This is a genomic window from Geobacillus sp. G4, from assembly GCF_040327975.1.
Taxonomy (GTDB): Bacteria; Bacillota; Bacilli; order Bacillales; family Anoxybacillaceae; genus Geobacillus; species Geobacillus thermoleovorans.
In genome coordinates this window covers 57672-173014 of record NZ_JBEPJY010000002.1, presented here as the reverse complement: position 1 = coordinate 173014, position 115343 = coordinate 57672, and the positions used below count along the sequence as shown (strand labels likewise).

Below are 115343 nucleotides of genomic sequence, written 5' to 3'. Positions count from 1 at the left end.
ACGGCGAGCTGGCTGTGCGAGGCGGCAGTCATAGGCGTGATCGCCAAAGCGGTCGGTATACCGCTTTCTTTTGGACAGGCGGTGTGGGCAAACAGCGCGACCGTTTCCGGACAAATTGCCCAAATCGCTCCCGGTGGACTCGGAACGTATGAGGCGGTGATGGGGTTTGCCTTAACTACGGTTGGTGCACCGTGGGATGTGGCGTATATGGCCGCGGTGTTGACACATGCCTTTAAATTTCTGTTTTCTTACGCCGCTGGTGCCGCGGTATTGTGGTTTTGGCGGTCCGACTGGCAGGCGGTGCGGAGCGTATGGAGAAAGGAAAGGGAGAGGCGATGAAAGAAGCATCACGATTCGAAAAAATCGCGGCGCGCTGCTGGAATTTGTTGAATGAAGGAAAGCCGTTCACGCCGATTTTTGTCGTGGGAACGATGAGCATCTACCATGCCGCTGATCTTATGGGCGGCCATGCATGGACATGGCTGATTGGCCTGACGGCGGTGCTGCCGTTGTTTGTTGTCTATTATGTGTACGATTATCCACTGTTTTTGCGCAATTATTTATGGATCCCTTATGTCGTGTTTCTCATCGTTTGGTCGTTCGCTGATGCGTCGTTGTTGTTGTTGGCGTCGGGGCTTTACTTTTTCTTTACCGTCTTTTTTTGGGGGACGCTGTATTACCATTTGCGCATCGGCACGTCATGGTGGAATTTCACCCGCTTTTGGAAACTGGTGCTGAAAAACAGCGATTCGACCAGCGGCAACGCCCAAGAGCAGCTGCCAAAATGTTTTCTTCTTTTGTCCGTATGGGAATACGCTTCGCAGCAGATCGATCAAGGAGCGGCTTTGGCGCCGCTGTGCGGGGCGCTTTGGCTGTTTGCCGCTGGGGTGTGGCTGTTTTCATGGATTTTGCATCGGAATTTGTTCGACTGGCAGCCGGAGATCATTCCGACTTATACGAACAATGTGCCGAGTCCCACCGCGCCGGTCAGTGACAAAGTGTATGTCATCGTGATTGATGGGATGCGCAAAGACCGGTTTGAAGCGGCCAACGCCCCGTTTTTAAAGCGGCTGCGCGCGCAAGGGACGGAATTTGCGCAAATGGAAACCGTCTATCCGGCGCGCACGGTCGTCTGCTTCACCTCGATGCTGACGGGGACGTATCCGTTTGAGCACGGCATCCGGTCCAATATGGTATGGAAGCTTGGGGCGAAAGTGGAGACGATTTTCGATTCGCTCCGGAAAATCGGAAAAACCGGCCGCTTGCTTGGCATCGCTCATTTGGTCGATTCGTTCGGCGACGATGTCGAAACGGTGACGGCCGTCATGCCGAACGACCTCGCCGACCGTTATATCATCGAGCGGGCGAAACGCATTGTGGAAGAGCAGCACCCGGACTTGCTTGTCGTGCAATTGATCGCCACCGACCAGACCGGCCATAGCCGCGGTGTGCTGTATGACGAGTATATCGAAAAAATTGAAGAAGCCGACGCGTTGATCGCGGAGTTTGTCGGCTGGCTTGAGGAACGGGGCGAGCTCGAGCGCGCGACATTGATTGTCTGCGCCGACCATGGCCAAGCGGATGGCATCGGCGGCCACGGCCACCTCGATGAAGGGGAGCGGTATGTGCCGTTTTTTCTATACGGCCCGGCGATTGAGGCAGGAAAACGAGTCGATGAGAAAAAAAGCCTCGTTTCGCTGGCGCCGACGATCGCCTATTTGCTCGGCGCGCCGTATCCGAGCCATAGCCGTGGTCCGGTTTTGATCGAGGCGATGAGAAAGGAGGAGAGCGATGAAGAAGCAGCGCGTCATCGTCTTTTTGCCGGCGCACAATGAAGAAGAAGCGATTGGAGATGTCATCCGCCGCATTCCGCGTCATTTTCATCCCGATGTAGAGGTCATCGTCTTGGTCATTGATGATGGATCGACGGACCGAACGGCCGAAGTAGCGAAAGAAGCGGGGGCCGATATCATTTGCCGCCTGCCGGAAAACCGCGGCCTCGGTGCGGCGGTGCGGCGAGGGCTTGAAGAGTGTGTCCGTCTTGGCGCGGATATCGGCGTGATGATCGATGCTGACAACGAATATCCGCCGGAACAAATTCCTGACCTTTTAGCGCCGATTTTCACCGGTGAAGCGGACTATACGATCGGCTCGCGCTTCCTTGGCACGATTCGCGGCATGAAATGGCATCGCCGCCTTGGGAATTATTTGTTCACTTGGCTGCAGTCGCTTCTTCTAGGACAGCGGCTGTATGACGGACAGTCGGGGATGCGCGCCTTTTCGCGCCACGCGATGGAGGAGGCGGAAATCATCCACGATTACAACTACGCCCAAGTGCTGACGCTCAACTTGGTGCGCAAAGGGTTTCGCTTGAAAGAAGTGCCGATCCGCTATCAAGTGCGGACGACGGGCCGTTCGTTCATCAAATTCACCGCCTATATGACCGCGGTCATCCCGGCCATCTGGAAGGAAATGCGCCGCCCGGTGAAAAAGGTGGCCGTCGATCGAGAAGGGCATGGGCGCTCCCAAGAGCGGGCGCGCCATTGCTCGTAAGGCAGTTCGTGCTTAGAAGGCAGGTGATGTCATGGGATATGAGACTCCACAACGGTACTTCTCAACTTGAGAAATCTTGTCAATCCTGTTCTTCTCTCTAGTCGAGAACGATGGATTGAGGAAGATGATCGTTTTTTCACCAGCCTTTTCGACGATGGATGATTTTTTATTGACAATAAGTATGATAATGATTATCATTGATCTTGATGGAGGGAGAAGGGAACGTGAAATCGTTTCGTTTCTTTTTTTACATAGCAGTGATCATTATTCTCAATCTCATTCCGCTGAAAGCGTTCGCCTATTCGTATGGAGACCCGAACAAAGAGGCGGTTGCTGAGGCGTATAAAGAGATGAAAGAAAAGTTGAACGAGCAGCCGCCGAACTTTGCTGCAGCGAAGGAAATTTTCGAAACCGTAAAAGAAGAAATCGACATGCATATGGGACCTGAGCCGTCCAAGGCGGTGCTTGCGGCCATCGAAGCGAAGGACCGTCAAACGGTGATCAAGGACATGGAAAACATTTTAGTGCTCAATATCGCTCGCCGTTTGGACAATATTGAGGCAAACTTTGATCAGTACGACACGAGCAAGCGGCTGTTGGCGAAGGCGTTTGCGACGTATGAAGCGCTGTCGCCGGTCATCCAAGGGAAAGACCCTGCACTTGATAAACAGCTGCGCACCGAGTTTGACAAGGCGCTTCAGTCGCTTGGCAACCCGGGGCTGTTCGGTGTCGGCGAGAAAAAATCGGATATCAACGTGTTTAAGAAAAGCAAAGAGACGATTTTAACAACGCTGCAGAAGCAATTCGGCCTGAAAAGCCTAAAAGTCGGCCATTTTTCGGAAAACGCTGCAGAAAAGCCGGATGCAGTGCAAAAGAAAGAGTGGACCGATTTGTCTAAAGTAAAAAACTGGATTCCGCTCGTTGTCATCGTTATTGTGGTTCTCGGCGCGGCTCTCATTTATGTGCGGCGTCGGAAACGGGCTTAGTCCAAATATAAGGGGAGGCGGAGACATGGAAGTCCAAGCGCTGCTCATTACGTTTCGTGAAGCGCTGGAAGCGCTGCTGATCGTCGGCATCATTACATCGTATTTGAAACGTGTCGATCACCGCGAATACACGAAGTACGTATGGCTTGGTGCTGGTTTGGCCGTGTTGGCGAGCATCGGGGTGGCCATTTTGTTTCAAGTCGTGTTCACGGGATTTGCCGCGATGGGCAGTGAAATCTACTTAAAAATCGGCATCATGATCGTCTCCGCGTTGCTCTTGACGCAGATGGTGTTTTGGATGGCCGAGCATAGCCGGGACATGAAACAAAACGTTGAAGGGAAAATGGACCAGTTTATTACCGCCGGTAATGTCGCCGGCATGGTCATTCACTCGTTTTTAGTCGTGCTGCGCGAAGGAGTGGAAACCGTTTTTTTCTTCGCTGCCATCACGCACGGCAACATCGGCGCGGCCATACAAGGCTGGGGAGCGGCGACAGGCATTGCCATTGCCGCTTTGGTCAGCTACTTCTTCTTTAAAGGAACGATGCGCATTCCGCTGAAAGCATTCTTTAAAGTAACCGGAGCTTTTATCGTCTTGATCGCCGCTGGCCTGCTCGTGCAAGCCATTTCGATGATGCAGGACATTGGGCTCATCGGCAGCGTCATGCCGCACGTATATGATTTGACATGGCTGCTTCCAGAACATCCGATTGACTACGAACATTACGTGCGCGATCATGGCGTCGCCCCCGTCTTTTCCGGCGAAGTCGGCGTCTTTTTAAAAGCGTTGTTTGGCTATTCAGCGATGCCGTCGCTTGAAGAAGTGATCGCCTATATCGGCTACTTCGCCGTCGTGTATTTGCTGGTGACGAGCCGCCGCGGTCAAAAGAGCGCTGTGGTCGAGAAACCGGCGATTGCCGCTTTGGAGGAAAAAGCAAAAAACGTCATGTAACGTACAAGGCCGCTGCGCCTTGTACTTTTTCTTTGGAGGGGAACACGGTGAACAAACGGTTCGGCGACCGCTTTTGGATTGGCTTTGGTGTCGGAACGGCCTCTTTGTTGGTTGGCGCCTGTTTGTATTGGGCGAGCCCGTATGCGGCCACATGGGATGAAGTCGATTTTGCCTTGGCGCTTAGGCGCTATGATGTGTTAGCCATGCAGCCGCATTTCCCAGGCTATCCGTATTTCGTCCTCGGGGGCATGGCGGTGCACGCTTTCATTGCCAATCCGGCCAAAGCGCTTTCGATCTTGAATGTGCTCGTGTTGTTTTCCGCCGCCTTTCCCATCGTTTTGCTGCTTGCTCGGCATATGCCGCGTCCAGCGGCGTTATGGGCGGCGCTTTCGGTGCTTTCTTCAAGCTATGTGCTTCTTGCCTCCGCCCGACCGATGTCAGACGGTGCGGCGCTCGGCGTGCTTTGGTGGTACATCTGGGCCGTGGAATGGGCGCGGCGGCGAATGGCATGGACCGCGCAGCTGCTGCCGATGGCGTTATTCAGCATCCTCATGGGGGTTCGCCTATCGTACATCCCCTTTGCCTCGGCGTTATTGTTGCTTTGGCATGAAGACTGGAAAACGCACCGCCGCCTCGGCCGCGTGGCGGCATCGCTGTTGGCGGCGGTCGCCTTTCAATTTGTTTGGGTGGCAGCGGTCGCGGCGACGGAAGGCGGCCTTTGGCCGTTTTTCAAGCTTGGCTTTGCGTTTGTTGTCGGTCATTTCAGCGACTGGGGGGGAACGGCGGCGGCGAGCCCTCTTCCATTTTGGGAGCGGGTGTGCCGCTTTGTCCTTGACAACTTTCTTTGGACCGGCATGGCCAGCCGAAATGCTTGGCTGCTGGCTGCCTATGCAGTGGTCGGCGCCATCGCCTGGCGCGCGGGGCGGTTGGGGCTTCCGCGCCCGCTTGTCGTTTCCGCGTTGCTGTATGCTTTGTGGGCGCTTTTCGGACAAAACATTGACAAGCCGCGTCATCTCCTTCCGCTCGTTCACATTGCGCTCGTTTTCGTGTGGGGGCGGCTGCTGGCCGCGCCCCGGACATGGCGGTTTGTTCTTGCCGCGGCAGTGGTGATGCTGCAGTCTACAATCGGCATCGGGCTGTTGCGCGAGCAGGCAAAGACGCCGCCAGCAGTGTATCAGCTTGCGGACGATTTGCGTGACAAACGGCAGCCGTTTGTGGTATATACGTGGGAAGAGACGCGCGTCCTAGACTATTTGAACGTGCCCTTTCCACATAAAGACGTGCTCCATTTTTCCTTCTTTTTGCAAGACAAAGAAAACTACCGCCATGCTGCGATATATATGACCAATCACGTTGTCCAAGGGTTCGAGGCTCAAGGGATCGATGTTTCCTGCCATGTGCGCAAAATGAAAACGTATCGTTCCAGTTTGCTTGCTGATCCGGTGTATGGGACGATTACGCTGTACGAATGGGTTGATGGAGCAGTGAGGTGATGGCCAATGAACGAGCGGCTGAAAGAAAAATTGGCTGTGCTGCCGGAGCAGCCGGGCTGCTATTTGATGAAAGACAAACACGGAACGGTCATTTACGTCGGCAAAGCGAAGTCGCTGAAAGCGCGCGTCCGCTCGTATTTTACCGGGACGCATGACGGCAAGACGCAGCGGCTTGTTGAGGAGATCGCTGATTTCGAATACATCGTCACCTCGTCAAACGCCGAGGCGCTCATTTTGGAGATGAATTTGATCAAAAAGCATGATCCGAAATACAACGTCATGCTGAAAGATGATAAAAGCTACCCGTTTATTAAAATCACCGCAGAAAAGCATCCGCGCCTGCTTATCACCCGCAAAGTGAAAAAAGACGGCGGCAAATATTTCGGCCCGTATCCAAACGTGCAGGCGGCGAACGAAACGAAAAAGCTGCTCGACCGCTTATATCCGCTCCGCAAATGTTCGACGCTGCCTTCGCGCGCCTGTTTGTATTACCATATGGGCCAATGCCTCGCCCCGTGCGTCCACCCGGTGTCGGACGAACAAAATAAGGCGATGGTTGAACAAATCGTCCGCTTTTTAAACGGCGGGTATGAAGACGTGAAGCGGGAGTTGGCCGAGAAAATGCACGAGGCGGCGGAAACGCTCGAGTTTGAACGGGCGAAAGAATACCGCGATCAAATCGCGGCGATTGAGATGACGATGGAAAAGCAAAAAATGATGCTCAACGACTTCATCGACCGCGATGTATTCGGCTATGCGTACGACAAAGGCTGGATGTGCGTGCAAGTGTTTTTCCTTCGCCAAGGGAAGCTGATTGAGCGCGACGTGTCGATCTTCCCGCTTTACCAAGACCCGGATGAGGAAATGCTTACGTTTTTGGGTCAGTTTTATGCGAAAGCGCATCATTTGAAGCCAAAAGAAGTCGTCCTCCCGTCCGACATTGACGGCGAGCTCGCCCGCGAATTGCTCGGCGTTGCCGTCGTCCAGCCGAAAAAAGGGAAGAAAAAAGAGCTTGTTGAGCTGGCGAGCAAAAACGCGGCCATTGCTCTGAAAGAAAAATTTTATTTCATCGAGCGGGACGAAGAACGGACGATCAAAGCAGTCGAACGTCTCGGAGAGCGTCTTGGCATTCCGGCGCCGCGCCGCATCGAGGCGTTTGACAACTCGAACATTTACGGGGCCGATCCGGTCTCGGCGCTCGTCGTTTTCCTCGATGGCAAGCCAGCGAAAAAAGAATACCGGAAATATAAGGTGAAAACGGTCGCAGGCCCGAACGATTATGAAACGATGCGCGAAGTCGTGCGCCGCCGCTATACGCGCGTGTTGAAAGAAGGATTGCCGCTTCCCGATTTGATCATCATCGACGGCGGCAAAGGCCACTTGTCGGCGGTGCGGGATGTGCTCGAAAACGAACTTGGACTGGATGTGCCGCTGGCTGGATTGGCGAAAGACGAAAAACATCGTACATCAGAGCTTTTGGCCGGCGACCCGCCGGATGTCGTGCCGCTTGACCGGCAAAGCCAAGAGTTTTATTTATTGCAGCGCATCCAGGATGAAGTGCATCGGTTTGCCGTTATGTTTCACCGAAAGACGCGGCAGAAAACGATGTTCCATTCCGTGCTTGATGACATCCCCGGCGTCGGGGAAAAGCGGAAAAAAGCACTCTTGAATTATTTCGGCTCGGTGAAAAAGATGAAAGAGGCGACGGTGGAAGAGTTGCAGCGGGCGAACATTCCGCGAGCGGTGGCGGAGAAAATCTATGAAAAACTGCATGAATAATGGCTGAACGGGCGCCCGTTTTGCGAGCGGGCGCCTGTTGCCTACATTTCATTCGATCGCCTGCTTCCGATCCCATTTCACCAAAATGCGCGCTTTGCCGTCCCGCTTTGGCGGCAGTTCGACCGCTTCGGTGACGAACCGCTTTTGTTGTTCGATTTGCTGGGCGAGAAATCCAGCCTCAAGCTGGAACGAGCAGCTGCCGTACAAGGAAAAGCGGGCGGCGATGATGGGGCCTGACAGCTCGATATATAGTTCGTCGTTTCGCTCTTCGCCGGTTGATAGCTCCCCCCAGCCCGCCCGTTCAAAAAATACGGCGACGTCATCGAGCGTTCCGAGCGGGTAGCGCCGTGCCAGCTGTTTGCCGGCCCAGTACAGCAGCGAAGCGGCATCTTTGCCAAGCAGCTCGGGAAGAAGCGAATGGCGAAGCAGCTCAGCCCCGAATGCGGAAAGCGCAATCGACCCAAACATTTGATATTGATCCTCTAATGGTGGCTGTTTCATCGTTTTCCCCTCTTTCTATCCATTTCCCCATTATAGCTGAATTGCTGCCGGAGTGCATCCTCTTTCCTAAGGTGGCGCAACTATGAGAATGTTTGAACATTTTGTGGCAGTGTTTTCTTGACGCTTGTACAATGTGGGAGTACAATGAATGTGACAAAGCGAATAAGGGAATGGAAGGCGTTTTCGTTTCCGCATGGCGAGCGAGAGGGACATATTTTTTATTCAATTGAAGGGGGTTTACATAATGGCAGGGAATCGCGAGTTTTACTATCGCCGGCTCCATTCGCTGCTGGGGGTTGTTCCCGTCGGCATCTTTTTAGTGCAGCACTTGGTCGTCAACCATTTTGCGACCCGTGGGCCGGAAGCGTTTAACCGGGCGGCGGCGTTTATGGAAAACTTGCCGTTCCGCTATTTTCTTGAAATTTTTGTTATTTTCCTTCCATTGTTGTTCCACGCTGTATACGGCATTTATATCGCGTTTACAGCCAAATTCAACACTCGCCAGTACGGCTATTTTCGCAACTGGATGTTCATGCTTCAGCGGATCACCGGCATCATTACATTGATTTTTGTCGTCTGGCATGTGTATGAAACGCGGGTGCAAGCCGCATTCGGCGCCGAAGTGAACTACGATATGATGGCCAACATTGTCGACAATCCGTTTATGCTCGGATTTTATATTGTTGGAATCTTGTCCACGGTCTTTCACTTCGCCAACGGCTTATGGTCGTTCTGCGTCAGCTGGGGGTTGACGGTGTCCCCTCGTTCGCAGCAAGTATTTACGTACATTACGATGATCATTTTCATCGCGCTTTCCATTGTCGGCATTCGCGCCATCTTGGCGTTTGCGTAAGACAAGCGTTCCATTCCTAGGGAATGATTCGACGATGAACTGCTGCGTTGGCTCGTGACAGATCGCGTCTTAGCCGTTCGCCGAACGATCGCTTGGTCGATGGCGGGCCGGCAAGGCAAAACGTGCGGCATGCAAGCAAAAGCAGCAATCTATTAGGGAGTGAGTAGCTATGAAAAAAGGGAAAATCATCGTTGTTGGCGGTGGGCTGGCCGGTTTGATGGCCACGATTAAAATCGCCGAAGCAGGAGTGCCTGTCGAACTGTTTTCGCTCGTTCCGGTAAAGCGTTCTCACTCCGTCTGTGCCCAAGGCGGCATTAACGGAGCGGTCAACACGAAAGGGGAAGGCGACTCGCCGTGGGAGCATTTTGACGACACCGTCTATGGCGGGGACTTCTTGGCGAACCAGCCTCCGGTCAAAGCGATGTGTGAAGCGGCGCCGGGGATTATTTACATGCTCGATCGGATGGGCGTCATGTTCAACCGGACGCCGGAAGGGTTGCTTGATTTCCGTCGTTTCGGGGGGACGCAGCATCACCGGACCGCCTATGCTGGAGCCACGACTGGCCAACAAATTTTGTATGCACTTGATGAACAGGTGCGCCGCCATGAAGTGGCCGGGCTCGTCACGAAGTACGAGCATTGGGAGTTTTTAGGCGTCGTTTTGGATGACGAGCAAATCTGCCGCGGCATCGTCGCACAAGATTTGCGGTCCATGGAAATCAAAGCGTTTCCAGCCGATGCCGTCATTTTGGCGACCGGCGGCCCGGGGATCATTTTTGGGAAATCGACGAACTCGGTCATCAACACTGGTTCAGCGGCTTCGATCGCCTATCAGCAAGGCGTTTACTACGCGAACGGCGAGTTCATCCAAATTCACCCGACCGCCATTCCGGGCGATGACAAGCTCCGCCTTATGAGCGAATCGGCGCGCGGGGAAGGCGGACGCATTTGGACGTATAAAGACGGGAAACCGTGGTACTTCCTTGAGGAAAAATATCCGGCTTACGGAAACTTGGTGCCGCGCGACATCGCCGCACGGGAAATTTTCCACGTCTGCGTCGATTTGAAGCTCGGCATCAACGGCGAAAACATGGTGTATTTGGATTTGTCACATAAAGATCCGAAAGAGTTGGATGTTAAGCTCGGCGGCATTATCGAAATTTACGAGAAGTTCATGGGCGAAGACCCGCGCAAAGTGCCGATGAAGGTGTTCCCGGCCGTTCACTACTCGATGGGCGGCTTATGGGTCGACTATGACCAAATGACGAACATCAAAGGGTTGTTTGCTGCCGGCGAGTGCGACTATTCGATTCACGGCGCGAACCGCCTCGGGGCAAACTCGCTTCTGTCGGCGATTTACGGCGGAATGGTCGCCGGCCCGAACGCCGTCCGCTACATCCGCGGCCTCGAGAAATCGGCGGATGCGATGCCGTCGACGTTATACGACAGCTATGTGAAACGGGAGCAGGAAAAATGGGAGAACATTTTGGCGATGGACGGCACGGAAAACGCCTATGTGCTGCATAAAGAGCTCGGTGAATGGATGACGGCGAACGTGACGATCGTCCGCTACAACGACCGGTTGCTGAAGACGGATGAGAAAATTCAAGAGCTGATGGAGCGGTACAAAAACATCAGCGTCACCGACACGTCGAGATGGAGCAACCAAGGAGCGACGTTTATCCGCCAGCTGTACAACATGCTGCAGCTCGCCCGCGTCATTACGCTTGGCGCTTACCATCGCAATGAAAGCCGTGGGGCGCACTACAAGCCGGAGTTTCCGGAGCGCAATGACGAAGAGTGGCTGAAAACGACGATGGCCCGCTACACGCCAGATGGTCCGGCGTTCCATTATGAAGACGTTGACGTCTCGTTGATTAAACCGCGCAAGCGCGACTACAGCAAAAAGAAAGAGGAAGTGAAGTAAGATGAGCGAGAACAAAACGGTTCGTTTGATCATCACGCGCCAAGATCGTCCGGATTCCGCGCCGTATGAAGAAGAGTTTGTCATTCCGTACCGCCCGAACATGAACGTCATTTCGGCGCTCATGGAAATTCGCCGCAATCCAGTCAACGCCAAAGGGGAAAAAACGACGCCGGTCGCTTGGGAAATGAACTGTCTGGAAGAAGTATGCGGAGCCTGTTCGATGGTCATTAACGGCAAACCGCGCCAGGCGTGCGCCGCGCTCATTGACAAACTCGAGCAGCCGATCCGCCTTGAGCCGATGCGCACATTCCCTGTCATCCGCGACTTGGTCATCGATCGGAGCCGGATGTTTGACGCGTTGAAGCGAGTGAAAGCATGGATTCCGATCGACGGAACGTACGATTTGGGTCCGGGGCCGCGCATGCCAGAGCGGAAGCGGCAATGGGCGTACGAGCTGTCAAAATGCATGACATGCGGCGTCTGCCTCGAAGCGTGCCCGAACGTCAACAGCAAGTCGAACTTTATCGGCCCGGCGCCGCTGTCGCAAGTGCGGCTGTTTAACGCCCACCCGACCGGGGCGATGCATAAAGCCGAACGGCTGCGGGCGATTATGGGCGACGGCGGACTGGCCAACTGCGGCAACTCGCAAAACTGCGTGCAATCGTGCCCGAAGGGCATTCCGTTGACGACATCGATCGCGGCGTTAAACCGCGAAACGACGATTCAAATGTTCCGCGATTTCTTTGGCAGCGACGAAGTGTAGCGGCAGAATCAAAATCCCCTTCATTCGAATAGACATGAGGGGGATTTTTTGTTTTTCTGGACAAGCGGCAGCCAACCGTCTCCGGCGAACCGAAAGATGAAGAAAAAAAAGACCCATTTTTCTATTAGATAAGCAAATTTTCGTCACCGCCGCTCTTGCTCTCACATACGATATGGCGAGGAAATACCCATCCGGCAGTTCGGGCCCATTGAGAGCAAGGAGGGTTACAACCGTTGAAGGACAAATCGTTTCAATCGAAGCCGCTTTTGACAAAAAGAGAAAAAGAAGTCTTCGAATTGCTCGTGCAAGACAAGACGACGAAAGAGATCGCCAAAGAGCTGTTTATCAGCGAGAAAACGGTCCGCAACCATATTTCGAATGCGATGCAAAAGCTTGGGGTCAAGGGGCGCTCGCAAGCTGTCATTGAATTGCTTCGAATGGGCGAACTTGAACTATAAACGATGCCGGCTTTCCTTGTTGGACAGCCGGCTGTTATGTTCCCTTGCGGCCGGACGAGGCTTGGCGCCCGTCCGGCCTTCGTCCGCGGCGGCCGCCGCATTTTTTTGTTGATTATCTTTGCCGGTGTTGTAAAATGAAAAGTAAGAATAGCTGTCGGCGCAAGCCGCCGTTTGAGGCTGGCCGCGGAAACGATCAAGGAGAGATGGTATGCCGTCTGCGATGAATGAAAGAACGGTCGCCGAGTTGGAAAAATTGCTTCGCTATATCGCCGCAAATTTGAAACAGCGCGGCCGTGAAATTTTAACCAACTATCCGATCACCCCACCGCAATTTGTCGCCCTGCAGTGGCTGCTTGAAGAAGGGGACTTGACGGTCGGCGAGTTATCGAACAAAATGTATTTGGCGTGCAGCACGACGACCGACTTGGTCGACCGCATGGAGCGGAACGGACTTGTCGCCAGAGTCCGCGATGAACACGACCGCCGCGTCGTCCGCATTCGCCTTCTTGAAAAAGGGGAGCGCATTATCGAAGAAGTGATTGAGAAACGCCAGCGCGATCTAGCGAGCGTGCTTGAAAGCTTTTCAGACGAGGAAATCGTCGTCTTTGAGCGTTGTTTGCGCAAATTGCATCAAGAAATGACGAAAGAATGAGGCGATCACTTGGAAAGAGCAATTGGTGTCATTGACTCAGGAGTCGGCGGTTTGACCGTCGCCAAAGAAATTATGAGGCAGCTGCCGAAAGAACAAATTATTTACTTAGGCGACACCGCCCGTTGCCCGTACGGGCCGCGGCCGGTGGAAGAAGTCCGTCGATTTACGTGGCAAATGATTGATTACTTGCGGCAATATCCCTTGAAAATGCTTGTTATCGCCTGCAACACCGCGACGGCGGTCGCGCTTGACGACGTGCGGGCGAAGCTTGACATTCCTGTGCTTGGCGTTATTCATCCCGGCGCTCGCGCCGCCCTGAAAGCGACTAGGCGCGGGCACATCGGCGTCATCGGCACGATTGGCACGATCCGAAGCCGGGCGTATGAAAAGGCGCTTCAATCAATCAATCCGCGCGTCCAAGTCGAGAGCTTGGCCTGTCCGAAATTCGTTCCGCTGGTGGAAAGCGGCGACTTTGAAGGGCAGGAGGCGATGGCGATCGTCGCCGAATCTCTCGCTCCGCTCCGACCGCTGCCGATCGATGTGCTGATTTTAGGCTGCACGCATTATCCGTTGCTCGCGCCGCTCATTCGCACGTATATGGGCCAACGCGTGAAGCTCATTTGCTCAGGCGGTGAGACAGCTCGTGAAGTGAGCGCGATTTTGCATCACAGCCAGCTCCTTTACACCGGCGAGCGCGAACCGGAGCATTTGTTTTTCACGACTGGGCCGAAAGAGCTGTTTGAAAAGATTTCCGGGAAGTGGTTTGGCAAGCCGATCGGCACGGTCGAAGCGATTCGGCTGTAACCAACAAATCCTTTAGCGTCCATGCGCTAAAGGATTTTTTTATTCTATTTTGGAAAACGGCTCGTATACATAGTAGTACAAACTACGAGTAGGAGGGAACGTCAATGAAACGGACGACTCACATATGGGCGGCGCCGCTGCTCGCCTCGCTGTTGTTGCTTGGCGGCTGCGGTTTGTTTGGGCGAGATGAGGCGGTGAAGGAGATCGATCCGCCGCAAGAGACGAGTTATGTCAAAGACGGCCAAGCGCTTCAGGAAGCGACGGAAAGCCAAAAGGAAGAGAAGGAGAAAGCGAAGGCCACCGAGACGGTGAAAAGAGAGCTGTACTTGATTGACAAAAACGGCTTTGTCGTGCCGCAAACAGTGGAATTGCCGAAAACGCAGGCCGTGGCGAAACAAGTACTCGAATATTTGGTTGAAGACGGACCTGTGTCAGAAATGTTGCCGAACGGCTTCCGCGCGGTCATTCCGGCCGGAACGACGGTGCTTGGCACAAAATTGGAAAAAGACGGAACGTTGATCGCCGACTTTTCTCCGGAATTTAAAAACTATAAGCCGGAGGACGAAAAACGAATTTTGCAGTCCATTACGTGGACGTTGACGCAATTTGACAATATCAAGCGCGTCAAAATCCGCATCAACGGCTACGATCAAAACGTGATGCCGGTCAATAAAACACCGATTCAAGATGGGGTAAGCCGCGCCGACGGCATCAATATGGAAGCGAGCGGCGTGCCAGACATTACGAATACGCATCCAGTCACCGTTTATTTTGTCGCCCAACAAGGGAACAGCACATACTATGTGCCGGTGACACGGCGTGTGTCCAATAAGGAGAAAGATGATATTGCCGCGGCCGTCAACGAACTGATTCAAGGACCAGAGCAAGGGAGCGGGCTTGTCGGCGTCTTTCAGCCGGACGCGAAGCTTGTCGATGCCCCGAAATATGAGGATGGCAAAGTGACGCTCAACTTTAACGAAGGCATTTATGGAAGCAACAAGAAAAATGTCATTTCCGACGTCGTGTTGAATTCCCTCGTTTTGTCGCTCACTGAGCAAAAAGGAGTCGAAAGCGTGGCGATCACAGTCAATGGCAAAGCCAATCTTGTCACGGAAGACGGCAAGCCGCTCACCAAACCGGTCGCTCGGCCGCAAAACGTCAATACCGGGACATTTTAACCGGTTGGTGCTGACAGGCTGGAAACGAATAGGACGTTATGGTATAACAAAGAGGTGGAAACGTATTCCGCCTCTTTCTTTTTTTCGCTAGGTGGAAAGAAATGCGGTGTCTGGCATTCCGTTGAAGATGGAGAAAAGGAGGACTCAGTTGATGAGAGCGGACGGACGAAGCAGTTGCGAGCTGCGCCCTGTACATATACACCCGCATTACATGAAGCACGCTGAAGGGTCGGTGCTCATTGAAGTCGGCGACACGAAAGTCATTTGCACGGCGACGGTCGAAGAGAAAGTGCCGTCGTTTATGCGCGGCGGCGGCAAAGGATGGATTACGGCCGAATATGGGATGCTGCCGCGGGCGACAGAGCAGCGGAATGTGAGGGAAGCGAGCAAAGGAAAAGTGTCGGGGCGGACGATGGAAATTCAGCGCTTAATCGGCCGTGCGCTTCGCTCGGTTGTTGATCTTGAACAGCTTGGTGAGCGGACCATTTGGATCGATTGCGACGTCATTCAGGCGGATGGCGGAACGCGGACGGCGTCGATCACCGGTGCGTATGTGGCGCTTGTGTTGGCGCTTGCCAAACTGGTGGAAGAAGGGAGGCTCGAGGCGCTTCCGATCCGCGATTTTCTCGCCGCTACCTCGGTCGGCATCGATCCGGAGCATGGGGTGATTCTTGATTTAGATTACAACGAGGATGCGCGGGCGAAAGTGGATATGAACGTCGTCATGACCGGAGCCGGTCAATTTGTTGAGATTCAAGGGACCGGAGAGGAAGCGGTTTTTTCACGCGCCGAGCTCGATGAATTGCTTGAAGCGGCGCAAATAGGCATCGAGCAGCTCATCGCCGTTCAGCGCCGCGCATTGGGCGAGTGGGCGGCGCGCATCGGCGAAAAAAAAGAAGCGGCAGAGGAGGACACAGAGTGAAGGAGATTGTCATCGCGACCAAAAACGCTGGCAAAGTGCGCGAGTTCGCCGCTTTGTTTGCCAAGCGGGGCGTCGAAGTGAAATCGCTGCTTGACTTTCCGGACGCTCCGGATGTCGCAGAAACGGGAAGCACGTTTGCGGAAAATGCCGTGCTCAAAGCAGAAGCGGCGTCGCGGCGTCTAAAGCGGCCGGTGATCGCCGATGATTCCGGGCTCGTGGTCGATGCGCTCGGCGGCCGGCCGGGCGTTCATTCGGCCCGTTATGCCGGGGAAGATAAAAACGATGCACGCAACATCGCCAAGCTGCTTCGCGAGCTTGACGGGGTGCCGATGGAGCAGCGCACGGCTCGTTTTCATTGTGCGCTCGCCGTCGCGATCCCAGGGCGGCCGACCGCCGTTGTCGAAGCGACATGCGATGGTTATATCGCCGAAGCGCCGCGTGGGGAGGGGGGCTTTGGCTATGATCCGGTTTTTTACCTTCCGGAGCGGGGAAAAACGATGGCGGAGCTTGCGCCCGAGGAAAAAAATCAAATCAGTCATCGCGCCAAGGCGCTGACGAAGCTCGATGAGCAGTGGGAGGAGATCGTCGGTGGAAAGGGGCGGACGGAATGAAGGCGGTGATTGTGAGCGACAGCCATGGGCTGACTGCCGAACTTGCTGCAATTGTCAACCGTCATCGCCATGAAGCGGATTTGTTTATCCATTGCGGCGACTCGGAGTTGGAGGTGGGGGCGGACGAGATTGCCCCGTTTGCCGTCGTACGCGGCAACTGCGATTTCGCCGCGTTTCCTGCTGAGCGCATCGAAGAGGTGGGCGGCGTTCGGTTGTTTGTCACCCACGGCCATTTATACGGGGTGAAAACGTCGCTTTTGCGTTTATCCTATCGCGCACAAGAAACAGGGGCTCACGTCGTTTGTTTCGGCCACTCGCATTTGGCCGGTGCTGAACAAATCGATGGGTTGCTGTTCATCAATCCCGGCAGCATCGCCTTGCCGCGGGGAAGAAAAGAAAAAACGTACGCGGTGCTGACGGTCGACAGCGGACGGGCGCACGTCCAGTTTTATGAAGTGGATGGACAGCCTATTCTCAAAATGGAACAAACGTTTTCTATCTAAGCCGGCAAAACCGCCGGCTTTTTCACGGTAAGCAAGGCCGCTTCAACAGGTTCGCTTTCAAAATGGAAGTGCCATATAGCGTGTTTGGAAAGGGGGCCTGTGTTTGGGCCGCCTTTTTTCGTTTTGGGGAGATGAAGTGGAAAAAGGCGCATCGTTTTGATTCGTCATTTTCATGTCCGAGTGAGAAGCGAACGTTGCTTACGGATCTTTTCTATCAGAAAAATGAGCGCGCCTTGAGCACGTTATGTTCATATCGAATGAGGAGCGAACTGCGCTCAAGGGCGTTTTCTATGAGACGGCAAAGAAAGAAAAAATTTTTTTATATCGGCAAAACCTTGATTCTATCATAATGTAAGCGCATTCAAATAGTTTGACCAATCGGAATTTTCAAAAAACGTTATTGACGGCGCAAAGGTTTCGGATTATTATAATTTTCAAATAAGAGAAACGACTCAATACAATGATCGAGCCGTTCAAAGCAACTGCTGACTGATCAAGGAAGAGGGGAACCGAAGTGGGCGAACAATGGATCTTTTTAAACGGAGAATTTGTGACAAAAGAAAACGCCAAAATTTCCGTGTATGACCATGGGTTTTTGTATGGCGACGGGGTATTTGAAGGCATTCGCGTCTATAGCGGCAACGTATTCCGCCTCGAAGAACATATAGATCGGCTATACAATTCAGCGAAGTCGATTTTGCTCGACATTCCGTACACGAAGGAAGAAATGATTGGCCACGTGCTCGAAACGATCCGCCGCAACGGCTATCAAGATGCATACATCCGCCTGGTCGTTTCGCGCGGGGTCGGCGATTTAGGACTGGATCCGTACAAATGCAAAACGCCGCAAATCGTGATTATCGTCGAGCCGCTCGCGCTCTTCCCGAAACATTTATATGAAACCGGCATCGAAGTGGTGACAGTGGCGACGCGCCGCAACCGCTCTGATGTGCTGAGCCCGAAAGTCAAATCGCTCAACTACCTAAACAATGTGCTTGTCAAAATCGAGGCGCATTTGGCGAACGTAAGCGAAGCGCTGATCTTAAACGATCAAGGCTATGTCGCGGAAGGTTCGGGAGACAATGTTTTCATCATCAAAAACGGCGTCATTTACACACCGCCTGGGTATGTCGGGGCGCTTGAAGGCATTACGCGTCAAGCGATCATCGAAATCGCGGAGGATCTCGGCTATACGGTGAAAGAGGAGCCGTTTACCCGCCATGATGTCTATGTCGCGGATGAAGTGTTTTTGACGGGGACGGCGGCCGAAGTCATTTCGGTCATTAAAGTCGATGGCCGGACGATCGGCGACGGGACGCCGGGACCGCATACCAAGCGGTTGCTTGAAGAATTTCGCCGCCGCGTGGTCGTCGAAGGAGTAAAGGTGTATCCGACGAACGCCAATGTCGGTTGATCGTCCATGACAAGTGGATAGCGAAAAAGCGTTGACGAGGATAAGTAGTCAGCGGGGTCAACATCCACAGAGAGCCGGGGGAGCTGCGAACCGGTGATGTTGCCGCTTGATGAACTCACCTCTGAGCGCCAGCCTGAACGCCGGACGGCTAGTAGGGCTGGACGAGTGGAGACGCGCGCTTCACTCGTTACCAAAATGAGCGGCCGGCTTCGGCTGGCCGCTCCTGAGGCGGCCGTCACGGCCGTGAAGAAGGGTGGTACCGCGGAAAGGAAACCTTTTCGCCCCTTTGGCTGGAAATGACAGCCATCGTGGGCGGAAAGGTTTTTTATATGGATGACAAATCACAGGGAGGATCGACGATGACAAAAATGAAAGTCGAGGAACAAGAAAAAGCGAGGACGAAGGCGAGAATGAGCGGGTCGCTGATGCTCATTGAAGCGCTCAAGGAAGAAAAAGTCGAAGTCATCTTCGGCTATCCGGGGGGGGCGGTGCTCCCGCTGTATGACGAGTTGTATAAAGCCGGCGTGTTCCACGTGCTGACGCGGCATGAGCAAGGGGCCATCCATGCGGCGGAAGGATATGCGCGCATTTCTGGAAAACCAGGGGTCGTCATCGCCACCTCCGGCCCGGGAGCGACCAACATCGTCACCGGGTTGACCGACGCGATGATGGATTCGCTGCCGCTCGTCGTCTTTACCGGGCAAGTGGCCACGAGCGTCATCGGCTCGGATGCGTTTCAGGAGGCGGACGTTGTCGGCATTACGATGCCGATTACGAAACACAACTACCAAGTGCGCGACATCAGCGAGCTGCCGAGAATCATTAAAGAGGCGTTTCACATTGCGACGACCGGGCGCCCCGGACCGGTGTTGATCGATATTCCAAAAGACATTACGACGGCCGAAGGGGAGTTTGATTACGATCAAGACGTTCATTTGCCTGGCTATCAGCCGACGACGCAGCCGAACCATTGGCAAATCCGCCGGCTTGTCGAGGCGGTCAGCCAATCAAAGCGGCCGGTCATTTTAGCCGGCGCTGGCATCTTGCACGCCAATGCGTCCAATGAATTGCGGCAATACGCCGAACAGCAAAACATTCCGGTCATTCATACGCTCCTTGGCCTTGGCGGTTTCCCGGCCGACCATCCGCTGTTTTTAGGCATGGCCGGCATGCACGGTACGTATACGGCGAATATGGCGCTGTGTGAATGCGATTTGCTCATCAACATCGGCGCCCGCTTCGATGACCGGGTCACCGGCAATTTAAAATATTTCGCGCCGAAAGCGACCGTCGCCCATATCGACATCGATCCGGCGGAAATCGGCAAAAACGTGCCGACGAAAATTCCAATCGTCAGCGATGCAAAAGCCGCCTTGCAAGAGCTGATCGCCCAGCAAGGCAAGCCGGCGGACACGGCGGCGTGGCTCACGCAGCTTGATGAATGGAAGCGGCGCTTCCCGCTCCATTATGAGCCGGAAGCCGGCACGATCAAACCGCAAAAACTGATCGAGATGATCTATGAAATGACAAACGGCGAGGCGATCGTGACGACGGACGTCGGCCAGCATCAAATGTGGGCGGCGCAATATTACAAGTTCAACCGGCCGCACCGGTGGGTGACGTCCGGGGGGCTCGGCACGATGGGCTTCGGGCTTCCGGCAGCGATCGGCGCCCAGCTCGCCGATCGGAGCGCTACGGTCGTTTCGATCGTCGGCGACGGCGGCTTCCAAATGACGTTCCAAGAACTGTCGGTCATCCAGGAGCTACGGCTGCCGATCAAAATCGTCATCGTCAACAACCAGGCGCTCGGCATGGTGCGGCAATGGCAGGAGCTGTTCTATGACAAACGGTACTCCCATTCGCTCATTCCGAACCAGCCGGATTTCGTCAAGCTTGCCGAAGCATACGGGATGCCAGGTCTGCGGGCGAAGACGGAGGCGGAAGCGGCCGAAGTGTTAAAACAAGCGTTTGCGATGGATGGGCCGGTGTTGCTTGATTTCCATGTCCGCGCCGACGAGAACGTCTATCCGATGGTGGCGCCCGGCAAAGGGCTTCATGAAATGGTGGGGGTGAAAGCATGCGAAGAATCATCACGATGACAGTCAACAACCGCCCCGGCGTCTTAAACCGCATTACCGGGTTGTTTACAAAGCGGCATTACAATATCGAAAGCATTACGGTCGGGCATACGGAAATCGAGGGCATTTCGCGGATGACGTTCGTCGTCAACGTTGACGATGAACGGACGGCGGAGCAAATCATTAAGCAGCTGAACAAGCAGATTGATGTGTTGAAGGTGAATGACATCACCGACCAAGCGATCGTCGCCCGCGAGCTGGCGCTCATTAAAGTTGCCGCTCCTCCGGCGGTCCGCCAGGAAATTTACACGCTCATCGAGCCGTTTCGCGCCTCGATCGTCGACGTAAGCAAAGACAGCCTCGTCATTCAAGTGACCGGCGAGCCGGAGAAAGTCGAGGCGTTGATTGAACTATTGCGCCCGTACGGCATTAAGGAAGTGGCGCGCACGGGAACGACCGCGTTCACCCGCGGGGCGCAAAAAGCGACGACGAATCAGAAAACGGCGTTCATTATTTAACAGCTATCATACAAAACAGCGCTGATTGCTTCATGGAACCGCCAAACAAGGGGCGGCCAAGCGTAGGGATTGTCAAACTACAGAACAAAGGAGAGGGTAATCATGGCAAAAGTCTACTATAACGGGGATGCAAACGAACAATATTTGCAAGGGAAAACGGTCGCGATCATCGGCTACGGCTCGCAAGGCCACGCCCATGCGCAAAACTTGCGCGACAGCGGCGTTCGCGTCATCGTCGGACTGCGAAAAGGAAAATCGTGGGAGCAGGCAGAACAAGACGGATTTGAGGTGTATTCAGTCCGCGAAGCGGCGAAGCAGGCTGATATCGTCATGGTGCTGCTGCCGGATGAGAAGCAGCCGGCCGTGTACAAAGAGGAAATCGAGCCGGAACTCGAGCCAGGCAATGCGCTTGTGTTTGCGCACGGCTTTAACATCCATTTCAGCCAAATTGTCCCACCGAATCATGTTGACGTCTTCTTGGTTGCGCCGAAAGGCCCAGGCCATCTCGTGCGGCGCACATATACGGAAGGAGCGGGCGTGCCGGCGCTCATCGCCGTCTACCAAGATGTGACCGGACACGCGAAAGAAACGGCGCTCGCCTACGCGAAAGCGATCGGCGCTGCTCGAGCTGGGGTGTTGGAGACGACGTTCAAAGAAGAGACGGAAACCGACTTGTTCGGTGAACAAGCGGTGCTGTGCGGTGGGCTGACGGCGCTCATTAAAGCCGGGTTTGAAACGCTCGTTGAAGCCGGGTATCAGCCGGAAGTCGCCTATTTTGAGTGTTTGCATGAGATGAAGCTCATCGTCGATCTCCTTTACGAAGGCGGTTTGTCGTGGATGCGCTATTCGATTTCCGATACGGCGCAATGGGGCGACTTTATCACCGGCCCGCGCATTATTAACGACGCTGTGAAAGCGGAAATGAAAAAGGTGCTCGATGACATTCAAACCGGCAAATTCGCGAAGAGCTGGATTTTGGAAAACCAAGCGAACCGTCCGGAGTTCAACGCCATCAACCGGCGTGAGAATGAGCATTTGATTGAGATTGTCGGACGCGAACTGCGAAGCATGATGCCGTTTGTGAAGGCAAAACAAATCGAGGCGGTGGTGCCAGGTGCGAAAAATTAAGTTTTTTGATACCACATTGCGTGATGGGGAACAATCCGCTGGTGTGAACTTGAATTTGCAAGAAAAGTTGGAAATTGCCCGTCAACTTGAACGGCTGCGGGTTGACATCATCGAGGCGGGTTTCCCCGCCTCATCGAAAGGCGATTTTGAGGCGGTCAAACAAATTGCCGAAACGGTGAGAACATGCTCGGTCACCGGGCTGTCGCGCTCGGTCCGAAGCGACATTGATGCGGCGTGGGAGGCGTTAAAAGGCGGCGCGGAGCCGCGGCTCCACCTATTCATCGCCACCTCGCCGATCCATATGGTGCATAAATTGCGGATGACGCCGGAACAAGTGATTGAAGCGGCGGTTGAGGCGGTGAAATACGCGAAGCGCTTTTTCCCGATCGTCCAATGGTCGGCGGAAGATGCGTGCCGAAGCGAGTTGCCGTTTTTGGCGAAAATCGTCGCCGAAGTGATCAAAGCCGGCGCCTCGGTGATCAACATTCCGGATACGGTCGGCTATATTACGCCGAAAGAATACGGGGAAATTTTCCTCTATTTGCAAAACAATGTTCCGAATATTGAAAAGGTTTCACTCTCCGCTCATTGTCATGATGACTTGGGCATGGCGGTGGTGAACTCGCTGTCGGCCATTGAACATGGAGCGACGCAGGTCGAGTGCACGATCAACGGCATCGGCGAGCGGGCCGGCAATGCGGCGCTTGAGGAAATCGCTGTCGCCCTTCACATCCGCAAAGACTACTATCAAGTGGAAACGCGCCTCAATTTGCAGGAAATTAAGCGCACAAGCAATCTTGTCAGCAAGCTGACCGGGGTCGTCGTTCCACCCAACAAAGCGGTCGTCGGCAAAAACGCGTTTGCGCATGAATCGGGCATCCATCAAGACGGCGTCTTAAAAGAAAAAACGACATACGAAATCATTTCGCCGGAGCTCGTCGGCGTGCCGTCGAATTCGATGGTGCTCGGCAAACATTCCGGCCGCCATGCGCTTCGCAACCGGGTTGAGGAGCTCGGCTACACGTTGTCCGATGAAGAAATCAATCAGCTGTTTGTCCGTTTTAAAGAATTGGCGGACAAAAAGAAGGACATTACCGACGACGATTTAATCGCGTTGATTTTCGAAGAGAAGTTCGACCACTTTAAAGATTTTTACCAATTGTCTTCCATTCAAGTGCAATACGGGACGAATCAAATTCCGACAGCGGTAGTTGTACTGAAAGACGGGAAGGGGAATGAAATCCAAGAAGCGGCGACCGGCGCCGGCAGCGTCGAGGCGCTGTACAATACATTGGAACGTTGCTTCCAAACGCCGGTGACGCTGCTTGACTACCGGATCGAATCGGTCGGCGGCGGCCGCGATGCGTTGGCCCAAGTGTTCGTCAAAGTGCGCGCCCATGACATCGAGACGAGCGGGCGCGGCACTGCACAAGACGTGTTGGAAGCATCGGCGAAAGCGTACATCAACGCCATCAACCGTGTGTTTATGATCGAAGCGATGCGCGGCGAAAACGAGAAAGTGGCAACACCATAAAAACGGGGGGATTCAGAATGGGAAACTATCGGATTGCCGTCTTGCCAGGGGATGGCATCGGCAAAGAAGTGACGTCCGGAGCGGTCGAGGTATTAAAAGCGGTCGGCATCCGGTTTGGCCACGAGTTTACGTTTGAATATGGATTGATCGGTGGAGCGGCGATCGATGAGGCGGGGACGCCGCTCCCCGAGGAAACGCTCCGCCTTTGCCGAGAAAGCGATGCGGTGCTGCTTGGGGCGGTCGGCGGTCCGAAGTGGGATGACAACCCTCCGCATTTGCGCCCGGAAAAAGGATTGCTTGCCATTCGCAAGCAGCTCGACTTATATGCCAACTTGCGGCCGGTTGTTTGCTATGACAGTTTGGTTTCCGCTTCGCCGTTAAAACCGGATCTCGTGCAAGGCGTCGATTTTGTCATCGTCCGCGAGCTGACCGGCGGCATTTACTTCGGCCAGCCGAGCGGCCGCGTCGTCGAAAACGGCGAAGAAAAAGCAGTGGACACCTTGTTATATAAAAAGGAAGAAATTGAGCGGATCGTCCGCATGGCGTTTATACTCGCACGCGGGCGGAAGAAAAAAGTGACTTCGGTCGACAAGGCGAACGTCCTTTCGTCAAGCCGTCTATGGCGGGAAGTGGCCGAAGAGGTGGCGAAGCAGTTTCCGGACGTCACGCTTGAGCATATGCTTGTTGACAATGCCGCGATGCAGCTCATCCGTGCGCCGAAGCAGTTTGATGTCATTGTGACAGAAAACATGTTTGGCGACATTTTAAGCGATGAAGCCTCCATGTTGTCCGGTTCGCTCGGGATGCTGCCGTCAGCCAGCTTATCCGCTTCCGGTCCGAGCTTGTATGAGCCGGTGCACGGTTCAGCGCCTGATATCGCCGGCATGAACAAAGCCAATCCGATTGCGGCGATTTTGTCGGCCGCGATGATGCTTCGCCTGTCGTTCGGGCTCACCGCGGAAGCGGAGGCGGTAGAGCACGCGGTGTGGCAGGCGCTCGCCCTAGGTTTGCGCACCGCCGACTTGGCGCCAAGCGGCGGCCGCATCGTATCCACGAACGAAATGGTCGAAGAAATCAAAGCGGCGGTGCTGGATTATACGGCCATTGCTCAAATTATGACCGTTTATGCCTAAGACGTGCGAGGTGAAAGCCAATGAAGCCGAAAACGATCATCGATAAAATTTGGGAAAACCACGTCGTCTACCGTGAGGAGGGCAAACCGGATTTATTGTACATCGATTTGCACTTAGTGCATGAAGTGACCTCGCCGCAAGCGTTTGAAGGATTGCGGCAAAAAGGGCGGAAGGTGCGGCGGCCGGATTTGACCTTTGCGACGATGGACCATAACGTGCCGACCATTAACCGATTTGTGATTACCGATGAAGTGGCGCGCAACCAAATCGCTGCGCTTGAGCGCAACTGCCGCGAGTTCGGCATTCCGCTCGCCGACCTACACAGCGAAGAGCAAGGAATCGTTCACGTCATCGGCCCAGAGCTCGGGTTGACCCAGCCGGGAAAAACGATCGTTTGCGGCGACAGCCATACATCGACGCACGGGGCGTTTGGCGCCTTGGCGTTTGGCATCGGCACGAGCGAAGTCGAGCATGTATTGGCTACACAAACGCTTTGGCAGCATAAGCCGAAAACGCTGCAAATCTGCATCAACGGCCGCCTCGGCAAAGGAGTGACCGCCAAAGACGTCATCTTGGCCATTATCGGCCGCTATGGCGTTGGCGTCGGCACCGGTTATATTATCGAATTTACAGGCGAAGCGATCCGACGCATGTCGATGGAAGAGCGAATGACGATTTGCAACATGTCGATTGAAGCTGGGGCGAGAGCCGGCCTCATCAGCCCGGATGAAACGACGTTTGCCTATTTGCGCGGCCGCAAATATGCGCCAAAAGGCGAGGAGTTTGACAAGGCGGTGGAACGGTGGCGGGCGCTTGCAAGCGATGAGGGGGCGGAATACGATAAAACGATTGAAATCGATGCGTCGACGATCGCTCCGATGGTGACGTGGGGGACGAACCCCGCGATGAGCACTTCCGTCGATGGCGTCGTGCCGCATCCCGAGCAATTTGAAAGCAAAACAGAGCAAAACGCGGTGCGCCGGGCGCTTGAGTACATGGGGCTCAAGCCGGGCACGCCGATTACGGATATTCCGGTGCAGCACGTCTTCATCGGTTCGTGCACCAACTCACGCCTCAGCGATTTGCGCGCGGCGGCGAGCATCGTGAAAGGGAAAAAAGTGGCTCCGGGTGTACGGGCGCTCGTCGTGCCTGGATCGCAGCAAGTGAAAAAACAAGCCGAGGCGGAAGGGTTGGCGCAAATTTTCATCGACGCCGGTTTTGAATGGCGTGACTCCGGCTGCAGCGCCTGTTTGGGCATGAACCCGGACATCATTCCGGAAGGCGAGCACTGTGCGTCAACGTCGAATCGCAACTTTGAAGGGCGGCAAGGAAAAGGGGCGCGCACGCATCTCGTCAGCCCGGTGATGGCCGCGGCGGCTGCGATTTACGGACATTTTGTCGATGTGCGCCAGCTTGAAGCCGAGCCGGTCTGTTAAATTGACGATCGTGATGGCAAAAGAGGCGGCGCGGCATCCTAGGAAGCCGAGCTCCTTTGCCATCAGTGACATCCATAACGGAAGGGGGAAAGGACGATGAAGCCGTTTACGATCCATCGCGGAAAAACCGCCGGCATCGATCGTGCGAATATTGATACCGATCAAATCATTCCAAAGCAGTTTTTGAAACGGATTGAACGCACCGGCTTTGGCCAGTTTCTCTTTTACGATTGGCGGTATTTGAGCGACGGCACGCCAAATCCGGAGTTTGAGCTCAACCGCCCGGAAAACGAAGGGGCGACGATTTTAGTCGCCGATGAAAACTTCGGCTGCGGCTCATCGCGCGAACATGCGCCGTGGGCGCTGCAAGATTACGGATTCCGCGTCATCATTGCCCCATCGTTTGCCGATATTTTTTACAACAACTGCTTAAAAAACGGGCTGTTGCCGATCCGGCTGGATAAAGAGGATGTCCGCTACTTGCTGCGCCAAAGCGAGCGCGCAGACTATGAACTGACGGTTTCGCTTGAAGAACAGCGGGTATTTGACGATGAAGGATTTTCGCGTCCGTTTGACATTGACCCGTATCGAAAACAGTTGCTGTTAAAGGGATGGGATGAAATTGATTTAACGTTTGTCTATGAACCGTATATTCAAGCGTATGAACAACAGCATAGCCCGCGGCCGTAAGCGTCTATTTTTTGCGGTGCAGCGCGGCGGCAAAAATCGGCTGTTCCGCCGTTATTTTGGCAGGAACAGCCTCTTTGTTTTGCATATAGGAGGATGAAGAAAATGGACGGCGGCAGCAAGCGCCAAAAAGGGTTGGCTTGTTTCGGCTAAGAAAACTTGTTACACTTGTGGTAAACACATATAGGAGCGGGCGAAGATGGCCGGGAAAAAAGGAAAAATCATCATGTTTCCGCAAACGAAAGAACGGCTGATGGAAGAGGCGTTTGCTGCGCTCGAGGCGAAGCGGTATAAAGAAGCGCTCCGCTTTTTGCGCGCCGCCGAACAGCTTGGCGACCACAGCTTTCCGGTTCGGCTTGGGCTGGCTGTCTGTTGCTATGAGCTTGGGGAATATGATGAGGCGGAGCGGCGTCTTGCCGGTTTGCTTGACGAGCAACCGGGCAACGGTGAACTGTTGCAAATGTATATTGCCATATTGTTGCAAACGAATCGATACAGCAAGGCCGAAACCGTGATCCGCCACGCCTTGCGTCGTCCGTCGTTATCCGTTTCGCTGCGCGAACAGCTTCACCAGCTGCTCCGGTTTAGTGAAAAAATGAATGCCCGCACGCTTCCGCCCGCGGAGTGGAAGCGGGTGAGACGGCTGCTTGAGTCCGGGGACATTGCTGAGCAGCTGCAACTGATTAAACAACTGGAAAAAGAAGACATCGAGCCGGTGCTGCCGTTGCTCAAGCAATATTTACGCGCACCGGAAAAAAGCCCGATGGCGAAAACGATGCTCCTTCGCCTGTTGACAGGGAAGCGAGTCAACGAAACGGTGACGGTTGAGAAATTTGGCCGTTGCATGGAGGTCGTCCCGTCAGCGTTGGACGAACAGACGGAAACGGAATTTGCTTCATCGTTGCTGGGTCGGCTTGAACAGCAGCTCGCGGCGGAAAGCCCGAGTTTGTATGAAACGGCGGCGGACATTTGGCTTCGCTATGCATATGTGTTGTACCCGTTTCCGCCAGAGCCGGCGGATGCAGCGGCCTGGCTTGCTGCTCTCCATTGGATGGCGAGCCGGTTTTTAGGCTTGGATGCTGACGCGACCGCCTTGGCCGACCGCTACGGTGTGGAGGCGGCGGAGATGGCAACGCTTTGCCAAAAGCTATACGAAATAGAGGAACTTTCCTCCCTCTAATGGCTCGTTCTCTGTTGAAACATGGCTGTTGTATGTTATAATATAATGGCTGTGCTATGTATCTGTTTTCGCATACTTGTCTACATAATTGGGCATCATAAAAAGATCTGGACAAGCGGAGTGCGCTATGGTCCGAGCAATGATTTCAGGTGGAGGGAACAAGGATGTCAGTCAAATGGGAAAAGCTTGAAGGGAACGAAGGCGTATTGACCGTTGAGGTCGACGCCGAGAAAGTGAACAAAGGCTTGGACGCCGCGTTTAAAAAAGTGGTGAAAAACATCACGCTTCCGGGCTTCCGCAAGGGGAAAGTGCCGCGCGTTCTGTTTGAAAAACGCTTCGGCGTCGAAGCGCTCTATCAAGATGCGCTCGACATTTTGCTGCCAGAGGCGTATGCCAAAGCCGTCGAAGAGGCAGGCATCGAACCGGTGTCAATGCCGGAGATTGACATTGAGCAAATGGAAAAAGGCAAAAGCTTAATTTTCAAAGCGAAAGTGACCGTAAAGCCGGAAGTGAAGCTCGGTCAATACAAAGGGCTTGAAGTGGAAAAAATGGATACAACCGTGACGGACGAAGATGTCGAAAACGAATTGAAACGTTTGCAAGAAAATTACGCCGAACTTGTCGTGAAAGAAGACGGGACGGTGGAAAACGGCGATACGGTCGTCATCGATTTCGAAGGGTTTGTCGACGGCGAGCCGTTTGAAGGCGGCAAGGCGGAGAACTATTCGCTTGAAATCGGCTCTGGAACGTTCATTCCGGGGTTTGAAGAACAGCTTGTCGGCATGAAAGCCGGCGAGGAAAAAGAAATCCAAGTCACATTCCCGGATGAATACCACGCGAAGCAATTGGCCGGCAAACCGGCGACGTTTAAAGTGCAAGTGCATGAAGTGAAAGCGAAACAGCTGCCGGCGCTTGACGATGAGTTTGCCAAAGACGTCGATGAAGAAGTCGAAACGCTTGACGAACTGAAGGCGAAAATTCGCGCCCGTTTGGAAGAGGCGAAAAAGAACGAGGCGGAGACTGCCTTGCGCAATGCGATTGTCGAAAAAGCGGCAGCCAACGCCGAAATGGATATTCCGGAGGTCATGATCAAAAACGAAACCGACCGGATGCTTCGCGAATTTGACCAACGCCTGCAAATGCAAGGTCTGAACTTGCAGTTGTATTACCAATTCTCCGGCCAAGATGAAGCGTCGTTGCGCGAGCAAATGAAAGAAGATGCCGAAAAACGGGTGCGCGCGGCGTTGACGCTTGAAGCGATCGCGAAGGCCGAAAACATTGAAGTAACCGACGAGGAAGTAAACAAAGAGCTCGAAAAAATGGCGGAAGCCTACAAGCTGAGCGTGGACAAGCTGAAAGAGCTGCTCGGCAGCTTAGATGGCGTCAAAGAAGATTTGAAATGGCGGAAAACAGTCGATTTTCTTGTAGAGCACAGCAAGGTTGCGGCATAATATATCTTAAGGAAAGAACAAGGCGCGAGACGTTCGTGCCTTGTTCTTTATCCACAACAATGGCGCCTGAGCGGCAATTTTCAAACTTTTCTAAACAGATAACGGTTTTTTCATTCGCTTTTTCAGGAACATTTATGGTAAAATAGCGAATACATACGTTTTTACGACATAAGAGATGGCGGAAATGGATACATAAGCAGGCGCGATTTCGTTGGCAAGGGGTGAATGATATGTTTAAATTCAATGATGAAAAAGGGCAGTTGAAATGCTCGTTCTGCGGCAAAACACAGGATCAAGTGCGAAAGCTCGTTGCCGGTCCGGGGGTTTACATTTGCGACGAGTGCATTGAGCTATGCACGGAAATTGTTGAAGAGGAGCTCGGCAATGAAGAGGAATTTGAATTTAAAGACGTGCCGAAACCGTTGGAAATTCGGGAAATTCTAGATGAGTACGTCATCGGTCAAGATGAGGCGAAAAAATCGCTCGCCGTTGCTGTTTACAATCATTATAAACGGATCAATTCCGGCAGCAAAATCGATGATGTCGAGCTGTCGAAAAGCAACATTTTAATGATCGGGCCGACCGGGAGCGGGAAAACGCTGCTGGCGCAAACATTGGCGCGCATTTTGAACGTGCCGTTTGCCATCGCCGATGCCACCTCGCTTACAGAGGCCGGCTATGTTGGCGAAGACGTCGAAAACATTTTGTTAAAGCTCATCCAAGCGGCGGATTATGACGTCGAACGGGCGGAAAAAGGCATTATTTACATCGATGAAATTGACAAAATCGCCCGCAAATCGGAAAACCCTTCCATCACTCGCGACGTATCCGGCGAAGGGGTGCAACAGGCGCTGTTGAAAATTTTAGAAGGCACCATTGCCAGCGTTCCGCCGCAGGGCGGCCGCAAACATCCGCATCAAGAATTCATCCAAATCGATACGACGAACATTTTGTTCATTTGCGGCGGGGCGTTTGACGGCATTGAGCCGATCATCAAGCGCCGCCTTGGCAAAAAAGTGATCGGGTTTGGCGCGGAAATGAACCAGACGGATGTCGACGAGAAAAACTTGTTGTCGAAAGTGCTGCCGGAAGACTTGCTCAAATTCGGACTGATTCCGGAGTTCATCGGCCGTCTGCCGGTCATTACGACGCTCGAGCCGCTCGACGAACAGGCGTTGATCGACATTTTGACGAAACCGAAAAATGCCATTGTCAAGCAATACCAAAAAATGCTTGAGCTTGACGGCGTTGAGCTCGAGTTTGAAGAAGCGGCGCTCCGTGAAATCGCGAAAAAAGCGATTGAGCGGAAAACGGGCGCGCGCGGCCTTCGCTCGATCATCGAAGGCATTATGCTCGATGTGATGTTTGAGCTGCCGTCGCGCGAAGATGTGCAAAAGTGCATCATCACGCTCGACACGGTGCGCGGCACAAAGCCGCCGACGCTGATCCGTCATGACGGCACCGTCATCGAGCTGGAACGGAAAACATCTGCCTGATGGGAAAACCGCCTTTTTTCGGCGGTTTCTTTTTTTGCCGCCCATGCCCTGGGCGCCGGTCGGCGCTTTTTTTGTTTATTCCCGCCAGTTCGCGGAGATACTATCATACTACATACCATCTAAAGGCAGGAGGATATCGGGGCATGGATTGGACGAACATCGTACTGGTCATCCAGCTGTTTTTCGGGGTCATCATCGGCCTTTATTTTTGGAATTTGCTAAGAGGGCAGCGTGTGCAAAAAGTTTCGATTGATAAAGAGTCGCGCAAAGAGATGGAACAGCTCCGCAAGCTGCGTTCGATTTCGCTCACCGAGCCGCTGGCGGAAAAAGTGCGGCCGAAAAGTTTTGACGACATCGTCGGTCAGGAAGACGGCATCAAGGCGTTAAAAGCCGCTTTATGCGGCCCCAACCCGCAGCATGTCATCATTTACGGGCCGCCCGGCGTCGGCAAGACGGCAGCTGCTCGGCTCGTGCTTGAGGAAGCGAAAAAAAATCCGCTCTCCCCGTTTAAGAAAAATGCGGTGTTCGTGGAGCTTGACGCGACGACGGCGCGCTTTGACGAGCGCGGCATCGCCGACCCCCTCATCGGCTCGGTGCACGACCCGATTTACCAGGGGGCCGGGGCGATGGGGCAAGCCGGCATTCCCCAGCCGAAGCAAGGGGCGGTGACGAACGCCCACGGCGGCGTTTTATTCATCGACGAAATCGGCGAGCTTCATCCGATCCAAATGAACAAGTTGTTGAAAGTGCTTGAGGACCGGAAAGTATTTTTTGAAAGCGCCTATTACAGCAAAGAAAATCCGCAAATCCCAAGCCATATTCACGATATTTTCCAAAATGGACTGCCGGCTGATTTCCGTCTTGTCGGGGCGACGACGCGCACGCCGAACGAAATTCCTCCGGCCATTCGCTCTCGCTGCCTGGAAGTATTTTTCCGTGAGTTGGACCAAGATGAAATCGCCCTCATCGCGAAAAAGGCGGCGGAAAAAATCCGCTTAAACGTGTCAGAAAGCGGCATTCGCCTCCTTGCCGCCTATGCGCGCAACGGGCGGGAGGCGGTCAACATGATGCAAATTGCCGCTGGCCTGGCCATCACGGAAAACCGAGAAAACATTTTGGACAAAGATATTGAATGGGTCATTCAATCGAGCCAAATGACTCCGCGCTATGAGAAGAAAATCGCTTCCGCTCCGGCGGTCGGCGTCGTCAACGGTCTGGCTGTGTATGGACCAAACACCGGTGCGTTGCTCGAAATTGAGGTGACCGCTTTGCCGGCGAAAGGAAAAGGATTGATCAATGTCACCGGCATTGTCGAGGAGGAAAGCATCGGCAGTGCAGAAAAATCGGTGCGGCGCAAAAGCATGGCGCGCGGCTCGTCGGAAAACGTCATTACGGTGTTGCGGGCGATGGGCGTGCCAGCGGACCGCTACGACATTCATGTCAACTTTCCGGGCGGGGTGCCGGTTGACGGCCCTTCAGCCGGGGTGGCGATTGCAGTCGGCATTTATTCCGCCATTTACCAGCTGCCAGTCGATCATACGGTCGCGATGACCGGAGAAATCAGCATCCGTGGCTGCGTGAAACCGGTCGGCGGCGTGTTCGCCAAAATCAAAGCGGCCAAACAAGCCGGGGCGAAAAAAGTCATCATCCCGATTGAGAATATGCAATCGTTGCTAGGCGAAGTCAGCGGCATTCAAATCATCGCCGTCCGCCGCCTCGAGGAAGTGCTCGTCCATGTGTTCGGCGAAGAGGCGCTCCGCCGCGGCCCCGCGCTGCTGCCAGCGGCTATGGACCGCTCGGAGAAAAAGCTCGTCTAGCCCAAGGAAACGGCGGCAAGGCGAACGATTGGCAACGAAAGCGGGCGATCCGCTCGCAACCGAGTCGGGCGGTTCGCCCGGCCTCTCTTTTATGTACGGCTTCGGCGCAAGCGGATCGTCGCTGAAGTCGGTTTTTCTTTGCCTGCAGACGGAGCGCCGCGCGCTTTTTCGTTCGTCAAATTTTACAAACCCGGCTACCGTACTATACAATAAACGAATAGAAGCGAGAGATGGAGGTGTTCGGCGTGAACGGAAAGAAAAAGGAGACGGTCGTTCCGCTTTTGCCGCTGCGTGGGCTGCTCGTGTTTCCGACGATGGTGCTCCATTTGGATGTCGGGCGCGAGAAATCGGTCAAAGCGCTCGAACAAGCCATGGTTGAGGATCATATGATTTTGCTGACGTCGCAAAAAGACGTTGCCATCGACGAACCGGACATGGATGACTTATATAAAATGGGAACGATCGCGCGCGTCAAGCAACTTCTAAAACTCCCGAACGGCACGTTCCGCGTGCTTGTCGAAGGCGTCGCTCGGGCGCTCATTACGGAAGTGATCAGCGAGGAGCCGTACTTTCTCGTCAAAGTCGAAAAGTTTGCTGATCGGGCGGCGAAAGATTTAGAAGATGAGGCGCTCAAGCGGACGATGCTTGAATATTTCGAGCAGTACATAAACTTGTCCAAGCGGCTGTCGGTCGACATTTACGCCTCGATCGTCGACATCGATGAGCCGGGGCGAATGGCGGACATCATCGCCTCGCACTTGCCGCTTAAGCTTGAGGAAAAACAGCGCATTTTAGAAACGATCGACGTGAAAGAGCGCCTCAATAAAATCATCCAAATTTTGCACAACGAAAAAGAAGTGCTCCAGCTTGAGAAAAAGATCAGCGCCCGCGTCAAGCAGTCGATGGAGCGGACGCAAAAAGAGTATTATTTGCGCGAGCAAATGAAGGCGATTCAAAAAGAGCTTGGCGAAAAAGAAGGAAAAACGGGCGAAGTCGAGGAGCTGAAAGAAAAAATCGAGGCGGCCGGCATGCCGGAGCATGTGAAACAAACGGCATTGAAGGAGCTTGACCGCTATGAAAAAATTCCGGCGACCTCAGCGGAAAGCGCAGTCATTCGCAACTACCTCGATTGGCTCATCGCCTTGCCGTGGTCGAAAGAAACAGAAGACATCCACGACATTAAGCGGGCGGAAGCGATTTTAAACGAGGAGCATTACGGGCTCGATAAAGTGAAAGAACGGGTGCTTGAATTTTTATCTGTCAAGCAGCTGACGAAATCGTTAAAAGGTCCGATTCTTTGCCTCGCCGGACCGCCGGGGGTCGGCAAAACGTCGCTCGCCCGCTCGATCGCCAAAGCGCTCGGCCGCCGCTTCGTCCGCGTTTCGCTCGGCGGCGTCCGCGACGAATCGGAAATTCGCGGCCATCGCCGCACGTATGTCGGCGCCATGCCGGGACGCATTATCCAGGGGATGAAAAAAGCAGGCACGATCAACCCCGTCTTCTTGCTTGATGAAATCGACAAAATGTCGAGCGATTTCCGTGGCGATCCATCGGCGGCCATGCTGGAGGTGCTTGACCCGGAGCAAAATCATACGTTCAGCGACCATTACATTGAAGAGCCGTACGATCTATCGAAAGTCATGTTTATCGCCACGGCCAACCATTTGGCGGCGATTCCGCAGCCGCTCTTGGACCGGATGGAAGTGATCCACATACCAGGCTACACAGAAGTGGAGAAGCTGCATATCGCCAAGCGGCATTTGCTGCCGAAACAAATCACCGAGCACGGGCTGAAAAAGGCGGCGTTGCAAATTCGCGATGACGCGATGCTCGATATCATCCGCCATTATACGCGCGAAGCCGGGGTGCGGGAGCTTGAGCGGCAGCTCGCCGCTATCTGCCGAAAAGCGGCCCGCCTCATCGTTTCCGGCGAGAAAAAGCGGGTTGTGATCACAGAAAACAATCTTGAGGAATTTTTAGGGAAGCGAAAATACCGCTACGGCCGAGCGGAGGCGGAAGACCAAGTCGGCGTGGCGACCGGGCTGGCGTATACGGCGTTTGGCGGCGATACGCTCGCCATCGAAGTGTCGCTCGCGCCAGGCAATGGGAAACTCGTGCTGACCGGCAAGCTCGGCGATGTCATGAAAGAATCAGCGCAAGCGGCGTTCAGCTACGTGCGGTCGCGCGCCGAGGAGCTCGGCATCGACCCGAAATTTCACGAAACGTACGACATCCATATTCACGTTCCGGAAGGAGCGGTGCCGAAAGACGGGCCATCGGCCGGCATTACGATTGCGACCGCACTCATTTCCGCTTTGACGGGCAAGCCGGTGAGCCGCTTTGTCGGCATGACCGGGGAAATTACGCTGCGCGGCCGCGTTCTTGCGATCGGCGGCTTAAAAGAGAAAACGTTAAGCGCCCATCGTGCCGGATTGAAAACCGTCATTTTGCCGAAAGACAATGAAAAAGATTTGGCTGACATTCCGGAAACGGTGAAGCGCGACTTGCGCTTTGTGCTCGTCTCCCATCTCGATGAGGTGCTGCCGCACGCGCTGGTGGGGTGGAAGCGATGAATGTGAAGAAAGCAGAGCTTGTGACCAGTGCCGTCAAGCCGGAACAATATCCGGACGGCGGACGGCCAGAGGTGGCGCTCGCCGGCCGTTCGAACGTCGGCAAATCATCATTCATCAACAAAATGATCAACCGGAAAAACTTGGCGCGCACCTCCTCAAAGCCAGGTAAAACGCAAACGTTGAATTTTTATTTGATTAACGACTCGTTTTACTTTGTGGACGTGCCAGGTTATGGTTTCGCCCGCGTGTCGAAGCAGGAGCGGCAAAAATGGGGGAACATGATGGAGACGTACTTTACGACGCGCGAGGTGCTTAAGGCGACGGTCCTGCTCGTTGATTTGCGCCATCCGCCGACGAAAGACGATGTGATGATGTACGAGTTTTTGAAACATTACGAGATCCCGGTGATCGTCATCGCGACGAAAGCGGATAAAGTGCCGCGCGGCAAGCATCAAAAACACGCGAAAATCGCGCGCGAGACGCTGCGGATGGCTGACGGCGACCCGCTCATTTTGTTTTCCGCCGAGACCGGACAAGGGAAAGACGAAGCATGGGCGGCGCTTTTGCCGTTTGTGGCCTCATGACGAAAACACCAGCGATTCCGCTGGTGTTTTCACTTCCAAGGCTATTTTCGCCTAGTCCATAATATATAGACGCCGATGGCGATGAGTCCGAGCGGCCAAAACTTCCAGACAGAGGAAAGTCCGGCTTGGACGAGGTGAAAGAACGGCTGGCCGCGCCCGGAAAACGTCAGCACGACAGCGAGAAGCAAGAAAAGCACGCCAAAGCCAGCCCCGCCTTTTTGTTTGCGGCTGCTGGCGAAAAAAGCGAGCGCGATGAGGAAAAAAAACATGTTCACGCCGCGGGGCCAGGCCGAAAATGCACTCGCAAGGAGCAACTCAACGCCAAATCCGAGTAAAAGAAAGCCGGGGAAAAGGTAAGCATATTCACGCGCTGAATGCGCCTGGCCAAGCAAAGCCGCGCCGCAAATGGCAAGCAAGGCCGGCCACCCTTGGAAGAAATGGAAAAGGGGGGATTCCAACTGTCCGGCGAGAAAATACAGCCCGAGGCCGATGAACAAGATGCCGGCGAATACCGTTCGGGTTTTCATGATCGTCGCGTCCTCCGTTTCCCTTTTGGACATGTTTATGATAGAATGATCACTGTCTACAGTTTAGCATAGCTTTGGAGGCATGTTCACAATTTTTTCAAACCGGAACGATGGACGGTTGTGATATAATGATGGAAGGGATTCGGTCAATAAGGGGGATGGCATCGTGCAAATCGTAGTCGTTGGCGTCGACTATAAAACCGCCCCTGTAGAAATCCGCGAAAAGCTCGCGTTTGCAGAAGCGGAACTCGGTGCGGCGATGAAACAGCTCGCCAAGCAAAAAAGCGTGCTCGAAAATGTGATCGTTTCGACGTGCAACCGGACGGAAGTTTATGCAGTGGTTGATCAACTGCATACCGGCCGTTACTATATGAAAGCATTTTTAGCCGAATGGTTTGGCGTCAAAGTGGAAGCGATTGCTCCGTATTTGCGTGTGCTTGAAGGAGAAGCGGCCATAAAGCATTTGTTCCGCGTGGCGGCCGGCCTTGATTCGATGGTGCTTGGGGAAACGCAAATTTTAGGGCAAGTGAAAGACAGCTATTTGCTCGCTCAAGAGGTCGGGACGAGCGGCACGATTTTCAATCATCTGTTCAAGCAGGCGGTGACCTTTGCGAAGCGCGCCCACTCGGAAACGGGCATCGGCGCGCACGCTGTATCGGTCAGCTATGCGGCGGTTGAGCTGGCGAAGAAAATTTTCGGCCGCCTTGCCGGCAAGCACGTCTTGATTATCGGGGCCGGCAAAATGGGGACGCTGGCGGCGCAAAACTTGTACGGCAGCGGCGTCGGGAAGGTGACGGTTGTCAATCGGACGCTTGAAAAAGCGAAACAGCTTGCTAAGCAGTTTGCCGGCGAAGCGAAGCCGCTCGGCGAATTGTCATGCGCTTTGCTGGAAGCGGATATCGTCATCAGCTCGACGGGAGCCAAAGGCTATATTTTGACGAAGGAAATGGTGGCGCCGCTTGAGAAAATGCGCAAAGGCCGCCCGCTCTTTATGGTTGACATCGCGGTGCCGCGCGATTTGGATCCGGCGTTGGCTGATTTGGAAACGGTGTTTTTGTACGACATTGACGATTTGCAAGATGTGGTGGCGGCCAACTTGGCGGAACGGCAAAAGGCAGCGGCTCGCATTGAAACGATGATCGAAGCGGAACTTATGGCGTTCAGCCAATGGCTGCAGACGCTCGGCGTCGTGCCAGTCATTGCCGCATTGCGCGAAAAGGCGCTGGCCATTCAAGCAGAAACGATGAAAAGTTTGGAGCGGAAACTGCCGCATTTGTCGGAGCGCGACTGGAAAGTGTTGAATAAGCATACGAAAAGCATTATTAACCAGCTGCTCCGCGATCCGATTTTGCAGGCGAAGGAACTCGCCGCCGGCCCGAATGCCGAGGAGGCGCTTTTGCTGTTTATGAAAATTTTCAATATCGAAGATGCGGTGAAAGCCGAGCGGCATATAGAGCAGGCGAAATCCGTGCAATGCGATGAACAAGACGCGGAAGCGGTCCGTGCCGCCCGCCCATCATGGCAGCTGTAAGGTGGGATGGATGGTGGCGCTGTTGTATGAGTTGTCCATTTTGCTTTACATCGCTTCGATCCTATTCTATTTCATCGATTTTTTGCAACAAAACCGGAAGGCGAACGACATCGCCTTCTGGTTGCTTTCTATTGTGTGGCTTTTGCAGACAGTGACGTTTGTTTCTCGCATCATGGAGACGAAGCGCTTTCCGATTTTAACGATGTCGGAAGGGCTTTATTTTTACGCTTGGCTGCTCATTACGCTGTCGCTCGTCATCAATCGGCTGCTGCGCGTCGATTTCATCGTCTTTTTTACGAACGTGCTTGCTTTTTTTATTTTGGCCATTCATACGTTTGCACCGTCTTCGCAGTCGCCGGCTGTTGCGGAGCGGCTCGTCTCGGAGCTGCTGATCATCCACATCACCCTTTCGCTCGGAGCGTATGCGGCGTTTACGCTGTCGTTTCTGTTTTCGGTGCTTTACATGTTGCAGTACAGTTTGCTGAAAAAGAAAAAGTGGGGGGCGCGCCTTTGGCGCATGGCGGATTTGTCGCGGCTTGATTTTTTGTCGTATGTTTTAAATGCGCTCGGCTTGCCTATGTTGTTATTAGGGCTCATTCTTGGCGTGATTTGGGCGTACATTCAAATCGACCATTTCCATTGGTATGATGCGAAAGTGCTCGGGTCGTTTGTCGTTCTTCTCGTCTATGGCGTCTATTTTTACAAGCGAGCCGTCCGGCAGATGCAAGGGAAGGCGATCGCGCTATGGAATATCGGTTCGTTTTTATTTTTGCTTGTCAACTTTTTCTTGTTTGGCAGTTTGTCAAAATTTCATTTTTGGTATTCGTAATCGAGGTGGAACGAGATGCGGAACATTGTCGTTGGCTCGCGGCGCAGCAAGCTTGCCTTGACCCAGACGAAGTGGGTGATCAACGAATTGAAACAGCTTGGGGCGCCGTTTACGTTTGAAGTGAAAGAAATCGTCACGAAAGGAGATCGGGTGCTTGATGTTACGCTCTCGAAAGTCGGGGGCAAAGGGTTGTTTGTGAAAGAGATTGAGCATGAATTGCTCGCCGGCGGCATCGATATGGCGGTCCATAGCATGAAAGATATGCCGGCTGTGCTGCCCGAAGGTTTAGTGATCGGTGCGGTTCCGCGCCGCGAAGATGCACGCGATGTGCTTGTCAGCAAAGGAAACCGGATGCTCTCCGACTTGCCGCCTGGGTCGGTCATTGGCACGAGCAGCTTGCGCCGTTCGGCGCAGCTGCTTGCCTATCGCCCGGATTTGACGATCAAATGGATTCGCGGCAATATTGACACAAGGTTGGCGAAGCTCGAAAGCGAAGAGTACGATGCGATCGTGCTGGCGGCGGCGGGTCTTGCGCGCATGGGTTGGGGCGATGACGTCATCAGCGACTATCTTCCTTTTGATGTCTGTGTTCCGGCGGTCGGCCAAGGGGCGCTGGCGGTCGAATGCCGGGAGGATGATGACGAATTGCGCCAATGGCTCAGCCGGTTAAACGACGAGCAAACCGAGCGGGCTGTTCGGGCGGAGCGCGCCTTTTTGCAGCAAATGGAAGGAGGCTGTCAAGTGCCGATTGCCGGCTACGCGGAAGTGAAGGAGGGGACGGTGCGTCTTACCGCGCTTGTCGCCTCCCCGGATGGCAAAGAAATGTATAAAGAAATCGTCACTGGCGCCGATCCGGAAGCGGTCGGCCGACAGGCGGCTGCCATCTTGAGCGAACAAGGGGCAAAAGCGCTGATCGAGCGGGTGAAAAAGGAGCTGGGCGACTGATGGCCAATCGCGCCCTAGCCGGCAAGACGGTACTTGTCACTCGTGACAAAAGGCAGGCGGCATCGTTTTCCGCCAAGCTGCGCGCCGTTGGCGCCGTGCCGATCGAAATCCCGCTCATAGCCATCCGCCCGGCGGCTGCGCCGGAAGCCATCGCCGCGCTCGCCGGACGGCTCGGGGAATACCGCTGGCTCGTGTTGACGAGCGTGAACGCGGTCCGCTTCTTTTTTCCGCACGTTTCGTTGCCGCGGCCGCTGCCGAATGTCGCCGTCGTCGGGCGGAAGACGGCGGCCGCGCTCGTTGAGTACGGTGTTTCACCGGCGCTCGTACCGGATGATTTCACCGCTGAACGGCTTGCCGCCATGCTTGCACCGCGCGTAAAACAAGGCGAGCGGGTGCTGTTTGTCAAAGGTGATTTGGCAAGCCCGACGCTGCCTGAGGCGTTAAGGAAGGCAGGCGCAGCGGTCGATGAGTTTACGGTTTATCAAACGGTGCCAGACCTAAGCGGTCGAGAACCATTGTTGGCGTTGCTGCGCGAACGGAAACTAGATGCGATTACGTTGATGAGCCCATCGGCGGTTCATAGCCTTGCCCGCCTTCTTGGCGAGGAAGCGTCCGCGCTTCTCTCCGGCGTCGCTGTCGCCTGCATCGGGCCGGTGACAAAAAAGGCGGCGGAGCGGGAAGGAATCACCGTACATATTTGCCCAGCTGATTACACCACGGATGGTATAATCAAAGCGATGGAACAATATTTTTCCATGGAGGGACGATGAATGGCACTGTCATTTGACCGCCATCGCCGTTTGCGGCAAACGGCTGCGATTCGGGCGATGGTGCGTGAGACGCATCTTCGCGTCGAGGATCTCATTTATCCGCTGTTTGTGGTCGAGGGAAGCGGCATTAAGCGGGAAGTGCCGTCGATGCCAGGGGTTTACCATTTATCGCTTGACCGTTTATCCGAGGAAGTGGACGACATCGCCAAGCTTGGCATTCCCGCCGTCATGGTGTTTGGCGTGCCAAATGAAAAAGATGAAGTCGGTTCGCAGGCGTATTGCGAAACAGGGATTGTGCAGCGGGCGATCCGCCAAATCAAAGCTGAACACAAAGATCTAGTCGTCATTGCGGATACGTGTTTATGTGAATATACGAGCCACGGCCATTGCGGCGTCGTCGAAAACGAGCGCGTGCTGAACGACCCGTCGCTCGAGCTCCTCACCAAAACGGCGGTGAGCCAAGCGCAAGCCGGCGCCGACATCATCGCGCCGTCGAACATGATGGACGGCTTTGTCGCCGCCATTCGCCGTGGGCTTGATGAAGCAGGGTTTGAGTATGTGCCGATCATGTCGTATGCAATCAAATACGCTTCGGCATTTTACGGCCCGTTCCGTGATGCCGCCGACAGCGCGCCGCAGTTTGGCGACCGGAAGACATACCAAATGGATCCGGCCAACCGCCTTGAGGCGTTTCGCGAGGCGGAGTCGGATGTCAAAGAAGGCGCTGATTTCTTGATGGTGAAGCCAGCGCTTGCCTACATGGATATTATCCGCGACGTCAAAAACCGTTTTCCGCTTCCGCTTGTCGCCTATAACGTGAGCGGCGAGTATGCGATGGTCAAAGCGGCGGCGCAAAACGGCTGGATCGATGAGAAGCCGGTCGTCATGGAAATGTTGACAGGGATGAAACGGGCGGGCGCGGATTTGATCATTACGTATTTTGCCAAAGATGTCGCCCGCTGGCTGGCTGAATAGAGAGGAGGGCGGAAGCATGCGAAGCTACGAACGGTCAAAAACCGCTTACGAAGAAGCGGTGAAATTGATGCCGGGCGGGGTGAACAGCCCGGTGCGCGCCTTCAAGTCGGTCGGGATGACGCCGATTTTCATGGCGCGCGGCCAAGGAGCGAAAATTTACGATATTGACGGCAATGAGTACATTGATTACGTACTGTCATGGGGTCCGCTCATTTTAGGGCATGCCAACCCGCAGGTCGTGGAAGCGTTGAAGCGCGTGGCGGAACAAGGCACAAGCTTTGGCGCTCCGACATTGCTTGAAAATGAGCTCGCCAAGCTCGTGATTGAGCGGGTGCCGTCGGTGGAAATCGTGCGGATGGTCAATTCCGGTACGGAGGCGACGATGAGCGCCCTCCGCTTAGCGCGCGGCTACACGAAGCGCAACAAAATCATGAAATTCGAAGGCAGCTACCACGGCCACGGCGATTCGCTGCTCATTAAAGCCGGCTCCGGCGTGGCGACGCTCGGCCTGCCGGACAGCCCGGGCGTGCCGGAATCGGTCGCCCAGCATACCATCACGGTGCCGTACAACGATTTGGACAGCGTCCGCTATGCGTTTGAGCGGTTTGGCGAAGACATCGCCGCGGTGATCGTCGAACCGGTCGCCGGCAATATGGGCGTCGTTCCACCAGTGCCTGGCTTTTTGGAAGGGCTGCGCGAGGTGACGAAACAATACGGAGCCTTATTGATTTTCGACGAGGTCATGACCGGGTTCCGCGTCGATTACCACTGCGCCCAAGGGTATTATGGCATTGAGCCGGATTTGACGTGCCTTGGCAAAGTGATCGGCGGCGGCTTGCCGGTCGGGGCGTACGGGGGCAAAGCCGAGATCATGGAGCTTGTCGCGCCGAGCGGGCCGGTGTACCAAGCCGGCACGCTCTCCGGCAATCCGCTCGCCATGACGGCCGGGTACGAGACGCTCCGCCAGCTGACGCCGGAAACGTACGAAGAGCTTGGCCGCAAAGCGGCGCGCCTTGCGGATGGGCTTCATCAGGCAGCAGAGAAATACGACATCCCGCATACGATCAACCGCGCTGGGTCGATGATCGGCTTTTTCTTCACGAACGAGCCGGTGGTCAACTACGAGACAGCGAAAACGTCCGACTTGGAGCTGTTTGCCGCCTATTATCGGGAAATGGCGAATGAAGGCATTTTCCTGCCGCCGTCGCAATTTGAAGGGCTGTTTTTGTCGACGGCGCACAGTGATGATGATATTGAATATACGATTGCCGCTGCTGAGCGGGTGTTTGCCCGTCTGCGCGGATAAGGAAAGGGGCTGCCGACCGTCGGCAGCCCAATTTTTTATCATACCGCCTCGTTTCCGTTCATACAATGGATAATGTCATAGAAACCATTTGCCGAAGGGACGGAAGGAGGAGGCCCGGTTGGAGCAATCGTATTTGCGTTTTTCATTGGAAGAATCGGTCTGGTTTAAAAGAGGACAGGGAGTCGCCGAGTTTTTATCCATTTCTCTTGATCCGGTCATTTCCGTCGATGAGTACGACCAATATATTACGATCCGCGGCGCGCTTGAGTTGAGCGGCGAATTCCGCCAAGCGGGCGAAGGGCAGGCTGAAGCGGATGACGACGTGTTTGAGCTGGCTGGTTATCGGTTCATTCAGCACATTTCGGTGCGCGAAGACGGGATCAGCGAACTGTCGCACCGCTTTCCAATCGATATTACGATTCCAAAAAACCGCATTCGTTCCCTTGAGGATGTGTACGTGACGGTTGAATCGTTTGATTATGATTTGGATGAAAACGGAAGATTGCTGATCACTGCCGACATTTCGATCAGCGGCATCAGTGAAGCGCCGCTTGACGATGATTTGCCGGACGATGAGGAGGACGATGAGCCGCTGTTTGCCCCGTTTGAATCAATCGCCCGCAAGGAAGCGGCCGGTGAGGAAGCGTTTGCTTCCGTGGATGATCTCACCGATGAGGCGGATGAACAGCCGGCTTTTGCCGCCGACGAAACGACGGTTTCCGTCATGGAGCCGGCCGCCATGCGTCATGAAGAAACGGAGGCTGAGGAAGAAGAGGAGGCCAAAGAGCCGTTTTTGCCGCTTGAGACGGAAACGAAGGCGGTCAGCGCACAGACGGAGGAAGACATCGCTTCGCTGCTGCCGCCAACTGAGGCGAAGGTATCGATCGGGGCGGCGAAAAAGGCGGTTGAGGAAGAAGAAGAAGAAACGAAAACAAAAAGCGAAAATGCGCTTTACTTGACGAAACTGTTTGCGAAAAGCGAGGAGAAAGAGTTTACGAAACTGAAAATTTGCATCGTCCAGCAAGGAGATTCATTGGACAAGATTGCCGAACGGTATGATGTGACCGTCTCACAGCTTTTGCGCGCCAATGATTTGGAAAGCCCAGATGACGTGCACGAGGGGCAGCTGCTGTATATTCCGGCCATGGGGGGAAGCCGTCCTTTCTCATGAAAGGGACGCTTTCCGTTTCTTTTGCCGATAAGGGGGCGTAACAAATGGCCGCACAGGCTGACCGATATGAGGCTGTGCTCGCCCAGTACGGTCTTCGTCCAGAGCGCATGGAGCAGCGAGGCAAAGCCGTCAAAGTATACACGAACCGCGGTGTTTTCGCCTTAAAGCCGCTTGAAAGCGAGCAAGAAGCCGCCGCCGTTTGGCAGTCTCTTCAGCATGGCGGCCCCCGTTGTCTCCCGCTTTACCTGACGCGGCGGCGGTCGCTGTTTGCCACAGAAGGCGGCCGTCTTTATTATTTGCAAGCATGGCATGACGGCGAATCAAAGGTGGAGAAGGATGCGGTGGACGCCTTTTTTCGCGAGCTCGCCCGCCTCCATCGCGCCACCGTCCGTACGATCGAGGTGAGTGAGGAAGAGGCGGCGGCGTACCGAAAGCAAAAAAAGGACGAATGGCAACGGGCGCGGATGGTTTGGGAAGAACGGATTGAGCGGTACGAAGCGGCGTGGTACATGTCTCCGTTTCAGCTCCAATGCTGCACCTATTTTCATGAGGTGATGCGCGCGTACTCGTTCGCTGAAGAACGGCTCGATGTGTGGGAAGAGACGCTCAAAGAGACGAAGCAATGGCGCATCGCCTGGGTGCACGGCAAAGCGCGCCTCTCCCACTATATCCCGCCGTATTGGATCAGTTGGGAGCGGGCGCATTGGAATTCGCCGCTCTTTGATGTGATCGCCGCGCTCCGTTTTCACGTACAGACAATGCCGCCGCTTGGGCGCGAGTGGCTTGAAGGGATGGGGGAGTACGAGAAGGAGCTGCCGCTGTCCGACGGGGAGCGGGCGTTTTTATACAGCCATTTGGCGGAGCCGCGTGGGTTTGTCCGCTGTTTGGAGCGGTATGAGGCCGCTTCGCGGAACGAGCGGAACGAACGGGAATATGTGGCCGCGTTGCAGCGTCGTTATTTGGCGTTCAAAAATATGGAGGCGCTCGTTATGCACCTTGTCCAACGCGACGCCGCGCGGCAGCAGGAAGAAGCGGTGGACAACGAACCGCCGGCGGATGAAAGCAGCAATGGTTAAATCGATTTTGAATCCAGCCCAAACAAAATGGCGTCCCACTAAATCCATTCCAGATGGAGCGCCACGGCAATGAAAACGAAGATGGCCAATAAAATGACATCAAACGTCGTTGGCAGAAAAATAGTGCGGATCGCTTGAAAAATGGTGAGCGGGATGATCACTTGGGCGCAGACGGCGCGCACTTGCCGAAGCCACGGCGGCCACGAATACGGGTTGAATCGCCGCATCGACATTCCCTCCTTCTCCGGTTTACTATACAATATGAAACGTGCGGTGGTTTGTCACCAAATGCACACGGATGGAATAAATAAATAAAAACTTGGCAAAGATGATGGACAATGGTAGTATAATAATCGAACAATGATGACAAAAGCGAAGACGGGGAAGAGTACAGCGGTCCGCGCCTGCAGAGAGGGAAATCAGAAGCTGCGAGATTTCCTAGGATGACGGCTGCTGGAAGGTCGCCCTTGAGCTGCTTCTTTGAAAGGCGCTGCTGCCGAGTAGAGGAAGCCGGCATCATGCCGTTATGCCAATGAAGCGCTTAAGCCTTTGGGCTTAAGAAAAAAGGTGGTACCGCGAAAGCAGCTCCTTTCGTCCTTTTGGGATGAAAGGGGCTTTTTTGCTTGCCGGCTGCGCGGCATTGCTCAGTGGGAAGCCGCCGTCGGCCGCATTGTCCATCATGTTGAAGGAGGGAAATGAAACATGGCACAGCACGAAGTGTCGATGCCGCCCAAATACGACCACCGCGCGGTCGAAGCGGGGCGCTACGAATGGTGGCTGAAAGGAAAATTTTTTGAAGCGACCGGTGATCCGAACAAACGACCGTTTACGATCGTCATTCCACCGCCCAACGTCACCGGCAAACTGCATCTGGGGCACGCGTGGGATACGACGCTGCAAGACATCATTACGCGCATGAAACGGATGCAAGGGTATGACGTTTTGTGGCTTCCGGGAATGGATCACGCCGGCATCGCCACCCAGGCGAAAGTGGAAGAGAAGCTGCGCCAGCAAGGGCTGTCGCGCTACGATTTAGGACGGGAAAAGTTTTTAGAAGAAACATGGAAGTGGAAGGAAGAATACGCCGGCCATATTCGCAGCCAATGGGCGAAGTTAGGGCTTGGCCTCGATTACACGCGCGAGCGGTTCACGCTCGATGAAGGGCTCTCAAAAGCGGTGCGCGAAGTGTTCGTGTCGCTTTACCGAAAAGGGCTCATTTACCGCGGGGAGTACATCATCAACTGGGATCCGGTGACCAAAACCGCTTTGTCGGACATTGAGGTCGTTTATAAAGAAGTGAAAGGCGCACTTTACCATTTGCGCTATCCGCTCGCCGACGGCTCCGGCTATATTGAAGTGGCGACGACCCGTCCGGAAACGATGCTCGGCGATACGGCCGTTGCCGTGCACCCGGATGACGAGCGGTATAAGCATTTGATCGGCAAAATGGTGAAGCTGCCGATCGTCGGCCGCGAAATTCCGATCATCGCCGACGAGTATGTCGATATGGAGTTCGGCTCCGGGGCGGTGAAAATTACGCCGGCGCACGACCCGAACGACTTTGAAATCGGCAACCGCCATAACTTGCCGCGCATTCTTGTCATGAACGAAGACGGCACGATGAACGAAAACGCCTTGCATTATCAAGGGCTTGACCGGTTTGAATGCCGGAAGCAAATCGTCCGCGATTTGCAAGAACAAGGAGTCCTCTTTAAAATCGAGGAGCACGTCCACTCGGTCGGCCATAGCGAACGGAGCGGCGCGGTCGTTGAACCGTATTTGTCGACGCAATGGTTTGTGAAAATGAAGCCGCTCGCCGAAGCGGCGATCAAGCTGCAGCAAACCGACGGGAAAGTGCAGTTTGTGCCGGAGCGGTTTGAAAAAACGTATTTGCATTGGCTTGAAAACATCCGCGACTGGTGCATTTCGCGCCAGCTTTGGTGGGGACATCGCATCCCGGCGTGGTATCATAAAGAAACGGGCGAAGTGTACGTCGACCATGAGCCGCCCAAAGACATCGAAAACTGGGAGCAAGACCCCGACGTGCTTGATACGTGGTTCAGCTCGGCGCTCTGGCCGTTCTCGACAATGGGATGGCCGGATACGAACTCGCCGGATTACAAGCGCTACTACCCGACCGATGTGCTTGTCACCGGCTATGACATCATTTTCTTCTGGGTGTCGCGCATGATTTTCCAAGGGCTCGAATTCACCGGGAAGCGCCCGTTCAAAGACGTGCTCATCCACGGTCTTGTTCGCGACGCCCAAGGGCGGAAAATGAGCAAATCGCTCGGCAACGGCGTCGATCCGATGGATGTGATCGATCAGTACGGCGCCGATGCGCTCCGTTACTTCTTGGCGACCGGCAGCTCGCCGGGGCAAGACTTGCGCTTCAGCACCGAAAAAGTCGAAGCGACGTGGAATTTCGCCAACAAAATTTGGAACGCCTCGCGCTTTGCCTTGATGAACATGGGCGGCATGACGTATGAGGAGCTTGATTTGAGCGGCGAAAAAACGGTCGCCGACCATTGGATTTTAACGCGTCTCAACGAAACGATCGATACGGTGACGAAGCTTGCCGAGAAATATGAATTCGGCGAAGCGGGGCGCACGCTGTACAACTTTATTTGGGACGATTTGTGCGACTGGTACATTGAAATGGCGAAACTGCCGCTGTATGGTGATGATGAAGCGGCGAAAAAGACGACGCGCTCCGTATTGGCGTATGTGCTCGACAACACGATGCGCCTGCTTCACCCGTTCATGCCGTTCATTACCGAGGAAATTTGGCAAAACTTGCCGCATGAAGGCGAATCGATCACTGTTGCTCCGTGGCCGCAAGTGCGCCCTGAGCTGTCGAACGAAGAAGCGGCGGAAGAAATGCGGATGCTCGTCGACATCATCCGCACCGTCCGCAACGTCCGCGCCGAAGTGAACACGCCGCCGAGCAAGCCGATTGCGCTCTATATTAAGGTGAAAGATGAACAAGTGCGGGCGGCGCTCATGAAAAACCGCGCCTATCTTGAGCGGTTCTGCAACCCGAGCGAGCTCTTGATCGATACAAACGTTCCCGCGCCGGACAAAGCGATGACGGCGGTCGTCACCGGCGCCGAGCTCATCATGCCGCTTGAAGGGTTGATCAATATCGAAGAAGAAATCAAGCGGCTCGAAAAAGAGCTCGACAAATGGAACAAAGAAGTCGAACGCGTCGAAAAGAAATTGGCGAACGAAGGCTTTTTGGCGAAAGCGCCGGCCCATGTCGTCGAAGAAGAGCGGCGCAAGCGGCAAGACTATATCGAAAAGCGCGAAGCCGTCAAGGCGCGCCTCGCCGAGCTGAAACGGTAGACAAACGATCTCGCCGTTGATTATGATGAAGACGAATCCGCATGGGCTGGATTCGTCTTTTTCTTATGAAACAAGGCGGAGTAGTCGGACGAACCGCCGGGTTTCGCCGGCGCGGACAAGCCGCCAGCTTATACAGTTTTTCGAAGGAGGGGTCAACCGTGGTGCGAACATATGATGAAGCGGTCGCTTGGATTCACGGGCGGCTGCGGCTTGGCATGAAACCGGGATTGAAACGGATGGAATGGATGATGGAGAAACTCGGGCATCCGGAACGCCGCGTCCGTGCCGTCCATATCGGGGGAACGAACGGCAAAGGGTCGACGGTCGCCTATTTGCGTTCGATCTTGCAGGCGGCAGGGTATTCGGTCGGGACGTTCACCTCGCCGTATGTTGAGCAGTTTAACGAACGGATCAGCATCAACGGCGAACCGATCAGCGATGAAGAGATTGTAGAGCTCGTGCAGACGATCAAACCGCTGGCGGATGAATTGGAACGAACAGAGCTCGGCGGGCCGACCGAATTTGAAGTGATCACAGCGATGATGCTGTATTATTTCGGCAAAAAACACATTCAAGACATCGTGCTCATTGAAGTCGGCCTCGGCGGACGCTTGGACTCGACGAACGTCATTTATCCGCTCGTTTCCGTCATTACGAACGTCAGCTACGACCATATGAACATTTTAGGCGATACACTCGCGCAAATCGCCGCGGAAAAAGCGGGGATCATTAAATCAGGGGTTCCGCTTGTGACAGCAGTGAACGAGCCTGAGGCGTGGGACGTGATCGCCAAGACGGCGGCGGAGCGGAAGGCGAAAACGTATCGGATCGGCGTTGATTTTACCGTTTCTGACCGGCAGGCGACGGCCGAAGGGGAACAGTTTTCCGTCACGACTCCATTTGCCGAATATAGCGGTTTGCGCATTTCCATGCCGGGCGCCCATCAAGTCGAAAATGCCGCTGTGGCGGTGATGACGGCAGAACTATTGCGGCTTGGCTATTCATTTTTGATCGATCCGGAGCATATCACCGACGGGCTCGCAACGGCCACTTGGCCCGGCCGGTTTGAGCGGATGAGCGACAATCCTCTCATCATCCTTGACGGCGCCCATAACGAGGCCGGCATCCACGCGCTTGTGGAGACGGTGCGCGCCCATTATCCCGACAAACGCGTCCATGTTTTGTTTGCCGCATTAGCGGACAAGCCGCTCGAGCGGATGATTCGGCTGCTTGATGATCTGGCGGCAACGATGACGTTTACAACGTTCGATTTTCCGCGCGCGGCGTTGGCGGAAGCGCTTGCTGCCCTTTCGTCTCACCTGCATAAGGCGGCGACAGATGATTGGACAGGCTGGCTCATCGAGAAGAAAAAACGAATGGGAAACGACGAGCTGTTGCTTGTCACTGGATCGCTTTACTTTATATCTGAAGTGCGAAAACTTCTAAAAAAATAATGCCAAGTGATGAAAAGGATTGATATAATGGAAGAAAGATAGTCCTTTTGGCTCGGGAGGGGAGGCATATGCAACGGTGGCGCGGCTGGTTGTTATGGGGGATGTTGCTATGGCTGATGGTGAGTGTATGGCCGGTGAAGGCGGGTGTCGCTTACGCAGGCCAACCGGAAGGGGCTATCACGTTTGTTTCCGATGAGAAAATTGAAGGATGGGCGACCGCACCAGGGGACGGCAACGGGCAAGGGAACAGCATTCGCTACTTTATGATTCGCATTCAGCTGAAGGAACAAAACGGCACGGCAGTCAGCTACCGAGCCGAAGCGGTGGAAGCGCCGGCGGACCGAAACGGTGAGAAAAAGTATACGTTTTCTCTTGATATGCGCGGCAAGTGGCCGTCGGCTCCGGGAACGACGGCGACTTACCAAATCACTGTCGATGCTTATCGCGTGTTGGGAAATGGAAAAGAGGATGTGTATTTTTCATTCCCACAGGCGCCTTATCAATATACGAGGCAAACTGAGGTGAGCACGGCTAAATTGGATTTTTCCCTCTCGTTTTCACAGCCGGAATACGCCAAGCCGCCAAACGGCGATGCCCAAGGCCGGCTCGATGTGACGCTGGTTCCACAAGGCGCTGTTTCAGGACTCATCCGTCCACCCATCGACGTCGTGTTTGTCATGGACGTGTCAGGCTCAATGACATCGACAAAATTGCAAAGCGCGAAATCCGCTTTGCAAGCGGCGGTCAACTACTTTAAGTCCAATTACAATCAAAATGACCGTTTTGCTTTGATCCCCTTCTCCGATGGGGTGCGGGAAACAAGCGTCGTTCCGTTCGGGAAGTACTCGAATGTCCTAAGCCAGCTTGATGCCATTCTCAATGTCGGCAACAGCTTGACCGCCAGCGGCGGGACGAATTACTCGGCGGCATTGTCTCTAGCCCAGTCCTATTTCACTGATCCGACGCGCAAAAAATACATTATTTTCTTAACCGATGGCATGCCGACCGTGTTGAATACAACCGATTCCATTACGTATCGGGAGGTCAAGCCAAAATTTTTTGGCGGATACCAGTATACAGGAAATAAAATCACCGATTCTCTTCCTGTCACTTACGAACTGTACAGCGACGGCCGGACTGCTGGCATCCGTTTTACCGACAACAAAGGGTATTCCCGCCAATTTTACAGCGATGGGCAAGATTATGTCAATGGATGGCGAGTGTCTTGGGATAACGGTTATCCATTCACCTACAGCGGCATCGAAACGAAAATTCGAGCCAATGCCATAGCGGTGGCGAAGACGCTTGGGATGAACAATATTACTTTATATTCGATTGGCTTTGGCAGCAACGGTGAAGTCGATTTAGATTATTTACAGACGCTGTCCGCGACTGCTGGCGGCGAAGCGCGGCAAGGAACAACGCAAAATTTGACCGCTTTGTTCCAACAGTTTTCCCAGCTCGCCACCACGCCGGCGATCACAGGAACGATCCGCATCCCGCTTTCGTCGTTTGGAGGCAATGTCGCCATCGCAGAAAATGGCCAAGTATGGCTTGATGACGCGAAACAAAACGCCTATATTTCGTTTTCGATTCCGTATCAAGCCGGCCAAGGCACTCCCGCGCCGGTGACGATTCCGATTCCCGTATCGTTTAAAGCGAAAGGAACGTATACGTTCAACGCGGAGTTGACGTATCGAGATGTGTATGGACAACTGCAGCCATCGATAACAAAAACTGTGACGGTCACCGTCAAAGACGAAGCGCCGCCATCATTTACAGGCACGGTGAAATTGCAAGGATTGACCAATGAGATCAACAGCTTAATCAAGCGCGGCGCCACCGATGGCAACGACAATCGCTTCCGGGCGACGTATTCGCTGTCGCTTGTCGGCTATGTCGGCAATGCGACGGGAACGATCAGTAATGTGAAAATTCTTCAGCCGCTGCCGGACGGCATCTCCGTTATTCCGGATGGAACGGTGTCGACGTATGTGCAAAACGGTGTGCATTATGCGCAATGGTCGTTTGCCAACCAAACGTTTGACTACAGCCAGCTCAACAAACTGACCTTGACAGCGCAATGGGTGATGCAAGCTGATTTTGCCATGAACAATGTTCAATTGCCGCCTGCGGTCGTGACCTTTACCGACAGCCGCTATGGGGCGCGGACATCGACGCTCGCGCCGCCGACAGAACGAATTGGCATGAAAGTTCGTTTGGATGATTTCCCGAACTTTTACTATGTGGGGGACGCATGGGGTGTGATCAGTAAATATCAATTTTTTGCTGCTTCCGAAGATAGTGTCGGAAGTGCGGAACCGAATTCACACGGATTATTGCCGTTGCCTGTCAAGGCGCTGCAATATGACCCGAATGATGATGGGGTGTTGCTTGTCACATACAGCAACGGCCAGACGGTGCCTGTATACATTAAGCCGCATCTTTCCGTTGTCACGGCCAATGGCGCCGTTCCAAACGGAGCGACGACTTATGAGGCGCCAACCGTGAAAATTACCGGATTGGTGGCTGGTGAAGGGGTGTCGTATCAGTACCAAGTCGTGCGAAACGGTGTGGCGGCCGCTTGGACATCGCTTTCTTCACCGTATGCGATTGCCATTTCCAATGACGGCTCCTATACGGTGACGGTGCAGGCATCAGGGGGATTGACGAGGGGAACAGGCCTAGCGAGCGCGGCATTTACGTATACAAAGCTGATTACAGAATTGAAGCTTGGTTCGTATCAAACGAAGATGAATGTTGGCGAAACGCAAACCATTCCTGTGACCATTTTTCCGAGCGACGCGACGAACCAAACGCTTGCGTGGACATCAAGCGATCCGAATGTCGCATCCGTAGACCAAAACGGCACGGTGACGGCGTTGAAACCGGGAACGGTCACGATCACTGTTCGTTCAACGGATGGAGGGAATTCGTCCGCAACGGCGACGATTACGGTCATCGACCCGTACGTGGCGCTTGAACGGATGGAGTTTCGTCGCCCGATATTGTACATCAAAGTTGGCGAACATCTTGAAGTGGCGCCGCAGCTTCGCTTTATACCGGACAATGCGACAGACCAAACCCTTCGTTCCGTTGAATCGTCTGCGCCAGAGTATGTCAATGTTGTCAATGAAAATGGTACATGGTATTTGGTCGCCGACGATGTCGGCTATGCGTATGTGACGGCGACCGCTAATGCGAGAACGCCGGATGGCAGGCCAATTCAAGCCTCAGTGTGGGTCTTTGTCCAACCGCGTGAAGATGAGGGGGGAAGCGGCAGCAGTGGTGGGCGTTGGTGATGATGGAAAAAGCGGCCTCCTGAATTGGAGAGCCGCTTTTTTTCGTTTGTCCAGGGGATCGAGAGGATGAGAGAGGGAATTTAGCCGTCTTCGTTCACTCAACTTCAAGCCGGTCGGCGACGAGCGAGATTTGATTGACAAACGGCAATCCTGTTCCTTGTTCGACTAACACCCGTGGATTATATTTGACGATCAGACGAGATTGTTGCATGTCAGAGCTTGGAATGAAGTTCCCCGGCTCACCGTCTTTCGGCTCGATCCGGCCGCGAAAGGCGTTGATGACGAGCCCGTTGATGTCTGTATCCGGAGCAGCCGCTCCGTTCCCGCGGGCGAACAACCCGCCTTCAATGTACAAATACGATCCGACAGCATAAATCGTCGCGCTGCTGTCCGTATAAAAATACCCTTTTAAGTTCGGGATTTCATTTGAGTCTTGAAATTCATTGATGCGGGCGATATCGAGCGTGCCTTTGGACAACAACACGAGCCCTTTTCCATCCGCTCCGTCGATATGGCTGTTGTAAATGGTCGTCTTGCCAGTGACGTAAATGCTCGCGTTCAACGCCAAGTTTCCAGTAAGCGTCAAATCACCGAACACGATCAAATTGCCGCGCACAGCCGCTGTTGATTTTGTCGGTCCTTCAATGCGGAGATCGCCATTGACAATGAGCCATTGGTTTTGGCCATTTTGCTGCACGTCAATGTCGCGATAAAGGGTGATCTCCTTCCCTTCTGCGTCCAACCAAAGCGGCTTGTCTTTTGGCATCTGATTGATGGATTGTTCATACGGCGTTTCGTCGTCTGTCACGACCCGAGCCAATTTCCCTTCTTGATAAAGCTCCCGCGCTACATCGAGCGGCGGCTGGTGATCGTTTTCAATGCGCTCGATATACGCTTGTTGGGTTTCAGGCGACAACGGCGAGAGACCGGCCGCTTGAAGCAATTTATCTTTCACGGTGCGCTCGAAATCAGTATCGATGAAATCGTCCGTCTCTTGTTGAATGAGAGGGCCGCCATCGTCCGGCCATCCTGGGAAGAAAAGGCCTTCTTCCATTTGGAAAGCTCGGCCGCCAGTCTTCCAGCAACTGCTCGTTTGCGTGCATGAAAACAGCAGCTTGTCATGAATGTGCCAAATCGAATCGTTCATTGATGCGGGCAGTCCGGCATCGATAGGAGCGATCGTTAACTCGCCGCTTTTTTTCACGTAGTTTGCCGCGTTGCTGATGTAAGCGCTTTGTCCGGCGTATACGTTTCCTTGCTCCACGTAGACGCCGCCGTTTAAGATGACGGTTTCTTTTGATCCGAGCGCGTATTTGAGAAAGCTGGGCGTATTTGTTAAAAAGACGAGCCGTTTGACTTTCCGCTCGCGATGGCCGTCCGTAAACGGTTTGGACAAATCGAGCGCGCGGAGGAACACTTTGTTCGTCGGAATGTTGTACAAGCGATAGGACACGTCTTCCACCTCCACGCCGTAGCGCGCTTTCAGCTTGCCGGCGATCGTATCCGGGCCGGGGGTGTCCTCGTTAATGCCGAGAAATGCATCCCATTGACTGGGGGTGAAAATGTCATGACGAACAAAAAAATCGTCGTCTGAAAGCTCAGCTTTAAGCCCAGCAATTGCTTCATTAAGGGCTGTTTTGGCTTCATGAAACGATTCGATGTTCTCAACGCGCACCGCGGTAAATCGCGCTTGCTGGACGGCGACTGTTAAAATCGTCAAGCCGAGCAAAAAAAAGAGGGTGATCATGAGCATCGTCGTCACCAAACTGTAGCCAGCGGCGTTCAAGCGCAGTCGGTTCATCGCAGCCCCTCCCTTCGCAGACAAAGTTTTGGAATGTAATACTTAAAAACCAAATTCCGTTGTCAATGTAAACGGCGGCACATACAGCCAACCACTCGGGTCGGCGTGTCGACGGTCGGAGACAATGAGACGGATCGTCATGACGCCGCTGCGGCACAGGTTGCCTTCTTTTCGTGCGCAACGGAATGAAAACGATGAAGAGTCGCCCAGCAAAAAGCGGGAAGAGGTGATCGTTTCGCCATTGATCGCGAGCGCGCCGTCTTGGATGGACAGCGTCATCCGCTCGATGCTTTCCGGCTTTTTCTCTTCACGGGAGACAAGCCCGGTGTCCGCATCGGCTTTGAATTCTTGGTTTTTCACAAAGGTGACGGCCGTTAACGGCGTGTTTTCCTCTTGACTTTCCATTCCATCTGGAGAGAGCGTGTACAGCTCGTTCATTATTCGGGCCATGGTGTAGTCCGCTTCGCTGCGCAAGTCGTTTTCGATGCCGATGCGCTCGTAGGCGCGAATGCCGGTTAAAAACACGGTGTAGATAGCGCCGATGATGAGCAAAGAAATGGAAACGGCGGCCAACAGCTCGATCATCGTCATGCCGGCTTCGCTTCTAGCGGATCGTTTCATCGGTGATCACCCCTTCGACCCACGCCGTTTCGTTCGTGCGCTCGCCCCAACGGACGGTGGTGTATAATTTGGTCATGTAGCCGCCGGCGTTTGATTCGGCTGCTTTTTCCGTTTCAGCGCGGATGCGCGCCTGCAGCGGCGCAGGCAAGGAAGCGAATTCCGACGATGAAGTGAATGCATCCCATGCCTCCTTGTCGTATCGGACAAGGTAAACGGAAGCTTCGTAACGGACATTGTTGATTTTCGGGGCGAACTGCGCTTCACATACCGTATGCAGTTGGCTAGATTCACCGGGAAAAAACAGCGCCGCCAACGATTCGTTGCCGCAATCGTCTTTTGTTAGCTCAAGAAACGGTGTTTGATGGTCTTCCATATACTCTTTTAGCCGGGAGAAATCTGCGTTTTTTTCAAAATAGACAGCGACGCCGCGGGCGACGTTGACGGCCACCGTCCGACCTTGGTTGTAAGACGTATGCATCATCGCATTCGTGAAAAAGTAAAACAAACCGATCGCGACGCCCGATAAAAGAGTGATGGCCAGCAACGTTTCGATCAACGTAAATCCTGCTTGACGACTAGGAAGAGGAAAATTGCTTCCCGCCATTTGTCATAACCTTCTTTCAAAATATGTAACTTTATTATACAATATTTTCGAGTCGAACCATGTAGAATTTTAGGATAAGAGAACGAGCAATGGCATATTTGGCGCGTTATTGCCAATGATACGCCGGGAAGGAACGGGTAGGCATGTGGAAAGAGGCGGTTGTTTACGTTGTTGCATTCATAGTGGCGCTGTTGGCTGTTTGGCTGCTGCCGCTTGGATTCAGCCGGGCCGGGGGCGCGGCGGTGGTGGCGGCTGCCTTTTTGGCTGCGGGGCTGGCGCAGTTGGCCGAATCGGTGATTCCGTTATGGCAAATCGCCCTGCTCGTCGGGCTTTTGCTGTTGGCGGGCTCGTATTTGCTTGTTCGTTGGTTCGGTCCGCTTCTTTACCGGTCGGTGGAGACGGAGGAAGCTGGGGAACGGAGAAAGGGAGGATGGAAAGGGAGTGGCGATCGGACGGCAGCGGGCGATAGGTACGGGACGATGGTCCAGAATGCAACGGAAAATCTAGTCGATTCGGCCTGGCCGGCAGCTTTTGGACAAAACGGCGCTTCGAGGGAATTTCAAGGCGTTGACTCGGGTGGGGAGGCGTTGCGATCGCACGTGCAGGAAACCGGTAACACCGCTTCAGGAGCGTCGCCTGCAGCGTCGGAAGCAGCTTCGGGAGAGACGGAGCGGGCACCGAAATCCAGCGAGGAGCCCTGGGAAGAACAGACTGCTTTCTTGCTTCGATCGATGGATGGCATAGAGGAAGCCGCTTCCGATCCCGGAGCGGATCAAACCGAGCCGGAGGAGCTGCTTTCGTTGGATTCGGCCGATGCGGAGCAAAAAATGCGCTCCGTGGACCGAGACGATGCCGAGCAAGAGGAGTTTTTCCCGTTGGATTCGGATCGTGTGGAGCTGGAGAAGTTGTCCGCCTTGGATTTGGATGGAGTAGAGCCGACCGCCATGACGGGTGACGGTGGCGGGCTGAATGTTGGGCCGGCGCGCCGTCTGCGCGATTGGCTCGATGAGCTGCCGGTCTCGATGACGCCAGACATCGAAGCGGTGGTGCTGCAGGCGGGAGCGGCCGCCGACGGCCGCGGCCTGTTGCAGGCGCTTGATCTCAGCCATGAAGAAGAGGATGGGCAACTTTCCGCGTTCATGTCTTCTAGCTCGGCGGGCGTTTCTGCTGCAGAAAACGGGCTGCCTTCCGGCCAGGCAATGCCGCGTGAAGGGGCGCTTTTGGAAGAAGCAATGCCGGGTATTGTCGACTGTTCGCTGCCGGAAACGGACGAGGCTGCCGAACCGCCCCGTCAGGAGGACGCGATGAAAGCAGAGCCTGACAGGCAGGAAGGGCAACGAGCGGAGCATGGCTGGTCGGAAGGCGAACAATCAACCGAGCGCCGCGAGCCGGAAGAAGATGGGCAAACGGAAAGCCGGCGGGAGGAAGAGAGCGAACGGCCAGCGCGAATGATCGGTCCGGAAGTCGTGCAGGCGGTCGTTCTTGAATTGCGCCTCAACCGCCGTCGTTTGGACGCCGCCGATTACGAGCGCTGCCTCCGCCGCTGTTTGGACGCTCCGCTTTCTGACCGCGACTATTACGTATTGGCCCGTTTGTTAATGGAACATTATGTGGTAGAACAACAGTACGGCAAGCTCGCAGCGTGGCTCGATGAGCTCGCTGACCGTTTTCGCGCCTATCCGGCTGTGGCCGAAGAGTTGGCGCTTTGGCGGCAGTTTGCCGCAACACTAAACAGTTGGGGTGAACAAGATGAAAGCTAGCGCGCAAATCATTGGGCTGCCGATCATCAGCATTGCTGACGGTGCACAAATCGGCACGGTGAAAAGTTTGGTGATCAACCCGGACAAAGGGTCGATCGATTTTTTGACTGTGGAACAAGACGATGTGCAACTCAGTTTAAAGGCCATTCCGTTTAAAAAAGTCGTCGGCATAGGCGAGTTTGCCGTGACGGTAGAGCAAGGGCACGATGTAATTGACCTCTCGGAAATTCCGATCGCCAATCAGCTCGTCAATAAGCAAATCCGGATTAAAAATACGAAAGCCATCACGCGAAAAGGGCAGCTGCTCGGCGAAGCCCGCGAGTTTTTCGTCGATGAAGAGTCAGGGGATATTGTCGGCATCGCTCTTCAGCTCGAGAAAGGGGAAGCGGTGCTGCCGGCCTCGGAAGTGTTGACGTACGGCAAAGATATTTTGATTATCAACGACGGAGCGAACGAGTCGCTTCTTGATGACCCGGCGCAGTTGTTGAAGGCAGAGAGCATCGAGCCAACCGGCGGCATGGCGGAAGAGGACGTTTCCGCGCAAATGGAGGCGATGGCCGAAAGCGTGGAAAATGTTGAAGCGCTGCAGTCGCTGAGGGAAAAACAAGTTGCGCTGTTAGCTGGAAAGCGGCTGACAAAAGATATTTATGATGCAGACGGCCGCCTGCTGTTTAAAGCGGGCACTCTGCTTGGCGAAGAGGATGTGCGCAGGGCGCAAGAGGCGGGGCCAAGCGTCATCGTCGATGTCTCGATGAATGTGGAGGCGTAATGGAGGAGGGTCGGCGGTGAAAAAGGCTGCCGCGTGGAAATTGTTTGTTGTCATGGCTGTTTGCACCGTTTATTTTATCGCTTTTTCGCATCTGGGCACCTTCGCCTATGATGTTTTGGCCCCGGATGACGGCCGCCTTGGCCCGGGCACGGCGGTCGGTCCGGTGTCACTCTCCGGCATGACGCCCGAAAGAGCCCGACAGGCGGTTGTCGAGCGGGTGAATGAGTGGCGAGCGACCGCTTCCATTTCTTTGCAGTACCAAGAAAAGCGCATTGACCTGCCGGCGGACGCGTTTGCGTTCCGTCTTGCCGAGAGCACGAAGCGGTTTGTCGACGGGAGGCGCACGCCGCTGTTTGTGATCGCTGATTTAGAAAAATGCTTCCAAGCGGCGGCAGCCATCGTTCCGCCGGCGGCGTTATCGGCGCTTGACATCAAGAAGCTTGGGGCGGATTTAGAGGGACAGGCGGCTCAGCTGCAAAAGCCATCATCTCCGATCGACTTGGCTCGCTACATATCGTTTGCAAACGGCCGGCAACCGGTCGTCAGCGAAGCGGCCGCATCGGCGCCTGACTCTTCGGCCGTCCGCTGGCTGTCTGGCGAGCGGCGCGCGGTGATCAAAGCGAAACAGCTGTTTTCGTTTGGCGATTATATGAAAAAGGTGAAGGCCGATTTGTCCGATGAAGCGGCCGATGCGATCGCTTCAGCGGTGTACCGGGCGGTGCTGGCGACCAATTTCACTGTCGTGGAGCGCTATACGAGCCGTATGTTGCCGGATGGAGTGACGCCCGGTTTTGAGGCGGCCATTAGCGGCGGCCGCGATTTGGAATGGTTCAACCCAAACACGACCGACTACACGCTTCTTCTCCGGCATGATGGACGAAAGGTGCGTGTTGCCATTATCGGGTTGCCGTTTGCCTATCAATATATCATTCGCCTAGGCGAGGCGGAGTCTATCGAACCGCGTGTCATCGTCCGCTATGACGCGCGCCTGGCGCCGGACGAGAAGAGGACGGAACAGATCGGGCGGCCGGGGCTGGTTGTGACGGTGGAACGCGAAGTGCGCGACGGCGCTCGGCTCGTGCGCAAAGAAACGGTGAGCGAAGATTTTTATCCGCCAACGTATACGATTCACGTGCGCGGCCTTGAAGTGCCGGAAAGCAATGTTGGGCAAAGCGGCGACGGAGAAGGCGGAACGATGGAGCCGGCGAATGGGGTGACGGAAAACAACGGAGCGGCGAACCAACCGAATTCGACTACGAAAAACAGCGGCGGGAATATAGAGAGCGGGACCGCGTCAAAGAAAGGCGATGAGGCGAGCAACGGGGAATCGGCCCCCGCCGCTGGCAGTGAAGAGAAGACGGATGCGGGCGGAGGGGAGGAAAAATGAGCAAAAAGCAGGAACGGAAACGGCTTGGTGATTTGCTTGTCGAAGCGGGATTGATCACCGAAAGCCAGCTGGCCGAGGCGCTGTGCGAGAAGGCGCCCGGGCAAAAGCTCGGCGACGCCTTGTTGCAGCGCGGCTACATCACGGAACAGCAGCTGATTGAGGCGCTCGAGTTTCAGCTCGGCATTCCGCACGTCAGTTTGTACCGGTACCCGATCGATCCGAAAGCGACAAACCTCGTGCCGAAAGAGTTTGCCCGCCGCCATATGGTCATGCCGCTCAAGGTGGAAGGCGATCGGCTGCTCGTTGCCATGGCCGATCCAATGGACTTTTTTGCCATCGACGATTTGCGCCTGTCGACCGGGTTTCAAATTGAAACGGCGATCGCTTCAAAAGACGATATTTTGCGGGCGATCAATAAATATTACGACATCGACGAAGCATTTGAGGATTTTTTACAAACGCCGCCGCCTGAGGTGCGCGACGACGAGCGGGCTGCTGAGGACGATTCTCCCATCGTTCGTTTGGTGAACCAAATTTTGCAGCTTGCTGTTGAACAGCGGGCGAGCGACATTCATATCGATCCACAGGAGACGAAAGTGCTCATCCGCTATCGGATCGACGGCCTGCTTCGCACCGAACGCGCGCTGCCGAAACATATGCAAAGCATGTTGACGGCGAGAATTAAAATTTTGGCCAATATGGACATCACCGAACACCGCGTGCCGCAAGACGGGCGGATCAAAATGGACATCGATTTTCATCCGGTCGATTTGCGCGTTTCAACGCTGCCGACCGTATACGGTGAGAAAATCGTCATGCGCGTCCTCGATTTGGGCGCAGCGTTAAACGATATTCATAAACTTGGTTTCAACCCGGTCAATTTAGATCGGTTCATCCGCTTGATCGAGCGGCCGAACGGCATCGTCTTGATCACCGGACCGACCGGTTCGGGGAAATCGTCGACGCTCTATGCGGCGCTCAACCATTTAAACAGCGAGCACGTGAACATTATTACGATTGAAGATCCAGTCGAATATCAGATCGAGGGCGTCAACCAAATTCAAGTCAACCCGAATGTCGGCTTGACGTTCGCCCAAGGGCTCCGCTCGATTTTGCGTCAAGACCCGAACATCATCATGGTTGGGGAGATTCGCGACCGCGAGACGGCGGAAGTGGCGATCCGCGCTTCGCTCACCGGTCATTTAGTGTTGAGCACGCTCCATACGAACGATGCATTAAGCACGATCACCCGCCTGATCGATATGGGGATTGAGCCGTTTTTAGTGGCCACATCGCTCGCCGGCGTTGTCTCGCAGCGGCTTGTGCGCCGCGTCTGCCGCGACTGCCAAGAGGTGTATGAGCCGACGAAGCGGGAGCGGGACATTTTCGCCCGCCGCGGCATTGAGGTTCATCAACTTGTCCGCGGCCGCGGCTGCCCGATGTGCAACATGACCGGTTACCGCGGACGGCTGGCGATTCACGAGCTGCTTGTTGTCACTGATGAGATGCGGCGCGTCATTTTAAACAACGAGCCGTTTTCGAAATTGCGCGAGCTTGCCCTGCAAAACAAAATGATTTTTTTGCTGGATGATGGGCTGTTGAAAGTGAAGCAAGGGTTGACCACGCTTGAAGAAGTGCTGAAAGTGGCCATTTTGCATTGATGGGTGAGATGGATGAAGGAAAAGCTTGAGGCGTTATTGCGCGCGGCCTTTGAATGCCGCGCTTCCGACGTGCATTTAACCGTCGGCGCGCCGCCGATTTTTCGCGTGAACGGGGAGTTGAGAGCTTACGGCCATGAGCGCCTGCACCCGGAGGAAACAGAGCAAATGGCGCGATCCATCATTCCGGCGCCGCTTTGGCAGCAGTTTCAGGAAACCGGAGAGCTTGATTTTTCGTATGGCATTGCCGGCGTTTCCCGCTTTCGCTTAAACGTGTTTAAACAGCGGTCATGCGTGTCGCTCGCCGTGCGCCTCATCCCGGTGCGCATCCCGACGCTGGAGGAGCTTGGCCTGCCGGATGTCTTAAAGCGCATCGCCGAAAAGCCGCACGGACTCGTGCTTGTCACCGGACCGACCGGCAGCGGCAAATCGACGACATTGGCGGCGATGATCGACTATATGAACAAAACGATGTCGAAACATATCATCACGCTGGAAGATCCAATCGAGTATTTGCATAAACACGGGAAATCGATCATCGACCAACGCGAGGTGGGATTCGACACTGGCAGTTTTGCCGCCGGATTGCGCGCTGCGCTTCGTCAAGATCCAGACGTCATTTTAGTCGGGGAAATGCGCGATTTGGAAACAATCCAAACGGCAATCACCGCCGCGGAAACGGGCCATTTAGTGCTTGGCACGCTTCATACGGCGAGCGCGCCGGCGGCGATTGAGCGGATGATTGACGTCTTTCCGCCGGCCCAGCAGGCGCAAATCCGGCTGCAGCTTGCTTCCGTGCTCGTTGCCATCATCGCTCAGCGCTTGTTTCCAAACAGACACAAAACCGGGCGGACGGCAGCGCTGGAAATTTTAGTGAACAATGCGGCCGTCGCCAACTTAATCCGAAACGAAAAAGAACATCAAATCATCAACATTATGCAAACGAGCCGCAGCATCGGCATGCAGACGATGGAAATGAGCGTTAAGGAGCTTGCAGCCGATGGACGCATCGATCCGCTGGCGGCTGAAGTGTATTTGGCGGGGGAGCGTGGGGACGATGGCGCAGTTTAAGTACGAGGGGCGCGACCGAAACGGACGGAAAAAAGCTGGAGTGATCAATGCCGTTTCGCGGCGCGAGGCGGCGGCAAAGCTTCGGGAAAAAGGAATTCGCCCGCTGGCGCTTGCCGAAGTGCCGCCGTCCATATGGAACAAAGAAATTTCGTTTGGCCGCGCCGTCAAACTGCAGCACTTTGTCATCTTTTTGCGCCAGTTCGCAACGCTTGTGCGCGCCGGGGTGACGATCGTCGATTCGATCCGCATTTTGGCGGAGCAAACGGAAAGCAAGCCGCTCGCTAAGACGCTTCTTGACATCGAACAGTCATTGCGCAGCGGGAACCCGCTCTCAGCGGCAGCGGCGAATCATCCGCGCATCTTTCCGCCGCTGTTTGTCAACATGGTGCGCGCCGGTGAAGCGAGCGGGACGCTTGACGAGACGCTTGACCGCTTGGCTGATCATTTTGAAAAAATGCATCGGACGCGGCAAAAAATCGCCTCGGCGCTCGCCTATCCGATTGCTGTTGCCATCATTGCCACCGCGGTCGTTATTTTTTTGCTTGTCGCCGTTGTGCCAACGTTCGTCGAGATGTTCGCCGAGTTTCACGCCGAACTGCCGGCGATTACGAAGTTTGTGCTCAAGGCAAGCAGTGTGATGCAACGGTATTGGTGGGCCGTCGTCCTGCTTTTTGCCGGCGTGTACGCATCGTTTGTGGCTTTTCGGCGGCAAAAGACAACGAAGTACTATTTGGATTATGCCGCCCTGCGGATGCCGATGTTCGGCACGCTCGTGCAAAAAGCGGCGCTCGCCCGCCTGACACGGACGCTCAGCTCGCTTGTTGCAAGCTCGGTGCCGATTTTAGAGGCGCTTTCCATCGCTGGGCGCGTCGTTGAAAATGAAGTGATCGCATCTGTGCTGGCTGAAGCGCGGACCTCCCTCGAGCGCGGGCAATCGCTCTCGGAGCCGCTCCGCCGCCATTGGGCGTTTCCGCCGCTTGTTGCGCAAATGATCACGATCGGCGAACAGACCGGTGCGCTTGACGCCATGCTCGGCAAAGTTGCTGATTTTTACGAAGCGGAAGTCGATGCGGCCACCGACCGGTTGAAATCGCTCATCGAACCGCTCATGATCGTGCTTCTCGCCGGCGTCGTCGGGACGATCGTCACTTCGATCATCGTGCCGATGTATGATATTTTCAACCATATTCAACAATAAAATAAGAATATATTCCTATTTTTCTTCCTATGTTGTAGAATAATAGGGAAAACAGGCTAAAAATGAAAGAAAGGGAGAGTGAACCATGTTCAAACGGGTGTTGAAAAACGAGCGCGGCTTGACGCTCATCGAACTGCTCGCCGTCATCGTCATTTTAGGGATTATCGCGGCGATTGCCATTCCGGCGATCGGGGGGTTGATTGACAATTCGAAAAAAGATGCACACGTTTCCAATGCACAACAAATGATCAACGCAGCGAAAATCGCCGTGACGGCGGATAAGGATTTGATACCGGCGAATGGGAAGTATACACTTGTTACGCTTAAATACTTAGAAGATGAGGGATATTTAGAAACAGTAAAAGACCCGGATGGAGGCACCAATTCGTATAAAAAAGGTCCTACAGGTACAGGTGCACAGCAAATGCAGACAGGCTTGAGTGATGATCCTAAGGCTGATTATTCTTACGTACTTATCAAAAATGATAATAATAAACTAAGTTACTTTGTCAAATTAATTAACAATGAACGGGGGGTACATAATAGTGGGGCAGCTGTCCAAGAACAAGATCTTAAACGCAGTGCAGTTGGGGCTGTCAGGTGAGAGTGGAAGTTAAGAAGATAGCTGAAAATAGAAAAAGCGTTTGATAGGAATTAATATCTATGAATCAAATTGCCCTAACTTTGGTTTTCCTCTACTCCCTCCTCCTCGCCTCGTTCTTTAACGTTGTCGGGCTGCGGGTGCCGGTCGGGGAGTCAATCATCAGGCCGCGGTCGCATTGTCCGGCGTGCGGACGGACGCTATCGGCGGGGGAGCTCATTCCGGTTGTGTCGTATGTCGTGCAGCGCGGGCGGTGCAAAGGGTGCGGGGGGCGCATCTCCCCCCTTTACCCGGCGATGGAATTGGCCACCGCTGCCTTGTTTACGGCCGCGCCGATGTGGGTCGGCTGGGGCGGGCGGCTCGTTGTGGCGTGGACGTTGATCAGCTTGTTTGCCATCATTGTCGTCTCCGACCTTCGCTACATGCTCATCCCCGACCGGGTGCTTTTGGTGTTTGCCGGTTTGTTTTTGGTTGAACGGCTTGTGATCCCGTTTTTGCCGTGGGCCGATATGCTCCTTGGGGCGGCGGTCGGATTTTCGCTTTTATGGCTGATCGCCGTTTTGTCCAAAGGCGGGATGGGGGGCGGCGATGTGAAGCTGTTTGCCGTGCTTGGGTTTGTGCTCGGTTGGAAAATGGTGTTGCTCGCGTTTTTCTTGGCGACGTTGTACGGAACGGTGATCGGGCTTGTCGGCATGGCGTTGGGCCGCGTGCGGCGCGGCAAGCCGATGCCGTTTGCGCCGGCGATCGCACTCGGGGCGTTGACCGCGTTTTTCTTCGGAGAAGCGATCGTGCGCGCGTATATTTCACTCATTATGTAAAGACGGCAGAAAGGAAGCGGAATGAAGATGGCGTTATGGCGGCGAAAGGCGAAACAGGCGAATATCATCATCAAAGATCATGTCCTCCGCTATGTGGAAGCAAAGCCGGGACAGCCGCCCGAGGCGAGGCGATGGGGCGAGCGAGCCTTGCCGCCCGGCATCATTCGCGATGGAAAAATCGCCGATCGGGAAACGTTGGCGATGATTTTGGACGAATGTGTTGACGAATGGAAACTTGACGGGCGGCGTGTCCGCTTTGTCGTTCCCGATCCGTTTGTGATGATCCGCCATTTGCCGCTTCCCGCTCATTTGTCGGACGAGGACATACGCGGCTATTTGTTTATGGAGCTTGGTGAATCGATTCCGCTTCCGTTCGCCGATCCGGTGTTTGACTACGTCGTGGCCGAGAGAACAAACGAGGTGCTGAACGTGCTGTTGTTTGCCGCGCCGGAAGAGGCGGTGGCCGAATATGCGGCGCTCTTGGAAGACGCAGGCCTGCGCCCGGTGGCGGCCGATGTGTCCCCGCTTTGCGCCTATCGCCCGTTTTTTGTTGCCGGACAAGCCGCGGCGGACGACCACATTTTGCTTGTCCAGTTTGACGAATCGGCTGTCAATTTGAGCGTCTTCCACCGCCATTTGCCGCAGTTTATGCGCCATGTGCCGCTTGAGGCGCCCGGGGAGCGAACGATGCCGATCGTTGACCCGTTTGCGGAGGTGTATAAGGAAATCGAGCGGATGATGAGCTTTTATTCGTTTTCCATCCAGCAAGGAAAACAGCAAATTACGCGCCTCTTCCTCACCGGCGACCATCCGCGGCTTGACGATGTGTTTGCCGTTATGTCAGAGCGGCTTGATGTGCCGCCGGAGCGGCTTTCTCGCTCGATTGATCCGTTGCCGGATCGTTATCATCTCGCCTGGGGATTGGCGTTGAAAGAAGGAATGGCTGACCATGATCGTTGACATCAACTTGCTGCCGCGCAAAGAGCCGCGCCGTGCGGCGGGCGCCGTGCTGGCGGCCTTCGCCGTTTTGCTTCTGCTGCTTGGCGCTGGGGGAGGCTACTGGCTGATGGAGCGTGCGAATCAACGGCTCGCGGTGCTTGAAGGGGAGCTTCGGCAAGTGCGCGCTGAGCAGGCGGCGATGGAGACGAAGGGAAAAACGACGGAGCAGCAGCAAGCTGAGCAAGAGCTTGCTAAAGCGGTCGAATGGGCGAACCGTTATCCGCTCAAAACGGTGCCGCTGTTGCGTGCGTTGGCCAAACAACTGCCGGAGCGCGGCTTTATCATGAACTTTTCGTATGCTGGTCAAAAGACGGTGACGATGACAGTGCAGTTTGATGCGGCGGAAGAAGCGGCCTATTATTTAGATCGGCTTGAGGAAGTTCATTTGGTCAAAGCCGTCAAATTGACCGGCATCTCGGCCAGCGGCGAAAGCGGCGGGGCAGAGGGGGAAACGATCGTGCCGCGGTATATCGCGCAATATGAGCTGGAACTTCAGCCGACAGGAAAAGAGGGGGACAACGAATGATGGGCCGTTTTGGAAAATGGCCGCTCGTGTTTACCGGGGTGTTTCTTCTTGCCGCTCTTTTGTTTGCCGCTTTCTATGTTTTTGTGCTCATGCCGCGCTACGAACAAATGGATCGGCTCGAGGCGGTCGTACAAAGCGAGAAAAACGTGTTGGCTGCAATGAAAAAGCAGGCGGCGGGGAATCGAGAAGAAACGGCAGAGAGCCTGGCGGCTTTGCAGAGGAAAGTGCCGGTGCGCCCGTTCGCCGACCAACTGTTGCTGACGTTTCAAAAAGCGGAATATATTTCTGACAGCCGGCTATTGAGCGTCAGCTTCGCTGAAGGGCAAGGAACCGGAGAATCTCCTTCGCAAGGGAACGCGAATGGAGCGGAAAGCAAGGCGTCCGGAGACAAGGCGTTGATTCCTCCAAGCGGCATCCAGTCTATTACCGCCCAATTGACGGTGGAATCTCCCTCCTATTATCAGCTTGAACGGTTTTTAGAGGTGCTTGAGCACTCCGAGCGCATTTTGGCGGTGGAAGGATTGACGTTTACCGGCCCGCCGGAGTTGACGTCCACCGCTGTCGACGTGCAACCGCTCGCCTATTCCATCAATGTCCGCGCCTTTTACGCGCCGCAGCTTGAGAAATGGAAGCAGCTCATTCCCATCCGCGATGTCCCTCCGCCAAGCGGCAAAGACAATCCGCTCGTGGAAATGGCGCCGTCTTCGGGCCGGTAGCGGGGATGGTGGAAGTCCGATATGCTCATTCGCATGAAGCGGGGGATGACCCTCATTGAGCTTTTGGCTGTGTTGGTGATCATCGGCATTGTGGCGATGATCGTCGGTCTTGCCATGTGGACGGTGATTGATCGGGCGCGCGAGCGGGCGTTTGTTTCGGATGCTTATGGCTTGTATGAAGCGGCGCGGCTGTATGTCGGCGCCGAGAAAGTGGAATTTTTGCCAGCCCGTTCTTCTGCCATATTGTCGTATGGAGAATTGGTGGGCAACGGTTTGCTGGATCCAATCGAAGATCCGTTTACCGGAAATGTATTGCCGCCGGAAACGAATCCATCGTACGTGCTTGCCACGAAGCGGGAAGACGGCGGGATCGATTACGCCGTTTGCTTGAAAGGCGAGACAAAGCAGCTTTGCACCTATGAGGGGCGCGAGCAGCCGATTCCTGTCGAAGCGCTGGGGACCGAGGCGATTCGCAACCGTTGATGTCGGAAAATGAAGAACAGAAGCGGGGACAAGACGACAAATGTCTTGTTCTTTTTTTTTCCGTTTGTGGTAAGATAGGCGAAAGAAATCGAAGCATGAAGAAGGACGGTGGCCAAATGGACAAGCAGCGCATGCGCATTATGGTGAATATCAACGGCAAGCCCCGCCCATTTACCGTGGAGCGTTCGTCGGAAGGACGGCCGTCCGAGGAGTCGGGTGGATATCCGGTGGACAGCCATCTAGGGAAAGGACAGCGAGCAGAAAACGAGGCGGATGACAGCCGCCAAGTGAGCGCGTTTCAAGAAGGCGGGCCATCCGCAGGCAAGCCATCAACAGGCCTGTGGTTTACGGAGGATGGGCAAGTTCGAGAAGATGTTGAAACGACGGGTTGGGAAGAGGCGGCCGCCCTTGAGGCGGATGAACGGGTCATTTCCGTTTCCGAGGCGATGCAACAAAAGAAAAGCGCCAGACGTCGGACATGGCGGCTGCCGGCTCAAGCCAAGTCGCTGCTCGCCGCCGCGTTGGTCGCTGCGTTGGTCGGTATGGCGTTTGGCATGACGGTGCTGCGCATCATTCCGAAGGAAAAATCTGCTTCGTCGCCGGCATCTGAAGCGATGACGGAATTGACAAAGCCTGAAACAGCGGCGGGCGAAGAAGGAAGAGAAAGCGTCGTACGAGCGCCGTTTTCCATTGCGGTCATTCAAGCTGGCGTCTATTCGAATGCGGCGGCGGCCAAGCAGGCGTCCGAATCGATCAAAACAGCAGGCGTGCCGGTCGTCGTCGCGGGGCAAAAACCGGCAGCGCTCTATATCGCCGTCGGCGCGGATAAGGAAACGTTGCGGGCGGTCAACGACCAATACCGCCAAAGGGTGCCAAGCACGTATGTCAAAGAGCTGTCGTTTGCCGCCGAAGCGGCGGCGCGCCGGTCGGAGGCCATCCAAAAAGGGGAGGTTTTGTATGAAAACATGGCAGCGGTCTCCGCGGCTTTGCTTGGCGGCAGGAAAGCAGGAGAAGATGACTGGCAGGCGCTCCAAAAGGCGTATGACGCGTTAGAAAAAAGCAACGCTTCAAGCGACAAAACAGTCGGTCGGTATGTTGAAGCGCTGAAGCAGGCGTATGTCGCCCTTGCCGCATACAAAGAGCGACGGGATGAAGCGCTGTTGGCCAAAGCCCAGCAACAGCTGCTCGAGGCGCTCGCCGCTTATATCGAATTGGTGCCGCTAGGGAGCTAGAAGCCCCGTTTTTTTTTGCCTATTGCATAAGAATTTCCGATTTTTCGTTTCTATATTTATCTCCATACAAGTCGACTATGATATAACGTGGCGAGTGATCGGCTGGATGTAAAACAAAATTTCAACTTATATAGATGGCAACGAAAACGTTTCACATATCCTTGACGGAAAAGACGTTTGTCCATTTTTCGACTGTCGAAGGCAAGCCTGTGGCTTGGAAGCCCGAACAACCACCCGCTTCACAGACCCATACATGGGTCTGAAAGCGGCGTTGTTCGGTCGCCCGACAGTCGATCAAATGCCTAGTAAAATTTGCAAATGTTCATGCTTCAAATTGCATCTATACAGAAAATTGCCTTTCACCGCAAAATTTGCTACGATACAAGTGAATCTTCCGAACCGAAACGAGCGAAAGGAGAATGAGCGATGCCTCCACGGTTCGTGCTTGCATCCCGCTCCCCTCGACGAAGGCAGATCCTCGAGCTGGCCGGCTGGCCGTTTGATGTGCAGGAAAGCCATGCCGATGAGACGATTCCCCCCGGAACGCCCCCTGATGAAGCGGTTCAACTTCTTGCCCGCCGGAAAGTGGAGGCGGTGATGTCCTCTTTTCCCGACGCGTATGTTCTTGGCGCTGATACGATCGTTGTGTGCGATGGCCGCTTGTTAGGGAAGCCGCGCACGGAAGAAGAAGCATTCGCCATGCTGCGTCAGTTGTCCGGGCGGACGCATGACGTATGGACCGGTGTCGCCATCGCACTCCCTCAAGGGTCCATCACCTCGTTTGCGGAAAAAACAGCGGTGACGTTTTGGGAGCTCGATGACGAGGAAATCGCCGCCTATATTGCGACCGGGGAGCCGATGGACAAGGCGGGGGCGTATGGCATCCAAGGCCGCGCTGCCCTGTTTGTCAAACGGATCGAAGGCGACTATTTGACGGTCGTCGGCCTGCCGCTGTCGCGGACGGTGAGGGAATTGCGCCGGCTCGGGTGGCCGCCGGCATAGATCAAAGCAAAAGCGGCCGCCGTCTGGCACTTTTTGGCAAAAGAACGCCCCCGCAAACGGATTCTGCTGTCGTACCGAGGGGCGGTTCAAGCCTCTCCATCTTTCGATGAAGCAAAACAAAAAAGGGGGAGTATGATGGCGTGGATGATCCGCGATGTTCCGAAAGACAGCCGGCCGCGTGAACGGCTGCTGTCATCAGGGCCGGAAAGTTTATCCGACCATGAACTGATCGCCATTTTGTTGCGCACGGGCACGAAGGAGGAGTCGGTCGTGCAGCTCGCCCAGCGTCTCCTTCGCCATTTTGAGGGGCTGAGACCGCTCAAAGACGCAACGGTCGAAGAAATGACAAACATCAAAGGGATCGGGCCGACGAAAGCCGTGCAAATTTTGGCGGCGTTGGAGCTCGGCCGACGCATCCACCAGTCCGGCTGCGCCGACCGCTATGTGATTCGCTGCCCGGAAGACGGAGCGAAATACGTCATGGAAGATATGCGCTTTTTATCGCAAGAACATTTTGTCGCCATTTATTTAAATACGAAAAATCAAGTCATCTACCGCAAAACGGTGTTCATCGGCAGTTTAAACGCCTCGATTGTCCATCCGCGCGAAGTGTTTAAAGAGGCGATCAAACGTTCCGCCGCCTCCGTCATTTGTGTGCATAACCACCCTTCTGGCGATCCGACTCCAAGCCGCGAAGACATCGATGTGACGAAACGGCTCGCGGAATGCGGCCGCATCATCGGCATCGAGCTCTTGGATCACCTCATCATCGGCGATCAAAAATTCGTCAGTTTGAAAGAAAAAGGCTACGTCTAGCGGTTCTCATTTTTTGTCGAATCAGTTATAATATCAACTATGGGTTTTTCCGAATCCGTTCGGGCGGTGTTGTACAATTTATAAATGACTTGACATCCGATTCATGTTGTCAATAGAAAATCATATGCATTTCGTTTCGGAAAGGAAGATCGATCATATGTTTGGAATTGGGACGAAAGATCTCGGGATTGATTTAGGAACAGCGAATACGCTCGTTTATGTGAAGGGAAAAGGGATCGTTTTGCGCGAGCCGTCGGTTGTCGCCATTCAGCGCGACACGAAGCAAATCGTCGCCGTCGGCAATGAAGCGAAAAACATGATCGGGCGCACGCCGGGCAACATCGTGGCGCTTCGTCCGATGAAAGACGGCGTCATCGCTGATTATGAAACGACGGCGACGATGATGAAATATTTCATTCGCAAGGCCGTCAAAACGAAAGGGTTGTTTGCCAGCAAGCCGTATGTGATGGTATGCGTGCCGTACGGCATCACGGCCGTAGAGGAGCGCGCGGTCATCGATGCGACGCGCCAGGCTGGAGCACGCGATGCCTATACGATTGAAGAACCATTTGCGGCCGCGATCGGCGCCAATTTGCCGGTGTGGGAGCCGACCGGGAGCATGGTCGTCGACATCGGCGGCGGTACGACTGAAGTGGCCGTGATTTCGCTCGGCGGCATCGTGACGAGCCAGTCGATCCGCATCGCCGGCGATGAAATGGATGAGGCGATCATTCAATACATCCGAAAAACGTACAATTTGATGATCGGAGAACGGACGGCGGAGGCGATTAAAGTCGAGATCGGCTCAGCCGGAAATCCGGAAGGAATCGGAAACATGGAAATTCGCGGCCGCGACTTGCTCACTGGGCTGCCAAAAACGATCGAAATCAGCGCCGAAGAAGTGGCTGAGGCGCTGCACGATACGGTCTATGCGATCGTCGAGTCGGTGAAAAACACGCTCGAAAAAACACCGCCGGAGCTGGCGGCTGACATTATGGACCGCGGCATCGTGCTGACAGGCGGCGGCGCTTTGTTGCGCAACTTGGACAAGGTCATCAGCAAAGAGACGGACATGCCGGTCATCGTCGCGGAAAATCCGCTTGATTGCGTGGCCATTGGCACCGGGAAAGCGCTCGACCACATCGACTTGTTTAAAAACAAGGCGAGAGACCATCGCTGACGGTAAGAAGGTGTGACGCATGCCACAGCTTTTTGGGAATAAGCGTCTCATTTTTTTGCTCGTCAGCATCGTCATCCTTGTCATGTTGATCGGCTTTTCCTTGCGCAGCCGCGAAGAGTTGACGTGGCCGGAGCAGTTTGTAAAAGATACGGTCGGTTTTGTTCAGCTTCTGTTTGGGAAGCCCGCCGAGGAGATCGCGGGCTTCTTTGAAAATGTGAGCGATCTTCGCCGTACATATAAGGAAAACGAACTGCTGAAGGCAAGACTTGAGGAATATGCGGCGCTTGAGACCGAGGTCGAGGCGCTGCGGCAAGAAAACGAACGGCTGCGCGCGTTGCTCGATAAAAAAGAGAGCTTGCGTGATTTTGTTTCGATTCAGGCGACGGTGATCGGGCGGAACCCGGATCGTTGGCGGGAAACGATCATCATCAACAAAGGCGAGCAACACGGCGTGAAAAAAGATATGGCCGTCATCACCCCAGCGGGGCTTGTCGGCAAGGTGCAGCACGCTTCCCAATTTACGTCCACTGTGCAGCTGTTAAGCGCGCTTGACCAAAACAACCGCATTTCCGCTTATATCCAAGGAAAGGAAAACGTGTTTGGGTTGATCGAAGGCTACGATGAGAAGCGGCGCGAGTTGCTGCTCGGAGAAATTCCGATTGACGCCAAAGTGGAAAAAAGGCAAAAAGTGTTGACTTCCGGCCTTGGCGGCGTGTTTCCGAAAGGGCTGCCGATCGGTGAGGTGACTGAAGTCAAGCCGGACCAATACGGATTGACGAAAGTCGTCTATGTCAAGCCGTTTGCCAACTTGTATGATATTGACGACGTCATGATTGTGAAACGAACCATCGATGCAGCACTGCAGGAAAAGGAGGAGGCAAAGTGAACAAGTGGCGTCTCCCTTTCCTTGCGGTGTTATGTTTTGTGAGTGAGAGCCTTTTTGTTGATATATGGCCAAAAGGCGACTTGTATGTCCACTATTTTTTTGTTCCCCGGTTTTTTCTTGTTTTTCTCGTGTTCACAGCGATGCATTTCGGCGGGACGCGGGCGATGGGGTACGGGTTCATCTTCGGGTTTCTGTATGACTGCGTCTACACAGAGCTGCTCGGTGTTTATGCGTTTGCTTATACGCTTATTGCCTACTTGGCGGGCAAAGCGATGAAATGGTTCCACCAAAACTGGTTCGTTGCATCGCTCTTGTCGCTGCTTTCCATTATGCTGCTTGACAGTTATGTCTACGGCATCCAGCTGTTGATCGGGCGGACCGATTGGTCGTTTTCTGTTTTTTGGGACCGCCGTCTATGGCCGACGCTGCTTCTGAACGTCGCGTTTTTGCTCGTCTTTTCGTACCCGCTCGAACGGCGATTGGCAAAAATTCGCCGGTTTGAGCAGGAAGAATAAAAGAGGAAAAACGGCCCGTTTTGTAGAATTATTCGTTGGGGTGAACGTTGTGGCGAAACAAAAGCAGCAGTACGTGACGATTAAAGGGACGAAAGATGGGCTGACGCTGCATCTCGATGACCGCTGCTCGTATGACGATTTATTGAAAGAAATCGAGGAGCGGCTTGTCAAACAAGCTGGCGTCGCGCCAGACAGCCCCCTTGTCTCTGTTCATCTGAAAATTGGGAACCGCTATTTGACGCCTGCCCAAGAGGAAGAGGTGCGTGCGCTCATCCGCCGTTCAAAAAATTTGGTCGTCGATTCGATCGAAAGCAATGTCATGTCGAAAGCAGAAGCGATAGAATGGATGAGAAAAACGGAAATTGTGCCCGTTTCGCGCATTGTCCGTTCGGGACAAGTGCTTCATGTCGAAGGGGATTTGCTGCTGATCGGCGACGTGAACCCTGGCGGAACGGTCATTGCCGGAGGCAACATTTTCATTCTCGGCGCCCTGCGCGGCATCGCCCATGCCGGGTATGCCGGCAATAAACAGGCGATCATCGCTGCATCGGTCATGAAACCGATGCAGCTGCGCATCGGCGACATCATGAGCCGAGCGCCCGATTCGAAAACGGATGAAGGAAATGAAATGGAATGCGCCTATATTGATGAGCATAACCAAATTGTTGTCGACCGCCTTCAGCTGCTTATGCATTTGCGGCCGAATTTGACGCGCTTAGAAAGGAGAATGTGACCGTGGGAGAAGCGATCGTCATCACTTCCGGAAAAGGCGGCGTCGGCAAAACGACGACGACCGCGAACCTTGGGACGGCCCTCGCCATTCTAGGGAAGCGGGTGTGCCTTGTCGACACCGACATCGGGCTGCGCAACCTCGATGTCGTGCTTGGGCTTGAGAACCGAATTATTTATGATTTGGTCGATGTCGTGGAGGGGCGTTGCACGGTGCAGAAGGCGCTTGTGAAAGACAAGCGGTTCGATAACCATTTGTATTTGTTGCCGGCCGCGCAAACGAGCGATAAGTCGGCGGTCAACCCCGCGCAAATGAAACAGCTCATTGAGGAGCTGAAACAGGAATACGATTATGTGCTCATCGACTGTCCGGCTGGAATCGAACAAGGCTATCGCAACGCTGTCGCCGGCGCGAACGAAGCGATCGTCGTCACGACGCCGGAAGTGTCGGCGGTCCGCGACGCCGACCGCATCATCGGCTTGCTTGAAGCGGAGGAGCACGTCAAACCGCCGCGCCTCATCATCAACCGCATTCGCAGCCATATGGTGAAAAACGGCGATATGTTGGATGTCGACGAAATCATCTCGCATTTATCGATCGAGTTGCTCGGCATTATCGCCGACGATGAAAACGTGATCAAAGCGTCGAACCGCGGCGAGCCGATTGTGCTGGACCCAAACAGCAAAGCGTCGATCGCCTTCCGCAACATTGCCCGCCGCATCCTCGGCGAGTCGGTGCCGCTGCCGCCGCTTGAGGAAGAGGAGAAGGGGCTGTTTTCAAAGATTCGGAAAATATTTAGTTTGAAATAATAGAGTTGGCGCAAGAAGGCCGTTGAATGGGCCTTCTTTTTTTATTCATAATTGTTGTGCTGTTTGGAATTCCTGATCTGTAACAACGGAAGCAGATGGTATCGATCGGTTGCGGCGCTCAGCCGAAACGTTGGTGTGAAACCGTTTGAGGGATTTGTTCGCGGACGTGTTCGGCGAGGCGCGGCGAAAAACGCTCGTTCATATTCCATGAGGTTGTCTCATAAATTAGTACAAACGTTGTTGGAAAGGTGGAGGGGGGACGTATGGATCGACGCGTCCGTGAGATGAAAAAACGCATTGAAAAACGAAGAAGGGAACGTCAATATAAGGGGCAGGATCCAAAAGAATCTAGATGGAGCGCCGCTGATGAGGAGCGGTACGGGCTGCCGGTCGTCACGTATGACCGCTATTCGTTTGAATCCGCTCCCCATCCGTTGTTCCGCAAAGAATGGTTTTTATTCAAAACACTCATCGCTGCCTGTCTCGTGCTAGTGACGGCCATTTTGTTCCGGCATCCGTCCGCTTCCCTCGAGCCGGCGCGGCAGTTTATTGCCCGGACGATGGAAACCGAGTTTCAGTTTGCGGCCGTCTCAGCCTGGTATGAAAAAACGTTCGGTGAGCCGCTCGCTTTTTTTGCCCCGAAAAAGGAAGAAAAGGTGAAAACGGCTTCATCCTATGCAGTGCCGGCTTCTGGACGGATTCTCGAAAGTTTTGAAAAAAACGGGGAGGGTGTGACGATCGAAACCGAGAATGGAGCCAAAGTGGAAGCGATGAAAGAAGGGATTGTCACCTTTGCCGGTACGAAAGACCGTCTCGGCAAAACGGTCATCATCCAACATGCGGACGGCACGGAGACGTGGTATGGACGTTTGGGGGCCATTTCGGTGAAATTGTATGATTTTGTAGAAATGGGGCAGGAAGTTGGCACGGCCGGGGCGAGCGAGGCAAATAAACAGAAAGGGCTGTTTTATTTTGCTATTAAACAAGGAGATGAATTTATCAATCCGATTCAGGTGATTTCCTTTGAATAAGTATATGGCGCTGCTCGGGAAGCTGCACGTCCACCCACTGTTATGGCTGATCGGCGGCATCGCGGTGCTTACCGCCCATTTCAAGCAGCTTTGCCTGTTGTTTTTCATCGTCCTCGTTCATGAGCTCGGCCATGCGGCGGCAGCCGCGTTTTTCTCTTGGCGGGTGAAGCGGATTTTGCTGCTGCCGTTCGGCGGAGTGGCGGAAGTCGAAGAGCACGGCAACCGGCCGTTCCGCGAGGAGTGGATCGTGACGCTCGCCGGGCCGGCCCAGCATCTGTGGCTCGTAGCGGCGGCGTTTTTTTTGTGGAAGGCCGGCATGATGGATGGCGGGAGCTGGGAGCTCTTTTTTCGCTACAATGCGGCCATTTTCGCTTTGAACTTGCTGCCGATCTGGCCGCTGGATGGAGGCAAGCTATTGTTTCTACTGCTGTCCTACCGCCGCCCGTTCAGCGAAGCGCACCGGAACACGGTCGCCGTATCGGCCGCTGCGCTTGCTGTCGGCGTCGTTCTTTTGTTGGTGTTGGCGCCGCGCCAGCTTGATTTATGGGCGATCGCCGGCTTTTTGGCGCATGCTCTTTTGCAGGAGCAAAAGCAGCATCCGTATGTCGTCATGCGCTTTTTGCTTGAGCGGTATTATGGAAACAAAGGCGGCTATACAAAGCTGCGGACGATTACGGCGCCGGCGGACGAACGCATCTCGGCCGTGCTGCAGCGATTTTACCGCGGACAAAAGCATGCGATCATCGTCGTTCGCGACGGGCGCGAACGGGCGACGCTCGATGAAAACGAGCTGCTGCATGCGTTTTTTGCCGAAAAACAAGCCGATGCGCCGCTTGGCGCTCTCATCTATTGATCGTGGCTATATATAAAAGTTTCACATATCCTTGATGGAAAAGTCGCTTATCTATTTTTCGACTGACGAAGGCAAGCCACAGGCTTGCCCTCGTCACACCTTGGCGTGACGGGAGGCCGAACAGCCGCTCGCTTCACAGACTCATACATGGGTCTGAAAGCGGCGTTGTTCGGTCGATCAACAGTCGATCAAATACTCGGTAAAGTTGCAAATGGCAAAGCTTCAAATGGCCTCTCTATATAGTCGTTTGCACCGTTTCATCATCGCCCGCCGGGGGACGAAGATGACGGTTGACGGCCGGCCGTTTCTATGTTACGATAGATGACGTTGTAGACTTTTTGTCCTGCCAACAAGGGCAAAAGAGGGCTGCTGTCGCAAAAAGACGCACCCGCACTACAACCGCTCAGCGCGGGCGATGAAGCGCTCCGTCTTGGGCCGCCTTGGCGCTGGCGAGTCTGAGTCCATGAAGGAGGTGCGATGCATGTACGCAATTATCGAAACTGGCGGCAAACAATTGAAAGTCGAAGAAGGCCAAGAAATTTACATCGAAAAATTGGATGCGAATGAAGGCGATACGGTCACGTTTGACAAAGTGCTGTTCGTCGGCGGGGAAACGGTGAAAATCGGCAACCCGACAGTCGAAGGCGCAACCGTGACGGCGAGAGTGCAAAAACACGGCCGACAAAAGAAAATCATCGTCTTCAAATATAAAGCGAAAAAGAACTATCGCCGCAAACAAGGCCACCGTCAGCCGTACACGAAAGTCGTCATCGAAAAAATCAACGCGTAAAGATGATCCGCGTCACGATTGAACGGGAAGCGGACGGCCGCATCCGCGCGTTTACGATGGAAGGGCACGCCCATTTTGCGAAACGCGGGCAGGACATTGTATGCGCCGGCGCTTCGGCGGTCTCGTTCGGCACGATCAACGCCATCGAGACACTTATTGGCGTAAGCCCGCATGTTTCGCTCGGCAAAGACGGCGGCTACCTCCGCTGCGAGCTTCCGGAGCTGGAAGAAGCGGCGGCAGAGAAAGTACAGTTGTTGTTGGAAGCGATGGTCGTTTCGCTAAAGACGATCGAACGCGATTACGGAACATTTATCCGCGTGACATCCATCTAGCGGGAGGTGACTGCCATGCTGAGACTTGACCTGCAATTTTTTGCTTCGAAAAAAGGGGTCGGTTCGACGAAAAACGGCCGCGACTCGATCGCGAAACGTCTTGGCGCAAAACGGGCTGACGGTCAATTCGTCACCAGCGGTTCGATTTTGTACCGTCAACGCGGAACGAAAGTCCATCCGGGCTTGAACGTCGGCCGCGGCGGCGACGATACGCTGTATGCGAAAATCGACGGCATCGTCCGCTTCGAGCGGCTCGGCCGCGACCGCAAACGCGTCAGCGTCTATCCGGTCAGCCAAGAAGCGTAATCGATGTGGAAAAAACTCTAACCGTTCGGTTAGAGTTTTTTCTTTTTGGGGTAGAGAAAAATCGTTCTCGTTCAATGTCAAAAAATGTTATAGTAAAAGTACATGCCTCCCCCATAGCCGGGAGGCGGAACTCCAAGCGAGGCGGGGAGCCTACGCTTAGTGGATAGGGGAGCGTCGGATGGAGAAGCGATGGACTGTCGTTGAGGTGATGCGCCATGCTCGCCATGACTGGTTGAACAAAATCCAGCTCATCAAAGGGCATTTGGCGCTTAATAAAATCGAACGGGTGCAGGAAATTATTGAAGACATGATCGGTGAGATGCATCAGGAAACGCGATTGACGAATTTGAAGGCTGAGCGGTTCGCTGAGCTTGTCATGACTTATAACTGGGAGCCGCGCCCGCTCGTTCTTGAGTATGAAATCACGGACGGCGAAGCCGATTGGTCGCGGTGTGATGAACAGCTGGCTGAATGGTGCCGCACATTTTTTCGTCTGCTCGAAGCGCAATCCGATGAGCGGACAGAAAACTATTTATGTTTGTCCATTGAACTGTCCGACCGACGGGCGGCGCTGTTTTTGGATTACCGCGGCACGTTTAGGGATGGCGAAACCATTCGTGCTTGGCTTGAGCGCTGTGAACCATCACCGCCGCTTCGGCTCGCGTCGTTTGCTGTTGGCGAGGGCGAATTGACGGTGGAGCTTGAGCTTTTGGCGGCGGAATCTTGATCGTTGATTGGACGAAGGAGAATGGACGAGCCCATGGAGTGCGGACGGATCGATCCAATCGGGCCGAAAAGCGGCGGCTGGGCTTGAACCGCCCGCCAGCCTGCAGACGGCCGATGCTTGCGTACATATTGACATCATGGAATCGACTCTGTATACAATAATAAGTATTAGTCATACTCATTTCACCATGATACCATGATGGAAGCGAATCGGAGGAACAGCCATGTTTGTTGATCAGGTGAAAATTTATGTGAAAGGCGGGGACGGCGGCAACGGCATGGTCGCGTTCCGCCGGGAAAAATACGTCCCAAAAGGCGGGCCGGCCGGCGGAGACGGCGGCAAAGGCGGCGATGTCGTCTTTGTCGTTGATGAAGGGCTGCGGACGTTGATGGATTTCCGCTACCAGCGCCATTTTAAAGCGCCGCGCGGCGAAAACGGCATGTCGAAAAATCAACACGGAAAAAATGCGGAAGACTTGGTTGTCAAAGTGCCGCCTGGGACGGTCGTCATTGATGCGGACACAAACGAAGTGCTGGCTGATTTGACAGAAGCGGGACAACGATTTGTCGTTGCCAAAGGTGGGCGCGGCGGGCGCGGCAACACCCGATTTGCGACGGCGTCCAACCCAGCGCCGGAAATTGCGGAAAACGGCGAACCGGGCGAAGAGCGCAACATCATTTTAGAGCTGAAGCTTCTCGCTGACGTCGGGCTGGTCGGGTTTCCAAGCGTCGGCAAATCGACGCTGCTGTCGGTCGTCTCCGCAGCCCGTCCGAAAATCGCCGAGTACCATTTTACGACGCTCGTTCCGAACTTGGGCGTTGTCGAAACAGAAGATGGGCGCAGTTTTGTGATGGCCGACTTGCCGGGATTGATTGAAGGGGCCCATCAAGGGGTTGGGCTCGGGCATCAGTTTTTGCGCCATATTGAACGGACGCGCGTCATCGTCCATGTCATCGACATGGCGGCGGTCGAAGGGCGCGATCCGTACAACGATTATCTCGTCATCAACGAAGAGCTGAAACAGTACAATTTGCGCTTGACCGAGCGGCCGCAAATTGTTGCCGCCAATAAAATGGACATGCCGAACGCCGAAGAAAACTTGCGCCGCTTCAAAGAGAAAGTTGGCGATGCGGTGCCGGTCTTTCCGATTTCGGCGGCGACAAGACAAGGAGTGCGCGAGCTGTTGTTTGCCGTCGCCGACCTGTTGGAAACGACGCCGGAATTCCCCCTTCATGAACGGGAAGATCCGGCCGTGCAGCGCGTCGTGTACAAATATGAAAAAGAGGAGCCGCCGTTTACGATCACCCGCGCCAGTGATGGAGCATTCATTTTGGCGGGCGACAAAATCGAAAAGTTGTTTAAGATGACGGATTTCTCGCGCGAAGAATCGGTGCGCCGCTTCGCCCGCCAGCTTAAGGCGATGGGAGTGGATGATGCGCTGCGCGAGCGCGGCGCGAAAGACGGAGACACGATCCGGTTGCTTGATTACGAGTTCGAGTTTGTCGACGACTGGGATGAATAGAGCGGGGGAAGGTGCCGTGGAGAAAAAATTTTATTTGGTGCGCGAAGACGTCCTGCCGGAAGCGATGAAGAAAGTCGTGCTCGCTAAACAGCTGCTTGAGCGGAAAAAAGCCGCCTCGGTCGCCGAGGCGGCGCAGCTCGCCAACATCAGCCGCGGCGTTTTTTATAAATACCGTGATGCCATTTTTCCGTTCCAAGCGGTGACGAAAGAAAACATCGTCACGCTCTTTTTCCATTTAGAAGACCGCTCCGGAACGTTGTCAAAGCTGCTTGGCGTTGTGGCGGCGGCCGGCTGCAACGTGCTGACCATCCATCAAACGATTCCGCTTCAAGGGAGGGCGAACGTGACGCTGTCGGTCAGCACAAACGATATGAACGAGGAGATTGATGAGCTCCTCGCTAAGCTCAAACAGCTCGAATTTGTCGAAAAAGTGGAAATTGTCGGTTCGGGAGTGTATTAAAGCAAGGGAGAGGCAAACGAGATGAAAATCGGTTATTTAGGACCGAAGGCGACGTTCACCGAAGCGGCGGCTGCTCTTCTTTTTCCGTCGCAGCCGCGGGAGCCGTATGACACGATTCCCGATTGCATTGACGCCGCGGCGGCCGGAGAGATTGAAGCGGCTGTGGTGCCGCTCGAGAACGCCTTGGAAGGATCGGTCAGTTTGACACTCGACTATTTAATTCATGAACAGCCGTTGCCGATCATCGGCGAAATCGTTGTGCCGATCGAGCAGCATTTGATGGTGCACCCATATTTCACCCCGCATTGGCGCGAAGTGAAAGAAGTGTATTCCCACTCGCACGCCATCGCCCAATGCCGGAAGTTTTTGCATACGGTGCTGAAAGGCGCGAAGCAAGTGCCGATGACGTCAACGAGCGCCGCCGCGAAATTTGTCAGCGAGCATCCGCACTTGCCGGCGGCGGCGATCGCCAACCGGCTGGCGGCGGAAAAATACGGGCTAGTGATCGTGCAGGAAAACGTCCACGATTACGATTACAACCATACGCGCTTTATTGTCGTCAGCCGGCGCAAAGAGCCGCTTTCGCCTGCTTCGCCTCTTTATGCCGGCGACAAGACGACCGTGGTCGTCATGCTGCCGCAAGACCGTCCGGGCGCACTCCATCAAGTGTTATCAGCGTTTGCCTGGCGGCGGCTCAATTTGACGAAAATCGAATCGCGCCCAGCGAAAACGGGCCTTGGAAACTATTTCTTTATTATTGACATCGACGCGCCGATGGATGACGTCCTCATCCCGGGGGCGATCGCGGAAATTGAGGCGCTCGGCTGCACAGTGCAGCTGTTGGGCAGCTATCCATATTATTTTGCTTGACGCAGACAAAAACACGCGGGCGGCCTGCTGCCGTCCCCCTGTTCCTTTTTATATAGATGCAACGAAAACGTTTACCATATCCTTGACGGAAAAGCGGCTTGTCCATTTTTCGACTGACGGAGGCAAGCCACGGGCTTGCCTCCGTCACGCCTTGGCGTGACGGAAGACCGAACAACCACCCGCTTAGCCCCATACATGGGTCTGGAAGCGGCGTTGTCCGGTCGATCGACAGTCGATCAAATGCTCGGTAAAAGCTGCAAATGTGAAAGCTTCAAATGGCATCTATATAGATGGCCCGCCGCGCAGTATTCCGCAGGGAATGAACCGATGTTCGGCCAGGTCCAGTTTACGCTTCGATGAGGAAGCCGGCTTGTTTCAAGGCGCGGCAGGCGGCGTCAAGCTTCACTGGTGAATCGGCTTCCAACGTATGCAAATGGGTTCCGTCTGTCAGCTGCAACAAATACGACGATTTTGTCGCCTCGATTTTGGCGATGAATTGGTCGACTTCCAGACGGTTGCTCACCATGATCGAGGCGGTTAAATCGCCGTAGACCGGATGCTCGATTTTGACGTCCTTGACCGTCACGCCGCAATCCACGAGCAAATACAACTCTTCTTTCGTCTGTTCTGGCGTATGGAAGCAGGCGACCGTCCTCGTGTACGTTTTGGCCGGTTCAGCCGGCTTTAAATACAAATAGCCTTGGCTTGTGGCGATGATTGGTTCGTTGCGCGCCTTTAACAGTGAAATGTCTTGGACGATCACTTGGCGGCTGACGTTCGTTTTCGCTGCCAGCTCAGCCCCCGTGAGCGGCGCTTCGCTTTCTTTCAACCATTGCAAAATGAGCTGGCGCCGCCTTTCCCCTAAAATTTTCTTTTCCTCTTTCACCCGCCATTCCTCCTTTCATGCCGATGTAAGTCGCTCCAATGTGGAAACGAACTGGTCGATCTCCGCTTCGGTCGTGGCCGCGCCCAATGAGACGCGGATGAATTGCTTCGCTTCTTCAGGCGTTTTCCCGACGGCGAGCATCGTCCGCGACGGCGCCTGCAGCCCGACTTGGCAGGCGCTGCCGGTGGAAATGGCGATGCCGGCGCGGTTGCATTCAAGCATCACAAGCTGCCCTTCGTACCCAGCGATGGACAAACCGATAATATGGGCAAGACGGAAATCGGGATGGCCTTCCACCGTCACCGGCAGCTGTTTGGCGGCGATGGCGTGAAGCAACCGATTCCGCAGTCGTTCCAAACGCGACTGTTCGTCCGCCATTCGTCGATGGAGCTGCTGCGCGGCCGTAATGAAGGCGGCAATACCCGGTACGTTGACCGTTCCCGGCCGAAAGCCTGATTCGTGCGTCGCTCCCGGGAATACCGGCTTCCAATGCCGGCGCGGGTTGATGTACACAGCGCCGACCCCTTTGGGACCGTACACTTTATGGGCGGAAACGGATAGGCTGTCTAGTCCTATCTCTTGAACATCTAGCTGTATTTTAGCAAAAGTTTGCACGCAGTCGCTATGAAAAAGGACGCCGTGCGCCCGCAGGAGGCGGCCGATGTCGGCAAGCGGCTGAATCGTGCCGATTTCCGAGTTGGCGTGCTGGATGGAAGCAAGGATCGTCTTCGGCGTGATCGCCCGCTCCAAATCGGCAAGTCGAATGCGCCCGAATCGGTCGACGGGCAAATACGTGACCGTATATCCTTCTGTTTCCAGCTGTTTGAACAGGTGATGGAGCGAGGCATGCTCGATTTCGGTCGTGATCAGGTGGTTTCCCTTATGCCGGTAGGCGGCAGCTAGCGAACGGATCGCGAGCAAGTTCGCTTCCGTTCCGCCGCTTGTGAAATAGATCCCTTCCGCTTCTCCGTTAATCATGGCGGCGAGTTCGCGCCGGCATAAGGCAATCAGTTGTTTCGCTTTCGTTCCGATGTCATGCAAGCTGCTTTCGTTGCCAAAGTAAACGGACGCCGCTTCAGCGTAAGCGGCGATCGCCTCTTGGCACATTGGCGTCGTTGCCGCGTAATCCAAATAAATCATATTCCCCCGCCTTTGCATCATTTTTTTCGCCAAACCTCTTGCCATTAGTTTAAATATGTGTAAATATAGATGTCAAGACAGGTGAAAAGAAAGGGGCGTCCGAGAGTGAAGGAAGGTGGCGTGATTATCGTCGGAAGCGGGCTGGCGGCGTTAACGGTCGCGTATCATTTATCTGAGCTCGACCATGTGATGATATTCACGAAAAAACGTTGCACCGACAGCAATTCATGGCGGGCGCAAGGAGGGGTGGCCGCGGCGCTGGCAGAGAGCGACGATTGGCGCGCTCATTTCCGCGATACGATGGTCGCCGGCTGCTTTCATAACGATGAACGAATGGTCGAACGGCTCGTCCGCGAAGGGCCGAGGCGGCTGCAAGAATGGATCAACGCCGGCATGGCGTTTGATCGGGACGAACGCGGCCGGTTTTGTTTCGGCCTTGAAGGCGGGCATAGCCACCGCCGGATTTTGCACGCCGGCGGCGATCAAACGGGCAAAGCACTCGTTTCGTTTTTGCTTGAGCGGCTCGAGGGACGCGTATGGATGGAAGAAGGCGAGCAGGTGATTGATTTGCTTGTGGAAGAGGGGCGTTGCGTCGGGGTGAAAACGAAGCGGGAAGACGGTTCGGTGTCCATTTGGCCGGCGTCGGCCGTCGTGTTGGCGACCGGTGGATGCGCCGGATTGTATACGTTCACTTCCAATGCGCCGACGGCGACTGGCGACGGCATTGCCATGGCGTACCGCGCCGGTGCGGCGGTGGCGGATATGGAGTTTATCCAATTTCATCCGACGATGCTCGTTGCCGGCGGAAAAGCGGTCGGGCTCGTCTCGGAAGCGGTGCGCGGCGAAGGGGCGGTGCTTGAGGCGGAAGATGGAAGACCGCTGATGGACGGCGTCCATCCGCTTCGCGATCTCGCTCCGCGCGACATCGTCGCCCGAGCGATCGCGGCGGAACTCGATCGCGGCGGCCGCGTCTATTTGAATATTTCCCGCGTGTCCCACTTCCGCCGCCGCTTTCCGACGATCGCCGCGCTATGTGAGGCCTATGGCGTCGACCTTGAAGCCGGCCGCCTTCCTGTCGCGCCGGGCGCCCATTTTTTAATGGGCGGCGTTGTCGTCAACGAGTGGGGGCAGACGACGGTTCCGGGCTTGTACGCCGTCGGGGAAGCGGCGTGCACCGGTGTGCACGGCGCCAACCGGCTCGCGAGCAACTCGTTGCTTGAAGCGATCGTCTTTGGATTCCGTGCGGCCTGCGCCATCCGCCGTCAAGCGGCGTGGCCGGAAACGGTGCACCGAGCGGATTCATCCAGCCCGCGTCGTTTGATTGTACCACGGCTGCCAGAGCGGGCGTTGCTCCGCGAACAGCTGTCAACGTTTGTCGGCATCGTCCGCAACGGCGATCGGCTTCGCGAAGCGGTCGACTGGTTGGAACAGTTTTCGTTGCCGGATTGGCTGGATGGCGACCTTGAACGATTGTCGGCAGAGGAGATTGAAACAGGATATATGTTGCTAGTGGGCTGGCTTGTCGCTTCATCAGCGCTTGGGCGCACGGAAAGCCGCGGCGGCCATTACCGGAGCGATTTTCCGCGTGAACGCCCGGAGTGGCGGGGGCGGCGCCTCGTGCGGACGAAAGAAGAGTGGGCCCGCCTTGGGGCTGGGAGGTAAAGCGGCAAAGAAAACGGAGGGATGAAAGATGAACCGGTTGAAGCTCGAACAACTGTTGCGACAGTTTTTTCTTGAAGATATTGGCGACGGCGATGTGACGAGCGAGACGATTTTTCCGGCTCATGAACGGGCATCAGGCATGTTTATGGCCAAAGCGGACGGGGTGGTGGCCGGCGTCGGCATTATTGCGGCGGGCTATCAGCTGCTGGATCCGCGCGTCGAAGTAACCATCATGAAACAGGACGGCGAACGGGTCCAAGCCGGCGAAACGATCGCCGTCGCATCCGGACCGGTCGGGCCGCTGTTGTCCGGTGAGCGCGTCATTTTAAACTTGCTGCAGCGGTTAAGCGGCATTGCCACCGTGACGCGACAGGCCGTTGACTTGCTTGGCAATAGCTCCACACGCATTTGCGACACGCGGAAAACGACGCCGGGGCTGCGCATGCTTGAAAAATATGCCGTCACATGCGGCGGCGGCTACAATCACCGCTTTGGCTTGTACGACGGTGTCATGATTAAAGACAACCATATCGCCTTTTGCGGATCGATCGCCCGCGCCGTCAAAACGGTGCGGGAGCGGCTTGGGCATATGGTGAAAATCGAAGTAGAGACCGAAACGGAAGACGAAGTGCTCGAGGCGGTCGAGGCCGGGGTGGATGTCATTATGTTTGACAACCGGACGCCGGATGAGGTGCGGGCGTTCGTCCGGCTTGTGCCAAAGCCGATCATCACGGAAGCGTCGGGGGGAATTACGCTCGCCAATGTGGCGGCGTACGGCGCGACCGGAGTCGACTACATTTCGCTCGGATGTTTAACCCATTCCGCCCCGGCGCTCGATATTAGTTTCAATTTGCGATAATGGAGGGGAGAACCGTGAACGTCCTTGAACAGTTGAAACGGCTGGATGAGATGCCCAAACGGTATAAAACGATGGAACGAAGCGAGCTCGAAGCACGCGCCCGCGCGGTGAAAGAACGGTTCGGCCGGCGCCTTTTCATCCCGGGTCATCACTACCAAAAGGATGAGGTCATTCAGTTCGCCGATGCGACCGGCGATTCGCTTCAGCTTGCCCAGCTCGCGGCAAAGAACAGCGAAGCCGAATATATTGTGTTTTGCGGCGTCCATTTTATGGCGGAAACCGCCGATATTTTAACGAGCGACGACCAAACGGTCATTTTGCCGGACTTGCGCGCCGGCTGTTCAATGGCCGATATGGCCGATATTTTTCAAGTCGAGCGGGCATGGGCGGCGCTTATTGAGCGGTTTGGCGAGACGATCGTGCCGCTTGTGTACGTCAATTCGACCGCGGCGATTAAAGCGTTTGTCGGCCGCCATGGCGGAGCGACCGTCACCTCGTCGAACGCGAAAAAGATGATGGCTTGGGCGTTTTCACGGAATGAACGGATTTTCTTTTTGCCGGATCAGCATTTAGGGAGAAATACGGCCTATGCGCTCGGCATCCGTCTTGACGAGATGGCGGTGTGGGATCCGCATGAGGAGACGCTCCAAGGGGCGGACGATCTCGACAAGGTGAAAGTCATTCTTTGGAAAGGACATTGCTCCGTGCATGAAAACTTCACCGTGCGACAAATCGAGCATATTCGACGGATGAAGCCGGGAATCCATGTCATCGTCCATCCGGAATGCAGCTGGGAGGTCGTCCAGCAAGCAGACTACGCCGGTTCGACAAAATACATTATTGAAACGATCCGCAATGCTCCACCCGGCACCCAGTGGGCGATTGGAACGGAAATGAATTTGGTGAACCGGCTGAAGCATGAACATCCAGACAAAGAAATTGTTTCTCTCAATCCATATATGTGCCCGTGTTTAACGATGAATCGAATTGATTTGCCGCATTTCGTCTGGGCGCTCGAATCGCTTGAGCAAGGAGCGATCGTCAATCGCATCACCGTTCCGAAAGACATCGCCGCAGAGGCAAAAGAGGCGCTCGACCGCATGCTTTCGCTTGCCTAGCTTTTTCCCTGGCTTGACGAGGAGGGATCCTCGTTCGGTCAGGGATTTTTTTATCATAAATCAACGATCATCGTCATACATTGTGTTGAAAGACGATAACGGGAAACAAGCATCGGTTCGATCGAGCGTAAACAGTCTCGGTTTAGGAGGGGAATGGAGTGAAAATCCATATTGTCCAAAAGGGCGACACCCTTTGGAAAATCGCCCAAAAATATGGAGTGGATTTTGAACAATTGAAAAAAATAAATGGGCATTTGAGCGACCCGAATATGATTATGCCTGGAATGAAAATCAAAGTGCCGACAGCAGGGGTGCCGGTCAAAAAAGAGACGAAGGCGCCTGTGTCACCCAAAAAAATGCACGTAAAAGAGCACCCGTACGCGGAGGCGAAACCGTTCGTCTCATTCCACATTGATGCCGAGCTTGACACTGCTGTCGCCCCTGCTCCGGAAGGCGAGGCAGCGGTAAACGAACCGGCGGGTGAGGCGCCGAAAGCAGTGGTAAAGAAAACGCCCAAAGCAGTCGTAAAGGAAACACCGAAAGCGCCGGAGAAGAAGGCGGAGAATGTGCCAGTGAATGAAGCGCCAAACGTGCCGGTGAACGAAATGCCAAATGTATCAGTGAATGAAACGCCGAATGCGCCCATCAATGAAGCGCCAAAGGCACCGGCGGGTGAGGCGCCGAAAGCGGCGATGAACGAAACGCCAAAGGCTGTCGAGAAAAAAGCGCCAAAAGCAACGGCACAAGAAGCACCAAAAACGCCGAAAGCGGAGGCAAAAGAAGGGGCAAAAGCGAAAGGCGCCTCTGTGCCGCCGCTTGTGCATACGATTCCGCCGGTGGCCCCGCCTCCTCAACTTTCGTTCGCTCAATCGCTGGCCAACGTGCCGCCGATTCCGCCGAAGCCGAGCAATATTTTGCCCAACATGATGAAAGAGGAGGACAATGAAAGCCCAGCTGAATGGAAAGGGGAACCGGCGGCTGAGAGCGAAGACGCGCCGCCGCTGCCGAACATTCCATACGTTCCTGTCGCCCCGCCGACGATCCCAATATTTGGCACTGACCAAGGATGTACGCCAGTGCCGCCAGTTTGGCCGGGGAGCGGTTTTTACGCGCCGCCGCTGCCGATCATGCCGACGTCCTATCCGCCATCGTCTGCGCCGTCGGCCGTTGGGAAAAGCGGTGAAAGTCCGGAAAACGGTTCGGCGCCGTTTCCCGGCATTCACGAAAGCAGCAGTGAATCATTAGAGCCGCCGTTTTCTGGGCCTGGGGTTGCCGCCCCGTTTGTCCCGTCCGCAGGGGGCGTTCTCCCGCCGCCCGGCGCTGCAACGCCAGTTTATGCGCCGCCTGCGGCGCACCCCTCGCCTTTTGGGTATGCACCGGCCTATGCGCCGCCCCCGTACTATTATGGAGGGTACGCCCTGCCGGCTCCATACGGATATGCGCCGCAGTCAGCGCCGCCGCTTCCGTGGCCAGGCGTCGTTTATCCGACAAGTCCAGCGGGATACTCGCCGCCATCCTACCCGCCATCATCCGCCCCGCCGGTCGCCGGCCCCCGTTTGTTTAGCGAACCGCCGGATGAGGAGAGCGGGCATGGCGAGGAACAATAACCAAGTGAAAAGAGACGCCGCCGGCCGTCTCTTTTTTCTTCTTGACCGCCAATATCGGCTTGTTATTCAACAAGTTGTGGCATTGAAACCGCATGTCTTAGCCATTGCCGCCCGGCAAGGAATGTTTGTCGCCAAAGCGTATCGCTTTCCTGTTGCGGCCGCGCGGCACGCCTGGCTTCTTGCCGCATTAAGGAAGACCGGTTTTTCCGCCGCGCCGGCCCCTATGCCGATCGGGCGCGGAGGAGTGGTTGAAGCCGGCGGATGCTATTGGCTGCTGACGGAATATGTAGCCGGAGCGCGTCCAATCTCGTTTGCCGCTTGGGCTGACGCCGCTGACGGACTTCATTTGCTCGAACGTTACCATACAGCAACGGCAAACATCGCCAGCAGCAAGCAGGAGGCGATGGGGCTGCCGCGTGCGCAGCTGTATGACAAATGGCGGCGCCGCTATGAGGAGTTTTGCCGACATTTGCCTGTTGTTGAAACGATCATGGACAAAGAAGACATTTTATTTACGCTGCGCTGGGCGGATTACTGTCTATCAACGTGTCGCGAGCATGCTCCAGAGTTGACGGCGGATTCTGCTGCCATCATTCATGGTGATGTCGCCTCCCATAATTTTTTGCGCACCACAACCGGCCAGATGTACCTCATCGACTATGACGCGGCCGCTCTTGCCTCGCCCGGGCTTGACTATTGCCAATACGCCAATCGCCTCTTGCCGTATATCGGTTGGTCATATTCAACACTCGCCCGTTTCGCTCCGCTTCGCCGTTGGTTGGAAAAACGCTGGTTTTTGCATGCGCTCTTATTTCCGGCTGATGTGTTTCGCGAATGGCGGTCAGCCGCCGCGCGCCGCCGCCCTCTTGTGTTTGACCGCAAGCGGAGAGAACGGTTTGTCCGCCGCCTTTATGCTATGCTACAATGAGAAATGGAATCTTTGGAAAAGGAGTCGAGGGCGGATGCAAGAAAAAATTGACAAACTCGTGCAATGGTTGCGTGACCAAGTCTCATCAGCCGGTTTAAACGGGGCGGTCGTCGGCATCAGCGGCGGCATCGACTCGGCGGTTGTCGCCCATTTGATTAAGCGTGCCTTTCCGGACGATTCGCTGGGGCTGATTATGCCTTGCAAAAGCAATCCGAAAGATATGGAAGATGCGCTGAAAGTGGTGAAAAGCTGCGGCATCCGGCATTTGGTCATCGATTTGACCGAGGCGCACCGGACGTTGTTTGGCGCGGTCGAGGCCGAGCTGAAAGCCATCGGGGAATGGAGCGAAGAGCGCGCGCGCCTCGGCGATGCGAATACAAGGGCGCGTTTGCGCATGACGACGTTGTATGCGGTCGCCAACAATTACGGCTATCTCGTCGTCGGTACGGACAACGCCGCCGAATGGCATACGGGCTACTTTACGAAATACGGTGACGGTGGAGTCGATTTAGTGCCGCTCATTCACTTTACAAAAGGCGAAGTGCGCGAAATGGGCCGTCTGCTCGGCGTCCCGGAAGAAATTATCAAGAAAGCTCCAAGCGCCGGACTGTGGGAAGGGCAGACGGATGAAAGCGAAATGGGCACGACGTATGAAATGATCGATAAATATTTAAAAGGGGAAGATATTCCAGAACGCGATCGGAAAATTATTGAACGGCTTCATGAACGTTCGCATCATAAACGGCAGTTGGCGATTGCGCCGCCGAAGTTTTAGCTGTCATCTCGTTGGGTTGAACTGACAGCGATAAACCCCCCGCGTTTGCCGCAAGCTAAACGTAAGGCTGGCTTCATGCCAGCCTTGGGCGAAGGAAACCAAGGGGGGTTTTCCATTGAGATACGCGGTCAGATGGATCGGCGCGTTGTCGGTCGCCGGATTGCTCGCCTCATGCACCAACTACCGGGCGAATGAGGAAGGGGCGCAGCGTTATCATGATGCGGCGAGACCGATCGGTTTTTACTCGACGGAGCGAGGCGACGATTTCCGCTATGGCCGATACGGGACGAATGCGCTCAATTATGACAACCGTTATATATGGGCGCGCCGCGGTCCGGTCACCGATTATTTGACGGACGGCGGCCGCCTCGGAGGACCAGCAGCGACCCGGTTTGACACGGACGTTCCGGCTCTTCCGCCCGACGTCGATTTCGGTGACAGTGATTACAACTACCATGGGCATTTGCACTCGCTAAACGTCGATCCGCACCCGTCGTACTACCGAAGCTATGCCGGCGGTTTGGCTGAGAAGCTCTCCCGCCGCGCCGCAGCGGTGAACGGAGTCGACGATGCCCGCGCGGTTGTGTATGGCGATCAGGCGCTCATCGCGATTGCCACAGACGCCCGCCATCCCAAGCGGCTTGAGAAGCGTGTCGAGCAAGCGGTCGCTCCGTACGCGGACGGCAAGCGGGTGCGCGTCACCTCGAATCCGAGCATGTACCACCGCATTCGCACGATTGACAACGCGCTTCGACGCGGGACTCCAATCAATATGGAAGAAATCCGCCGTGATTTGCGCACCATTTTTATCGATGGCACGATTCAAGAACGGCCGGAAAACACTCGGTGACAAACGAAAAAGGCGTCCCAAAAAAGCGGGGCGCCTTTTTTCATGGCTGCTCCTTCGCTGGAGCTTGGCTGACAATTTCCGCGTTTTTTGCTATAGTAATAGTCGGAACATTCCGTTGCGATGAGAGGAGAACTGTCGATGGCTGGACATTCGAAGTGGAAAAATATCCAACGGCGGAAAAATGCTCAAGATGCCAAACGCGGCAAACTGTTCATGAAACTGGCGAAGGAAATTTATGTGGCCGCCAAAAGCGGCGGAGGCGATCCAGCGTCCAATCCGAGCCTGCGCCTTGTCATTGAGAAGGCGAAAGCGGCCAACATGCCGAGCGAAAACATTGAACGGGCGATTAAAAAAGCAACTGGAACCCAAGAACATACCAACTATGAGGAAATTCGCTACGAAGGATATGGACCAGGCGGCGTTGCCGTCATGGTCGTTTGCCTGACGGATAATAAAAACCGCACCGCCGCCAACGTGCGTGCGGCGTTTTCGAAAAACGGCGGCAATTTAGGGGAAACGGGCTGCGTCTCCTATTTGTTCGAGCGCAAAGGGCTGCTCGTGATTGACCGCGAACAGCACAACGTTGATGAGGATGAATTGCTGCTGTTGGCCATTGAAGCGGGCGCCGAGGAGATGGAAACAACGGACGAATCGTTCGAAATTTATACAGCGCCCGAATCGTTTGAAACGGTGAAAGACGAGCTGGAACAGCAAGGATTCACGTTTGCCAGCGCGGAAATTACGATGATTCCGCAAACGTATACGACGCTTGAGGGCGACGATTTGAAAAAAATGCTGAAGTTGATCGATACGCTTGAAGATGATGATGACGTCCAAGAAGTGTACCATAATTTGGACGAATCGGTGCTTGAGGAGTAGCGACGTCCGTCGGCGAAGCCGGCGGATTTTTTTTGTACATACGTTCGAAGGTCGTGGAACATAATGGAATATGATGATCGAGCGCCGTTGGCTCGAATCCCCGCCCCACTTTTTGGATCGGCGGCAGCTTGCTTGGCAAAAAAGCTGATGGATCAAGGAATAAAATGGCGTCCGCTGGTGAAACTAGTGGCGTAAAGGAACCATCATCCGAGAAGAGAGGAACAAACGATGCGAATTCTTTCCCTCATACTGTGGATCGCCGCCATCGTGTTGCCGGTTCATTCGGCCTCCGCCGCACCGGTTAAGATGACGATTGTGCTCGAGCGGCAATACTTGGACGGAGAGATGAGCGAAGAGAAAGTCACCGAAACCGTCGATTCGATGACAGAAATATGGAAAAAATATCGCGGTTGGCAACTCGTGACGCTCGATGATCAGACGATCGTGTTTCGCAAAACAATCAACGACATTTCGCCGTTGTTAAAAACAAACGGCTACTTCGGAATTACGGACGATGGCACGTTGTCTATCTTCAACGGCAAACCGGGCCGGTCGAGCGAAATCATCCAGTCGTTTTTCCAAATCGACGTGCAAAAGCTCGAAAGCCGTCAGCAAGAAAAGCTGAAGAAAGGAATTCGCGTCCTCTCGAAAGAGCGGTATGAACAAGTGATCGAAATGTACCGCCATTTTGCGGTCGTCCAATAAACCAGGCGAAAGCCCGTGGTGCAAAGCGCATCGCGGGATTTCTTTTTGCTATAATGAAATCATATGATACAATGAAAGGACGAAAAAAGGAGAGGAGCATCCATTGATCGAGTTTATCCGTGGGTATGTCGATTACGTCTGCCCGGAATATATCGTCATCGACCATAACGGCATCGGCTACGAGATCTTTACGCCGAACCCGTTTGCGTTTCAGGAAAGCCGCGAGGCGGCGGTGACCGTCTATACATACGAATATGTACGCGAAGGTGTGCACGCCTTGTACGGGTTCCCAACGCGCGAGGAGCGCAACTTGTTCGCCAAGCTGCTGCAAGTGTCGGGCATCGGGCCGAAAGGCGGCCTCGCCATTTTGGCGGCCGGGCGTCCGGATGAACTGGCGCGGGCCATCGAGGAAGAAAACGAGGCGTTTTTATGCAAGTTTCCAGGCGTGGGCAAAAAGACGGCCCGGCAAATGATTTTGGATTTAAAAGGGAAGCTCGGGGCGCTTGCGGCGCCGGCGGCTGCACGTTCGGCCGCACCGCTTTCCGGTGCGCTCGCCGAGGCGGTGGCGGCGCTCAAGGCGCTCGGCTACGCTGAACGGGAGATCGAGAAAATCATTCCGGCGCTCCGCGAAGAAGCGATGTCGACGGAACAGTATGTGAAGCGGGCGCTGGCGCTGCTTTTGGGATAAACAGCGGCCAAAGGGAGGAATGACGGTGGAGGAACGGCTTGTATCCGGGGAGGTCTTAGGGGAAGAAACTGCGCTTGAACCGAGTTTGCGCCCGCAATATTTGCATGAATATATCGGGCAAGATAAGATCAAAGAAAACTTAAAAGTGTTCATTGAAGCGGCCAAGCTCCGCGAAGAGACGCTCGACCATGTGCTGCTGTACGGACCGCCGGGGCTTGGGAAAACGACGCTCGCCGTGATCATCGCCAATGAAATGGGCGTCAAGCTGCGAGCGACATCTGGACCGGCGCTCGAGCGGCCGGGAGATTTGGCGGCGCTTCTCACTTCGCTTGAGCCGGGGGATGTGCTCTTTATTGATGAGATCCACCGGCTGCCGCGGGCGGTGGAAGAGGTGCTCTATCCGGCGATGGAAGATTATTGCTTAGATATCACGATTGGCAAAGGGCCGGATGCGCGCACGCTTCGCCTCGACTTGCCGCCATTTACGCTCGTCGGGGCGACGACGAGAGCCGGGGCGCTGTCGGCGCCGCTTCGCGACCGGTTTGGTGTCATCAGCCGGCTCGAATACTATCACGTCGACCAACTCGCCCAAATCATTGAGCGGGCGGCGGCCATCTTGCAAATCGGCATCGAGCGCGAAGCGGCGCTTGAGCTTGCCCGTCGGGCGCGCGGCACGCCGCGCATCGCCAACCGTTTGCTGCGGCGCGTCCGCGATTTTGCGCAAGTGCGCGGAGAGGGGGGAATTACGCTGCCGCTTGCTGTCGAGGCGCTCGAGCGGCTGCAAGTCGACCGGCTCGGGCTCGACCAAATCGACCATAAGCTGCTTTCAGCGATGATTGAAAAATTCGCCGGCGGCCCGGTCGGGCTCGAAACGCTGGCGGCCGTCATCGGCGAAGAAGCACAAACGATTGAAGAAGTGTATGAGCCGTACTTGATGCAGATCGGTCTCTTGCAGCGTACGCCGCGCGGGCGCGTCGTCACGCCGGCTGCGTACACCCATTTAGGAATGGAGGTTCCGAAGCGGTGAACAGCTTGCCAAAGTTGATCATGACGATCGGCGTTGTGCTCATCATTGTCGGGTTTGTCATGCAGTTTGTCAAACTCGGCCGCTTGCCGGGGGATATCGTCATCCGCAAAGGGAATATGACGTTTTATTTTCCCGTTGTGACATCCATCTTGCTGAGCGTTGTGTTATCGTTGATTTTTTACGTGCTCGGACGATTTCGCTGAAGGAAGGAGAACTGCATGAAAGTCGATTTGTTTGATTTTCATTTGCCGGAAGAGTTGATTGCGCAAACGCCGCTTCCAGACCGGGCGGCATCAAGGCTCATGGTGCTCGATAAACGAACGGGCGCCATTCGCCATGAAACGTTTCGCAACATTATTTCGTACTTGAATCCGGGCGACTGCCTCGTTTTAAACGATACGCGCGTCATGCCGGCGCGGCTTTACGGCGAAAAAGAGGAAACGGGCGGAACGGTCGAAGTGCTGCTGTTAAAGCAATTGGACGGCGACCGTTGGGAGACGCTCGTCAAGCCGGGAAAACGAGTCAAGCCAGGAACGAAACTCACCTTTGGCGAGGGGAAGCTTGAAGCCGTCTGCCTCGATACGCTGGAACACGGCGGGCGAGTGCTTGAGTTTTCGTATGACGGCCTGTTTTATGAAGTATTGGCCGAACTTGGGGAGATGCCGCTGCCCCCGTACATTAAAGAAAAGCTTGACGACCCGGAACGGTATCAGACGGTGTACGCCCGTGAAATTGGTTCGGCAGCGGCGCCAACCGCCGGTTTGCATTTCACCGAAGAGCTGCTTGACGCCATTCGCGAAAAAGGGGTGCATATCGTCTTCATCACCCTTCATGTCGGGCTTGGCACGTTTCGGCCAGTGCAAGTGGACGAAGTCGAGAAGCACGATATGCACGCCGAATTTTATCAAATGAGCGAGGAAACGGCTGAGACGTTAAACCGCGTCCGGGAGCAGGGCGGCCGCATCATCGCCGTCGGCACGACGTCGACACGGACGCTCGAGACGATCGCCGGCAAACATAACGGCCGATTTGTTGCAGAAAGCGGCTGGACCGACATTTTCATCTATCCGGGCTATGAGTTCAAAGGGATTGATGGGCTGGTGACGAACTTCCACCTGCCGAAATCGACGCTCATCATGCTCGTGAGTGCGCTTGCCGGGCGCGAAAATATTTTGCACGCGTATCAAGTAGCGGTCAAAGAGCGATACCGCTTTTTCAGCTTCGGTGATGCGATGCTCATCATTTGAGAAAGGAGACGAGCACGTTGACGACACCGATTCGCTTTGAACTGATCAAAACGTGCCGGCAGACGGGCGCGCGCCTTGGCATCCTCCATACGCCGCACGGCTCGTTTGAAACGCCGATGTTTATGCCGGTTGGGACGCTCGCCACGGTCAAGACGCTGTCGCCGGAAGAGCTGAAGACAATGGGGGCCGGCGTCATTTTAAGCAACACCTATCATCTTTGGCTGCGCCCGGGGCATGACATTGTCGCGGAAGCGGGCGGGTTGCATGCGTTTATGAATTGGGATCGCGGCATTTTGACGGATTCCGGCGGCTTCCAAGTGTTCAGCCTCAGTGAATTCCGCCGCATCGAGGAAGAAGGCGTCTATTTCCGCAACCATTTAAACGGCGATAAGCTGTTTTTATCGCCGGAAAAAGCAGTCGAGATTCAAAATGCGCTTGGCGCCGACATCATCATGGCGTTTGATGAGTGCCCGCCGTATCCAGCGACGTATGAATACATGAAACAGTCCATCGAGCGGACGAGCCGTTGGGCGGAGCGCTGCTTGAAGGCGCACCGCCGCCCGAATGAGCAAGGGCTGTTTGGCATCGTCCAAGGCGGTGAATATGAAGATTTGCGCCGGCAAAGCGCCCGCGATTTAGTGTCGCTCGATTTCCCGGGCTATGCGGTCGGCGGGTTGTCGGTCGGCGAGCCGAAGGAGGTCATGAATCGGGTGCTTGAGTTTACGACGCCGCTTCTGCCGGCGGACAAGCCCCGCTATTTAATGGGCGTCGGTTCGCCGGATTCGCTCATCGACGGAGCGATCCGCGGCATCGACATGTTCGACTGCGTATTGCCGACGCGCATCGGCCGCAACGGGACGGTGATGACGAGCGAAGGACGGGTGGTGATCAAAAATGCCCAGTACGCTCGCGACTTCTCGCCGCTCGATCCGAACTGCGACTGCTACACGTGCCGGAACTATACGCGCGCGTACATCCGCCATCTCATCAAATGTGATGAAACATTTGGCATCCGCCTCACGTCTTACCATAACGTCTATTTTTTGATAAAATTGATGGAGCAGGTGAGACAAGCGATCCGCGAAGATCGACTCGCCGATTTCCGTGAGGAATTTTTCGAACGCTACGGCTTCAACAAGCCGAATGCAAAAAACTTTTGACGACCGGAAAGGAGGGGGATTGCATGAACGCAGCGATCGCCAATTTGTTGCCGATTGTGCTGTTTTTTGTGATTTTCTACTTTTTGCTCATTCGCCCGCAGCAAAAACGGCAACGCGCCATCCAGCAAATGCAGGCGAATTTGAAAAAAGGCGATAAAATCATCACGATCGGTGGATTGCACGGCATCATCGACTCGGTCGATGAGGACAAAATCATCGTTCGCGCCGGCGACGGCACGCGACTGACGTTCGACCGCTCCGCGGTGAGAGAAGTGGTGGCGGAAAGCAAGGCGTAGCGAAAGCGCGGCCATCGGCGTCTAAGCTTGAGCGCCGATTTGAACGGCGGTGTGAAAAGCGCGAGCGAGACGCAATCTCGTTTCTTACCATCGCGCTCTCCATCACAAAAGGTGTCCCGTTTGCTTTGAGGACACCTTTTGCTTTTGCGCTGGTTTGTCGTTTTTACGTCCGTTCATAGCGCGACGATGACAAATTGACCCCGACGATGCCGCCTAAGGAAGCAGCGGCGAAAAAGGCAAGGTGGTACAGCCATTGTTCGACGGTAAACGATTTTTCCATGCCAAGAAATTGAAACAAAAAGATGATCGCCGTAAATAAGAGGCCGGTCAGCCCGCCGGCGAGCCATCCTTTTTCTTGGCTTTTTCCGCCGGCGACAACGCCGCCGATAAACAGCGAGACAACCGAGGCGGCAAACACGATCCAGGTGAGCGACGATTCGTGAATGTCCGTCCATTTGAGCAACAACGAAAAAATGAAGCTGACGAGCGCCGCCAACACAAAAACTGTGGCGATTCCATACACCAGTGCGCTGCCAAGCCGTGACACCGCGATCCCTCCTTGGCCCAAACGCTTTTTACCACAATATATTCACCGCCGGACAGGTTTAGACGTTTATTTTCGCTTGTTTTTGCCGGCCAGCCAGTGCAGCCCCGGAAGGTAGACGAGCTCTTCGCGCCGGATGAGCCGGAACAGAACGAGGCAGGCGGCATATAGGGCGGCTGTCGCGGCCATGGCAAGCAGCGTCCAAAGCGGTGCGGGCACCGCCAAAAGCGGATGGCGGGAGAGCGCATAGCCGATTGCGCCCGCAGCGATGATGGCGCCAAGCGCTTTGATGTACTCGCGCGCATCGATGGAAAAAGACACCACCTTGACGACCGTGGCAAAGTGAAGCAACGTCACAAGAACGGTGCTGACTGCAGTCGCCAGCGCCGCGCCCATAATGCCCAAACTTGGACGGGAAGCAAGGACGAAGATGCACACGAGCTTCACCACTGCTCCGATCAAGCTGTTCGTCATGGCGGCGTTCGCCAAGTCCAGTCCTTGCAAGACCGCCTGCAGCGGGCCTTGGAAATAATACAATAAGAAAAACGGCGCCATCACTTGAATAAAGATCGCGGCTTCACTTGTGCCGTACATCCAGCGCATGAGCGGCTCGGCGAACAAGTAAAGAACGACGGTGGAAAGGCCGCCGGTGACAAGCGACAAGCGCATCGCCTGGGCGATCCGGTATTCGACCAAAAGCAGCTTGCGTTGCGCCATGGCTTCGCTGATGGCCGGCACCAGGGCGGTCGAAAGCGCGTACGTAATAAACGACGGCAACGTCAACAACGGCAGCGCGTAGCCGACAAGCTGTCCGTATTGCCTTGTGGCAGTGGAGGCGGCGATGCCGGCCAATGCCAAGCTGTTGGCGACGACGATTGGCTCAAAAAACCAAGAAAGCGAGCCGATCAAACGGCCGCCGGTCGTCGGCAAGGCAATGCGCATGAGGCGGACGAACGTCTCTTTGCCGGCTTGGACGTAGTGAAAAAACTTTGTCCGCAGGCGAATCGATTTTTTAACCTTAAATAAAAACAGCAAATACAATAATGCTGCCAGCTCGCCGAGAACGGAAGACGCCATGGCGCCGGCGGCGGCATACTCGACGCCGTACGGCAAAAGCGGCTGTGTGCATAAAGCGATCAAGCTGATGCGGACGATTTGTTCCATCAAGAGCGAGTAGGCGTACGGTTTCATTTGCTGGCGTCCTTGAAAGTAGCCGCGCAGCACCGAAGAGATGGCGACGATCGGCACAATTGGAGCGATGGCAAGAAGCGGATAGTACGTGCGCGGGTCGGTGAACATCGTCCGGGAGAGCCATGGCGCAGCAGCGATCAACGCCGGCAGAAGCACGATGCTTAGCGCGCCGGTGGTGGCCAGCGACACGACGAGAATTTGTTTCACCCGCTGCCGGTCGCCGGCCGCCTCTGCTTCGGCGACGAGTTTGGAAATGGCGACCGGCAGCCCGATCTGCGTCGCGGTAATCGCTAAAACGAGCGTCGGCACGGCCATCATGTACAGCCCGACTCCTTCATCGCCGATCATGCGGGCGACGACAATTCGGTTGATGAAGCCGAGAATTTTCGTAATAAAGCCAGCGGCGATTAAAATGACCGTACCTTGTAAAAATTTAGACATTTTCTCCCCCTGCCTTCTCAAATGCCTCCGTCTTTTATACAATATATGCAAGGCCCATGGCCAAGCATGACAAGATTGGCAGGCGGCAATGGATACAAGGGGGTATGGGGGATGGATGAAAACCGGAAGCTGCGCGAACAGCTCATGCCGGCGCTCGAGTCGAAGTGCGATGAGTTTCGTCTTCTCGGCTATACGCAAGTGACGATGGACGGGCTGTGGGAATGTTTATGTTCCCGCAAGTGGAAGCATCGGCCGGCGGAAAAAAAACTGCATGAGTTGGTCAGCGACATTTTCTCTCTTTCGCCGAGCGAGTATATGATGTTTTTGACGATGCGTTCGTATAAGCAGCAGGCGGCCGGCGATGATGAGTTGGAGCGGGTTTTAAAGGAATTGTTATAGTGGAAAATTGACACTTGCCGGCTGCTGTTTCATAATGGAAGGCGAGGCCAATGTTTTGCTTGGCGCTGCGGCGGACGGCGCCGAGGCAAGTTGAAGGAGGATCTTAAGGAGAATGGTAAAACGAAGCCGCATCGTCGCCTTTTTTCTGCTCCTGCTTTTGTTCGCCGGAGTGATGGGGCCGACGATTCAAGGAATTGTACATAACATCAAACTGGGCCTTGACTTGCAAGGCGGTTTTGAAGTGCTGTATGAAGTGAAGCCGGCCAAAAAAGGCGATAAGATTGACCAAGAGACGCTGCAAAGCACCGTCAGCGCGCTGAATAAACGGATCAACGTCCTTGGCGTCAGCGAGCCGCGCGTTGACATCGAGGGAGGAAACCGCATCCGCGTCCAGCTCGCCGGGGTGAAAGACCAAAATGAGGCGCGCGAAATTTTGTCCACGCAGGCGAAATTGACGTTCCGCGATGTCAATGACAACGTGCTTATGGACGGAAGCGACCTCGTCCAAGGCGGAGCGAAGCTGTCGTTTGATGAAAACGGCCGGCCGAGCGTCGCTCTGAAATTGAAAGACGCCGACAAGTTCCGCCAGGTGACGGAAAAAGTATATAAAATGGGGCCGCCAAACAACATTTTAGTCATTTGGCTCGATTTTAAAGAAGGGGTGGACTCCTACCGGAAAGAAGCGGGCAAAGCTGATCCGAAATTTATTTCCGCCGCTTCAGTCAACCAAGTGTTCAATCAGACGGATGTGTCGATCGTCGGCAATTTTACGGTCAAAGAAGCGCAACAGCTGGCCGATTTGCTCAATGCCGGCGCGCTGCCGGTCGAGCTGCATGAAATTTACTCCACGTCCGTCGGCGCTCAGTTTGGGAAAAACGCCCTGCAAAAAACGGTGTTGGCCGGCATCATCGGTGTGGCGGCGATCTTCTTGTTCATGATTTGGTTTTACCGGCTTCCCGGGATCATCGCCGTCATTACGCTGTCGGTATACATTTATTTGATTTTGCTTTTGTTTGATTGGATGAACGTCGTTATGACGCTGCCAGGCATTGCCGCCCTGATTTTGGGGGTTGGGATGGCGGTCGATGCCAACATTATTACGTACGAACGGATCAAAGAGGAGCTGAAGCTCGGCAAGTCGATGCTGTCGGCGTTCCGTGCTGGCAACCGCGGGTCGTTTGCGACGATTTTTGACGCCAACCTTACGACGATCATCGCCGGCGCTGTTCTTTTTATTTACGGGACAAGCTCGGTGAAAGGGTTTGCGACGACGCTCATCATCAGCATCGTCGTCAGCTTTCTCACCGCCGTTTACGGCACGCGGCTGTTGCTCGGACTGCTTGTGTCAAGCCGCTGGCTCGATAAAAAGCCGGAGTGGTTTGGCGTCAAAAAGTCGGAAATCTTAAACATTGCCGAAACGACCGAGGAAACGGAAGTGCCGACGAAGTTTGACCGCTGGGATTTTGTCAAACATAGCAAAAAGTTTTTCATTTTCTCTGGCGCATTGACGATCGCCGGCGTCATCTCGTTGTTTGCCCTGGGGCTGAATCTTGGCATTGACTTCACGAGCGGAACGCGCGTTGAGGTGACGAGCAGCCAGCCGATCGATGCAAAAGAGTTGAGCGGCTATTTCGAGCGGCTCGGCTACAAGCCGGAAGATGTCGTCCTGTCCGGCACGGATGGGAAAACAGGCGTCGTCCGCTTGATTGGCGTGCTCGATAAGCAAGAAATTGCCAAGCTGAAAAATGAATTGAAGCAAGCGTATGGCAACGAACCAAACATCAGCACCGTCTCTCCGGTCGTCGGCAAGCAGCTGGCTCGCAACGCGCTCATTGCTGTGCTTATTTCATCCATCGGCATCATTCTTTACGTGACGATTCGCTTTGAGTGGCGAATGGCGCTCGCAGCCATTGTCGCCTTATTGCACGATGCGTTTTTTATTATTACCGTGTTCAGCTTGACGCGTCTTGAAGTCGATTTGACATTCATCGCCGCGGTGCTGACGATCATCGGGTACTCGATCAACGATACGATCGTCACGTTTGACCGCATCCGGGATTTGATGAAAAAGCGGAAAGTGAAAACGGTCGACGACTTGAAGCATATCGTCAACCGGGCGTTGCAGCAAACATTTACGCGCTCGGTCAATACCGTCTTGACCGTCTTGTTTACGGTCATCGCGTTGCTCATCTTTGGCAGCGAAGCGATCCGCAATTTCAACCTCGCCTTGCTCGTTGGACTTGTGTGCGGCGTCTATTCGTCGCTTTGCATCGCTTCTCAGCTTTGGGTCGTTTGGAAAGGACAGGAGCTCAAAAAAGGGAAAGGAGCCAAAAAAGCGGCGGCCGAGGCCGAACCGCAAGTGTAACAGCGCGCCGGAAAAGCGAATGTGCTTTTCCGGCGCCTTTTTGTTCGGTGCAATGCTTAGGGCGGAAAATGGATACACTAACCGTCAGATGCAACATAGGCAGCGCGTGAGGCTGCTGAATGCAAAGGTGGGGGAGATGGCCATGGAACACGAACAGCGGTTCAGGCAGGCGAAAACGGCAGCGATCGTCGGGATCGCTGGAAATATGGCGCTTGCTGCTGTCAAGGCGGCGGTCGGCGTGTGGAGCCAAAGCCAAGCGTTGATCGCTGATGCCGCCCATTCAGCGTCCGATGTTGCCGGCTCGTTCGCCGTTTGGGTCGGACTGCGGGCCGCTGCGCGCCCGCCGGATGAGGATCATCCGTACGGGCATGGGAAAGCGGAATCAATCGCCGCCATTATTGTGGCGGTTCTTCTATTTCTCGTTGGGATCGAGATCGGGCGCTCGGCGTTTCTGTCATTTTTCGCCCCACTGTCGCCGCCCGGGGCGGCCGCCATTTACGTCTTGTTGTTGTCGATTGCTGTCAAAGAAGCGATGTTTCGCTATAAATACCGGCTCGGGAAAAAGCTAAACAGCGATGCGCTGATCATCAACGCCTATGAGCACCGATCGGATGTGTTTTCGTCGTTTGCTGCGCTCATCGGCGTCGGCGCCGCCATTGTCGGTGGAAAATGGGAGATTGACTGGCTTGTATACGCCGACCCGCTCGCCGGATTGTTCGTCTCGCTGCTTGTTCTGAAAATGGCATGGGACCTTGGCCGACAGTCGGTCCATACGGCGATCGACCATGTGCTTCACGAGGAAGAGGCCGGCTATTTGCGCGAGGCGGTCTTGTCCATTCCCGATGTGCGGCAAATCAATGAGCTGCATGCGCGCGAGCACGGCCATTACGTCATCGTCGATTTGAAAATCGCCGTCGATCCGCAATTGACGGTCGAAGAGGGGCACCGGATCGGAAAGAAAGTGAAAGAAAAACTGCTGACGCTGCCGCGCGTCCGCAATGTCATGGTTCACATCAACCCGTACAACCCGGAAAAAAAACCGTAATGTCGTTGCCTGCCCTTTTCTCCTTTTTGTATAATAAGGAGAGTTGAGGTGGGAGACATGTTGAAAGCGAAAACGCGTTGGGAGGTGGAGCGCCTCGATGAGCAGGCGGTGAGGCGGCTGGCTGAGGAAGCCGGCGTCACGCCCTTATTGGCGAGGCTTCTCGTCCGCCGCGGGGTGCGGACGGCCTCGGAGGCGGCGGCGTTTCTCAATCCGCTTGAGCAACCGTTTCATGATCCGTTTTTGCTTGATGGGATGGAGCGAGCGATTCAGCGTCTAAAGCGGGCGATCGACGCGGGTGAACGCGTGTTGGTATACGGCGATTACGATGCCGATGGCGTTTGCAGCACGTCGGTGATGGTGAGTGCTCTCAAGGAGGCGGGGGCGTCGGTCGAGTTCTACATTCCGAACCGATTTACGGAAGGATACGGGCCGAACATGGCGGCGTTTCGCTCCGCAAAAGAGCGCGGCGTTTCCGTCATTGTGACCGTCGACAATGGGATTGCGGCGGTCAAGGAAATTGCGGCCGCCAACGAGTGGGGGATGGATGTCATCGTAACGGATCACCACGAGCCAGGTCCGGTGTTGCCGGAGGCGCATGCGATCATTCATCCGAAGCAGCCGGGAAGTACATATCCGTTTCGCGATTTAGCCGGCGTCGGCGTTGCGTTTAAGGTAGCCCATGCCTTGCTTGGGCGGGTGCCGCGCCATTTGCTTGATTTGGTCGCGATCGGCACGATCGCTGATTTGGTTCCGCTTGTTGGGGAAAACCGCCTCTTTGTTGCACACGGGCTTGAAGCGTTGCGAGCGACGGAGCGCATCGGGCTGCGCGCTCTTTTTCGGCAATGCCGCATTGATGCGGCGGCCATCAACGAACAGACGGTCGGATTTGTCATCGCTCCGCGCTTGAACGCGGCGGGGCGCCTCGGCGGCGCCGATCCGGCAGTGGCGCTCTTAATGACGGACGATGAGAACGAAGCGGTGCAGCTGGCGGCGGAGATGGACGAGTTAAACCGCGAACGTCAGCAGCTTGTGGCACAAATCGCTGAAGAAGCGGCGGACATGGTGCGCCGCCAATTTCCTCCTGAGGAACATCGCGTCTTGGTTGTGGCAGGCGAAGGATGGAATGCCGGAGTGGTGGGCATTGTCGCTTCTAAGCTTGTCGAGCAGTTTTACCGCCCGGCGGTCGTGCTTTCAATCGACCGGGAAAAAGGGATCGCCAAAGGGTCAGCCCGCAGCATTCATGGGTTTGACTTATTCGCCAGCCTGTCGCAATGCCGCGACCTGTTGCCGCACTTTGGCGGCCACCCGATGGCGGCGGGGATGACATTGTCGCTTGATGATGTCGAAGAATTACGGCAACGGCTGAACGACATCGCCGCCGAAACGTTGTCTGAGGACGATTTTACGCCGCCGACGTTCATTGATGCTTCCTGTTCGATTGCTGAGTTGACGCTGTCGGCCGCCCGCAGCCTTGAGCGGTTCGCTCCGTTTGGCGTCGGCAATCCGCGGCCGCTTGTTCTCATTGAAGGGGCGTCCGTTGAAACCATGCGGCGCGTCGGGGCGAACGGAGCCCATATGAAAGCCGTCTTTTCCCAAGACGGGGCCGCGATCGATGCCATCGGCTTCGGCCTTGGGCCGTTATGCGAAGAAATCGCTCCGGATGCGCGCATTTCGGCGGTCGGGGAGCTGTCGGTGAACGAATGGAACGGGTTCGCCAAGCCGCAGCTGTCGTTGTGTGATCTGGCGGTCAGCGACTGCCAGCTGTTTGACGTCCGCGGCTGCCGCGACGTCCGTCCACTTCTTGAGCGGCTGCCAAAAGAGAAGCGGCTAGTCGTCTCCTTTCGCTGTGAAACTGGGCAGCGCCCGGACGTGGCGCCATTTCGCGGGGAGCTTCATTGCGTGCCGACCGAAGAAGAGGCGGGCGCCTTATCGATTGACGACCGCTATGTCGTGCTGCTTGACGTGCCGCCGCGGCTGGCCTTGCTGTCGGCGCTTCTTGGCAGCGGGCGGCCGGCGCGCATTTACGCGGTGTTTGCCCAGCCCGAGGCGCAATTTTTCCGCACGTTTCCGACGCGCGACCATTTTAAATGGTTTTACGCCTTTTTGCATCAACACCGTTCGTTTCCGCTCGCCAAGCGCGGTGGTGAGCTGGCCCGCGCCCGCGGTTGGACGGAAGAGACGGTTCATTTTATGGCGAAAGTATTTTTAGAGCTTGACTTTATCAACGAACAAAACGGCGTCATTTCGCTCGTTCATCAGCCGGCGAAGCGCGATTTGCACGAATCGCCGACGTACCGCCGGCGGCGGGACGAGCTCGAGGCGGAGCATCAGTTAGTCTATTCCACTTACGAGCAATTGAAACGCTGTTTGGCGGAAATGACACGTTCGCAAACGCACGAGGAGGCAAACGTATCATGGACTTAAAACAATACATTACGATTGTGCCCGATTTCCCGAAGCCGGGCATCATGTTTAAAGATATTACAACGCTGATGGACAACGGTCCGGCGTACAAATATGCGACCGACCAAATTGTTCAATATGCGCGCGAAAAACAAATCGATATCGTCGTTGGTCCGGAAGCGCGCGGCTTTATCATCGGATGCCCAGTCGCCTATGCGCTTGGCGTCGGATTTGCGCCGGTGCGCAAGGAAGGGAAGCTGCCGCGCGAAGTCGTCCGTGTGGAGTATGGCCTGGAATATGGAACAGATGTCTTGACGATGCATAAAGATGCCATTAAGCCAGGGCAGCGCGTGTTGATCACCGACGATTTGCTGGCGACGGGCGGGACGATGCGGGCGACGATCGATTTGGTGGAACAGCTCGGCGGAGTGGTGGCCGGATTGGCGTTTTTGATTGAGCTTACCGAGCTTGGCGGCCGCAAAAAATTGGAAGGCTACGATATTTTGACGCTGATGCAGTTTTAAACAGTCGACATTGTTCGCATCTTCGGATACAATAAAGAAAAAAGGGGCACTCACACATGAGTGCTCTTTCTTATTAACCGTATGAACGCAACGGACCTCTGTGCTTTGCAGCTTCAATTTTAATCGATTAAAAAGGTGATTCAACCCTATGGCCAATGAACAAGTGCTGACAGCGGAGCAAGTGTTTGAACGAGCGAGCTGTTATTTGTCGGAACAAGACGTCGCCTTTTTGAAAAAGGCGTATGAGTTTGCCAAGCACGCCCATCGCGACCAATTTCGGAAATCGGGCGAACCATACATCATCCATCCGATTCAAGTCGCGGGCATTTTGGTGGACTTAAAGATGGACGCGACAACGATCGCCGCCGGGTTTTTGCATGATGTCATCGAAGACACCGAGGCGACAAAAGAAGACCTCGAGCGCGAGTTCGGCGCGGAAGTGGCGATGCTTGTCGATGGGGTGACGAAGCTTGGGAAAATTAAATATAAATCGCAGGAAGAACAGCAGGCGGAAAACCACCGGAAAATGTTTTTGGCCATGGCGCAAGATATCCGCGTCATTTTAATCAAGCTGGCCGACCGTCTGCACAACATGCGGACGCTGAAGCATTTGCCGGCGGAGAAGCAGCGGCGCATCGCCAACGAGACGCTTGAAATTTTCGCCCCGCTCGCGCATCGGCTCGGCATTTCGAAAATTAAGTGGGAGCTTGAGGATACGGCGCTTCGCTATTTAAATCCGCAGCAGTACTACCGCATCGTCAATTTGATGAAGAAAAAGCGCGCCGAGCGCGAGCAATATTTGGAAGAGGTCATTCAAGAGGTGCGCGAACGACTTAATGAAGTGCACATCCCGTGCGAAATTTCCGGACGCCCGAAGCATATTTACAGCATTTACCGAAAAATGGTAATGCAAAACAAACAGTTTAATGAAATTTACGATTTGCTCGCTGTCCGCATCATTGTCAACAGCATTAAAGACTGCTACGCGGTGCTCGGCATCATCCATACATGCTGGAAGCCGATGCCAGGACGCTTCAAAGACTACATCGCCATGCCGAAGCCGAACATGTACCAATCGCTCCATACGACGGTGATCGGCCCAAAAGGCGAACCGCTCGAGGTGCAAATCCGCACGTTTGAAATGCATCAAATCGCCGAGTTCGGGATCGCCGCCCACTGGGCGTACAAAGAAGGAAAGACGATCAAACCCAACTCGTTTGAAGAAAAGCTGTCTTGGTTTCGGGAAATTTTGGAATGGCAAAACGACGCCAGCAATGCCGAAGAGTTCATGGAATCGCTCAAGATGGATTTGTTTTCCGACATGGTGTTCGTCTTCACGCCAAAAGGCGATGTCATCGAGCTGCCGGCCGGATCGGTGCCAATCGATTTCGCTTACCGCATCCATTCGGAAATCGGCAACAAGACGATCGGGGCGAAAGTCAACGGCAAAATGGTGCCGCTTGACTACAAGCTGCAAACGGGCGACATCGTCGAAATTTTAACTTCCAATCATTCGTACGGTCCGAGCCAAGACTGGCTGAAACTGGCGAAAACGTCGCAGGCGCGCAACAAAATCCGCCAGTTTTTCAAAAAGCAACGGCGCGAAGAAAACATCGAAAAAGGCAAAGAGATGGTCGAAAAAGAGGTGCGCAGCCTCGGCTTTGAGCCGAAAGAAGTGATGACGGCCGACAACGTAAAGCGCGTCGCCGAAAAGTTCAACTTCTCGAACGAAGACGATATGTATGCGGCAGTCGGCTATCATGGCATCACAGCGGCGCAAATCGCCCATCGGTTGACGGAAAAATGGCGAAAGCAGCGCGATCTCGAGGAACAGCAGCGCAAACTGGCCGAAGCGGTCTTCGAAGCCAAGCTGCCAGCTGGCAAAAAGCGCGACTGCGGCATTCGCGTCCAAGGAATGGACAACTTGCTCATCCGTTTGTCGCGCTGCTGCAACCCGGTGCCGGGCGATGAGATTATCGGCTTTATCACCCGCGGCCGCGGCATTTCCGTCCACCGCGCCGATTGCCCGAACGTCAAGACCGAAGAAGCGGCCGATCGGTTGATTGCCGTAGAATGGGAGAGCGGAGCAAACGGCGAGCGTGAATATAACGTGGACATTGAGATCACCGGATTTGACCGCCGCGGTTTGCTGAATGAGGTGCTGCAGGCGGTGAATGAAACGCGCACCGATATTTCCGCCGTCTCGGGACGCTCAGACCACCGACATAAAATTGCGACGATCCATATGACAATCGCCATTCATAATTTGAGCCACTTGCAAAAAGTCGTCGAACGAATCAAACAAATTCCCGACATTTATTCCGTCCAGCGCTTGATGAACAACTAAGGGCGGCGAAAGGAGGGATGCAAGTGAGAGCGGTCATCCAGCGGGCGAAAGAGGCCAAAGTCACCGTCGGCGGCGAAGTCGTTGGTGCCATTGATGCGGGTTTTGTCGTCCTTCTTGGCATCACGCATGAAGATACAGAAGACGATGCTGCCTATTTGGCTGAGAAAATCGCTCATTTGCGCGTTTTTGAAGATGAAGACGGAAAAATGAACCGCTCCTTGCTTGACGTCGGCGGGGCGGTGCTGTCGGTGTCGCAGTTCACCCTTTACGGCGACTGCCGAAAAGGCCGGCGCCCGAACTTTATGGCGGCGGCCAAGCCCGACCATGCCTTGCCGCTGTATGAGGCGTTCAACGCCGCTTTGCGCGAAAGAGGCGTTCATGTAGAAACCGGCGTATTCGGTGCGATGATGGACGTATCGCTCACAAACGACGGGCCAGTCACCTTGATCATCGACAGCAGCGAGAAACCGGGAAACAGATGAAGTTTCCCGGTTTCTTTTTTATTTTCGGCGAAAAATGGGAAAGATGAAAACAAGTGCGGCGATAGAGAAAGGAGGAGCGCGATGCGGCAAACCAAAAGAGGCGAGCAGGCGCACCGGACAAACGATGTGCTGTCCGTCGACTTTCACGAATGGGTGCGGCTCGAGGCCCAATATAGAGCGTTTGAGTTGGCATCCGAATTCGGTGTGGCGCCGAAAGACGTACAAATGTTGAAAAAACAGCAGCCCCGTCCGTAAACATGGCGAGTTGGAAGGAGCGCACGGGGCGTGTGGATGTTTCGTGGGCCTAGGCGGTGTGGCCGTTCAGACGAAACAGCTGCGAATGAGCGTTGCGCATCCGCTCAACACTGATCCGGCTCGGTAGAGGAAAAAATCCATTGCATATGTATTGACAAACATATGCCCCTATATGATAATAAGTATTGGTTTAAAATTATTATAAACTAACAGTCGCAGGAGGTAGATGAAGCAATGTCTTTGGTTGGGAAAAAAGTACAACCATTCCGTGCCCAAGCGTATCACAACGGCGAATTCATCGAAGTGACAGAGCAAGACTTCATGGGGAAATGGAGCATCGTTTGCTTCTATCCAGCGGACTTTACGTTCGTCTGCCCGACGGAGCTCGAAGATTTGCAAGATCATTACGCGACGTTTAAAGAACTTGGTGTGGAAGTGTACTCGGTTTCGACCGACACTCACTTTACTCATAAAGCATGGCACGATACATCGCCAGCCATCAGCAAAATCGAATACGTGATGATTGGCGATCCTTCGCATCAACTGTCGCGCATGTTTGATGTGCTCGATGAAGAACAAGGATTGGCGCAGCGCGGCACGTTCATCATCGATCCAGACGGCGTCATTCAAGCGGTGGAAATCAATGCGGACGGCATCGGCCGCAACGCCAGCACGCTGATTGATAAAATTAAAGCGGCCCAATATGTGCGCAACCATCCGGGTGAAGTCTGCCCGGCGAAATGGAAAGAAGGAGCGGAAACGCTGAAGCCAAGCCTAGACCTCGTCGGCAAAATTTAAGGGGGGCTTAGGCGATGCTGCTGGATGCTGACATCAAGGCGCAACTAGCCCAGTATTTGCAATTGCTTGAAAATGATATTGTCTTGACGGTAAGCGCGGGAGACGACAACGTTTCCCGCGATATGCTTGCTTTAATCGATGAATTAACGGCGATGTCGTCGAAAATCAAAGTCGAAAAAGCGAAGCTGGAACGAACGCCAAGCTTCAGCGTCAACCGGGTCGGCGAAAACACCGGCATCACCTTCGCCGGCGTGCCGCTCGGCCATGAATTTACGTCCCTCGTTTTGGCGTTGCTTCAAGTGAGCGGGCGGCCGCCGAAAGTCAGCCAAGACGTCGTGGACCGCATTCAACAAATCAGAGGCAAACATCATTTTGAAACGTACGTCAGCTTGACCTGCCACAACTGCCCGGACGTCGTCCAAGCGCTCAACATCATGAGCGTGTTGAACCCAGACATTTCGCATACGATGATCGACGGGGCGGCGTTTAAAGAAGAAGCGGAGCAAAAAGGGATTATGGCCGTACCAACGGTGTTTTTAAACGGCAAACTGTTCGCGAGCGGCCGCATGTCGCTTGAAGATATCCTCGCCAAATTAGGGAGTGCTCCGGATGCTTCTTCCTTTGCTGACAAAGAGCCATTCGATGTGTTGGTAGTCGGCGGCGGCCCTGCGGGTGCGACAGCAGCCATTTACGCAGCGCGCAAAGGCATTCGCACTGGGATTGTTGCGGAGCGCTTCGGTGGACAAATTTTAGATACGCTCGGCATTGAAAACTTTATCAGCGTCAAATATACGGAAGGACCGAAGCTTGCGGCCAGCATTGAGGAACATGTGAAGCAATACAACGTCGACATCATGAACTCGCAGCGGGCAAAACGACTCGAGAAAAAAGACTTGATTGAAGTCGAGTTGGAAAACGGCGCCGTGTTGAAAAGCAAAACGGTTGTGATCGCAACGGGCGCCCGTTGGCGCAACCTTGGCGTGCCGGGCGAGGAAGAGTTCAAAAACAAAGGGGTCGCCTATTGCCCGCATTGCGACGGCCCGCTGTTCGAAGGGAAGCACGTGGCGGTCATCGGCGGCGGGAACTCTGGAGTCGAAGCGGCGATTGACCTCGCTGGCATCGCCAGCCATGTGACGCTGCTTGAGTTCGCCCCTGAACTCAAGGCCGATGCTGTTTTGCAAGATCGTTTGTACAGCTTGCCGAACGTAACGGTGATTAAAAACGCGCAAACGACGGAAATCACCGGCACGGACAAAGTCAACGGCTTGACGTACATTGACCGGGAAACAGGAGAAGAACATCATATCGAATTGCAAGGCGTGTTCGTGCAAATCGGCCTTGTTCCGAACACCGAATGGTTGGAAGGAACGGTGGAACGGAATCGCTTCGGTGAAATTATCGTCGATAAACGCGGCGCGACGAACATTGAAGGCGTCTTTGCCGCGGGCGACTGCACGGACAGCGCCTATAAGCAAATCATTATTTCGATGGGCTCGGGTGCAACCGCAGCGTTAAGCGCGTTTGATTATTTGATTCGCCATTAAAGAGAGCCGAAGGTGGACCGCCTCTTCGATCCCATGGAGGGGCGGTTCAATGAATCGGCTCTCTTTTTTTACAACAAGGAGAAAAATGCGATGAGACATCAAGGTTTTTCTCTTTGCGAACAACCATGGATCACAGCTGCTAGGACAACTTGACAAACGGGCGAGATTGTCCGTAATATAAAATTACATCTTTCTCATACGGAACAACCGATGATGGAGAAAAGTAGTTAAGGTCCACATGGCCAGAGAGGAAGCGCCCAAGGCTGCGAGCGCTTCTCCATGATGGCTTAACGAAAGACACTCCGTAGGTTTCCCTTTGAACGCGCTTTGCGCCAGTAAAGGGGAACGTGTGCCATGCGTTAATGGCGACAAGCGGAAGCCGGATCGGCTTCAATTAGGGTGGCACCGCGGGAATGACGCTCTCGTCCCTATCGATCACAGGGACAAGGGCGTTTTATTTTGGGCAAAGGAGGATGAGCATGGCTTTTCAAATTCCAAGAGGGACACAAGATGTGCTGCCGGGTGACTCGGAAAAATGGCAATATGTCGAGCACATTGCCCGCAGCCTCTGCAGCCGGTATGGGTATCAGGAAATCCGGACGCCGATTTTTGAACATACGGAGCTTTTTTTGCGCGGCGTGGGGGATACAACGGACATTGTGCAAAAAGAAATGTACACGTTCGAAGACAAAGGGGGGCGCGCGCTGACGCTCCGTCCGGAAGGAACGGCGCCGGTTGTCAGAGCGTTTGTCGAGCATAAGCTGTACGGCAGTCCGCACCAGCCGCTGAAACTGTATTACAGCGGGCCGATGTTTCGCTACGAGCGGCCGGAAGCGGGACGGTTCCGCCAGTTCGTCCAGTTCGGCGTCGAGGCGCTCGGCAGCAGCGATCCGGCGATTGACGCCGAGGTGATGGCGCTAGCGATGCATATTTACGAAGCGCTCGGATTAAAACGGATCCGGCTTGTCATTAACAGCTTGGGCGACCTTGACAGCCGCCGGGCGCACCGAGAGGCGCTTGTTCGCCATTTTTCAAGCCGCATCCACGAGCTGTGCCCGGACTGCCAGACGAGGCTTCATACGAATCCGCTCCGCATTCTCGACTGCAAAAAAGACCGCGATCATGAGCTGATGGCGACGGCGCCGTCGATTTTAGACTATTTAAATGACGAATCGCGCGCCTATTTTGAGAAAGTGAAACAATACTTGACAGCGCTCGGCATCCCGTTTGTCATCGATGCGCGGCTCGTGCGCGGGCTTGACTATTACAACCACACGACGTTTGAAATTATGAGCGAAGCGGAAGGATTTGGCGCGGCGGCGACGCTGTGCGGCGGCGGGCGTTACAACGGGCTTGTCCAAGAAATCGGCGGTCCGGAGACGCCGGGCATCGGCTTTGCCTTGAGCATCGAGCGGCTGTTGGCCGCCCTTGACGCCGAAGGAGTGGAATTGCCGGTGGAGAGTGGGCTTGACTGCTATGTCGTCGCTGTCGGTGAGCGGGCGAAAGACGAGGCGGTCCGCCTCGTTTATGCATTGCGCCGCTCCGGATTGAGGGTCGATCAAGATTATTTGGGCCGAAAATTGAAGGCGCAGCTGAAGGCCGCCGACCGGCTTGGGGCATCGTTTGTCGCCATTATCGGCGATGAAGAACTCGAGAGACAGGAAGCGGCGGTAAAGCATATGGCGAGCGGCGAGCAAACGAATGTACCGCTCGGCGAGTTGGCGCACTTTTTGCATGAACGGATCGGGAAGGAGGAGTGAGCGAATGGAACGCACATATTATTGCGGAGAAGTGCCGGAAACGGCCGTCGGCGAGCGCGTCGTGCTCAAAGGCTGGGTGCAAAAGCGCCGCGACTTAGGCGGCCTCATTTTCATTGACTTGCGCGACCGAACGGGCATCGTCCAAGTTGTCGCCAGCCCGGACGTGTCGGCTAAAGCGCTGGCGGCAGCGGAGCGCGTGCGGAGCGAATACGTTTTAAGCGTCGAAGGAACGGTCGTCGCCCGCGCGCCCGAGACGGTCAATCCGAACATCGCGACCGGCCGCATTGAAATTCAGGCGGAACGAATCGAGATCATCAACGAGGCAAAAACGCCGCCGTTTTCGATTTCCGATGACACGGATGCGGCGGAAGACGTGCGCTTAAAATATCGGTATTTGGATTTGCGCCGCCCAGTCATGTTTCAAACACTGGCGCTTCGCCACAAAATCACAAAGACGGTGCGCGACTTTTTGGATAGCGAACGCTTTTTGGAAATTGAAACGCCGATGTTGACGAAAAGCACGCCGGAAGGGGCGCGTGACTATTTGGTGCCAAGCCGCGTCCATCCGGGCGAATTTTACGCCTTGCCGCAGTCGCCGCAAATTTTTAAGCAGCTGCTCATGGTCGGCGGCGTGGAACGGTACTACCAAATCGCCCGTTGCTTCCGTGACGAGGATTTGCGCGCTGACCGCCAGCCGGAATTTACGCAAATCGACATCGAAATGTCGTTTATCGAACAAAAGGATATTATGGATTTAACCGAACGGATGATGGCTGCCGTCGTGAAAGCAGCAAAAGGGATCGACATCCCGCGCCCGTTTCCGCGCATCACGTATGACGAGGCGATGAGCCGCTACGGCTCGGACAAGCCGGATATACGCTTTGGCCTCGAGCTCGTCGACGTATCGGAAATCGTCCGTAATTCAGCATTTCAAGTGTTCGCCCGCGCCGTCAAAGAAGGAGGCCAAGTGAAGGCGATCAACGCGAAAGGTGCTGCCCCTCGCTATTCGCGTAAAGATATTGACGCCTTAGGAGAATTTGCCGGCCGCTACGGGGCGAAAGGGCTCGCCTGGCTGAAAGCGGAAGGCGAAGAGCTGAAAGGACCGATCGCCAAGTTTTTCACCGATGAGGAACAGGCGGCGCTGCGTCGA

The 115343-nt window shown here is 54.7% G+C and carries 108 protein-coding genes and 4 other annotated features (2 of these 112 cut by a window edge); of the genes, 98 read left to right on the top strand and 10 right to left on the bottom strand.

Going from position 1 to position 115343, the window contains the following annotated elements; all coding sequences use genetic code 11:
* The 7 genes from ABS784_RS03115 to uvrC form a co-directional block, all read left to right on the top strand.
* Positions 1–339 carry the end of a lysylphosphatidylglycerol synthase transmembrane domain-containing protein gene (locus ABS784_RS03115; RefSeq protein WP_138187793.1) on the top strand. 594 nt of this gene lie to the left of the window's left edge, so 339 of the gene's 933 nt are visible here — the last part of the coding sequence; its start codon lies beyond the left edge, outside the window; it ends in the stop codon at positions 337–339.
* On the top strand, positions 336–1835 hold the full coding sequence (locus tag ABS784_RS03110; RefSeq protein WP_062898853.1) for an alkaline phosphatase family protein: 1500 nt from the start codon (positions 336–338) through the stop codon (positions 1833–1835). Before ABS784_RS03115 ends, ABS784_RS03110 begins: the two co-directional genes overlap by 4 nt.
* On the top strand, positions 1792–2553 hold the full coding sequence (locus ABS784_RS03105; RefSeq protein ID WP_023633488.1) for a glycosyltransferase family 2 protein: 762 nt from the start codon (positions 1792–1794) through the stop codon (positions 2551–2553). Before ABS784_RS03110 ends, ABS784_RS03105 begins: the two co-directional genes overlap by 44 nt.
* 224 nt (positions 2554–2777) lie before the next feature.
* Positions 2778–3539: a hypothetical protein gene (locus ABS784_RS03100; protein WP_011232152.1), complete on the top strand. Its 762-nt coding sequence runs from the start codon at positions 2778–2780 to the stop codon at positions 3537–3539.
* Positions 3540–3564: 25 nt separating this feature from the next.
* The gene (locus ABS784_RS03095) at positions 3565–4491 is read left to right on the top strand and encodes an FTR1 family iron permease (RefSeq protein ID WP_023633489.1); all 927 of its coding nucleotides are present in this window, start codon (positions 3565–3567) and stop codon (positions 4489–4491) included.
* Between the two features lie 47 nt (positions 4492–4538).
* Positions 4539–5984 carry a nucleoporin-interacting protein gene (locus tag ABS784_RS03090; protein ID WP_352511419.1) on the top strand — a complete coding sequence of 482 codons (1446 nt, stop codon included), beginning with the start codon at positions 4539–4541 and terminating at the stop codon, positions 5982–5984.
* 6 nt (positions 5985–5990) lie between these two features.
* Complete coding sequence (gene uvrC, locus ABS784_RS03085; protein ID WP_011232149.1) at positions 5991–7763, top strand: excinuclease ABC subunit UvrC; 1773 nt, start codon at positions 5991–5993, stop codon at positions 7761–7763.
* A gap of 48 nt (positions 7764–7811) precedes the next feature.
* On the opposite strand, the gene ABS784_RS03080 is transcribed toward uvrC, so the two are convergent.
* Positions 7812–8264 (bottom strand): YslB family protein, encoded by a 453-nt coding sequence (locus tag ABS784_RS03080; RefSeq protein ID WP_013144566.1) that lies wholly within the window; start codon positions 8262–8264, stop codon positions 7812–7814.
* 244 nt (positions 8265–8508) lie between these two features.
* On the opposite strand from ABS784_RS03080, the gene ABS784_RS03075 reads away from it, so the two are divergent.
* The 24 genes from ABS784_RS03075 (at position 8509) to yihA (ending at position 35964) form a co-directional block, all read left to right on the top strand.
* On the top strand, positions 8509–9117 hold the full coding sequence (locus ABS784_RS03075) for a succinate dehydrogenase cytochrome b558 subunit (RefSeq protein WP_011232147.1): 609 nt from the start codon (positions 8509–8511) through the stop codon (positions 9115–9117).
* A gap of 169 nt (positions 9118–9286) precedes the next feature.
* Positions 9287–11044: a succinate dehydrogenase flavoprotein subunit gene (sdhA, locus tag ABS784_RS03070; protein WP_011232146.1), complete on the top strand. Its 1758-nt coding sequence runs from the start codon at positions 9287–9289 to the stop codon at positions 11042–11044.
* Position 11045: 1 nt separating this feature from the next.
* Positions 11046–11807 (top strand): succinate dehydrogenase iron-sulfur subunit, encoded by a 762-nt coding sequence (sdhB, locus tag ABS784_RS03065; RefSeq protein ID WP_011232145.1) that lies wholly within the window; start codon positions 11046–11048, stop codon positions 11805–11807.
* 233 nt (positions 11808–12040) lie between these two features.
* Positions 12041–12265 carry a helix-turn-helix domain-containing protein gene (locus ABS784_RS03060; RefSeq protein WP_008881129.1) on the top strand — a complete coding sequence of 75 codons (225 nt, stop codon included), beginning with the start codon at positions 12041–12043 and terminating at the stop codon, positions 12263–12265.
* 208 nt (positions 12266–12473) lie between these two features.
* Positions 12474–12917: a MarR family winged helix-turn-helix transcriptional regulator gene (locus ABS784_RS03055; protein WP_014196465.1), complete on the top strand. Its 444-nt coding sequence runs from the start codon at positions 12474–12476 to the stop codon at positions 12915–12917.
* A 9-nt stretch (positions 12918–12926) separates the two neighbouring features.
* Positions 12927–13721: a glutamate racemase gene (racE, locus tag ABS784_RS03050; RefSeq protein ID WP_110107678.1), complete on the top strand. Its 795-nt coding sequence runs from the start codon at positions 12927–12929 to the stop codon at positions 13719–13721.
* A 104-nt stretch (positions 13722–13825) separates the two neighbouring features.
* Positions 13826–14899, top strand: a complete 1074-nt coding sequence (locus ABS784_RS03045; protein ID WP_011232142.1) for a GerMN domain-containing protein — start codon at positions 13826–13828, stop codon at positions 14897–14899.
* Between the two features lie 151 nt (positions 14900–15050).
* Complete coding sequence (gene rph, locus ABS784_RS03040; protein WP_011232141.1) at positions 15051–15821, top strand: ribonuclease PH; 771 nt, start codon at positions 15051–15053, stop codon at positions 15819–15821.
* Positions 15818–16432, top strand: coding sequence for an XTP/dITP diphosphatase (locus ABS784_RS03035; protein ID WP_011232140.1), 615 nt, complete (start codon positions 15818–15820; stop codon positions 16430–16432). The genes rph and ABS784_RS03035 overlap by 4 nt, the downstream gene beginning before the upstream one ends.
* A complete protein-coding gene (locus tag ABS784_RS03030; protein WP_011232139.1) occupies positions 16429–16935 on the top strand; it encodes a metallophosphoesterase family protein in 507 nt (168 codons plus the stop codon). Before ABS784_RS03035 ends, ABS784_RS03030 begins: the two co-directional genes overlap by 4 nt.
* Positions 16936–17449: 514 nt before the next feature.
* Positions 17450–18349 carry a branched-chain-amino-acid transaminase gene (gene ilvE, locus ABS784_RS03025; protein ID WP_011232138.1) on the top strand — a complete coding sequence of 300 codons (900 nt, stop codon included), beginning with the start codon at positions 17450–17452 and terminating at the stop codon, positions 18347–18349.
* Positions 18350–18371: 22 nt separating this feature from the next.
* Positions 18372–18638 (top strand) — a binding site (T-box leader).
* 70 nt (positions 18639–18708) lie between these two features.
* On the top strand, positions 18709–20448 hold the full coding sequence (gene ilvB, locus ABS784_RS03020; protein WP_031206388.1) for an acetolactate synthase large subunit: 1740 nt from the start codon (positions 18709–18711) through the stop codon (positions 20446–20448).
* Positions 20427–20945 carry an acetolactate synthase small subunit gene (gene ilvN / locus ABS784_RS03015; RefSeq protein ID WP_011232136.1) on the top strand — a complete coding sequence of 173 codons (519 nt, stop codon included), beginning with the start codon at positions 20427–20429 and terminating at the stop codon, positions 20943–20945. Before ilvB ends, ilvN begins: the two co-directional genes overlap by 22 nt.
* A gap of 102 nt (positions 20946–21047) precedes the next feature.
* Complete coding sequence (gene ilvC, locus ABS784_RS03010) at positions 21048–22073, top strand: ketol-acid reductoisomerase (RefSeq protein ID WP_014196461.1); 1026 nt, start codon at positions 21048–21050, stop codon at positions 22071–22073.
* Complete coding sequence (locus tag ABS784_RS03005; RefSeq protein WP_014196460.1) at positions 22060–23607, top strand: 2-isopropylmalate synthase; 1548 nt, start codon at positions 22060–22062, stop codon at positions 23605–23607. Before ilvC ends, ABS784_RS03005 begins: the two co-directional genes overlap by 14 nt.
* Positions 23608–23624: 17 nt before the next feature.
* The gene (gene leuB, locus ABS784_RS03000; protein WP_014196459.1) at positions 23625–24740 is read left to right on the top strand and encodes a 3-isopropylmalate dehydrogenase; all 1116 of its coding nucleotides are present in this window, start codon (positions 23625–23627) and stop codon (positions 24738–24740) included.
* A gap of 20 nt (positions 24741–24760) precedes the next feature.
* Positions 24761–26176 carry a 3-isopropylmalate dehydratase large subunit gene (leuC, locus tag ABS784_RS02995; RefSeq protein WP_033845343.1) on the top strand — a complete coding sequence of 472 codons (1416 nt, stop codon included), beginning with the start codon at positions 24761–24763 and terminating at the stop codon, positions 26174–26176.
* Positions 26177–26272: 96 nt separating this feature from the next.
* Entirely contained in the window at positions 26273–26866 is a 594-nt protein-coding gene (gene leuD / locus ABS784_RS02990) for a 3-isopropylmalate dehydratase small subunit (protein WP_023633493.1), read from the top strand.
* Between the two features lie 196 nt (positions 26867–27062).
* Complete coding sequence (locus ABS784_RS02985; protein WP_014196456.1) at positions 27063–28043, top strand: tetratricopeptide repeat protein; 981 nt, start codon at positions 27063–27065, stop codon at positions 28041–28043.
* 164 nt (positions 28044–28207) lie between these two features.
* Complete coding sequence (tig, locus tag ABS784_RS02980) at positions 28208–29494, top strand: trigger factor (protein ID WP_352511412.1); 1287 nt, start codon at positions 28208–28210, stop codon at positions 29492–29494.
* A 230-nt stretch (positions 29495–29724) separates the two neighbouring features.
* Positions 29725–30990 carry an ATP-dependent protease ATP-binding subunit ClpX gene (gene clpX, locus ABS784_RS02975; RefSeq protein WP_011232128.1) on the top strand — a complete coding sequence of 422 codons (1266 nt, stop codon included), beginning with the start codon at positions 29725–29727 and terminating at the stop codon, positions 30988–30990.
* Positions 30991–31133: 143 nt separating this feature from the next.
* Positions 31134–32807: an ATP-dependent protease LonB gene (gene lonB / locus ABS784_RS02970; protein WP_352511410.1), complete on the top strand. Its 1674-nt coding sequence runs from the start codon at positions 31134–31136 to the stop codon at positions 32805–32807.
* A 230-nt stretch (positions 32808–33037) separates the two neighbouring features.
* The gene (lon, locus tag ABS784_RS02965; protein WP_014196453.1) at positions 33038–35380 is read left to right on the top strand and encodes an endopeptidase La; all 2343 of its coding nucleotides are present in this window, start codon (positions 33038–33040) and stop codon (positions 35378–35380) included.
* Positions 35377–35964, top strand: coding sequence for a ribosome biogenesis GTP-binding protein YihA/YsxC (gene yihA / locus ABS784_RS02960; protein WP_023633494.1), 588 nt, complete (start codon positions 35377–35379; stop codon positions 35962–35964). Before lon ends, yihA begins: the two co-directional genes overlap by 4 nt.
* A 41-nt stretch (positions 35965–36005) precedes the next feature.
* Here yihA and ABS784_RS02955 read toward each other — a convergent pair whose 3' ends face one another.
* Positions 36006–36491: a LiaI-LiaF-like domain-containing protein gene (locus ABS784_RS02955; protein WP_011232124.1), complete on the bottom strand. Its 486-nt coding sequence runs from the start codon at positions 36489–36491 to the stop codon at positions 36006–36008.
* 166 nt (positions 36492–36657) lie between these two features.
* Between ABS784_RS02955 and hemA the strand changes: the two genes are divergently transcribed.
* From hemA to ysxE, 8 genes are all read left to right on the top strand, one after another.
* The gene (hemA, locus tag ABS784_RS02950; RefSeq protein WP_011232123.1) at positions 36658–38022 is read left to right on the top strand and encodes a glutamyl-tRNA reductase; all 1365 of its coding nucleotides are present in this window, start codon (positions 36658–36660) and stop codon (positions 38020–38022) included.
* A gap of 10 nt (positions 38023–38032) precedes the next feature.
* Positions 38033–38851 carry a cytochrome c biogenesis protein gene (ccsA, locus tag ABS784_RS02945; RefSeq protein ID WP_013144585.1) on the top strand — a complete coding sequence of 273 codons (819 nt, stop codon included), beginning with the start codon at positions 38033–38035 and terminating at the stop codon, positions 38849–38851.
* A gap of 15 nt (positions 38852–38866) precedes the next feature.
* On the top strand, positions 38867–39796 hold the full coding sequence (gene hemC, locus ABS784_RS02940; RefSeq protein ID WP_014196450.1) for a hydroxymethylbilane synthase: 930 nt from the start codon (positions 38867–38869) through the stop codon (positions 39794–39796).
* A complete protein-coding gene (locus ABS784_RS02935; protein ID WP_352511407.1) occupies positions 39796–40566 on the top strand; it encodes a uroporphyrinogen-III synthase in 771 nt (256 codons plus the stop codon). The genes hemC and ABS784_RS02935 overlap by 1 nt, the downstream gene beginning before the upstream one ends.
* The gene (gene hemB / locus ABS784_RS02930; RefSeq protein WP_013144588.1) at positions 40567–41541 is read left to right on the top strand and encodes a porphobilinogen synthase; all 975 of its coding nucleotides are present in this window, start codon (positions 40567–40569) and stop codon (positions 41539–41541) included.
* Positions 41542–41557: 16 nt separating this feature from the next.
* On the top strand, positions 41558–42847 hold the full coding sequence (gene hemL / locus ABS784_RS02925; protein WP_011232118.1) for a glutamate-1-semialdehyde 2,1-aminomutase: 1290 nt from the start codon (positions 41558–41560) through the stop codon (positions 42845–42847).
* 118 nt (positions 42848–42965) lie between these two features.
* On the top strand, positions 42966–44018 hold the full coding sequence (spoVID, locus tag ABS784_RS02920; RefSeq protein WP_352511406.1) for a stage VI sporulation protein D: 1053 nt from the start codon (positions 42966–42968) through the stop codon (positions 44016–44018).
* Positions 44019–44062: 44 nt separating this feature from the next.
* Complete coding sequence (gene ysxE, locus ABS784_RS02915) at positions 44063–45094, top strand: spore coat protein YsxE (RefSeq protein WP_023633496.1); 1032 nt, start codon at positions 44063–44065, stop codon at positions 45092–45094.
* Between the two features lie 38 nt (positions 45095–45132).
* Here ysxE and ABS784_RS02910 read toward each other — a convergent pair whose 3' ends face one another.
* Positions 45133–45321: a hypothetical protein gene (locus tag ABS784_RS02910; RefSeq protein ID WP_011232115.1), complete on the bottom strand. Its 189-nt coding sequence runs from the start codon at positions 45319–45321 to the stop codon at positions 45133–45135.
* A gap of 139 nt (positions 45322–45460) precedes the next feature.
* Positions 45461–45696 (top strand) — a binding site (T-box leader).
* Between the two features lie 100 nt (positions 45697–45796).
* Here ABS784_RS02910 and ABS784_RS02905 point away from each other — a divergent pair.
* The 3 genes from ABS784_RS02905 to ABS784_RS02895 all read left to right on the top strand — a co-directional run bounded on the left by ABS784_RS02905 (position 45797) and on the right by ABS784_RS02895 (position 53195).
* A complete protein-coding gene (locus tag ABS784_RS02905; RefSeq protein WP_352511403.1) occupies positions 45797–48439 on the top strand; it encodes a valine--tRNA ligase in 2643 nt (880 codons plus the stop codon).
* Positions 48440–48597: 158 nt separating this feature from the next.
* Positions 48598–49893 (top strand): bifunctional folylpolyglutamate synthase/dihydrofolate synthase, encoded by a 1296-nt coding sequence (locus tag ABS784_RS02900; protein WP_352511401.1) that lies wholly within the window; start codon positions 48598–48600, stop codon positions 49891–49893.
* A gap of 68 nt (positions 49894–49961) precedes the next feature.
* Positions 49962–53195, top strand: coding sequence for a VWA domain-containing protein (locus ABS784_RS02895; protein ID WP_352511399.1), 3234 nt, complete (start codon positions 49962–49964; stop codon positions 53193–53195).
* A 94-nt stretch (positions 53196–53289) separates the two neighbouring features.
* Here ABS784_RS02895 and ABS784_RS02890 read toward each other — a convergent pair whose 3' ends face one another.
* Genes ABS784_RS02890 through ABS784_RS02880 form a run of 3 tightly spaced genes read right to left on the bottom strand, consistent with a single transcriptional unit; the run spans position 53290 to position 56221 of the window.
* The gene (locus ABS784_RS02890; RefSeq protein ID WP_023633500.1) at positions 53290–54996 is read right to left on the bottom strand and encodes a hypothetical protein; all 1707 of its coding nucleotides are present in this window, start codon (positions 54994–54996) and stop codon (positions 53290–53292) included.
* A gap of 42 nt (positions 54997–55038) precedes the next feature.
* Entirely contained in the window at positions 55039–55617 is a 579-nt protein-coding gene (locus ABS784_RS02885) for a PilW family protein (RefSeq protein ID WP_014196441.1), read from the bottom strand.
* Entirely contained in the window at positions 55601–56221 is a 621-nt protein-coding gene (locus tag ABS784_RS02880) for a type IV pilus modification PilV family protein (RefSeq protein ID WP_014196440.1), read from the bottom strand. Before ABS784_RS02880 ends, ABS784_RS02885 begins: the two co-directional genes overlap by 17 nt.
* 143 nt (positions 56222–56364) lie before the next feature.
* Between ABS784_RS02880 and ABS784_RS02875 the strand changes: the two genes are divergently transcribed.
* From ABS784_RS02875 to pheA, 29 genes are all read left to right on the top strand, one after another.
* Positions 56365–57981, top strand: a complete 1617-nt coding sequence (locus ABS784_RS02875; protein ID WP_352511396.1) for a hypothetical protein — start codon at positions 56365–56367, stop codon at positions 57979–57981.
* Positions 57971–58750 carry a PRC-barrel domain-containing protein gene (locus ABS784_RS02870; protein WP_015375514.1) on the top strand — a complete coding sequence of 260 codons (780 nt, stop codon included), beginning with the start codon at positions 57971–57973 and terminating at the stop codon, positions 58748–58750. Before ABS784_RS02875 ends, ABS784_RS02870 begins: the two co-directional genes overlap by 11 nt.
* 16 nt (positions 58751–58766) lie before the next feature.
* Entirely contained in the window at positions 58767–60137 is a 1371-nt protein-coding gene (locus ABS784_RS02865) for a G5 domain-containing protein (RefSeq protein ID WP_352511394.1), read from the top strand.
* Positions 60134–61798, top strand: a complete 1665-nt coding sequence (locus ABS784_RS02860; RefSeq protein ID WP_352511392.1) for a GspE/PulE family protein — start codon at positions 60134–60136, stop codon at positions 61796–61798. The genes ABS784_RS02865 and ABS784_RS02860 overlap by 4 nt, the downstream gene beginning before the upstream one ends.
* A gap of 12 nt (positions 61799–61810) precedes the next feature.
* Positions 61811–62866 (top strand): type IV pilus twitching motility protein PilT, encoded by a 1056-nt coding sequence (locus ABS784_RS02855; RefSeq protein WP_023633504.1) that lies wholly within the window; start codon positions 61811–61813, stop codon positions 62864–62866.
* A complete protein-coding gene (locus ABS784_RS02850) occupies positions 62853–64064 on the top strand; it encodes a type II secretion system F family protein (RefSeq protein ID WP_014196434.1) in 1212 nt (403 codons plus the stop codon). The genes ABS784_RS02855 and ABS784_RS02850 overlap by 14 nt, the downstream gene beginning before the upstream one ends.
* Positions 64065–64149: 85 nt before the next feature.
* The gene (locus ABS784_RS02845) at positions 64150–64668 is read left to right on the top strand and encodes a prepilin-type N-terminal cleavage/methylation domain-containing protein (protein WP_062898839.1); all 519 of its coding nucleotides are present in this window, start codon (positions 64150–64152) and stop codon (positions 64666–64668) included.
* A gap of 59 nt (positions 64669–64727) precedes the next feature.
* Positions 64728–65483, top strand: a complete 756-nt coding sequence (locus ABS784_RS02840) for a prepilin peptidase (protein ID WP_062898838.1) — start codon at positions 64728–64730, stop codon at positions 65481–65483.
* Between the two features lie 21 nt (positions 65484–65504).
* Positions 65505–66443: a type IV pilus biogenesis protein PilM gene (pilM, locus tag ABS784_RS02835; protein WP_014196431.1), complete on the top strand. Its 939-nt coding sequence runs from the start codon at positions 65505–65507 to the stop codon at positions 66441–66443.
* Positions 66433–67008 (top strand): fimbrial protein, encoded by a 576-nt coding sequence (locus ABS784_RS02830; RefSeq protein WP_352511389.1) that lies wholly within the window; start codon positions 66433–66435, stop codon positions 67006–67008. The genes pilM and ABS784_RS02830 overlap by 11 nt, the downstream gene beginning before the upstream one ends.
* Positions 67005–67724, top strand: a complete 720-nt coding sequence (locus ABS784_RS02825; RefSeq protein WP_014196429.1) for a hypothetical protein — start codon at positions 67005–67007, stop codon at positions 67722–67724. Before ABS784_RS02830 ends, ABS784_RS02825 begins: the two co-directional genes overlap by 4 nt.
* A 21-nt stretch (positions 67725–67745) precedes the next feature.
* The gene (locus tag ABS784_RS02820) at positions 67746–68207 is read left to right on the top strand and encodes a type II secretion system protein (RefSeq protein ID WP_011232097.1); all 462 of its coding nucleotides are present in this window, start codon (positions 67746–67748) and stop codon (positions 68205–68207) included.
* 116 nt (positions 68208–68323) lie between these two features.
* Positions 68324–69439 carry a stage II sporulation protein D gene (locus tag ABS784_RS02815; RefSeq protein WP_352511386.1) on the top strand — a complete coding sequence of 372 codons (1116 nt, stop codon included), beginning with the start codon at positions 68324–68326 and terminating at the stop codon, positions 69437–69439.
* A 426-nt stretch (positions 69440–69865) separates the two neighbouring features.
* Entirely contained in the window at positions 69866–70441 is a 576-nt protein-coding gene (locus tag ABS784_RS02810; protein WP_015375502.1) for a Maf family protein, read from the top strand.
* Between the two features lie 135 nt (positions 70442–70576).
* Entirely contained in the window at positions 70577–71257 is a 681-nt protein-coding gene (gene radC / locus ABS784_RS02805; protein ID WP_015375501.1) for a RadC family protein, read from the top strand.
* 157 nt (positions 71258–71414) lie between these two features.
* Positions 71415–72437: a rod shape-determining protein gene (locus ABS784_RS02800; RefSeq protein ID WP_011232093.1), complete on the top strand. Its 1023-nt coding sequence runs from the start codon at positions 71415–71417 to the stop codon at positions 72435–72437.
* A 19-nt stretch (positions 72438–72456) separates the two neighbouring features.
* Positions 72457–73323, top strand: a complete 867-nt coding sequence (gene mreC / locus ABS784_RS02795) for a rod shape-determining protein MreC (RefSeq protein WP_011232092.1) — start codon at positions 72457–72459, stop codon at positions 73321–73323.
* Positions 73320–73838, top strand: coding sequence for a rod shape-determining protein MreD (gene mreD, locus ABS784_RS02790; RefSeq protein WP_011232091.1), 519 nt, complete (start codon positions 73320–73322; stop codon positions 73836–73838). The genes mreC and mreD overlap by 4 nt, the downstream gene beginning before the upstream one ends.
* A 40-nt stretch (positions 73839–73878) precedes the next feature.
* Entirely contained in the window at positions 73879–74571 is a 693-nt protein-coding gene (gene minC / locus ABS784_RS02785; RefSeq protein WP_013144614.1) for a septum site-determining protein MinC, read from the top strand.
* Between the two features lie 2 nt (positions 74572–74573).
* Positions 74574–75377 (top strand): septum site-determining protein MinD, encoded by an 804-nt coding sequence (gene minD / locus ABS784_RS02780; protein ID WP_352511382.1) that lies wholly within the window; start codon positions 74574–74576, stop codon positions 75375–75377.
* Between the two features lie 263 nt (positions 75378–75640).
* Positions 75641–76408: a M23 family metallopeptidase gene (locus ABS784_RS02775; RefSeq protein ID WP_144329548.1), complete on the top strand. Its 768-nt coding sequence runs from the start codon at positions 75641–75643 to the stop codon at positions 76406–76408.
* Positions 76401–77261, top strand: coding sequence for a site-2 protease family protein (locus tag ABS784_RS02770; RefSeq protein WP_352511380.1), 861 nt, complete (start codon positions 76401–76403; stop codon positions 77259–77261). Before ABS784_RS02775 ends, ABS784_RS02770 begins: the two co-directional genes overlap by 8 nt.
* 387 nt (positions 77262–77648) lie before the next feature.
* Positions 77649–77728 (top strand) — a sequence feature (ribosomal protein L21 leader region).
* A 14-nt stretch (positions 77729–77742) separates the two neighbouring features.
* Positions 77743–78051, top strand: a complete 309-nt coding sequence (rplU, locus tag ABS784_RS02765; RefSeq protein WP_011232086.1) for a 50S ribosomal protein L21 — start codon at positions 77743–77745, stop codon at positions 78049–78051.
* A gap of 2 nt (positions 78052–78053) precedes the next feature.
* Complete coding sequence (locus ABS784_RS02760) at positions 78054–78383, top strand: ribosomal-processing cysteine protease Prp (RefSeq protein WP_011232085.1); 330 nt, start codon at positions 78054–78056, stop codon at positions 78381–78383.
* Positions 78384–78398: 15 nt separating this feature from the next.
* Positions 78399–78689: a 50S ribosomal protein L27 gene (gene rpmA, locus ABS784_RS02755; protein WP_011232084.1), complete on the top strand. Its 291-nt coding sequence runs from the start codon at positions 78399–78401 to the stop codon at positions 78687–78689.
* 178 nt (positions 78690–78867) lie between these two features.
* Positions 78868–79416, top strand: coding sequence for a Spo0B C-terminal domain-containing protein (locus ABS784_RS02750; RefSeq protein WP_352511377.1), 549 nt, complete (start codon positions 78868–78870; stop codon positions 79414–79416).
* A 223-nt stretch (positions 79417–79639) separates the two neighbouring features.
* Positions 79640–80938, top strand: a complete 1299-nt coding sequence (obgE, locus tag ABS784_RS02745; RefSeq protein WP_044730706.1) for a GTPase ObgE — start codon at positions 79640–79642, stop codon at positions 80936–80938.
* Between the two features lie 16 nt (positions 80939–80954).
* A complete protein-coding gene (locus tag ABS784_RS02740; protein WP_044730707.1) occupies positions 80955–81398 on the top strand; it encodes an ACT domain-containing protein in 444 nt (147 codons plus the stop codon).
* Between the two features lie 21 nt (positions 81399–81419).
* A complete protein-coding gene (pheA, locus tag ABS784_RS02735; protein WP_044730708.1) occupies positions 81420–82268 on the top strand; it encodes a prephenate dehydratase in 849 nt (282 codons plus the stop codon).
* Positions 82269–82614: 346 nt separating this feature from the next.
* Here the strand turns inward: pheA and ABS784_RS02730 are convergent, their stop codons facing one another.
* The gene (locus ABS784_RS02730; protein ID WP_013144620.1) at positions 82615–83154 is read right to left on the bottom strand and encodes a transcription repressor NadR; all 540 of its coding nucleotides are present in this window, start codon (positions 83152–83154) and stop codon (positions 82615–82617) included.
* A 15-nt stretch (positions 83155–83169) separates the two neighbouring features.
* A complete protein-coding gene (locus ABS784_RS02725) occupies positions 83170–84294 on the bottom strand; it encodes an IscS subfamily cysteine desulfurase (protein WP_352511374.1) in 1125 nt (374 codons plus the stop codon).
* Positions 84295–84363: 69 nt separating this feature from the next.
* On the opposite strand from ABS784_RS02725, the gene nadB reads away from it, so the two are divergent.
* The 15 genes from nadB to yajC all read left to right on the top strand — a co-directional run bounded on the left by nadB (position 84364) and on the right by yajC (position 98095).
* Positions 84364–85956 carry an L-aspartate oxidase gene (nadB, locus tag ABS784_RS02720; protein ID WP_173400011.1) on the top strand — a complete coding sequence of 531 codons (1593 nt, stop codon included), beginning with the start codon at positions 84364–84366 and terminating at the stop codon, positions 85954–85956.
* Positions 85957–85984: 28 nt separating this feature from the next.
* A complete protein-coding gene (nadC, locus tag ABS784_RS02715) occupies positions 85985–86815 on the top strand; it encodes a carboxylating nicotinate-nucleotide diphosphorylase (protein ID WP_352511372.1) in 831 nt (276 codons plus the stop codon).
* Between the two features lie 14 nt (positions 86816–86829).
* On the top strand, positions 86830–87933 hold the full coding sequence (gene nadA / locus ABS784_RS02710) for a quinolinate synthase NadA (protein ID WP_011232075.1): 1104 nt from the start codon (positions 86830–86832) through the stop codon (positions 87931–87933).
* 158 nt (positions 87934–88091) lie between these two features.
* Positions 88092–89540, top strand: a complete 1449-nt coding sequence (safA, locus tag ABS784_RS02705) for a SafA/ExsA family spore coat assembly protein (protein ID WP_352511370.1) — start codon at positions 88092–88094, stop codon at positions 89538–89540.
* Complete coding sequence (locus tag ABS784_RS02700) at positions 89524–90468, top strand: phosphotransferase (protein WP_033025913.1); 945 nt, start codon at positions 89524–89526, stop codon at positions 90466–90468. The genes safA and ABS784_RS02700 overlap by 17 nt, the downstream gene beginning before the upstream one ends.
* Positions 90469–90502: 34 nt before the next feature.
* On the top strand, positions 90503–91243 hold the full coding sequence (gene nadE, locus ABS784_RS02695; protein ID WP_011232072.1) for an NAD(+) synthase: 741 nt from the start codon (positions 90503–90505) through the stop codon (positions 91241–91243).
* 115 nt (positions 91244–91358) lie between these two features.
* Positions 91359–92093 (top strand): YhcN/YlaJ family sporulation lipoprotein, encoded by a 735-nt coding sequence (locus ABS784_RS02690; RefSeq protein WP_011232071.1) that lies wholly within the window; start codon positions 91359–91361, stop codon positions 92091–92093.
* A gap of 138 nt (positions 92094–92231) precedes the next feature.
* Positions 92232–92972, top strand: a complete 741-nt coding sequence (locus ABS784_RS02685) for a YebC/PmpR family DNA-binding transcriptional regulator (RefSeq protein WP_014196414.1) — start codon at positions 92232–92234, stop codon at positions 92970–92972.
* 228 nt (positions 92973–93200) lie between these two features.
* Complete coding sequence (locus ABS784_RS02680) at positions 93201–93677, top strand: intercompartmental signaling factor BofC (protein WP_011232069.1); 477 nt, start codon at positions 93201–93203, stop codon at positions 93675–93677.
* Positions 93678–93780: 103 nt separating this feature from the next.
* Complete coding sequence (ruvA, locus tag ABS784_RS02675; RefSeq protein WP_011232068.1) at positions 93781–94365, top strand: Holliday junction branch migration protein RuvA; 585 nt, start codon at positions 93781–93783, stop codon at positions 94363–94365.
* Positions 94366–94390: 25 nt separating this feature from the next.
* Positions 94391–95392, top strand: a complete 1002-nt coding sequence (gene ruvB, locus ABS784_RS02670; protein WP_011232067.1) for a Holliday junction branch migration DNA helicase RuvB — start codon at positions 94391–94393, stop codon at positions 95390–95392.
* A complete protein-coding gene (locus ABS784_RS02665; protein WP_013524224.1) occupies positions 95389–95595 on the top strand; it encodes a DUF2905 domain-containing protein in 207 nt (68 codons plus the stop codon). The genes ruvB and ABS784_RS02665 overlap by 4 nt, the downstream gene beginning before the upstream one ends.
* Positions 95596–95610: 15 nt before the next feature.
* Positions 95611–96639 (top strand): tRNA preQ1(34) S-adenosylmethionine ribosyltransferase-isomerase QueA, encoded by a 1029-nt coding sequence (gene queA, locus ABS784_RS02660; protein ID WP_023633730.1) that lies wholly within the window; start codon positions 95611–95613, stop codon positions 96637–96639.
* Between the two features lie 17 nt (positions 96640–96656).
* A complete protein-coding gene (gene tgt / locus ABS784_RS02655; RefSeq protein ID WP_033014797.1) occupies positions 96657–97799 on the top strand; it encodes a tRNA guanosine(34) transglycosylase Tgt in 1143 nt (380 codons plus the stop codon).
* 23 nt (positions 97800–97822) lie between these two features.
* The gene (gene yajC / locus ABS784_RS02650; protein ID WP_023633728.1) at positions 97823–98095 is read left to right on the top strand and encodes a preprotein translocase subunit YajC; all 273 of its coding nucleotides are present in this window, start codon (positions 97823–97825) and stop codon (positions 98093–98095) included.
* Between the two features lie 163 nt (positions 98096–98258).
* On the opposite strand, the gene ABS784_RS02645 is transcribed toward yajC, so the two are convergent.
* Together ABS784_RS02645 and spoVB are read right to left on the bottom strand one after the other, a co-directional pair.
* Positions 98259–98642: a TIGR04086 family membrane protein gene (locus ABS784_RS02645; protein WP_033006360.1), complete on the bottom strand. Its 384-nt coding sequence runs from the start codon at positions 98640–98642 to the stop codon at positions 98259–98261.
* A 66-nt stretch (positions 98643–98708) separates the two neighbouring features.
* Positions 98709–100271 carry a stage V sporulation protein B gene (spoVB, locus tag ABS784_RS02640; RefSeq protein WP_033025909.1) on the bottom strand — a complete coding sequence of 521 codons (1563 nt, stop codon included), beginning with the start codon at positions 100269–100271 and terminating at the stop codon, positions 98709–98711.
* Positions 100272–100382: 111 nt separating this feature from the next.
* On the opposite strand from spoVB, the gene ABS784_RS02635 reads away from it, so the two are divergent.
* The 12 genes from ABS784_RS02635 to aspS form a co-directional block, all read left to right on the top strand.
* A complete protein-coding gene (locus tag ABS784_RS02635; protein WP_013524218.1) occupies positions 100383–100670 on the top strand; it encodes a post-transcriptional regulator in 288 nt (95 codons plus the stop codon).
* A gap of 112 nt (positions 100671–100782) precedes the next feature.
* Entirely contained in the window at positions 100783–103035 is a 2253-nt protein-coding gene (gene secDF / locus ABS784_RS02630; RefSeq protein ID WP_047758105.1) for a protein translocase subunit SecDF, read from the top strand.
* Between the two features lie 136 nt (positions 103036–103171).
* Positions 103172–104080, top strand: coding sequence for a cation diffusion facilitator family transporter (locus tag ABS784_RS02625; RefSeq protein WP_014196411.1), 909 nt, complete (start codon positions 103172–103174; stop codon positions 104078–104080).
* Between the two features lie 57 nt (positions 104081–104137).
* Positions 104138–106504, top strand: a complete 2367-nt coding sequence (gene recJ, locus ABS784_RS02620; protein WP_047758190.1) for a single-stranded-DNA-specific exonuclease RecJ — start codon at positions 104138–104140, stop codon at positions 106502–106504.
* Positions 106495–107007 carry an adenine phosphoribosyltransferase gene (locus tag ABS784_RS02615; protein WP_013144641.1) on the top strand — a complete coding sequence of 171 codons (513 nt, stop codon included), beginning with the start codon at positions 106495–106497 and terminating at the stop codon, positions 107005–107007. Before recJ ends, ABS784_RS02615 begins: the two co-directional genes overlap by 10 nt.
* Before the next feature lie 148 nt (positions 107008–107155).
* The gene (locus ABS784_RS02610; RefSeq protein WP_011232055.1) at positions 107156–109354 is read left to right on the top strand and encodes a RelA/SpoT family protein; all 2199 of its coding nucleotides are present in this window, start codon (positions 107156–107158) and stop codon (positions 109352–109354) included.
* Positions 109355–109377: 23 nt separating this feature from the next.
* Positions 109378–109836: a D-aminoacyl-tRNA deacylase gene (gene dtd / locus ABS784_RS02605; protein WP_031205947.1), complete on the top strand. Its 459-nt coding sequence runs from the start codon at positions 109378–109380 to the stop codon at positions 109834–109836.
* 81 nt (positions 109837–109917) lie between these two features.
* Complete coding sequence (locus ABS784_RS02600; protein WP_020756192.1) at positions 109918–110091, top strand: hypothetical protein; 174 nt, start codon at positions 109918–109920, stop codon at positions 110089–110091.
* Between the two features lie 234 nt (positions 110092–110325).
* Complete coding sequence (gene ahpC / locus ABS784_RS02595) at positions 110326–110889, top strand: alkyl hydroperoxide reductase subunit C (RefSeq protein ID WP_011232052.1); 564 nt, start codon at positions 110326–110328, stop codon at positions 110887–110889.
* A gap of 14 nt (positions 110890–110903) precedes the next feature.
* Entirely contained in the window at positions 110904–112433 is a 1530-nt protein-coding gene (ahpF, locus tag ABS784_RS02590; RefSeq protein ID WP_023634352.1) for an alkyl hydroperoxide reductase subunit F, read from the top strand.
* Between the two features lie 201 nt (positions 112434–112634).
* Positions 112635–112866, top strand: a binding site (T-box leader).
* 46 nt (positions 112867–112912) lie between these two features.
* Positions 112913–114193: a histidine--tRNA ligase gene (gene hisS, locus ABS784_RS02585; RefSeq protein ID WP_131872402.1), complete on the top strand. Its 1281-nt coding sequence runs from the start codon at positions 112913–112915 to the stop codon at positions 114191–114193.
* A 4-nt stretch (positions 114194–114197) separates the two neighbouring features.
* Positions 114198–115343: the 5' portion of an aspartate--tRNA ligase gene (gene aspS, locus ABS784_RS02580; protein ID WP_318548977.1), read on the top strand. Its footprint extends 627 nt past the window's final position; 1146 of the gene's 1773 nt are visible here — the first part of the coding sequence; its start codon is at positions 114198–114200; the stop codon falls past the right edge of the window.

Bases quoted from the DNA above. Each gene is read 5' to 3' on its own strand.
- ABS784_RS03110 (WP_062898853.1), top strand. From the start codon at position 336: ATGAAAGAAGCATCACGATTCGAAAAAATCGCGGCGCGCTGCTGGAAT.
- ABS784_RS03105 (WP_023633488.1), top strand. From the start codon at position 1,792: ATGAAGAAGCAGCGCGTCATCGTCTTTTTGCCGGCGCACAATGAAGAA.
- ABS784_RS03095 (WP_023633489.1), top strand. From the start codon at position 3,565: ATGGAAGTCCAAGCGCTGCTCATTACGTTTCGTGAAGCGCTGGAAGCG.
- uvrC (WP_011232149.1), top strand. From the start codon at position 5,991: ATGAACGAGCGGCTGAAAGAAAAATTGGCTGTGCTGCCGGAGCAGCCG.
- ABS784_RS03080 (WP_013144566.1), bottom strand. From the start codon at position 8,264: ATGAAACAGCCACCATTAGAGGATCAATATCAAATGTTTGGGTCGATT.
- ABS784_RS03075 (WP_011232147.1), top strand. From the start codon at position 8,509: ATGGCAGGGAATCGCGAGTTTTACTATCGCCGGCTCCATTCGCTGCTG.
- sdhA (WP_011232146.1), top strand. From the start codon at position 9,287: ATGAAAAAAGGGAAAATCATCGTTGTTGGCGGTGGGCTGGCCGGTTTG.
- sdhB (WP_011232145.1), top strand. From the start codon at position 11,046: ATGAGCGAGAACAAAACGGTTCGTTTGATCATCACGCGCCAAGATCGT.
- ABS784_RS03055 (WP_014196465.1), top strand. From the start codon at position 12,474: ATGCCGTCTGCGATGAATGAAAGAACGGTCGCCGAGTTGGAAAAATTG.
- ABS784_RS03045 (WP_011232142.1), top strand. From the start codon at position 13,826: ATGAAACGGACGACTCACATATGGGCGGCGCCGCTGCTCGCCTCGCTG.
- rph (WP_011232141.1), top strand. From the start codon at position 15,051: ATGAGAGCGGACGGACGAAGCAGTTGCGAGCTGCGCCCTGTACATATA.
- ABS784_RS03030 (WP_011232139.1), top strand. From the start codon at position 16,429: ATGAAGGCGGTGATTGTGAGCGACAGCCATGGGCTGACTGCCGAACTT.
- ilvB (WP_031206388.1), top strand. From the start codon at position 18,709: ATGACAAAAATGAAAGTCGAGGAACAAGAAAAAGCGAGGACGAAGGCG.
- ilvN (WP_011232136.1), top strand. From the start codon at position 20,427: ATGCGAAGAATCATCACGATGACAGTCAACAACCGCCCCGGCGTCTTA.
- ilvC (WP_014196461.1), top strand. From the start codon at position 21,048: ATGGCAAAAGTCTACTATAACGGGGATGCAAACGAACAATATTTGCAA.
- leuB (WP_014196459.1), top strand. From the start codon at position 23,625: ATGGGAAACTATCGGATTGCCGTCTTGCCAGGGGATGGCATCGGCAAA.
- leuC (WP_033845343.1), top strand. From the start codon at position 24,761: ATGAAGCCGAAAACGATCATCGATAAAATTTGGGAAAACCACGTCGTC.
- leuD (WP_023633493.1), top strand. From the start codon at position 26,273: ATGAAGCCGTTTACGATCCATCGCGGAAAAACCGCCGGCATCGATCGT.
- ABS784_RS02985 (WP_014196456.1), top strand. From the start codon at position 27,063: ATGGCCGGGAAAAAAGGAAAAATCATCATGTTTCCGCAAACGAAAGAA.
- tig (WP_352511412.1), top strand. From the start codon at position 28,208: ATGTCAGTCAAATGGGAAAAGCTTGAAGGGAACGAAGGCGTATTGACC.
- clpX (WP_011232128.1), top strand. From the start codon at position 29,725: ATGTTTAAATTCAATGATGAAAAAGGGCAGTTGAAATGCTCGTTCTGC.
- lonB (WP_352511410.1), top strand. From the start codon at position 31,134: ATGGATTGGACGAACATCGTACTGGTCATCCAGCTGTTTTTCGGGGTC.
- lon (WP_014196453.1), top strand. From the start codon at position 33,038: ATGGAGGTGTTCGGCGTGAACGGAAAGAAAAAGGAGACGGTCGTTCCG.
- yihA (WP_023633494.1), top strand. From the start codon at position 35,377: ATGAATGTGAAGAAAGCAGAGCTTGTGACCAGTGCCGTCAAGCCGGAA.
- ABS784_RS02955 (WP_011232124.1), bottom strand. From the start codon at position 36,491: ATGAAAACCCGAACGGTATTCGCCGGCATCTTGTTCATCGGCCTCGGG.
- ccsA (WP_013144585.1), top strand. From the start codon at position 38,033: ATGGTGGCGCTGTTGTATGAGTTGTCCATTTTGCTTTACATCGCTTCG.
- hemC (WP_014196450.1), top strand. From the start codon at position 38,867: ATGCGGAACATTGTCGTTGGCTCGCGGCGCAGCAAGCTTGCCTTGACC.
- ABS784_RS02935 (WP_352511407.1), top strand. From the start codon at position 39,796: ATGGCCAATCGCGCCCTAGCCGGCAAGACGGTACTTGTCACTCGTGAC.
- hemB (WP_013144588.1), top strand. From the start codon at position 40,567: ATGGCACTGTCATTTGACCGCCATCGCCGTTTGCGGCAAACGGCTGCG.
- hemL (WP_011232118.1), top strand. From the start codon at position 41,558: ATGCGAAGCTACGAACGGTCAAAAACCGCTTACGAAGAAGCGGTGAAA.
- ysxE (WP_023633496.1), top strand. From the start codon at position 44,063: ATGGCCGCACAGGCTGACCGATATGAGGCTGTGCTCGCCCAGTACGGT.
- ABS784_RS02910 (WP_011232115.1), bottom strand. From the start codon at position 45,321: ATGCGGCGATTCAACCCGTATTCGTGGCCGCCGTGGCTTCGGCAAGTG.
- ABS784_RS02905 (WP_352511403.1), top strand. From the start codon at position 45,797: ATGGCACAGCACGAAGTGTCGATGCCGCCCAAATACGACCACCGCGCG.
- ABS784_RS02895 (WP_352511399.1), top strand. From the start codon at position 49,962: ATGCAACGGTGGCGCGGCTGGTTGTTATGGGGGATGTTGCTATGGCTG.
- ABS784_RS02890 (WP_023633500.1), bottom strand. From the start codon at position 54,996: ATGAACCGACTGCGCTTGAACGCCGCTGGCTACAGTTTGGTGACGACG.
- ABS784_RS02885 (WP_014196441.1), bottom strand. From the start codon at position 55,617: ATGAAACGATCCGCTAGAAGCGAAGCCGGCATGACGATGATCGAGCTG.
- ABS784_RS02880 (WP_014196440.1), bottom strand. From the start codon at position 56,221: ATGGCGGGAAGCAATTTTCCTCTTCCTAGTCGTCAAGCAGGATTTACG.
- ABS784_RS02875 (WP_352511396.1), top strand. From the start codon at position 56,365: ATGTGGAAAGAGGCGGTTGTTTACGTTGTTGCATTCATAGTGGCGCTG.
- ABS784_RS02870 (WP_015375514.1), top strand. From the start codon at position 57,971: ATGAAAGCTAGCGCGCAAATCATTGGGCTGCCGATCATCAGCATTGCT.
- ABS784_RS02860 (WP_352511392.1), top strand. From the start codon at position 60,134: ATGAGCAAAAAGCAGGAACGGAAACGGCTTGGTGATTTGCTTGTCGAA.
- ABS784_RS02855 (WP_023633504.1), top strand. From the start codon at position 61,811: ATGAAGGAAAAGCTTGAGGCGTTATTGCGCGCGGCCTTTGAATGCCGC.
- ABS784_RS02850 (WP_014196434.1), top strand. From the start codon at position 62,853: ATGGCGCAGTTTAAGTACGAGGGGCGCGACCGAAACGGACGGAAAAAA.
- ABS784_RS02845 (WP_062898839.1), top strand. From the start codon at position 64,150: ATGTTCAAACGGGTGTTGAAAAACGAGCGCGGCTTGACGCTCATCGAA.
- ABS784_RS02840 (WP_062898838.1), top strand. From the start codon at position 64,728: ATGAATCAAATTGCCCTAACTTTGGTTTTCCTCTACTCCCTCCTCCTC.
- pilM (WP_014196431.1), top strand. From the start codon at position 65,505: ATGAAGATGGCGTTATGGCGGCGAAAGGCGAAACAGGCGAATATCATC.
- ABS784_RS02830 (WP_352511389.1), top strand. From the start codon at position 66,433: ATGATCGTTGACATCAACTTGCTGCCGCGCAAAGAGCCGCGCCGTGCG.
- ABS784_RS02825 (WP_014196429.1), top strand. From the start codon at position 67,005: ATGATGGGCCGTTTTGGAAAATGGCCGCTCGTGTTTACCGGGGTGTTT.
- ABS784_RS02820 (WP_011232097.1), top strand. From the start codon at position 67,746: ATGCTCATTCGCATGAAGCGGGGGATGACCCTCATTGAGCTTTTGGCT.
- ABS784_RS02815 (WP_352511386.1), top strand. From the start codon at position 68,324: ATGGACAAGCAGCGCATGCGCATTATGGTGAATATCAACGGCAAGCCC.
- ABS784_RS02810 (WP_015375502.1), top strand. From the start codon at position 69,866: ATGCCTCCACGGTTCGTGCTTGCATCCCGCTCCCCTCGACGAAGGCAG.
- radC (WP_015375501.1), top strand. From the start codon at position 70,577: ATGGCGTGGATGATCCGCGATGTTCCGAAAGACAGCCGGCCGCGTGAA.
- ABS784_RS02800 (WP_011232093.1), top strand. From the start codon at position 71,415: ATGTTTGGAATTGGGACGAAAGATCTCGGGATTGATTTAGGAACAGCG.
- mreC (WP_011232092.1), top strand. From the start codon at position 72,457: ATGCCACAGCTTTTTGGGAATAAGCGTCTCATTTTTTTGCTCGTCAGC.
- ABS784_RS02775 (WP_144329548.1), top strand. From the start codon at position 75,641: ATGGATCGACGCGTCCGTGAGATGAAAAAACGCATTGAAAAACGAAGA.
- rplU (WP_011232086.1), top strand. From the start codon at position 77,743: ATGTACGCAATTATCGAAACTGGCGGCAAACAATTGAAAGTCGAAGAA.
- ABS784_RS02760 (WP_011232085.1), top strand. From the start codon at position 78,054: ATGATCCGCGTCACGATTGAACGGGAAGCGGACGGCCGCATCCGCGCG.
- rpmA (WP_011232084.1), top strand. From the start codon at position 78,399: ATGCTGAGACTTGACCTGCAATTTTTTGCTTCGAAAAAAGGGGTCGGT.
- ABS784_RS02750 (WP_352511377.1), top strand. From the start codon at position 78,868: ATGGAGAAGCGATGGACTGTCGTTGAGGTGATGCGCCATGCTCGCCAT.
- obgE (WP_044730706.1), top strand. From the start codon at position 79,640: ATGTTTGTTGATCAGGTGAAAATTTATGTGAAAGGCGGGGACGGCGGC.
- pheA (WP_044730708.1), top strand. From the start codon at position 81,420: ATGAAAATCGGTTATTTAGGACCGAAGGCGACGTTCACCGAAGCGGCG.
- ABS784_RS02725 (WP_352511374.1), bottom strand. From the start codon at position 84,294: ATGATTTATTTGGATTACGCGGCAACGACGCCAATGTGCCAAGAGGCG.
- nadB (WP_173400011.1), top strand. From the start codon at position 84,364: ATGTCAAGACAGGTGAAAAGAAAGGGGCGTCCGAGAGTGAAGGAAGGT.
- nadC (WP_352511372.1), top strand. From the start codon at position 85,985: ATGAACCGGTTGAAGCTCGAACAACTGTTGCGACAGTTTTTTCTTGAA.
- ABS784_RS02700 (WP_033025913.1), top strand. From the start codon at position 89,524: ATGGCGAGGAACAATAACCAAGTGAAAAGAGACGCCGCCGGCCGTCTC.
- nadE (WP_011232072.1), top strand. From the start codon at position 90,503: ATGCAAGAAAAAATTGACAAACTCGTGCAATGGTTGCGTGACCAAGTC.
- ABS784_RS02685 (WP_014196414.1), top strand. From the start codon at position 92,232: ATGGCTGGACATTCGAAGTGGAAAAATATCCAACGGCGGAAAAATGCT.
- ABS784_RS02680 (WP_011232069.1), top strand. From the start codon at position 93,201: ATGCGAATTCTTTCCCTCATACTGTGGATCGCCGCCATCGTGTTGCCG.
- queA (WP_023633730.1), top strand. From the start codon at position 95,611: ATGAAAGTCGATTTGTTTGATTTTCATTTGCCGGAAGAGTTGATTGCG.
- yajC (WP_023633728.1), top strand. From the start codon at position 97,823: ATGAACGCAGCGATCGCCAATTTGTTGCCGATTGTGCTGTTTTTTGTG.
- spoVB (WP_033025909.1), bottom strand. From the start codon at position 100,271: ATGTCTAAATTTTTACAAGGTACGGTCATTTTAATCGCCGCTGGCTTT.
- ABS784_RS02635 (WP_013524218.1), top strand. From the start codon at position 100,383: ATGGATGAAAACCGGAAGCTGCGCGAACAGCTCATGCCGGCGCTCGAG.
- secDF (WP_047758105.1), top strand. From the start codon at position 100,783: ATGGTAAAACGAAGCCGCATCGTCGCCTTTTTTCTGCTCCTGCTTTTG.
- ABS784_RS02625 (WP_014196411.1), top strand. From the start codon at position 103,172: ATGGCCATGGAACACGAACAGCGGTTCAGGCAGGCGAAAACGGCAGCG.
- recJ (WP_047758190.1), top strand. From the start codon at position 104,138: ATGTTGAAAGCGAAAACGCGTTGGGAGGTGGAGCGCCTCGATGAGCAG.
- ABS784_RS02615 (WP_013144641.1), top strand. From the start codon at position 106,495: ATGGACTTAAAACAATACATTACGATTGTGCCCGATTTCCCGAAGCCG.
- ABS784_RS02610 (WP_011232055.1), top strand. From the start codon at position 107,156: ATGGCCAATGAACAAGTGCTGACAGCGGAGCAAGTGTTTGAACGAGCG.
- ABS784_RS02600 (WP_020756192.1), top strand. From the start codon at position 109,918: ATGCGGCAAACCAAAAGAGGCGAGCAGGCGCACCGGACAAACGATGTG.
- ahpC (WP_011232052.1), top strand. From the start codon at position 110,326: ATGTCTTTGGTTGGGAAAAAAGTACAACCATTCCGTGCCCAAGCGTAT.
- ahpF (WP_023634352.1), top strand. From the start codon at position 110,904: ATGCTGCTGGATGCTGACATCAAGGCGCAACTAGCCCAGTATTTGCAA.
- hisS (WP_131872402.1), top strand. From the start codon at position 112,913: ATGGCTTTTCAAATTCCAAGAGGGACACAAGATGTGCTGCCGGGTGAC.